This window comes from Sulfitobacter mediterraneus, assembly GCF_003054325.1.
GTDB classification, from domain to species: Bacteria; Pseudomonadota; Alphaproteobacteria; order Rhodobacterales; family Rhodobacteraceae; genus Sulfitobacter; species Sulfitobacter mediterraneus.
In genome coordinates this window covers 1-93,202 of record NZ_QBKU01000014.1, presented here as the reverse complement: position 1 = coordinate 93,202, position 93,202 = coordinate 1, and the positions used below count along the sequence as shown (strand labels likewise).

Annotated in this window: 94 protein-coding genes and 1 pseudogene; 51 read left to right on the top strand and 44 right to left on the bottom strand. The window is 57.4% G+C overall.

Annotation, left to right across the window (positions count from 1 at the left end; all coding sequences use genetic code 11):
• Positions 1-451 (bottom strand): aminotransferase class I/II-fold pyridoxal phosphate-dependent enzyme (locus tag C8N31_RS18510; protein WP_146173147.1); only part of this gene is annotated, 451 nt, incomplete at its 3' end.
• Positions 452-542: 91 nt separating this feature from the next.
• Between C8N31_RS18510 and C8N31_RS18505 the strand changes: the two genes are divergently transcribed.
• Entirely contained in the window at positions 543-1,268 is a 726-nt protein-coding gene (locus tag C8N31_RS18505; RefSeq protein ID WP_051544619.1) for an SDR family NAD(P)-dependent oxidoreductase, read from the top strand.
• Positions 1,269-1,333: 65 nt separating this feature from the next.
• Here C8N31_RS18505 and C8N31_RS18500 read toward each other — a convergent pair whose 3' ends face one another.
• Positions 1,334-2,092 (bottom strand): MBL fold metallo-hydrolase, encoded by a 759-nt coding sequence (locus tag C8N31_RS18500; RefSeq protein WP_025048583.1) that lies wholly within the window; start codon positions 2,090-2,092, stop codon positions 1,334-1,336.
• 39 nt (positions 2,093-2,131) lie between these two features.
• Between C8N31_RS18500 and C8N31_RS18495 the strand changes: the two genes are divergently transcribed.
• The 3 genes from C8N31_RS18495 to C8N31_RS18485 are packed head-to-tail and all read left to right on the top strand — an operon-like array spanning position 2,132 to position 3,980.
• Positions 2,132-3,253 carry an aminotransferase class I/II-fold pyridoxal phosphate-dependent enzyme gene (locus tag C8N31_RS18495; RefSeq protein ID WP_025048582.1) on the top strand — a complete coding sequence of 374 codons (1,122 nt, stop codon included), beginning with the start codon at positions 2,132-2,134 and terminating at the stop codon, positions 3,251-3,253.
• 53 nt (positions 3,254-3,306) lie between these two features.
• Complete coding sequence (locus tag C8N31_RS18490) at positions 3,307-3,564, top strand: FitA-like ribbon-helix-helix domain-containing protein (RefSeq protein ID WP_025048581.1); 258 nt, start codon at positions 3,307-3,309, stop codon at positions 3,562-3,564.
• Positions 3,561-3,980, top strand: a complete 420-nt coding sequence (locus C8N31_RS18485) for a type II toxin-antitoxin system VapC family toxin (RefSeq protein WP_025048580.1) — start codon at positions 3,561-3,563, stop codon at positions 3,978-3,980. Before C8N31_RS18490 ends, C8N31_RS18485 begins: the two co-directional genes overlap by 4 nt.
• On the opposite strand, the gene C8N31_RS18480 is transcribed toward C8N31_RS18485, so the two are convergent.
• Positions 3,977-4,786: a ferredoxin--NADP reductase gene (locus C8N31_RS18480; RefSeq protein ID WP_025048579.1), complete on the bottom strand. Its 810-nt coding sequence runs from the start codon at positions 4,784-4,786 to the stop codon at positions 3,977-3,979. The genes C8N31_RS18485 and C8N31_RS18480 overlap by 4 nt on opposite strands.
• A 160-nt stretch (positions 4,787-4,946) precedes the next feature.
• Between C8N31_RS18480 and C8N31_RS18475 the strand changes: the two genes are divergently transcribed.
• The gene (locus tag C8N31_RS18475; protein WP_025048578.1) at positions 4,947-6,113 is read left to right on the top strand and encodes an amidohydrolase family protein; all 1,167 of its coding nucleotides are present in this window, start codon (positions 4,947-4,949) and stop codon (positions 6,111-6,113) included.
• On the opposite strand, the gene C8N31_RS18470 is transcribed toward C8N31_RS18475, so the two are convergent.
• Positions 6,110-6,550 (bottom strand): MarR family winged helix-turn-helix transcriptional regulator, encoded by a 441-nt coding sequence (locus C8N31_RS18470; protein ID WP_025048577.1) that lies wholly within the window; start codon positions 6,548-6,550, stop codon positions 6,110-6,112. The genes C8N31_RS18475 and C8N31_RS18470 overlap by 4 nt on opposite strands.
• Before the next feature lie 174 nt (positions 6,551-6,724).
• Between C8N31_RS18470 and C8N31_RS18465 the strand changes: the two genes are divergently transcribed.
• Positions 6,725-7,252, top strand: coding sequence for a dihydrofolate reductase family protein (locus tag C8N31_RS18465; protein ID WP_025048576.1), 528 nt, complete (start codon positions 6,725-6,727; stop codon positions 7,250-7,252).
• A 35-nt stretch (positions 7,253-7,287) separates the two neighbouring features.
• Here C8N31_RS18465 and C8N31_RS18460 read toward each other — a convergent pair whose 3' ends face one another.
• The 7 genes from C8N31_RS18460 to C8N31_RS18430 form a co-directional block, all read right to left on the bottom strand.
• Complete coding sequence (locus C8N31_RS18460; RefSeq protein WP_025048575.1) at positions 7,288-7,872, bottom strand: amino acid synthesis family protein; 585 nt, start codon at positions 7,870-7,872, stop codon at positions 7,288-7,290.
• Positions 7,869-8,450 carry an amino acid synthesis family protein gene (locus tag C8N31_RS18455; RefSeq protein WP_025048574.1) on the bottom strand — a complete coding sequence of 194 codons (582 nt, stop codon included), beginning with the start codon at positions 8,448-8,450 and terminating at the stop codon, positions 7,869-7,871. The genes C8N31_RS18460 and C8N31_RS18455 overlap by 4 nt, the downstream gene beginning before the upstream one ends.
• The gene (locus C8N31_RS18450; RefSeq protein WP_025048573.1) at positions 8,443-9,303 is read right to left on the bottom strand and encodes a UPF0280 family protein; all 861 of its coding nucleotides are present in this window, start codon (positions 9,301-9,303) and stop codon (positions 8,443-8,445) included. Before C8N31_RS18450 ends, C8N31_RS18455 begins: the two co-directional genes overlap by 8 nt.
• Positions 9,303-10,790 carry a hypothetical protein gene (locus tag C8N31_RS18445; RefSeq protein WP_025048572.1) on the bottom strand — a complete coding sequence of 496 codons (1,488 nt, stop codon included), beginning with the start codon at positions 10,788-10,790 and terminating at the stop codon, positions 9,303-9,305. Before C8N31_RS18445 ends, C8N31_RS18450 begins: the two co-directional genes overlap by 1 nt.
• On the bottom strand, positions 10,783-13,524 hold the full coding sequence (locus tag C8N31_RS18440; RefSeq protein WP_025048571.1) for a molybdopterin-dependent oxidoreductase: 2,742 nt from the start codon (positions 13,522-13,524) through the stop codon (positions 10,783-10,785). Before C8N31_RS18440 ends, C8N31_RS18445 begins: the two co-directional genes overlap by 8 nt.
• On the bottom strand, positions 13,524-14,351 hold the full coding sequence (locus C8N31_RS18435; RefSeq protein WP_025048570.1) for an FAD binding domain-containing protein: 828 nt from the start codon (positions 14,349-14,351) through the stop codon (positions 13,524-13,526). Before C8N31_RS18435 ends, C8N31_RS18440 begins: the two co-directional genes overlap by 1 nt.
• Positions 14,352-14,435: 84 nt before the next feature.
• The gene (locus tag C8N31_RS18430) at positions 14,436-15,194 is read right to left on the bottom strand and encodes a copper chaperone PCu(A)C (protein WP_025048569.1); all 759 of its coding nucleotides are present in this window, start codon (positions 15,192-15,194) and stop codon (positions 14,436-14,438) included.
• Between the two features lie 41 nt (positions 15,195-15,235).
• Between C8N31_RS18430 and C8N31_RS18425 the strand changes: the two genes are divergently transcribed.
• The 6 genes from C8N31_RS18425 to C8N31_RS18400 all read left to right on the top strand — a co-directional run bounded on the left by C8N31_RS18425 (position 15,236) and on the right by C8N31_RS18400 (position 21,354).
• Complete coding sequence (locus C8N31_RS18425; RefSeq protein ID WP_025048568.1) at positions 15,236-16,645, top strand: hypothetical protein; 1,410 nt, start codon at positions 15,236-15,238, stop codon at positions 16,643-16,645.
• Between the two features lie 94 nt (positions 16,646-16,739).
• Positions 16,740-18,044 carry an ABC transporter substrate-binding protein gene (locus tag C8N31_RS18420; RefSeq protein WP_025048567.1) on the top strand — a complete coding sequence of 435 codons (1,305 nt, stop codon included), beginning with the start codon at positions 16,740-16,742 and terminating at the stop codon, positions 18,042-18,044.
• A 35-nt stretch (positions 18,045-18,079) separates the two neighbouring features.
• Entirely contained in the window at positions 18,080-19,006 is a 927-nt protein-coding gene (locus tag C8N31_RS18415; protein WP_025048566.1) for a branched-chain amino acid ABC transporter permease, read from the top strand.
• Positions 19,003-19,947 carry a branched-chain amino acid ABC transporter permease gene (locus C8N31_RS18410; protein WP_025048565.1) on the top strand — a complete coding sequence of 315 codons (945 nt, stop codon included), beginning with the start codon at positions 19,003-19,005 and terminating at the stop codon, positions 19,945-19,947. Before C8N31_RS18415 ends, C8N31_RS18410 begins: the two co-directional genes overlap by 4 nt.
• The gene (locus C8N31_RS18405) at positions 19,944-20,666 is read left to right on the top strand and encodes an ABC transporter ATP-binding protein (protein ID WP_025048564.1); all 723 of its coding nucleotides are present in this window, start codon (positions 19,944-19,946) and stop codon (positions 20,664-20,666) included. Before C8N31_RS18410 ends, C8N31_RS18405 begins: the two co-directional genes overlap by 4 nt.
• Positions 20,659-21,354: an ABC transporter ATP-binding protein gene (locus C8N31_RS18400; RefSeq protein ID WP_025048563.1), complete on the top strand. Its 696-nt coding sequence runs from the start codon at positions 20,659-20,661 to the stop codon at positions 21,352-21,354. Before C8N31_RS18405 ends, C8N31_RS18400 begins: the two co-directional genes overlap by 8 nt.
• A gap of 16 nt (positions 21,355-21,370) precedes the next feature.
• Here the strand turns inward: C8N31_RS18400 and C8N31_RS18395 are convergent, their stop codons facing one another.
• Positions 21,371-22,405 carry a GlxA family transcriptional regulator gene (locus C8N31_RS18395; RefSeq protein WP_037918572.1) on the bottom strand — a complete coding sequence of 345 codons (1,035 nt, stop codon included), beginning with the start codon at positions 22,403-22,405 and terminating at the stop codon, positions 21,371-21,373.
• 70 nt (positions 22,406-22,475) lie between these two features.
• Complete coding sequence (locus C8N31_RS18390) at positions 22,476-23,759, bottom strand: MFS transporter (RefSeq protein ID WP_025048561.1); 1,284 nt, start codon at positions 23,757-23,759, stop codon at positions 22,476-22,478.
• Positions 23,760-24,113: 354 nt separating this feature from the next.
• Here C8N31_RS18390 and C8N31_RS18380 point away from each other — a divergent pair, with 354 nt between their 5' ends.
• From C8N31_RS18380 to C8N31_RS18370, 3 genes are all read left to right on the top strand, one after another.
• Positions 24,114-25,076, top strand: coding sequence for a GlxA family transcriptional regulator (locus tag C8N31_RS18380; RefSeq protein ID WP_051544618.1), 963 nt, complete (start codon positions 24,114-24,116; stop codon positions 25,074-25,076).
• A 98-nt stretch (positions 25,077-25,174) separates the two neighbouring features.
• Positions 25,175-26,194, top strand: a complete 1,020-nt coding sequence (locus C8N31_RS18375) for a DJ-1/PfpI family protein (protein WP_025048558.1) — start codon at positions 25,175-25,177, stop codon at positions 26,192-26,194.
• Positions 26,195-26,427: 233 nt separating this feature from the next.
• On the top strand, positions 26,428-27,420 hold the full coding sequence (locus tag C8N31_RS18370; protein ID WP_025048557.1) for an IS30 family transposase: 993 nt from the start codon (positions 26,428-26,430) through the stop codon (positions 27,418-27,420).
• A gap of 104 nt (positions 27,421-27,524) precedes the next feature.
• Here C8N31_RS18370 and C8N31_RS20735 read toward each other — a convergent pair.
• Positions 27,525-27,716, bottom strand: a pseudogene (locus C8N31_RS20735) (FAD-dependent oxidoreductase); the annotation flags it as partial.
• A 349-nt stretch (positions 27,717-28,065) separates the two neighbouring features.
• On the opposite strand from C8N31_RS20735, the gene C8N31_RS18360 reads away from it, so the two are divergent.
• The 3 genes from C8N31_RS18360 to C8N31_RS18350 are packed head-to-tail and all read left to right on the top strand — an operon-like array spanning position 28,066 to position 31,703.
• Positions 28,066-28,749, top strand: a complete 684-nt coding sequence (locus C8N31_RS18360; protein ID WP_025048556.1) for a sigma-70 family RNA polymerase sigma factor — start codon at positions 28,066-28,068, stop codon at positions 28,747-28,749.
• A 1-nt stretch (position 28,750) separates the two neighbouring features.
• Entirely contained in the window at positions 28,751-31,018 is a 2,268-nt protein-coding gene (locus C8N31_RS18355; RefSeq protein ID WP_025048555.1) for a flagellar hook-length control protein FliK, read from the top strand.
• Between the two features lie 13 nt (positions 31,019-31,031).
• Complete coding sequence (locus tag C8N31_RS18350; protein WP_025048554.1) at positions 31,032-31,703, top strand: flagellar hook assembly protein FlgD; 672 nt, start codon at positions 31,032-31,034, stop codon at positions 31,701-31,703.
• A gap of 2 nt (positions 31,704-31,705) precedes the next feature.
• Here C8N31_RS18350 and C8N31_RS18345 read toward each other — a convergent pair whose 3' ends face one another.
• Genes C8N31_RS18345 through C8N31_RS18325 form a run of 5 tightly spaced genes read right to left on the bottom strand, consistent with a single transcriptional unit; the run spans position 31,706 to position 35,169 of the window.
• Entirely contained in the window at positions 31,706-32,170 is a 465-nt protein-coding gene (locus C8N31_RS18345; protein WP_025048553.1) for a hypothetical protein, read from the bottom strand.
• Between the two features lie 12 nt (positions 32,171-32,182).
• Positions 32,183-32,929, bottom strand: coding sequence for a flagellar basal body L-ring protein FlgH (locus tag C8N31_RS18340; protein ID WP_174233555.1), 747 nt, complete (start codon positions 32,927-32,929; stop codon positions 32,183-32,185).
• The gene (gene flgA, locus C8N31_RS18335; RefSeq protein WP_025048551.1) at positions 32,926-33,615 is read right to left on the bottom strand and encodes a flagellar basal body P-ring formation chaperone FlgA; all 690 of its coding nucleotides are present in this window, start codon (positions 33,613-33,615) and stop codon (positions 32,926-32,928) included. The genes C8N31_RS18340 and flgA overlap by 4 nt, the downstream gene beginning before the upstream one ends.
• Before the next feature lie 13 nt (positions 33,616-33,628).
• Complete coding sequence (flgG, locus tag C8N31_RS18330) at positions 33,629-34,414, bottom strand: flagellar basal-body rod protein FlgG (RefSeq protein ID WP_025048550.1); 786 nt, start codon at positions 34,412-34,414, stop codon at positions 33,629-33,631.
• 20 nt (positions 34,415-34,434) lie between these two features.
• Entirely contained in the window at positions 34,435-35,169 is a 735-nt protein-coding gene (locus C8N31_RS18325; RefSeq protein ID WP_025048549.1) for a flagellar hook basal-body protein, read from the bottom strand.
• Between the two features lie 127 nt (positions 35,170-35,296).
• Here C8N31_RS18325 and C8N31_RS18320 point away from each other — a divergent pair, with 127 nt between their 5' ends.
• The 4 genes from C8N31_RS18320 (at position 35,297) to C8N31_RS18305 (ending at position 41,069) form a co-directional block, all read left to right on the top strand.
• Positions 35,297-37,099, top strand: coding sequence for a hypothetical protein (locus C8N31_RS18320; protein ID WP_025048548.1), 1,803 nt, complete (start codon positions 35,297-35,299; stop codon positions 37,097-37,099).
• A gap of 131 nt (positions 37,100-37,230) precedes the next feature.
• Entirely contained in the window at positions 37,231-38,532 is a 1,302-nt protein-coding gene (locus C8N31_RS18315) for a flagellar hook protein FlgE (RefSeq protein ID WP_025048547.1), read from the top strand.
• 25 nt (positions 38,533-38,557) lie between these two features.
• On the top strand, positions 38,558-39,976 hold the full coding sequence (gene flgK / locus C8N31_RS18310; RefSeq protein ID WP_025048546.1) for a flagellar hook-associated protein FlgK: 1,419 nt from the start codon (positions 38,558-38,560) through the stop codon (positions 39,974-39,976).
• Between the two features lie 10 nt (positions 39,977-39,986).
• Positions 39,987-41,069 carry a flagellin N-terminal helical domain-containing protein gene (locus tag C8N31_RS18305; RefSeq protein WP_025048545.1) on the top strand — a complete coding sequence of 361 codons (1,083 nt, stop codon included), beginning with the start codon at positions 39,987-39,989 and terminating at the stop codon, positions 41,067-41,069.
• On the opposite strand, the gene C8N31_RS18300 is transcribed toward C8N31_RS18305, so the two are convergent.
• Positions 41,070-41,774: a response regulator transcription factor gene (locus C8N31_RS18300; RefSeq protein WP_025048544.1), complete on the bottom strand. Its 705-nt coding sequence runs from the start codon at positions 41,772-41,774 to the stop codon at positions 41,070-41,072. It abuts the gene before it with no gap.
• 182 nt (positions 41,775-41,956) lie between these two features.
• Here C8N31_RS18300 and C8N31_RS18295 point away from each other — a divergent pair, with 182 nt between their 5' ends.
• The 4 genes from C8N31_RS18295 to C8N31_RS18280 all read left to right on the top strand — a co-directional run bounded on the left by C8N31_RS18295 (position 41,957) and on the right by C8N31_RS18280 (position 44,911).
• Entirely contained in the window at positions 41,957-43,120 is a 1,164-nt protein-coding gene (locus C8N31_RS18295) for a flagellar basal body P-ring protein FlgI (RefSeq protein WP_037918595.1), read from the top strand.
• Entirely contained in the window at positions 43,120-43,440 is a 321-nt protein-coding gene (locus C8N31_RS18290; RefSeq protein WP_025048542.1) for a rod-binding protein, read from the top strand. The genes C8N31_RS18295 and C8N31_RS18290 overlap by 1 nt, the downstream gene beginning before the upstream one ends.
• Positions 43,437-43,934 carry a flagellar P-ring protein FlgI gene (locus C8N31_RS18285; RefSeq protein ID WP_025048541.1) on the top strand — a complete coding sequence of 166 codons (498 nt, stop codon included), beginning with the start codon at positions 43,437-43,439 and terminating at the stop codon, positions 43,932-43,934. Before C8N31_RS18290 ends, C8N31_RS18285 begins: the two co-directional genes overlap by 4 nt.
• A gap of 149 nt (positions 43,935-44,083) precedes the next feature.
• Positions 44,084-44,911 (top strand): flagellin N-terminal helical domain-containing protein, encoded by an 828-nt coding sequence (locus tag C8N31_RS18280; RefSeq protein ID WP_025048540.1) that lies wholly within the window; start codon positions 44,084-44,086, stop codon positions 44,909-44,911.
• 110 nt (positions 44,912-45,021) lie between these two features.
• On the opposite strand, the gene C8N31_RS18275 is transcribed toward C8N31_RS18280, so the two are convergent.
• Positions 45,022-46,431, bottom strand: a complete 1,410-nt coding sequence (locus C8N31_RS18275; RefSeq protein ID WP_025048539.1) for a FliI/YscN family ATPase — start codon at positions 46,429-46,431, stop codon at positions 45,022-45,024.
• Positions 46,432-46,494: 63 nt separating this feature from the next.
• Here C8N31_RS18275 and C8N31_RS18270 point away from each other — a divergent pair, with 63 nt between their 5' ends.
• From C8N31_RS18270 to C8N31_RS18235, 8 genes are read left to right on the top strand one after another with little or no spacing between them, the layout of a single operon-like run.
• Complete coding sequence (locus C8N31_RS18270) at positions 46,495-46,848, top strand: flagellar basal body protein (protein WP_025048538.1); 354 nt, start codon at positions 46,495-46,497, stop codon at positions 46,846-46,848.
• An 18-nt stretch (positions 46,849-46,866) separates the two neighbouring features.
• Entirely contained in the window at positions 46,867-47,277 is a 411-nt protein-coding gene (gene flgC, locus C8N31_RS18265; RefSeq protein ID WP_025048537.1) for a flagellar basal body rod protein FlgC, read from the top strand.
• Positions 47,278-47,286: 9 nt separating this feature from the next.
• The gene (fliE, locus tag C8N31_RS18260) at positions 47,287-47,616 is read left to right on the top strand and encodes a flagellar hook-basal body complex protein FliE (protein WP_025048536.1); all 330 of its coding nucleotides are present in this window, start codon (positions 47,287-47,289) and stop codon (positions 47,614-47,616) included.
• A gap of 36 nt (positions 47,617-47,652) precedes the next feature.
• Complete coding sequence (fliQ, locus tag C8N31_RS18255) at positions 47,653-47,922, top strand: flagellar biosynthesis protein FliQ (protein ID WP_025048535.1); 270 nt, start codon at positions 47,653-47,655, stop codon at positions 47,920-47,922.
• A gap of 1 nt (position 47,923) precedes the next feature.
• Complete coding sequence (locus C8N31_RS18250; RefSeq protein WP_025048534.1) at positions 47,924-48,697, top strand: lytic transglycosylase domain-containing protein; 774 nt, start codon at positions 47,924-47,926, stop codon at positions 48,695-48,697.
• Positions 48,698-48,701: 4 nt separating this feature from the next.
• Positions 48,702-50,807 (top strand): flagellar biosynthesis protein FlhA, encoded by a 2,106-nt coding sequence (flhA, locus tag C8N31_RS18245; protein ID WP_025048533.1) that lies wholly within the window; start codon positions 48,702-48,704, stop codon positions 50,805-50,807.
• A gap of 3 nt (positions 50,808-50,810) precedes the next feature.
• Positions 50,811-51,566, top strand: coding sequence for a flagellar biosynthetic protein FliR (locus tag C8N31_RS18240; RefSeq protein WP_025048532.1), 756 nt, complete (start codon positions 50,811-50,813; stop codon positions 51,564-51,566).
• Positions 51,567-51,569: 3 nt separating this feature from the next.
• The gene (locus tag C8N31_RS18235) at positions 51,570-52,697 is read left to right on the top strand and encodes an EscU/YscU/HrcU family type III secretion system export apparatus switch protein (protein WP_025048531.1); all 1,128 of its coding nucleotides are present in this window, start codon (positions 51,570-51,572) and stop codon (positions 52,695-52,697) included.
• 2 nt (positions 52,698-52,699) lie between these two features.
• Here C8N31_RS18235 and C8N31_RS18230 read toward each other — a convergent pair whose 3' ends face one another.
• The 4 genes from C8N31_RS18230 to C8N31_RS18215 are packed head-to-tail and all read right to left on the bottom strand — an operon-like array spanning position 52,700 to position 55,366.
• The gene (locus C8N31_RS18230; protein ID WP_037918565.1) at positions 52,700-53,359 is read right to left on the bottom strand and encodes a MotE family protein; all 660 of its coding nucleotides are present in this window, start codon (positions 53,357-53,359) and stop codon (positions 52,700-52,702) included.
• Between the two features lie 3 nt (positions 53,360-53,362).
• Positions 53,363-53,734 (bottom strand): flagellar motor switch protein, encoded by a 372-nt coding sequence (locus tag C8N31_RS18225; RefSeq protein WP_025048529.1) that lies wholly within the window; start codon positions 53,732-53,734, stop codon positions 53,363-53,365.
• Positions 53,715-54,668, bottom strand: a complete 954-nt coding sequence (locus C8N31_RS18220; RefSeq protein ID WP_025048528.1) for a flagellar motor switch protein FliM — start codon at positions 54,666-54,668, stop codon at positions 53,715-53,717. Before C8N31_RS18220 ends, C8N31_RS18225 begins: the two co-directional genes overlap by 20 nt.
• Positions 54,669-54,679: 11 nt before the next feature.
• The gene (locus C8N31_RS18215) at positions 54,680-55,366 is read right to left on the bottom strand and encodes a flagellar basal body-associated FliL family protein (protein WP_025048527.1); all 687 of its coding nucleotides are present in this window, start codon (positions 55,364-55,366) and stop codon (positions 54,680-54,682) included.
• 133 nt (positions 55,367-55,499) lie between these two features.
• Here C8N31_RS18215 and fliF point away from each other — a divergent pair, with 133 nt between their 5' ends.
• The 5 genes from fliF (at position 55,500) to C8N31_RS18190 (ending at position 60,216) form a co-directional block, all read left to right on the top strand.
• On the top strand, positions 55,500-57,236 hold the full coding sequence (fliF, locus tag C8N31_RS18210; protein WP_025048526.1) for a flagellar basal-body MS-ring/collar protein FliF: 1,737 nt from the start codon (positions 55,500-55,502) through the stop codon (positions 57,234-57,236).
• The gene (locus tag C8N31_RS18205; RefSeq protein ID WP_025048525.1) at positions 57,233-57,895 is read left to right on the top strand and encodes a FliH/SctL family protein; all 663 of its coding nucleotides are present in this window, start codon (positions 57,233-57,235) and stop codon (positions 57,893-57,895) included. Before fliF ends, C8N31_RS18205 begins: the two co-directional genes overlap by 4 nt.
• On the top strand, positions 57,896-58,270 hold the full coding sequence (locus tag C8N31_RS18200; RefSeq protein WP_037910288.1) for a FliM/FliN family flagellar motor switch protein: 375 nt from the start codon (positions 57,896-57,898) through the stop codon (positions 58,268-58,270). It abuts the gene before it with no gap.
• Entirely contained in the window at positions 58,270-59,091 is an 822-nt protein-coding gene (gene fliP, locus C8N31_RS18195; RefSeq protein WP_107992400.1) for a flagellar type III secretion system pore protein FliP, read from the top strand. Before C8N31_RS18200 ends, fliP begins: the two co-directional genes overlap by 1 nt.
• A 93-nt stretch (positions 59,092-59,184) precedes the next feature.
• Positions 59,185-60,216 (top strand): flagellar motor switch protein FliG, encoded by a 1,032-nt coding sequence (locus tag C8N31_RS18190; protein WP_025048522.1) that lies wholly within the window; start codon positions 59,185-59,187, stop codon positions 60,214-60,216.
• A gap of 9 nt (positions 60,217-60,225) precedes the next feature.
• Here the strand turns inward: C8N31_RS18190 and C8N31_RS18185 are convergent, their stop codons facing one another.
• The 6 genes from C8N31_RS18185 to C8N31_RS20235 all read right to left on the bottom strand — a co-directional run bounded on the left by C8N31_RS18185 (position 60,226) and on the right by C8N31_RS20235 (position 64,340).
• Positions 60,226-61,050 (bottom strand): DUF1217 domain-containing protein, encoded by an 825-nt coding sequence (locus tag C8N31_RS18185; protein ID WP_025048521.1) that lies wholly within the window; start codon positions 61,048-61,050, stop codon positions 60,226-60,228.
• Positions 61,051-61,058: 8 nt separating this feature from the next.
• Positions 61,059-61,478, bottom strand: coding sequence for a flagellar biosynthesis repressor FlbT (locus tag C8N31_RS18180; RefSeq protein WP_025048520.1), 420 nt, complete (start codon positions 61,476-61,478; stop codon positions 61,059-61,061).
• Between the two features lie 6 nt (positions 61,479-61,484).
• Positions 61,485-61,886, bottom strand: a complete 402-nt coding sequence (locus tag C8N31_RS18175) for a flagellar biosynthesis regulator FlaF (RefSeq protein ID WP_025048519.1) — start codon at positions 61,884-61,886, stop codon at positions 61,485-61,487.
• Between the two features lie 242 nt (positions 61,887-62,128).
• Complete coding sequence (locus C8N31_RS18170; RefSeq protein ID WP_146173146.1) at positions 62,129-62,593, bottom strand: hypothetical protein; 465 nt, start codon at positions 62,591-62,593, stop codon at positions 62,129-62,131.
• Positions 62,594-62,984: 391 nt separating this feature from the next.
• Positions 62,985-63,689: a winged helix-turn-helix domain-containing protein gene (locus tag C8N31_RS18165; protein WP_025048517.1), complete on the bottom strand. Its 705-nt coding sequence runs from the start codon at positions 63,687-63,689 to the stop codon at positions 62,985-62,987.
• Between the two features lie 426 nt (positions 63,690-64,115).
• Entirely contained in the window at positions 64,116-64,340 is a 225-nt protein-coding gene (locus tag C8N31_RS20235) for a hypothetical protein (protein WP_146173145.1), read from the bottom strand.
• Between the two features lie 133 nt (positions 64,341-64,473).
• Here C8N31_RS20235 and C8N31_RS18155 point away from each other — a divergent pair, with 133 nt between their 5' ends.
• Together C8N31_RS18155 and C8N31_RS18150 are read left to right on the top strand one after the other, a co-directional pair.
• Positions 64,474-64,947 carry a Ros/MucR family transcriptional regulator gene (locus C8N31_RS18155; RefSeq protein ID WP_025048516.1) on the top strand — a complete coding sequence of 158 codons (474 nt, stop codon included), beginning with the start codon at positions 64,474-64,476 and terminating at the stop codon, positions 64,945-64,947.
• A 145-nt stretch (positions 64,948-65,092) separates the two neighbouring features.
• Positions 65,093-66,283 (top strand): flagellar motor protein MotB, encoded by a 1,191-nt coding sequence (locus tag C8N31_RS18150; protein ID WP_025048515.1) that lies wholly within the window; start codon positions 65,093-65,095, stop codon positions 66,281-66,283.
• Here C8N31_RS18150 and C8N31_RS18145 read toward each other — a convergent pair.
• Positions 66,280-66,876, bottom strand: coding sequence for a hypothetical protein (locus C8N31_RS18145; RefSeq protein WP_025048514.1), 597 nt, complete (start codon positions 66,874-66,876; stop codon positions 66,280-66,282). The two genes, C8N31_RS18150 and C8N31_RS18145, sit on opposite strands and share 4 nt — an antisense overlap.
• A gap of 167 nt (positions 66,877-67,043) precedes the next feature.
• On the opposite strand from C8N31_RS18145, the gene motA reads away from it, so the two are divergent.
• Positions 67,044-67,913, top strand: coding sequence for a flagellar motor stator protein MotA (motA, locus tag C8N31_RS18140; protein WP_025048513.1), 870 nt, complete (start codon positions 67,044-67,046; stop codon positions 67,911-67,913).
• A 3-nt stretch (positions 67,914-67,916) separates the two neighbouring features.
• Positions 67,917-68,357, top strand: a complete 441-nt coding sequence (locus C8N31_RS18135) for a hypothetical protein (RefSeq protein WP_025048512.1) — start codon at positions 67,917-67,919, stop codon at positions 68,355-68,357.
• 15 nt (positions 68,358-68,372) lie between these two features.
• Here C8N31_RS18135 and C8N31_RS18130 read toward each other — a convergent pair whose 3' ends face one another.
• From C8N31_RS18130 to C8N31_RS18090, 9 genes are all read right to left on the bottom strand, one after another.
• Positions 68,373-68,768 carry a response regulator gene (locus C8N31_RS18130; protein WP_025048511.1) on the bottom strand — a complete coding sequence of 132 codons (396 nt, stop codon included), beginning with the start codon at positions 68,766-68,768 and terminating at the stop codon, positions 68,373-68,375.
• 42 nt (positions 68,769-68,810) lie between these two features.
• On the bottom strand, positions 68,811-72,095 hold the full coding sequence (locus tag C8N31_RS18125) for a PhnD/SsuA/transferrin family substrate-binding protein (RefSeq protein WP_025048510.1): 3,285 nt from the start codon (positions 72,093-72,095) through the stop codon (positions 68,811-68,813).
• Positions 72,096-72,102: 7 nt separating this feature from the next.
• Positions 72,103-72,456 carry an Hpt domain-containing protein gene (locus tag C8N31_RS18120; RefSeq protein ID WP_211313764.1) on the bottom strand — a complete coding sequence of 118 codons (354 nt, stop codon included), beginning with the start codon at positions 72,454-72,456 and terminating at the stop codon, positions 72,103-72,105.
• 202 nt (positions 72,457-72,658) lie between these two features.
• Positions 72,659-73,633, bottom strand: a complete 975-nt coding sequence (locus C8N31_RS18115; RefSeq protein ID WP_025048508.1) for a response regulator — start codon at positions 73,631-73,633, stop codon at positions 72,659-72,661.
• 229 nt (positions 73,634-73,862) lie between these two features.
• A complete protein-coding gene (locus C8N31_RS18110; RefSeq protein ID WP_025048507.1) occupies positions 73,863-75,395 on the bottom strand; it encodes an indolepyruvate oxidoreductase subunit beta family protein in 1,533 nt (510 codons plus the stop codon).
• A 2-nt stretch (positions 75,396-75,397) separates the two neighbouring features.
• Positions 75,398-77,548, bottom strand: a complete 2,151-nt coding sequence (locus tag C8N31_RS18105) for a thiamine pyrophosphate-dependent enzyme (protein WP_025048506.1) — start codon at positions 77,546-77,548, stop codon at positions 75,398-75,400.
• A 41-nt stretch (positions 77,549-77,589) separates the two neighbouring features.
• The gene (locus C8N31_RS18100; RefSeq protein WP_025048505.1) at positions 77,590-78,069 is read right to left on the bottom strand and encodes a MarR family winged helix-turn-helix transcriptional regulator; all 480 of its coding nucleotides are present in this window, start codon (positions 78,067-78,069) and stop codon (positions 77,590-77,592) included.
• The gene (locus C8N31_RS18095) at positions 78,066-79,628 is read right to left on the bottom strand and encodes a phytoene desaturase family protein (protein ID WP_025048504.1); all 1,563 of its coding nucleotides are present in this window, start codon (positions 79,626-79,628) and stop codon (positions 78,066-78,068) included. The genes C8N31_RS18100 and C8N31_RS18095 overlap by 4 nt, the downstream gene beginning before the upstream one ends.
• A gap of 3 nt (positions 79,629-79,631) precedes the next feature.
• Positions 79,632-80,423: a cyclase family protein gene (locus C8N31_RS18090; protein WP_025048503.1), complete on the bottom strand. Its 792-nt coding sequence runs from the start codon at positions 80,421-80,423 to the stop codon at positions 79,632-79,634.
• 137 nt (positions 80,424-80,560) lie between these two features.
• On the opposite strand from C8N31_RS18090, the gene C8N31_RS18085 reads away from it, so the two are divergent.
• The 6 genes from C8N31_RS18085 to C8N31_RS18060 all read left to right on the top strand — a co-directional run bounded on the left by C8N31_RS18085 (position 80,561) and on the right by C8N31_RS18060 (position 87,269).
• The gene (locus tag C8N31_RS18085) at positions 80,561-82,129 is read left to right on the top strand and encodes a phytoene desaturase family protein (protein WP_107992399.1); all 1,569 of its coding nucleotides are present in this window, start codon (positions 80,561-80,563) and stop codon (positions 82,127-82,129) included.
• A 38-nt stretch (positions 82,130-82,167) separates the two neighbouring features.
• A complete protein-coding gene (locus C8N31_RS18080) occupies positions 82,168-83,694 on the top strand; it encodes an ABC transporter substrate-binding protein (RefSeq protein ID WP_025048594.1) in 1,527 nt (508 codons plus the stop codon).
• A 63-nt stretch (positions 83,695-83,757) separates the two neighbouring features.
• Positions 83,758-84,768 (top strand): ABC transporter permease, encoded by a 1,011-nt coding sequence (locus tag C8N31_RS18075; protein ID WP_025048593.1) that lies wholly within the window; start codon positions 83,758-83,760, stop codon positions 84,766-84,768.
• Positions 84,761-85,612 carry an ABC transporter permease gene (locus C8N31_RS18070; RefSeq protein ID WP_025048592.1) on the top strand — a complete coding sequence of 284 codons (852 nt, stop codon included), beginning with the start codon at positions 84,761-84,763 and terminating at the stop codon, positions 85,610-85,612. The genes C8N31_RS18075 and C8N31_RS18070 overlap by 8 nt, the downstream gene beginning before the upstream one ends.
• Entirely contained in the window at positions 85,609-86,478 is an 870-nt protein-coding gene (locus C8N31_RS18065) for an ABC transporter ATP-binding protein (protein ID WP_025048591.1), read from the top strand. Before C8N31_RS18070 ends, C8N31_RS18065 begins: the two co-directional genes overlap by 4 nt.
• Positions 86,475-87,269 carry an ATP-binding cassette domain-containing protein gene (locus tag C8N31_RS18060; protein ID WP_231476823.1) on the top strand — a complete coding sequence of 265 codons (795 nt, stop codon included), beginning with the start codon at positions 86,475-86,477 and terminating at the stop codon, positions 87,267-87,269. The genes C8N31_RS18065 and C8N31_RS18060 overlap by 4 nt, the downstream gene beginning before the upstream one ends.
• 168 nt (positions 87,270-87,437) lie before the next feature.
• Here C8N31_RS18060 and C8N31_RS18055 read toward each other — a convergent pair whose 3' ends face one another.
• The gene (locus C8N31_RS18055) at positions 87,438-88,427 is read right to left on the bottom strand and encodes a ParB/RepB/Spo0J family partition protein (RefSeq protein WP_025048589.1); all 990 of its coding nucleotides are present in this window, start codon (positions 88,425-88,427) and stop codon (positions 87,438-87,440) included.
• A complete protein-coding gene (locus C8N31_RS18050) occupies positions 88,424-89,626 on the bottom strand; it encodes an AAA family ATPase (RefSeq protein ID WP_025048588.1) in 1,203 nt (400 codons plus the stop codon). Before C8N31_RS18050 ends, C8N31_RS18055 begins: the two co-directional genes overlap by 4 nt.
• 617 nt (positions 89,627-90,243) lie before the next feature.
• On the opposite strand from C8N31_RS18050, the gene C8N31_RS18045 reads away from it, so the two are divergent.
• Both C8N31_RS18045 and C8N31_RS18040 read left to right on the top strand, forming a co-directional pair.
• Positions 90,244-91,245: a replication initiation protein gene (locus C8N31_RS18045; protein ID WP_025048587.1), complete on the top strand. Its 1,002-nt coding sequence runs from the start codon at positions 90,244-90,246 to the stop codon at positions 91,243-91,245.
• A 9-nt stretch (positions 91,246-91,254) separates the two neighbouring features.
• Complete coding sequence (locus C8N31_RS18040) at positions 91,255-92,382, top strand: aminotransferase class V-fold PLP-dependent enzyme (protein ID WP_025048586.1); 1,128 nt, start codon at positions 91,255-91,257, stop codon at positions 92,380-92,382.
• 9 nt (positions 92,383-92,391) lie between these two features.
• Here C8N31_RS18040 and C8N31_RS18035 read toward each other — a convergent pair.
• Positions 92,392-93,202, bottom strand: an 811-nt coding sequence (locus C8N31_RS18035; protein ID WP_107992398.1) for a pyridoxal phosphate-dependent aminotransferase, incomplete at its 5' end; no start/stop codon positions are given.

The window sequence follows — 93,202 nt, the reverse complement described above, 5'->3', positions numbered from 1 at the left end:
GAATGATGGAAAACCCGTTCGCGGCATCCAAGGGAGCGATGGTGACTTTGGCACCGGCCAGCTCCGCCTTGCCGATATGCTGGGGATAATAGGGGGCGAGCAATAGCGCCTCGTCGCCCTCATCCAGAAAGGCCATGAAGGCGGCAAAGGAGGCCTGCGTCAGACCGTTGGTCACGATCACCTCATCGGCGCTAATGTCCATTGCGTTTTTCTGGCGCAATTTGTCCGCGATGGCGCTGCGCAGTTCGGGGATACCTTGCAGATCAGAGTAATGCACATGCCCGGCCTGAAGCGCGGCGATGGTGGCGTCTTTGATGTGTTGCGGCGTGTCCTCGGCAGGCATACCCAGTTCGAGATGGATCAGATCACCCGTCATTTGCACAGCTTTGGCGAACATGCCGAAGTTTTTTGGTGACGTGTCTGTGATCCGGCGGGCAGGGCGGATGGGCATGGGCGTTCCTTGCATCGAAATTTATATGCGTTTACATTTAAATCTGCCTAACCTGCTGCTGCGCAGAAGGCCACCAAAAAAGGGGATGATGATGGGTAAGATTGCGGTAGTGACTGGCGCGGCGGGCGGCATGGGCCGTGCGATTGTTACAAAACTGATCGCGGACGGCATGCATGTGGTCGGGCTGGATCTGGACGCGGATGCACTGGCCGAGATGGCGCAGGCGCCGGAGTTTCAGGGTATCGCAACGGATCTGACGGACCCAGGAGCCATCGCCGCCGCCTTTAGCCAGATCGCTGCGGATCATGGGGGTGTTGATGCGCTCGTGAACAACGCGGGCACCTGCTTTATGTCGGAGTTTCCAGACATCCCTGTGGCCGAGTTTGAAACGCAGATGGCGCTGAATTTTTCGGGCGCGTTTCATTGTTGTCAGGCGGCGATCAAGCTGATGGAAGGCCGTGACGGGGTGCGTAAGATCGTCAATATCAGCTCAAACGGGGCGTATAATTTTGATGCCTTTGACCCGGCGCATTATCGCGCGTCCAAGGCGGCGCTCGATACCTTGACCAAGGATCTGGCGCGGCGGTTTGCAACCGATAAAATTGCGGTCAATTCGATTGCGCCAGCGATGACGGAAACGCCGCTGTTCAACGTGGTGAGCGAAGAGGTATTGGCAGAGGCGATTGCCCAGATGCCGCATGGGCGGGCGATGCAACCTTCGGAAATTGCAGCTTGGGTCGGGTTTTTGATCTCTCCTGCGGGGGATGTGTCCAGCGGGAATGTGATTATCCTGAACCAAGGGCGCGATGTGCGTTGATTCCTGTCGTCCGAATTGCAGAATTTTTTCAAAATTCTGCAAGATTTTCTTAGAATAAAATCCCCTCAATCAAACCATTCCGGCGCCTTTTTGAGGGTTGGCCATTGTTCCGGGCTGTGGCCGTAGATCACCAGCGCACCGCGTTCCGACGCCAATTTCATCAGCCGGTCGCCATGGTGGATGGCCAGATCATCGTCCCATGATCCGGCAAATTTTTCGTCTATTTCAGAGGCGCGGCTGATCGCGTCGGAGGTGAGCAAGACCCAGCCCGTCTGGGGCAATTGCACCATGAACGCCAATTGTCCGGGGGCGTGGCCGGGGCAGAGCAAGACCTCAAAACCGTGGCCCAGATCCATGTCACCTTGCACCAGATGATAGTCACGGTCGGGCCAGTCCATCATCTGTTTTCCGGACCAATAAAGCGGGCGGGGCAGGGCGCGTTCTGCGGCGGAAATTAGGATCGGCGCATGGGGGTATCCGGCCATATCGCCGACGTGGTCAATATGCGTATGGCTTTGGATCATCAGGGTGATATCGGATTTGGCCAGCCCCAGTTTGGCCAGTTGCGGGCCGGGCATATTGTCGGGGGTCACGGACAGGACACGGCCAAAACTGCCCAGCTCGTCCTCGGTCGTGGCGGCCTCGGCATCGCGGGCGTATTTTTCGGGGAACCCGGTGTCGATCAACACCACTTCGTTTGCATCGGTTTCCACCACAAAACCGCAGATGCCGATGGTGCGCGGGCCGGAATGGACCTCGAACAACCCGTAATCGAGCACAGCAAGGCGTTTCGGTTTGCCCTTCAGCGTGACTTGGCTTTTCATGTGGCGATCCCCCTTGGGGCCATAAGCAAAGGCAACGCGATGAAAGTCAAGATTCACACCCTGTTTCAATATTTGTTGGAAACCACGGATGCGGAGCCGGAGGCGATTGTCGGGTTTTCTTTGGCGGAATCGCCGAAGTTGGGGGACTTCATAGCGGATCTTGATCCGGATCTGCCGCTGGATTGGAACAACCGGGAATTTCGCGGTTTGCCGGAATTGCGGGACCATGTGTTGGCGCAAGCGGGATTAACCGGCCAATGCGCGGGGCAGGACGTATTAATCACGGCAGGTGCGGCAGAGGCAAATTATCTGGCGGTGATGCAACTGGTACAGCCGGGCGATGAGATCGTGATTGAAACGCCGGGATGGCCGCAGGCGGAGGTGTTGGCCAAGGCGATCGGCGCGAAAGTGGTTAAGGTCACACGGCAGGAAAGCGATGGTTGGCGGCTGCCATTGGACCGCGTGGCGGAGGCGGTGACGGACAAGACCAAGATGATTTTCATCACCAATCCGAACAATCCCACGGGTGATCTGATGGGCGCGGATGAACTGGCGGAACTGGCGCGGATCGCGGGACGCGTTGGTGCGTGGCTGTTGGTGGATGAGGTCTATGCAGGGCTAGAATGGGAGGGCCGTCGCGCGCCGTCAATTGCGGGGATGTATGAGCGCGGGATTACCACAGGATCGGTGAGCAAGGCGCTGGGTCTTCAGGGATTGCGGACGGGTTGGTTGATCTGCCGCGATCCGGGGTTGGTGATGGATGCGGTGATTTTGCGGGAAAATTCCAGCGAGATCATGAACATCTTAGGCGAGGTGATCGCCGAGGTCGCATTGCGCCCGGATCGGTACGGCGCTGCGATGGACAAGGCACGGCGTGAGGGGGCGGAAAATCTGGCCAAGATGGACGCTTGGGTGACTGCGCAAAAGGGGCTGTCTTGGACCCGCCCGCGTGCGGGTTTGATCGGGTTGGGGCGGCTGCCCGAAGGGATCGACAGTGATGATTTTGCCAAACGGCTGTTGGCAGAGCCGTATCGCACATTTCTGCTGCCGGGCAGTGCTTATGACCAACCCAACCACATCCGGTTGGGGGTTGGCGGTGGCGGGGCCGTGAACCTTATGGAGGGGCTGGAACGGCTGGGGCGGGCTTTGGCAGAATATTGACAGCAATGCTAGCAATGACTACATAGTCAAGATACCCAGAAGGAGTATTTGCCATGCCGACCCTGACCATTCGCAATATTGCGCCAGAGGTGCATCAAGCCCTGCGAGAGCAAGCGGCGGCGCATGGTCGGTCGATGGAGGCCGAGGTGCGGGCGTTGCTCAACGATCATACGGGCGCGGCTTTGCCCAAAGAGGATGGCGCGGCGTTTTATGATCGGTTGCGCGCACGATTTTCCGGAGTAGAGAGCGATCTGGATCTGCCAGAGCGGCGTCAGCCTCGGGATGCGCCTGACTTTGGCCCTGCGGGATGATCCTGCTCGATACCAACATCATCTCGGAAATCATGCGCCCCGAACCGGCCCCGTCTGTGCGGAACTGGTTTGCGCGGCAATCGCCGGTGGATTTGTATCTGAGCACGGTCACACTGGGCGAGATCGGGTATGGTCTGCACCGCTTGCCAGAAGGGCGCAGGCGGGACGGATTGATGCGGCAGGCGGACCGGCTGTTTGCCGAAGATTTTGCCGGGAGGGTGTTCAGCTTTGATGAAAGTGCTGCCGTAATCTATGGCCCGCTCACGGCCAAAACGCGGCAGGCGGGGTGGAACATGGCGGTTGAGGATCTGATGATTGCGGCGATTGCGATGGCCCATGGCGCAGCGGTGGCCACTCGCAATCTGAGGGATTTTCAGCATACGGGCCTGACCGTTCAGAACCCCTTTGAAGGTTAGTCCACAAACGCCTTTTCGACGACAAAAGTGTCGGGGCGGTTGTTGGCGCCTTCGGCCAATCCAAACCCTTCGAGCGCCGCCTTGGTATCGCGCAGCATGTCCATGGATCCGCAGATCATGCCGCGGTCTGTGTCTGGTGAGATGGGCGGCAGGCCAAGATCGCCGAACACTTTGCCAGACGCCATCAAATCGGTGATGCGGCCCATGAACGTATAATCCTCGCGGGTGGTGGTGCAATAGTGGCGCAGCCCTTGGGCAAATTCACCAACCAGCGGGTCATCTTTCACCGCCGCGACCAGTTCTTTGCCATAGGTCAGTTCGGCCACCTCGCGGCAGGTGTGGGTGAGGATCACCTCGTCAAATTTCTCATAGGTTTCAGGATCACGGATCAGGCTGGCAAAGGGCGCGATGCCGGTGCCGGTGGCAAACATCCAAAGCCGTTTGCCCGGCAGCAGGGCATCATTGACCAAGGTGCCTGTGGGCTTGCGCCGCATCAAAACAGTATCGCCCACCTTGATCTTTTGCAGATGTTCGGTGAGCGGCCCCCCCGCCACTTTGATCGAGTAAAACTCGATCTCTTCGTCCCAACTGGGCGAGGCGATGGAATAGGCGCGAAACACCGGGCGTTCGGCGTTTGGCAGGCCGATCATCACAAATTCACCAGAGCGAAAGCGAAAGCTGTCTGGGCGGGTGATCCGGAACTTGAACAGGCGGTCGGTGTAGTGCTGGACGGATGTGACGGTCTGGGCAAAGACCCCTGCGGGGATCAGAAATGCATCTTTGGGGGCTGCTGTATCGAGGGACATATCACGCTCCGAAAATCATTTGTATACAAACGAAATAGCGGAGCGACATGCGGCTGTCAACACGGGGCTGATTTCGGCAGGGCAGGGGATAATCGCCCTTGACGGCGAACCGCGAAATATTCGTATACTAACAATAAGAACGCATGTTGGAGGACGGTTCATGGACAAGTTGGTGATCAAGAATATCGGGCAGATCCTGTCGGGAAAACTCGAAGAACCGATCTTTGACGGGGATTGTCTGATTGCGATTGATGGCAAGATTTCTGCATGGGGCAAAGAAAAGGATCTTGATTGTGAAGGGGCGACGACAACAGTGGATGCCCACGGCGTGACGCTGGCCCCTGGTTTGATCGACAGCCACATTCACCCGGTTGTTGGCGATTACACCCCGCGCCAACAGCAGCTTCATTGGATTGACAGCACGCTGCATGGCGGAGTGACCACGCTGATCTCGGCGGGCGAGGTGCATATGCCGGGGCGGCCCAAGGATGTGGTCGGCCTCAAGGCAATGGCGATTGCTTCACAGCGTTGGTACGAAAATTTTCGTCCCTCCGGGGTCAAGGTGCATGCCGGTGCGCCGGTGATCGAACATGGCATGGTCGAGGAAGATTTCAAGGATCTGGCCGATGCCGGGGTCAAGCTGCTGGGCGAGGTGGGTCTTGGCACGGTCAAGGACGGGAAGACCGCACAGCAGATGGTCTCTTGGGCGCGCAAATATGGCATTCAAAGCACGATTCACACGGGCGGTCCGTCGATCCCCGGATCAGGTTTGATCGATGCCGATATGGTGCTGGAAACCGGGACCGATGTTGTGGGCCATATCAACGGCGGGCATTCGGCCTTGCCAGATGATCAGATTATTTGCCTATGCGAAAGCTGCAAAGCGGCGCTTGAGATTGTGCACAACGGCAATGAACGCGCGGCGCTACTGACGCTGAACACTGCACGCGAGTTGGGCAAGCTGGATCAGGTGATCCTTGGCACCGACGGGCCAGCGGGATCGGGGGTGCAGCCGCTGGGCATTTTGCGGATGATTGCGATGTTGTCTTCGCTTGGGGATATGCCGGCAGAACTGGCGTTTTGCTTTGGCAATGGCAACACATCGCGCCAGCGTAAACTGGATACCGGATTGATCGAGGCCGGCATGTGCGCGGATTTTGTGCTGCTGGATCAGGCGCAACATGCGCCGGGCAAGAATATGCTGGAATCGGTGCAACTGGGCAATCTGCCGGGGGTTGGCATGACGATTATTGATGGGGTCGTGCGCAGCGAACGCAGCCGCAATACCCCGCCAGCGGATAGATTGCCCGAGGTTGTTTCGGACTAGGATATCTTGCGCAACAGGTTGGCCAGCGTGCGCCGTTCCTGTGCGGTCAGCGGCGCAAGCGTGTCTTCGGTGATGATCAGGCCGGTCTGTTTGAGATCGTCAATCAGATCCGCGCCCTTGTCCGTGAGCGAAATAATAGAGCGGCGTTTGTCGACCTGATCGGGGCGTGATTGCATCAGCCCTTTGGCCTTGAGCCGGTCCACCACCCCTTTGATCGTTGCCACATCCATCGCCGCAAGACGCCCCAGATGGTTTTGCGACACATCCCCCTGTTCGGCCACGCGCAGCAAGGTGGTGAACTGGGTCGGCGTCAGGTTTTGCACCGCATGCTTTTGAAAGATCGCCGCGTGCCGCTGGCTGGCCAGACGCAGCAGATAGCCCACCTGATCTTCGAGGATATAAGCAGTTTCGCTGGGGGCAGGGGCAGTTTGGGTCATGAGGGTTCATACCGCAGGCACGAAGTGATGCACAACGGGGAATGGGGTGGATTTGACCCTGCCTGCGTGATTTGCGATACCCAGCACAACAAAGGAGTGCCCTGCCAGTGATCAAGTAAGTACCAGTAAGAACCGGCCCTTGCGGCCAATTGGTATTTATTCACGGAGCATTCCATGCATCCTATTATTTATGACGTTGCCGTCTCTGTTGACGGCTATATTTCCGGTCCTGACGGGGACATCAGCCGCTTTGCCCATGCGGATGATGTGGTTGAAAACTACACCGCGCGGCTGAACAGCTACGGCGTGGCGATCATGGGGCGGGGCACCTATGAGTTTGGTTATCGCTTTGGTCTGGCGCCGGGGCAAAACCCTTATCCCCATATGCAAACTTATGTGTTCTCAAAGCAGATCGCTCTACCCGATCAAGGCGATGTGACCCAGATGCAAGGGGATTTGAAAGCGCAGCTTGATCATCTCAAAGCCTCTGCAAGTGGGCCGATTTACCTCTGTGGCGGCGGAGCCTTTGCCGGGGCGTTGTTGGCGCTTGGTGCGATTGATTTGTTACGGCTGAAGCGTGCACCGATCATATTGGGCGGAGGTGTGCGGCTGTTTGGGGATGACGCAGAGGCGCCAAAACTGCGGCATCGGTCCACCAAGGTTTATGAGGGCGGATACCTGTTTCAGGAGTTTGCTGTTTGAATACATGGTGGGCAGGAAAAACCTGCCCACTTCATTCAACGCAACCCGTCTTTGCCTTCGGCCTCATCATGGGTCAGCCCGCCAACGCGGGGCAGGGGGCGGCCGCTGTCGGTGACGGCCACGGCGACCATGATCTCATTGGCGCGGGGGGCGTCATTGAGGCAGACCTCGATCCCGTCAAAGTGGCTGCGCACATAGGCGGCGTCTTTATGGCCCAGCGGCACGTCCAGCACCTGACCGGGGCTGCCCATCTTCTTGGACGAAGCCACCAGAGCCGCGCCTTTTTCGACGGCATTGCGCAGCGGTGCGCCCAGTTTCGGGTGCAGGATTGCTGCGGCATGTTCCAGCTCACCGTTTTCGCCAACCATGGCGGATTTGCCGTAGCTTTGCGCCTGAGCGGGCGTGATGCCGAGGGCGGCGACACATTTTTCCCCCAAAAGTGCACCCAGTTCTGCGCCGATGTCCATCAGAGCGGCGAGGTCTTCTTGGTAAACCCCGGCAAAGGGGTTTTCGATCACTGCAACGGCGACAGCCTTGCGGGTGGGCGGCGCGATGGGGCGGCCCATCTCGCTGTGGGTTTCTTCGACGTTGACGGCTATTTTGCGGATCTTGGCGGTCATCTCAATCCGTCCTCCCCTTTGATATCTGCGGCGGCCAATCCGCCAGCGCGGTTGTGAATACGTGCGCCTGTGGTCATCACCAGAATAAGCATCATTTCATCGGCGCGGGGGGCGTCGTTGAGGCCCACTTCCATGCTGTCAAAATGGCTGCGCACGTAAGATGCGTTGATATGGGTGATCGGCACATCGAGCCGTGCGCCAACGCCGCCGACCTTCTTGGTGGAGGGGACGATCGCATTCGATCCATCCAGCAGCTCGCGCATCGCATAGCCGCCCGGTGCGTGCCAAAGTGCGCCATGCTCCAACTCTCCGTCTGCGCCGATCAGGGCCGCCTTGCCGTAACCTTCGATCTGGTCCGCACCGCCAAGCATCTCCACCAGCTTTTCTGCCATCGACAGGCCGAGCGGTTTGAGATCCTCCATAAAGGGTTGGATGTCCGGCTCGTAGCGTCCGGCAAAGGGGTTTTTGATCACCGCCATCACAGCGGCGCGTTTGAGGGGTTTGGCAGGCACAGGGCCGCCTTCGTGAAAGATCTCTTCGATCACGCGGCTGGTTTTGCGCAGGATAACGTCAGGCATGTTCAGCGGTCCTTATGCTGAGATTGGCAAGGGGGGTGCCGCAGTTGCGGTTGTCGCCTTGCAGAAACAGGGCGGCACCCAGAATGCGGCCCTTTTGGATCAGATCATCGGCGCGTTTGCGTCCCTGTTCAAGCGCCAAGCGGCGGTCTGTTGCGGGTAAGGTGCCGCAATGGGTGACCACAGGCATATCGCCAAGGTCACTGTTGTCATCAAGGGAACAAGCCGGGGTGCGGGTGATTGCGGGATGGCCGGGCAGATCCACGGCGTTGGCGATCATCGTTGCGGCCACATCGGCCTCGGCGGCGGTGCGGGCCAGCACGGTGACGCTGTCGGCGATGCCGAGGCTCAGGCTGCGGCCATGGCGGCCACTGGTGGCGATCCCCCGCACAGGGCTGTCATGGGGGATTGCGATGCGGCCCAGATCAGCGCCGTTATGGCCGGACATGGCAGAGGTGAAATGCTGCCCTGTTGTCAGGTGCAGGGCAATGTCGCCGCCGTTGTTCACATAGGCACGGGTCAGAGGCGTGGCGGCGCAAATGGCGTGCAGGACGGTATCGGCGACCGCGCCGGCCACCGCCGCCATGGGGGTGACGAAACCTTCCGCCGCATAAGGATGGGCAGCGCGCTGCATTTTGCGGGCGATGGCCCCGGCGGGCGCGCGGGTGTCCGTGGACAGCGGTTGGCGCAAAGCGGGCAGTTCTTGCACCAGTTCATCCAGCACAGTGGCAAAGCGGGCCTGCGCGGCGGCAAAGGCGGCGGGGCGATCCCCATCCGCCCCGATGATCAGGTCAATCGGCCCGTGTTGCAGGTGCAGACGGGTGCCCCCGTGCAAAAGCTGGGCTTGCGGGCCCATCAGGATTTGTCGCCCTTGGCCCAGCGGTAATTGGTATGCGCCATCGGGTCATGTCCGTGCGCCTCTGGTTTGACCTTGCGGGTGTCGCCGGTGACGGAGGACACGGGTTTGACCTCACTCATATGGCCGCCAAGGGTGGCGTAGTCGCTGACCCGCAGGGAAAATTCGATGGGCGCGACCAAGGCGGGCGTGGGCACGTAACCAAAGGATCCGGTGGGCATGTCCATCACATCCACCATCACCGTGATGCCCCCGCCGGGCCAGACATAGGCCTCCGCGCCGCCGCAGGACACATGGGTCAGCGCGTCTTTGACCGAACGGGTCAGGCGCACGGGGTTTTCTGTGACGCCCGCCCGCAGGCTGCCGCCGGCGCCGCCCATGAACAGCACTGAACAGATCGAGGGCTCGCAGTTTTCCGCAATCAGGTCGCAAGAGGCCCGCAAGGCATCCGGCATCGTGGCGGGTTGCGGGACCAGATCGGTGTCCAGTTCGTAATAGCCCGATTGTTCGCCGGTGGTGGAGACCATCAACAGGCGCTGGCCCGCCCATGCCACCTTGGGGTTGAAGGGGCCAAGGATCGCAAGCGGATCTTCGATATCGGTGCCGCCCCAGCCGGTGCCGGGCTCGGCGACCTGAAAGTAACGTCCGGGGGTGGAGCGGCGGCCAAGGATCTTGATGCCGGTGGGCGGCACATCGAGTTCCTTGCCCGCCTGATGTTCGGACAACACGCCGGTGATATGGTCATCGACCACCACCACATCGTCGGCATGTGACAGCCATTGTTTGGCAAACATCCCGATGGTCGCAGAGCCACAGCCAACCCGCATCAGCTTTTCCGGCAGGCCGTTGATCACCGGCGCTTTGCCAGCCTCGACCACAAGGGTGGTGGCGTGGTCGTCCTCACCAATGACCATTTCGACAGGTTCGCGGTTGCACAGCTTGAGCAGGGCATCGCAGGTCACGCGGCCTTCTTTCTTGGTGCCGCCGGTCAGATGTTCGACCCCGCCGAGGGACAGCATCTTGGAGCCATATTCAGAGGTCATCACATGGCCAATCGGCTCGCCATCGACCCGCACCACATCACGTTCGTGGCCGATGTGGCGGTCGGTGTCGATCTTCACCTTGACGCCGCAGTAGGAAAAGATGCCTTCGGTCACAACGGTCACCATATCGACGCCTTCAATGTCCTGACTGACAATAAAGGGCGCGGGCTTGTAATCGGGATAGGTGGTACCAGCGCCAACAGCGGTGACAAAGGGGCGGTCGCCCTTGACGATATTGCCGTCCCATTCATCGGCGGGTGTGTCCGACAGGAATGGCACCAGTTTCTGATCCGTGCCTTCGATGATGGTCAGCGCATCAAGCCGCACCAGATCACCGCCGTGGTTGGCATAGCGGTCACAGGCGCCAATTTTGCCATCAGCGATGTAGCACATCACCGGGCAGGCGTCACAGCGGATCTTTTCGGGTTTGGCGCGTTCAGTCATGGGAGTTGGCCTTGAGTGCGGCGCGGACGCGGGCCGGGGTTGCGGGAACTTGGGTGATGCGCACACCGGCTGCATTGTGGATCGCGTTCAGAATCGCGGGGGCGGTCGGGATCAGCACATGTTCGCCCAGCCCTTTGGCCCCGTATGGCCCGTGGGCGTCCGGCTCTTCGATGATCAGGGTCTCGACGGGGGGCATGTCACCGATGGTCGGGATCAGATAATCATGCAGGTTCTCGGTGCGTCCGGGCAGGTATTCTTCCATCAAGGCCATGCCGAGGCCCTGCGCAATGCCGCCCTGCACCTGTCCCTCAACCAGCATCGGATTGATCGCCTTGCCAACATCATGGGCGGCAACAAAGTGCAGTGGTTTGACGGTGCCAAAGGCAGTATCGACCTCAACCACCACCAGATGCGCGGCATATCCAAATTGGGCATAGGGTGCGCCCTGACCGTTCTCATCCAGCGGTTTGGTAGGCGGATCATAGGTTTCCTCTGAGCGCAGCACGTAGCCTTCGCCGTCGGCGGACAGGGATGACAGGGCAAAGCTGTGGCGGCCAGCGTTGTCTGTGGCGTGGATTATGCCATCTGCGATTTCAAGCTGGGCGTCTTCGGCGACATTCATCCGCTCAAGGATCTGCGCGCGCATCGCTGCGCCGGAGAGCCGCGCGGCATTGCCCGAGACATAGGTCTGCCGCGAGGCAGAGGTTTTGCCCGCATCCGGCGTCACGTCCGTGTCGGCGCCGATCAGGGTCAGGGCATGGACCGGCACGCCTAGGGCGGTGGCGAACAATTGGCTGATCACCGTGTTGGCGCCTTGACCGATGTCCATTGCGCCTTGATGCAGGACGATCGTGCCATCAGCGCGGATGCCTGCCTTGATGGTGGATGGGTTGGGCAGGGAGGTGTTGCCGCAGCCGTACCAGCCCGCCGCAATGCCAACACCGCGTTTCAGAGTGGTATTGCCCGCGTTAAACGCTGCTGCCGCGCCGCGTTCTTTGGCCCATGCGGGGCGCAAAGCCTCTAGACAGGCGCGAATGCCTACGCCTTGGGAAAACACCTGCCCGCAGACGGTGGGCGCGTTGTTTTCCAATGCGTTGAGGATGCGGAACTCCAGCGGATCGAGGCCGAGTTTGTCTGCCAGAACGTCAAACAGACTTTCCTGTGCAATCGCGGCCTGTGGCACGCCAAAGCCGCGAAAGGCACCCGACGGCGGGTTGTTGGTATGGATGCCTTTGGATTCGGCGCAAAAGTTGGGGATGCTATAGGGGCCGGATGCATGCACCGGCACCCGGTTGGCCACGGTCGGCCCCCAACTGGCATAGGCGCCGGTGTCAAATTCGCCATAGAAGTCATAGCCGGTGATCTTGCCGGAGCGGTCCGCGCCGATGCTCAGGCGGATGTCAGAAGGGTGGCGCTTGGTCGTGCTTTGCATCGATTCACTGCGCGAATAGGTCAGGCGCACGGGTTTGCCGGTTTTGATCGCGGCCATCGCCAGATAGGGCTGCACGGAGATATCCAGCTTGGACCCGAACCCGCCGCCCACGCCGGTTGGCACAACGCGGATGCGGCTGCGATCCCAGCCAAGAATAATCTCAAGCGCCTCAAGGTCCATCACGGGGGCCTGGGTGCAGGCGTAAACTTCGACACGGTCGCCATCCATGCGGGCGAAGCCGGCCTCTGGCTCAATATAGGCATGTTCGACAAAGCCGCTTTGGTAATGGCCAGTGACAGAAACGTCCGCCGAGGCCAACGCCGCCTTGGCATCACCGCAGGCGACAAAGCCGCCGCACATCACATTGTTGTCCCGGCCTTCGTGCAGCTGTGCAGCCCGGTCTGTTTGGGCATTATGGATATCGGTGCTCGCGGGGCGCTCTTGCCATGTCACAGGGAAAGACGCGGGGTCAAAGGTGCGGATCACCTCGGGCGCGGCGATCACGGCGGCGACGGCCTCCCCCCGGAACCGGGTTTCGCCCTCGGCAAAAACCGGTTGGTCCATAAATTGGGGAATGACGCCAAACACGTTGCGGCCTGTGATATCAGCAGCGGTCAGCACAGCCTCAACGCCGGTGGTGTTGGCCACAAATCCGTCCAGATCGCCAAAGGTGAAACCGGCGCGGGGGAAGGGCGAACGGATGACCAGAACCTCAAGCGTGCCGGGCGGCGCGATATCGTCGCCAAAAGCCTCGCGCCCTGCGACCTTGTCTGCGCCATCGAGGCGGCGGATCGCGTCGCCTGCATGGCCCTGCGCCGCGCGGGTGATGGCAGGGGCACCCATTACAGCGTCAATGATTTTGCGATACCCCGTGCAGCGGCATAGCACCCCGCCAAGCGCATCCTGTACCTGCGTTTCCGTCGGCTGTGGATTGGCCCGCAGCAGCGCAACGGCAGAGGCCATCATCCCCGGCGTGCAGATCCCGCATTGCGCCGCGCCATGGTTTTGAAAGCTTTCGCCAAGGGCGTGGGCGACCGGATCATTGGCATGTAGTCCGGCAGGCGTTTCCACTGCGCGTCCGGCGGCCTGTTGCGCAGGCATCAGGCAGGCACAGACGGGCGCGCCATCCACCAGCACGGTACAGGCACCACAATCGCCTGCGTTGCAGCCTATTTTCACATCCCGCGCATCAAGCTGTTCGCGCAGCATCTCTGACAGTCGTTGGCCGGGGGCGGGATGGCATTGGGCGGGTTGCCCGTTGAGGGTAAAGGTCGTGGCGGAAAGGTCGGTGGGTTTGTTCATCACGCGGCCGCCTTTTGGATCGCGCGGCAGATTTGTTCGGCCACCACATCAAGGCGGTAATCGGCGCTGCCGCGCACGTCATCAATCGGGGTAAGGGGCGCGAGGTGGTCGGCTTCGACAGCGACTTCTTGCAAGGTTTTTCCAATCAGCGCCTGTTCCAATGCGGGCAACCGCCTCGCCACGGGGGAGCAGGCCCCAACCGCGATGCGGACCTCGGTGATCCGGTTATTGGTGTCGAGGCAGATCAAACAGGCGGTCATGGTGATAGAGATCACCAGATAGCGGCGGCTGCCCAGCTTTTCAAAGGCGGAGGTTGCATTCTGCGGCGGCTCCGGCACCAGAACAGCGGTGAGCAGTTCCTCCGGTGCCAGTGCGGTTTGGCGCACGCCGGTGATGAACTGTGCCAAAGGCAAGACGCGCGTTCCATTGGCTGCGCTGGTCAACTCGACTTCTGCATCAAGGGTCAAGAGAGGCGGCACGCCATCCGCGGCGGGGGAGGCATTGCAAAGGTTTCCGGCAATGGTGCCGGCGTTCTGTATTTGAATGCTGCCGACCTCGGCTGCGGCGGATTTGAGCCCGTCAAAAGCCGGGGGCAGATCGACGTTGAGGATCTCTGTCCATGTGGTTGCCGCGCCAAACCGGTAACCCGCTTTGGTGAGGGTGATGCCCGACAGGCCCGCAATCCGGGTCACATCAAGAAAGAACGCGGGCTGCTGCCCTTGTTTGGCCGAAGGATAGACATCGGTGCCGCCCGCGACGATCTTGCCGCCCTGCAGGGTGAGGGTCTCAAGGGCTGAGGCCAGATCTGTCGGATTGTGATAGCTCACCTTGGCTCCCGCTGTATTATTGTTTGTATGCAAATGATATGAAGGCGCCCCGGTTTTTGTCAACAGGATTCGGGGCGCTTTGGCCTAGGGGATGGTAAAGGCAAACTGGGCCGCAACGGGCACCCCATCTGCCAGATAGGGGCGGTGGTCATGGCTGTTAAGCGCGACACGCAGATCGTAGCTGCCCGGGCTGAGGGCGCCAACATCAAAGCGGGTGTCGTAAAGCCGGCCCAGCTTGAGCCCGTTGAGATAGATATGGGCATGGCCCTCGCCGGGCACATGGGGTGTGCCGTCTGTCACGCGGACAAATGCAAAATTCTCGACGCTCAGGCGCATCTCGAACCCTTTTGCATCTACGCGGTTTGGTGGGATCAGGGTCAGGGTTGGGGCAGGGGTCACTGCAACCCCATCTGCGCCATGGTCCATCGTGGCGGCACCGGAATGGATCACGCGGGTTGCGATCTCTTGGCCATTTTCAAAGGTCACGGTCAGCGGAAGGAACCCACCCTCGGAAAAACCATCGCCGCCGCCGCGCAGCATCAGATGTGCCCCATCCATCGCAAGCGATCCTTTGCCGCCGCCCGGCACAACCAATGTCGCGCCATCATGGCCGGGGTTCATCACCATCACCATCTGTGCCTCAGGCGAGGACGCGCCTGCAAATGTGCTGGCCGACCCTTGGTTCACCATGTCCAAAGTGACCATGAACATGCCATCGCGCCCCTCAACCGGCACGGCCTTGGCATTTTCGATTGTGATGGCAGGTTGGGCGGTGCTCAGCCCCAAATAAAGGCCAACGGCACAGGCCCCGAGGATGACAATGGCGGCAAAACGTCTGATCAAATCACTTGCTCCTTGGCGGATAGTCGGTTGTATCTAAGCACATGATCGCCCGCTCGTTACCCCCCTTTTTTGCCCTCGCGCTGATCGCGCTTTGTCCCGCGCCGCTTTGGGCGCATGCCTCTGAGCAGGGGTTTGTGCTGTTGCTGCCGACCGGTGCCTATACCGTTGCGGGGACATTGGCATTGGTGTTTTCGCTGGTGCTGGTCACGGTTTTGTCGCCCCGTGTTCTGGCGGTTTTGTTCCGGGCGCGGCGGTTGGGCGTGTCGCTGGGTTGGCCTGCGGGGCAGATGGTGGCTTCGGCATTCTCCACTGCTTTTTTCCTGGCCCTGGTCTTTATCGGGCTGCAAGGGCCAACCGATCCGCAGAACAATTTGCTGCCGCTGACGCTTTGGACGGTGTGGTGGGTTGGCATCTTTGTGGTGCAGGGCGTGGTTGCCGATGTCTGGCGTTGGATCAATCCGTGGACGGGGGTGCATCAACTGTTGGCCGGTGGGGCAGCACCGCTGTGGCGGTTGCCGGAACGCTGGGGCGTCTGGCCTGCGGTGGTGGTGTTTTTGATCTTTCAGGGGTTTATCCTCGCCGATATTGCGCCGAATGATCCGCGGCGGTTGGCGATGTTTGCGCTGGGGTACTGGGTTTTCACTTTGGTCGGGATGATCTTTTGCGGGGGTGCGCGTTGGTTGGCGCAGGTGGAATGCTTCACCGTGTTGTTCACATTGATTGGCCGGATCAGGCCAGTGCAGGGCGGCGGGCAGGGGCGCTTTGGTTTTGCCGGATGGCGTGCGGTGGCAGAAGCGCCGCTGCACCCAAGCCATGCGGTGTTCTGTCTGGTCATCCTCGCCTCAGGCAGTTTTGACGGGCTGCATGAAACCTTCTGGTGGCTTGGCCAGATCGGGATCAACCCGTTGGCGTTTCCGGGGCGGTCTGCGGTGGTGATGCCAACGCTGGTCGGGCTTTATGCCGCCAATGCATCCTTGATTGCGGTTTTTGCGCTGGCGGTCTGGGTCGGGCTTGCGGCGGTGCGCCGGTTTGGCACCGGACCTGCGCCCGGTTTCGGTGCGGCCTTCAACAGCTTTGCCATTGCGATCCTGCCGATCGCGCTTGGCTATCATTTCGCCCATTATTTCGTGACCTTTCTGGTGCAAACCCAATATGTCGCCGCGACCCTTGCGGACCCTTTGGCGCGGGGATGGAATCTGTTTGGTCTTGGCGCGGTGCGGGTCACGACAGGGTTTCTCAACACCCAAGATACCGTGCGGGTGATCTGGGTCACGCAGGCGGCGGCGGTGGTTGCCTCGCATATCCTGTCGGTCCTGATGACCCATCATCTGGCTGCCGGATTTGTGCAGAAAAACAGGGATTTGATTGCGCTTCAGATCGGTCTGAGCCTGCTGATGATTGCCTATACGATCTTTGGTCTTTGGTTGTTGGCCAGCCCCAGAGGCGTATAGTGGTTTCAGAAAGTTCTAGACATTTCGTTTGTATACACACAAACTTCAACGATGAAGCACTGACAAAAGTGCCATCACAGCATGGGAGAATTTTATGTCGGACGGGAATTTCAAGTCTTCGAAGTTAAGCCGCAGATCCACTTTGTTGGGCCTTGGTGCCAGCGCGGGCGCATTGGCGACGGCGGGCGTTTTGCCCGGCACAGCGAGGTTTGCACAGGCGCAAAGTTCCGCACCGATCAAAATTGGTTTCCAGAAACATGCCACCGGCATCGGCGCGGCCTATGGCCGTTGGTATGGCGCAACTACGGACGCGGCGGTCAAGCGGATCAACGACAATGGCGGCATCAATGGCCGCCCGGTCGAGATCGTGGTTGAGGATGATGGCACCGACCCCAAGCGGGGCGCAGAGGTGCTTGAGAAATTTGCGACACAGCATGAATGCGACATCGCCTTTGGCACGCTGTTCAGCCATGTGGTGATCGGATCGGCCCCCCGCGCAGGCGAATTGAAGTTGCCGTATTTTGTGGTCTCCGAAGGGCATCACGTCGCCAGCGGTATGCTCAACCGTTACACCCTGCAACCGGGCATCACCGATGTGAAAAGCCAAGTGCAGTCGATGGCGCCTTTTGTTGCCGGTAATCTGGGCAAGAAGGTCACGATGATCTATCCCGACTTTGCCTTTGGCCATGATCACCGCGATTTCTTTTCTGCCGCGATTGAGGCGCAGGGAGGTGAGGTGGTCGCCAAGATCGCGATCCCGCCAACCGAGACATCCTTTACCCGCTATTTCCCGAACATCCCGCGCGAGACCGAAGTGATTTATCACGTGATGGTTGGCCCGGCGGTTCTGACCTTTGTGAAAGAGCTGGGTGAATTCTTTGGTCCAAGCCGGCCCGAGATCTTTGGCTTTATCGACAGCCTTGAGGCGGTCAACATCAACAGCCCCGGATTGGAGTTCCTTGAAGGGACATACTTCTGGGAGGGGATGCCGCGCCACGCGCAGGCGGATCAGACCTCGCATGACAAGGCGTACCGCGCTGCGGTGGGTGTTGATGATCGGGGCGCGTCGCTGTCGGATGGCAAGGACGTGTCGACCTTTGCGCATATGTTCGGCTGTTGGGAAACGCTCAACATCATCAAGGCGGGCATGGAGGCCTCCGATTATCAGGGACCGGCAGACCGGGCCAAACTGATCGAGGCGGTCGAGGCGATGACCGATCTGCCGGAATCCGATGACCATCCGCAGGGGCCGAAACAATTCAACGGCAAGACCCACCAGGTCTTTGGTCAGCAGTACATTTCCAAGGTCACCGATGGCAAACTCGTGCGCGCACATACCGCGTCGATCGAGGATGGCATGTATGAAGATGAGGTCGATTACACCGCGCAGTCCTTCTAAGCGGTTCCACCCTTTTCAAAACAGGCAAGATACCTATGGAATTTGGTCCTCACCTGATGCTCGCCTCCCTAGAGGGGGCGGTCATCGCGGCGATCCTGTCATTGACGGCGATGGGGCTGAGCATCGTGTTCGGCGTGATGCGTGTGGTCAACGTAGCGCATGGCGAGTTTTTCATGCTGGGCGCGGTCTTGGCGTGGTACGTCACATCGGCGCTTGGCGGCCATCCGGCGCTTGGGTTTGTTGCGGCGCTGCTGATTGTGCCGGTTCTGGTGGCGGCAATTGCGGCCACGGCGGACCGGCTCATCCTCAAGCGGATCAATTATGACGCAGACCGGACCATCGTTGGCACCATCGGTATCTTGTACATTATTCAACAAACCACCCTGATGACATTTGGCCCCGATGCCCGCCCGGTCGAGGCGCCGTTCAATACGCGGCTATCGCTGCCGTGGTTTGAATTTGGCGAAAACGGCTTTGCGATGTTCTGGCCATGGGGGCTGAGCACGACCAGCTACAAGCTGTTTGTGATTGCGGCTGCGGTGGTGATCCTGTTGGGCCTGTGGATGGTGATCACCCGCACCAAGATCGGTCTGGTGATGCGGGCCACCCAACAAGACAGCGAAATGGCACAGGCCTTTGGCGTTCCGGTCGGCACGGTCTATTCGCTGGTGTTTGGTCTGGGCGCGGGTCTGGCGGCGCTGGGTGCGGTTCTGGTGGTGCCGATCCAGCAGGCACATTACCTGATGGGGCATGATCCGCTGCTGCTGTCGTTTATCGTGGTGATCATTGGCGGGCTGGGCAGTCTGCCGGGAACCATCGTGGCCGCGATCCTGATCGGGATGAGCGATGGCATCATCTCGGTGTTCTTTTCCCCGACCATTGCCAAGATCATCGCAACGCTGCTGGTGGCGATGGTGCTGGTGTTCCGTCCGCAAGGCCTGCTGGGAAAGACCGCGCCATGACATCATCGCGTAAATCGACCCTGCTGCACCTTGGGGTGCTGGCCCTTTTGGTGGTGCTGTTCTTTGTCCTGCCGCCCTATCACGCGGGCAACCTTTCGCGGATCATGGTGCTGGCGATCTATGCGATGGGGTATAACCTTTTGTTTGGTTACACGGGATTGCTGAGCCTTGGGCATGCGATGTTCTTTGCGGCGGGAATGTACGGGTTTGGTCTGACGCTGAACCTTGGCGGATGGCCGGTGCCGCTGGCCTTTGTAGCTGGGGTGGTCTGCGCCGGGGCGCTGGCGCTGGTGATCGGGTTGCTGGCGCTGCGCACGGCGGGTGTGGCCTTTATGATTGTGACGCTGATGTTTGCCCAAACCGGTTATCTGGTTGTTCTCTATTTTGGCACCTATACGCGCGGTGACGAAGGGTTTGTGATCCAGCAGGCGCAGCGGATGCTTGGCGGTTTTGACCTAACCAGCGAGACCGGGCGTTATGTGACCGCGCTGATCCTGTTTGCCATCTGTTTTCTGGGGCTGGCACGGCTGGTGCAGACCCCCTTTGGCCGAACGCTGGTGGCGATCCGCGAGAATGAAGAACGCACCCGGATGCTGGGCTATGACGCGGGCAGTCACAAGTTGCGGGCGCTGATCATTTCCGGTGCTGTGTCCGGCGTGGCGGGGGCGGCCTATGCCCTGCTTTTCGGCTATGTCGGCGCGACTTTTGCGACAGTGCAATATTCGATCTTTCCGCTGCTTTGGGTGTTGCTGGGCGGGGCGGGCACCACAATCGGGCCGCTGATTGGCGTCTTTTTCATGTTCTATCTGATCGACACCTCCAGCACTTACACCAACGCCTATATGTTGATCGCGGGTGTGGTTCTGGTGCTGCTGACGGTGTTTGCGCCGCAAGGTCTGGCAGGTGAATTGCGCAAGAGGGTGTTCAAATGGCTGCCGTGAGCATTCTGGAAACCCGCGGCCTGACCAAGGCCTATGGCGGGGTGTTGGCCAATTCCGATGTGAATTTCAAGCTGGCCAAGGGCAAGGTGACCGCGTTGATCGGGCCAAATGGTGCGGGCAAATCCACCTTTGTTGGGATGGTCAGTGGCCGCACCGAGGCAACCAGCGGGCAAGTGTTTTTCGAAGGCCAAGACATCAGCCATCTGCCCGCGCATAAACGTATGCAGCTGGGGCTGGCCTATACATTCCAGATCACCTCGATCTTTCCGGGGTTGAGCGTGCATGAAAACGTGGCACTGGCCGCGCGGCGCAAGCTGGGCAAAGACTCCGAGGCGCTGGAAGCCAAGGTGCAGGCGGTGCTGACCCGCGTCGGCATTGCGGACCGCGCCGAACAGATCGCAGGTGATCTCAGCTATGGTCACCAGCGCATTCTGGAAATTGCCATGGGGCTGGCGCAAGACCCGCATGTGTTCATTCTCGATGAGCCGACACAGGGTCTGGCGGAATCCGAGGTGGATGATTTTATCAAACTGGTGCGATCCTTGGCAGGGGAAACCACAATCCTGTTGATTGAGCACAATATGAAAGTGGTCATGGAAACCGCAGATTTCATCACGGTTCTGGATCAGGGCATGGTGCTGGCCGAAGGCACCCCTGCCGAAATCCACGCCAATGCCGATGTGCAAGCCGCCTATCTGGGGAGCACGCCGCATGCTTGAGGTCAAAGACATTCATGTGGCCTACGGTCAGGTCAAAACCCTTTACGGTGTGTCCTTGTCGGCGCAACCTTCGGAAATCCTGTGCCTGCTGGGGCGTAACGGCGCGGGTAAAACCACGATCATGAAATCCATTATGGGCCTGCTGCCCGTGTCCGAGGGCAGCGTGACGCTTGAGGGTGAAGACCTGACCAATATGCCGGCGCATCTGATCCCGCGCCGGGGCATCGGGTATATCCCGCAGGGCAGGCGGCTGTTCCCTGAATTGACGGTGGCGGAGAATATCGAGATCGGATTGATGACCCGCAAACAGGGGCCAGACACCCGCGATTGGGTTTTGGATTTGTTTCCGCGTCTGCGCGAACGGCTGGGGCAGGCGGCGGGCACGCTGTCGGGCGGAGAACAGCAAATGCTGGCAACTGCACGGGCGTTGTGCTTGCGGCCCAAGGTGTTGTTGCTGGATGAGCCGACTGAGGGTTTGCAGCCCTCAATGATTGAACAAATCCGGCAGGTGATTGTGCGGATGAAGGCCGAAGGCTTTGCCATCGTTCTCGTGGAACAGAGGGTCGATGCGGTGCTGTCGATTGCCGACAAGGTCGCCTTTATCGAAAATGGCCGCGACGTGGAAACCACCAGTGCCGCCGATCTGGAGCAGAACCCGGACAAGCTGACCCGGTATCTGGGGGTCTGAGCATGGGGGTCAGCCCTTAATCAGCGCGTTTCTTGCGGCGCGTGCCATAAGGCGTTTCGCCAAACCGCAACCGGAAGTGCCGCGAGAACACCGCGTCGGAGTTGAACCCGCTGGCCATTGCCACCTGCATCACGCTGAGATCCGTTTCCATCAACAAGGCCCGCGCCCGGTCCAGCCGGATATTGCGGTAGGTTGCGGCGGGGGATTCCCCGAGCAGGGTTTTAAACTGCCGCTCGATCTGGCGGCGCGAGACATGGGCGCGTTCGGCCAGTTCCTCAAGCGACAGGGGATGTTCGATGTTTTGGTACATCGCCCGCATCACCTCCAACACCTTGGGATTGCGCGACGAGATCGCCTTGGCAATGGACGAACGTTGTTCGCGGGCAGGCGCAAGATCAGCGGTGTTCAGGCACATGTCAGAGACCGCGATGGCAAAATCTTCGCCATAGTCCTGCGCAATCAGTGAGATCATCATCTCGGTCGAGGCCGCGCCGCCGCCACAGGTCAGCACCCCGCCATCGGTCTCAAAGCGACGCAGGGTCGGGGTGAGATCGGGAAAGGCTTCGGCAAAACCGGGCTGGTTCTCCCAGTGCAGGGTGAATTGCCGATCTTTGAGCAAACCGGCCCGTGCAAGGGTTGCAGCGCCCGTGCAAATGCCGCCCACCGCACCGCCAAACCGCGCATGACGGCGCAGGGTGGATAGAACCGCATCACTGGCGACCTCTGGCCCGCGATTGCCGGAACAGACAAACAGATGCAGATCCTCATCCAGATCGGCCAGGGGCGCATGAACGCCCACATCCACGCCGGAGGAGGACACCACGGGCAGGCTATTTTCGGACATGACCACCCATCCATACAGCGGCTTTTGCGCCAGTTGATTGGCAATGCGCAGCGGATCCAGCGCGGCGCTAAAGGCCAGCAGGGTAAATTCGGGCAGCAGCAGAAAGCCGAACCAGCGGGTCGGCTGCACGTGACGGACCGGATAAGTGAACGCACCGGCGGGCACCAGATCGCGCCGATGTTGGCGCAGAGGGACAGAAGCGGCCATCACATGCTCTCCTACGTTGCTGAAAATCTGCTATCGCAGATCGCCGCAAACGCAAACAGATTTCCGCCCGCTATTCCCGATCATTATTTGCATCAATGCTTTGCTCGCGGTCCGCCTGAAGCTCTGCTGCGTCAGCCGCAAAGGCGGCGGTTTCAGGGGTGGACATCCGTGCAAGAGGCGCCGCCTGAAACGCGCTTTTGTCTTTGTTGGCAACTGCGGCACGGGTCCGCAGGCGCAGCAGTGCAAACAGGATCAGGCAGATATGCGCAGTGGCTGTCACGGCAAAGAGGCTGGATGCGCCAAAGCTGGTCATTGCGAGGCCGGCCAGCGTTGGGCCCAGGATAGAGCCGATGCCATAGACCAGCAGCAACCCGCCGCTGACCTGAATGAAGGTGCCGGGTGCCGCATGGTCATTGGCATGGGCCACGATGATCGGATACATCGCATAGACCGTGACACCAAAGAGCGCGGCCAGCACCCGCACACTGGCGGGATCCGTAAACCCACCCAGCAGAAACAGCAGATCAGCGAGCAGGGCCAGCGCGGCAATCACCACAAGGATGATGCGCCGGTCAAAGCGGTCCGAGGCGATCCCGACGGGGATCTGGGCCGCCGCGCCCGCAAGGATCGGAACCGAGGCAAAAAGCGCGACATCGCTGAGGGTCAGCCCGATCCGTGCGGCATAGACAGCGGCCAATGTGCCAAAAGAAGCGTTGGAGATGCCCACCATCAACACCGCGAAGAACGCGATGGGCGAATTGTTCCAAAGCCCGCGCAGGTTCAACGACACGCTGGTCAGGGGTTTCGGGGTCGAGGTGGCAAAGATCGCCGTGGGCAAAAGCGCCAGACAATAGACCATCGCGGCGACAACAAAGAACAGATAGCCGCGGGCATCCCCAAGGGTCAGCACCATTTGACCTGCGGTTGTCGCGGCCAGATTGACCATGGTGTAGATACCAAAGACCCGCCCGCGCGAGGCCGCATCGGCCCGCTCATTGAGCCAGCTTTCGACAATCATCGCGGCCCCGGCAAAGCAAAAACCGGAAAGCGCCCGCACTGGTATCCAGACCAATGGCGAGATCAGCACCAACGACAGCAAGACAGCAATCGCCGCCAGCGCACACATCGCGCCAAAGGCGCGGATATGGCCCACCTTTGCCACCAATGCCGGCGTGCGCAAACAGCCCGCCACATATCCGATGGCCCAGCCCGTGCCGAGCAAACCCAGCGAAACGGCGGTGAACCCTTCGGCCTCGCCGCGGATCGGAAGAATGAGACCGTTCAACCCGCCAGCAAACAGCAGAAAGGCAGATCCCAGCAAAAGCGCGGAGAGTGGCAGAAGGCTTTTTACCATTGCGGCAGTTCCGTTGGATTGGCGTAAAGGTAAAGGTCGGGCATCAGGGCAGATCCTTTTGGCGTATCGGCTGCTTGGTCCGGGTCATGCAGTGCATACTGGCAGGCTGGGGCATAGCGCCGCAATGCGCGGCTGCCCTGAGATAACAATGTGTTATCAGGCCTGATGATCGTGCCATGGGAAACCTTTGTGCGCAACTCATTACAAGACAGCGTTGGCATGCCGCCAAGGTGCAGCTGCCGCCGCAACCGGACCAGAATATGCTGCCTAGGGCCGGGCAGGATTGGTGATCATTGCAAGCCTGGCCGAAATGGGGAAAGAATGGCCATTCCGGCCAATATGGAGAGCGACTTCATGATTCAACATAGCATCGCCGTGCTGGTTTTTGACGGGGTTATTGTGCCCGACCTTTCGCCGCCCCTTGGCGTATTTGGCCGGACCAAAGGTTATGACATTCGCCTGTGCGGGCCAGAAAAGACGATCCAAACACAATATATGGGTCTGTCTGTGCCGCATGACCTGTCGGCCTTGACCGAGGCGGATACGATCTTTGTGCCGGGGATTGAGGACATTGAAAGGGTGATCCCTCTGGCGGTGTTGAACGCGCTCAAGCTTGCCCATGCGCGGGGTGCGCGGATTGCGTCCATTTGTACCGGCGCGTTTGTCTTGGCGGCGGCCGGCCTGCTGGACGGGCTGACCGCCACCACCCATTGGCGGGTGGCGGGTGCGTTGGCGCGCCGGTGTCCTGATGCGGTGGTCGAGGAAAACATGCTTTTTGTTGATAACGGTCAGGTGCTTTGCTCAGCAGGGGCGGCAGCAGGGCTTGATCTGTGTTTGCACATGCTGCGCGCGGATAAAGGCGCCGCAGTAGCCGCACAGGTGGCCCGGCTGGCAGTAGTGCAACTGGCCCGCGAGGGCGGGCAGGCGCAGTTCATCGACTACGACTTTTCCGAACCAACCGAAACATTGGATCCGCTGCTGGATTGGGTGCGCGAGAACCTTGATCAGCCTCTGACGGTTGCCGATCTGGCCCATCGCGCGGCAAAGTCTGTCAGAACGCTCAATCGTAGATTTCATCAGCAAACCGGCACGACCCCGTTGCAATGGGTGCAACGCGAACGGGTGCGGCGGGCCCAATACCTGTTGGAAGTGACACCGCTTTCGGTGGAAGAGATCACCACACGCACCGGGTTTGGTACCGCGGCCAATCTGCGCGACCGGTTCTTTCGCGTGGTTGGTGTGACGCCCTCCGCCTATCGCAAGACTTTTGCAGGCCGCCACACTGGCCTGTCTCTGGAGGTACAAGCAGAGGTTTGAGTCTGGCATTTGGCAGAAATGGAAGCAGATTAGGCATTAATGCCAATCGCGGGATTGTTCTGCTGGCTTTAGGTGTGGGAAAACAAATGGAGTGTCCCATGCTTGTACAAATTGTCCTGTTCGATGGCTTCGATCTGCTCGACGCAATTGCCCCCTACGAGGTCTTTTCGGCCGCCGATATGCTCTCGGGCGGAAAGATCAAAGTCGAACTGGTGACGCTGCAAAGCTGTGATCAGGTCATCAGCGCACCGGGTGATTTGCCAATCGCGGTCAAAGGCGCCCCTGATCTTGGCAGGGCTGATTTCCTCTTGGTTCCCGGCGCGGCAGGCAGTGTTGAACCCGAGGCCGAAGATTCCTTGCTCACCATTGTTGCCCGAGAGGCGGCGGGCGGCTTGCCGGAACTGGCCAAGCAAGCATTGAGCCGCGAAGGTTGCACCTTGGTTACGGTTTGCGGCGGGTCGTTGATTCTTGGGATGGGGGGCGCATTGGACGGGCGGCATGCGGTCACCCACCACATGGGCATGCCCGCCTTTGCCGCAACCGGGGTGATCCCGGTACAGGCGCGGGTGGTTGATGATGGCGACCTGATATCTTGCGGCGGCGTGACCTCTGGTCTGGATGTCGCGCTGCATGTTGTGGATCGCTTTGTCGGACCCAGGATTGCCCATGCTGTCGAGACGCTTTTTGAATATGAACGCCGCGGCGCTGTGTGGCGTGCCTGCGGGCCAGATCCGGTTGGATTGCCTGAGCAGCATAGCCTGCCGGAAGAGCAGGCGCCGGTTTTGGCCGGGAACGATGAGACCCCGCAGTCCGATCATCCGTTGTTTGGTACGTGGCAGATGAAAGTGCATTCACCTATCGGCGTTCAGGACGTGAAGTTTGTTTTTGCACCCGCAGGTGACGGCATTACAGGGCAAGCCCTGCGCGGTGAGGATGCCCCGATTGATCTGACGGATGTCACGATTTCCGGCAGCCGGGTGATGTGGTCCCAAAAAGTTGAAAAACCACTCAAGCTCAATCTGCGTTTTGACACCCAGTTGAACGGTGACACCCTTGTCGGCGCGGCAAAGGCGGGAATGTTGCCAAAGTCAAAAGTTGAAGGTGTCCGCATCCCTTGATGACGGGGCGTGGCACCGGGCAGGAAAGCTAGTTTTGAAATGTCTGAGCACGTGCATTGGACAGGCCGCGAAACTCACACCGGCTCATACTGCGGTGGTTTGATCTGGTTGGGGAGGTTTAGTTTAACACACAACATAATCATGATTATAAGAAGTGAAAGATGCCAAACGGCACATTCTAAACTGCGTTGCGAAATTTCCCCTATCTTGCTGGAAAGCAAGGAGAATGAAAGATGGCGCATAGAGAGCTTAACCTGCGTGAACGTCGCGCGATAGAAGATATGTTGAACGCCAAGATCGCTGTGCGAGAAATCGCAGCAGAGATCGGCAGGCATGTTTCCACGGTGTATCGCGAGATCAAACGCAATCACTATGACGACAAAGAGTTGCCAGAGCTGAACGGATACTATGGGATGGTCGCGCAGCGATCAGCGACCCAGCGACGCACGCGCCGTCGCAAACTGGTACGTCTGGATGAGTTGCGCAATGCTGTGATCAAGCAGCTCAAAGAAGGTTGGTCGCCGGAACAGATTGCAGGCCGCTTATGCTTTGAAGGCCAAACTGTGCGCGTCAGCCACGAGACGATCTACGCCTATGTTTACGGCCCAGACGGCCAATCCAGAGAACTCGCCCGCTACCTGCCCAACCGGCGTAAGAAACGGCGGCCACACCACTCACGCAGGCCCCGTGGCCTTGTGTTTCCACCGGATCGATCCATCCATGAACGACCAGACTACGTTGATACCCGCGAGACATTTGGCGAATGGGAAGGCGATCTGATGATCTTCGAGCGTGCTCAGGGTAAAATGAACGTCGCCTCGCTGGTCGAGCGTAAGACCCGCTTTGCCGTCCTTTTCCGCAACAACGACCGCAGTACCACTCATCTGATGAACCGACTGATGAGTGTGATGGAACCCCTGCCCCAACCGGCACGCAAGTCGATAACGTTTGACCGTGGCATCGAGTTTAGGAACTGGCGTAAGCTGAAGCCTGGGATTGGAACGGAGGCATGGTTCTGCGATCCGCAGGCACCGTGGCAAAAGGGTTCTGTCGAGAACCTGAACAAGCGGGCACGTCGATATCTGCCACGCGATGCGCCTGTGGCCGAGCTCTCAAATCGAGATATGAAGTCGATTTGTGACCGCTTGAACGGCACACCCAGAAAGTGCCTTGGATGGAGAACTCCAACCGAAGCATTTAGAGAAGAACTGATGAAACTGAGATAGCGGAAACCGTCGCAACGACCCTTGAGAATCCAAACCCGCAATTGCCGCTTCAGCTCCTTTGCGTTGGGACCACTTTCTTGACGGATGCGGTCCCCCCGACAAGGAAAGAACGTACAATCACCGGGAGCCCAGATATCGGGCGCCCCCATCTGACCAAACGCATCGACGGCAATCGCATTGCACAGGAGAACGCCTGCCGTTTCGGCCAACTCTGCTTTCGGCAAAACACCAATACCAAAAAGGACAGCCTCAACAGTGTCTCCGCTGCCCGGCAGGGTGTTACAGGCGCCAGACATCGAATCCCGGCATCCTGCTCGAAAACTATTCCCCCCCGGTGACACAGACGCACTTGCAAAGCCCGGCTATATTCAAACCGAGGTTTCAAAGGATACGGAAGAATAGTTTATCCTTTGGCAAGCGACCTCCGAAGCCAGTTTGCGGCGAGCCACAAGTACAAATAAGCCATTCAGACCCATTGGCCAATCATCGACAAATAATTCGCCTCCAACAAAAACTACCAAAAACTAACGTTGAACTTGCCGATCAATCCTTTTCTTTAACCAAGTGTTAATCAAAATATTCTTTGCATGATCAAGGATCTGTGGGATTGTTGGCAAAAATAAGAAAATCTTATTGGGCAGTGACATGACAATTTCTTACGCAGCGGCGCGCAATGCGCCTCTGTTGGAGTTCGAAGACGAAAGGCTGTTGATCCACGATTGGCAGCAGGCAAAGGACCGTTGCGCCCTTGAGGCGTTGATGTTGTCCCATGCCCGTATCGTGTTTTTCTGGGCTCGCAAACTAAGCCCCGACAAGACCGAGCAAGAAGAATTGGTGTCCGAAGGATTGTTGGGTTTGATCCGTGCGGCTGACATGTTCGATTTGGCGCGAGAGGTGCGCTTTTCCACCTATGCGCGGTGGTGGGTCAAGAACTCTGTTTTGACCGCCCTTGCCCGTTTGCGGTCTGTCGTCGAAACCCCCGCCAGCGCAAAGGGCGACGCCCCGCCGATCGCCAAACAATCGCTTGATGATGAAACCGTCTATAACTTTCTGGTTTCCGATGAACCGACCCCAGAAGAGATGGTGATCCGCAATTCCTCACTGGATCTGATGCGCCAGCGGATTGGCGAAGCGATGAGCGGCCTTGATGAGATTGACCGCGAGGTTGTGGTGTCACGATCGCTCAAGCAGCCGCCAGACAGCATTGGGGATCTGGCCGACCGGTTAAGCATGAGCACCAGCAAATTGCGCCAACTGGAGCGGCGGGCCATGTCGCGGTTAAAGGCTGAACTGATGTCGCGCGGCGTCCTGACAAGCAGGGCGCAATAAGATGTTGAACCTGATATTCCCCACCAATGCCCCCGCCAATGGCGCAAGCAGCACACCATCTGGTACAGCTACATCTGCGCTGCCCGCTGGCTTTGGTGTGATGGTCGAAACAGCAACTGGGTCCGCGACGGTGGATGCCGCCGCGCTGGTCACTGGCGCGATGAATACTTCGGTGAAGGCAGGCCAAACAGCTGTGCCAATGCCGTTTCTGGCGAGCGGGCTGCCAGCACCCGAAACATTGATCCCTGACGGGGCGCTTGCAACAGATGTGCAGATCCCAGTAACCGATGTTGCCCTGCTTGGCCGGGCCCCGACGGGCACGGCGGCAAAGCAACCGGTGCTTGCGGGCCAAATTGCCCCTGAGACGGGTTCAAAATCAGGAGTGACAGAACTGGCAGCCAATTCTGCGCAGAACTTGGCAGAGACCAACGCAGATCACTCCGTTGTTGCGGAAGTTGTGTCTGAACCGTTGGATGTTCAGATCTCCAAGCCTGTGTTTGTGCAAACGCAAACCTCTCTTGACGCGACTTCGCAGACCAGCCCTCAAAAGATCCAAGTCACAACGCCCACGTCCGGGCCACAACCGCATCTCGCAACCCAGCCTGCAACCGCTCAGACTGCATCTCCAGCGATAGCAGCACCGCCGACCGCGACAGCGACCCAGCCAAACGCAAATCTGATAGCCACAGCACAAACCGCATCGCAAGATGTCGCTCCAACTGTGGCGGGACAAGCCGCGCCAAACGCGCAAATGCCAAAAGCACACATTTCAGCGGCACAGCTCGCATCCACGCCGAAACAACCGACCGCAGCCGGGCCTGTTGCACAGGCCAGCGAAGGTCAAACCACAGTTATCAAGGCGAATTTGCCACCGGTAGAGAGCACAGCATCCTCGGATCTGGACCGAACTTTTGTTAAAAATCAAACCGTTGAAGCCAAATCGGAAGCCACGCTCAAGACAATACAGACGCCAGTTCCTGCGCAAGCTACTTCTACGGCGGCAGCACGTAAATCTGTAAGTTCAGCGGACACGCCGCAGCCGGTGCAAGTGGGCCCATCTGCAACGGAAACCACAACCAAAGCGCTAGCAAGTTCTGCCCCTCTTACCGTGATTGCAACATCAACCGGGCCAAATCCGCGGCAATCCGATGCCCAACCAGCCCAAGCAGCGCCAGTGGCTCAAGCCAATGCACCTGCGCACGCCACCCTGCTGCGATCTGTTGAAACCGCCGTGACACAACCCGTGCAATCGGATGAAACTCAAATCGCGGTCAAGCAACCCTTGGCGCCAGATCAGGTATCCGAGATCGTACCGAAGCTGGCGGTCACGACACCCGCCGCCAATGAGGGAACGCAGACTTCAATCGCGACAAAAGTGACAGAGCTGGTTGTCAAAAATCCGGCAACCGCGCCAGAGCCAAAGTTGGCGGCAGGAGTTGCGCCATCGCCCGCCGTTGCGCCCACCACCACTGAGGAGGTTCAAACTGGGACCGCGCCCGAAGCAGCGGACAAGGTGACCAAATCCCCGGCCACGCCCGCGCCGATCACGACGATCCAAGCCGTCACCGCACAGCGCAATTTGGTCAAACCGTTGCAAGCTGCGAATACCGGCAAACCTACAACCGTGGAAACTGAGGCGGGCCAACCCCGGGCCGACATGCAACAATCGGTGTTTGAAACACCCACTGGCCAGCAATCGGTTGTTCAGATCAAAGCAGAAACCGCCATCGCCCCAGCCCTCGGTCCATTGGGCGCGACACCAGAAGCTCTTGATCCGCTCTTGACACCTCGCGCCGATGCCGCGCCTGTGCAAGGGTTCGATCCAGCAACCGCTGCAAAAGTTGCAGCCCCGCAGGAGGCCGCCCCAAAGGCTCCGCCAAAACCCTTTGCCGAGGCGCTGATCTCGCAGGTGAAATCAGTGGAAGTCAGTGAGGGGCGCACTTCGGTGAGCCTGCATCCGCGCGGGCTTGGCAATATCGAGATCGAAGTTGTGACGGAAAAAGACACCGCCGCCAAAGTCGTGGTGCGTGTCGAGAACCCCGCAGTGTTGCAAAGCCTGCGCGACGAGCGCGATTTGCTGGCGCAGGCCATTGGGCTGTCGGACAGCAGCATTTTTGAATTTCACGACCATCAGCCCAATGACCCTTCTGGCGGGCAAGGCGGCCAATCCCAGTCTTCCGGCCAATCGGGCGAGACCAGTGTGACAGCTGAAACCGCACCTCAGCACACCGATGTGGTGGGTGACGGGCAGCTTGATATTTTGACATGAAAAGGAACGTAACATGCTGACCAGCCCGGACCTTTTGACCAGTCTAGCGAATGGCAATCAAAGCGACAGCGCCAATTCATTGTCTCAGCTTGGCGATGATTACACCCAGTTTCTTTCGCTTTTGACAGCGCAGGTTCAATTTCAGGACCCGCTTGAACCGGTAGACAGCACACAGTTTATTGCCCAGTTGGCGCAGCTCAGCCAGGTCGAACAGGCCGTGCAACAAAACTCGCAATTGGAGACGCTGACCAACCAGATTTCTGGCCTGCTCAATCTCGGCGGTACGGATCTTTTGGGCCGCTCGGTGACGGTGCAATCGAACCTTGCGATTTTGGAAAACGGTACGACGGATACTTCTTTTGAATTGGGCGCCGGGGCAACCGATATCACCGCCCGGATCATTGATCCGCAGGGGCGTTTGGTCCGCACCTTGTCCGGGTATTCCGGTCAGCCGGGCGTGGAAATTCCGCTGGGTTGGGATGGTAAAGATGATCAGGGCGATACAATGCTTGCCGGGCGCTATGTTGTTCAGGTCACGGCGAAAGACGCCAATGGTGAGGGTGTTGCAGTCGAGCTAACCCGCGATGCCGTGGTCGAAGAAGTGCGCTTTCACGAAGGCGAGATTATCTTTGGTCTGGATGGCGGCGAGGAGGCCTCATCCGTGACGGTCAAATCTGCCAGCTAGGATTATTCGCGTGCGGTGGTGTTGGCGACAAAACTGTTGATCCGCGCCGTGCGAATGATCGGGAAATCCACGTATAACTTGCGCACGATCTGGGCGGCCAAGGCGGTTCTGCCCTCTTCGTTCATCACGGTTTCGGCCAATGCCAGTTCTGTTTCTGCCAGTTCGGCAATCGCTGTCACTGTGGCATCGCGCAGGCGTGCCTGCCCCACAGCGCCATTGATCTTCTGAAACTCAGCAGACCCAAGGATAAATACGTCCACATCAAAGAGCAGATGCAAGATTTGATTGTCGCGGATGATCTGCATGGTGAACTTGCCCAAGGGCAATTCAAACAGCAGTTCCGGCTTTTTGGCGACGGCGGCGTGTTCCCCTTCTGGCGCGGCTGTGGGGCGGAAGAACTGTTCACCAAAATATCCCGCGGCCCCGGCCCCTGCGACAGCAACGCCCAAGATCAGAAATTTGATCATGAGGCCCTCCGATCAATAAGGAAGGATAACTTCGAGAACATCGTGGCCATAACGGGCGTTTTGCACCGCTGAGATCTGTCCGCGTCCGCCATATGAAATGCGGGCCTCGGCGATCTTGTCATAGTCGATTGTGTTGCTCACATTGATATCCGCCTGCCGGATGATGCCAGCGATACGCAGTTCGCGCAGTTCGGAGTTAACCTTGACCTCTTGGCGCCCGGCGATCACAAAATTGCCGTTTGGCAGGATTTGAATGATCAAGGCGGCCACCCGCAGCCGGATGTTTTCATTGCGGCGAATGGACCCCTGCCCGCTTGATTCCGAACTGCTTTCCAATTCGACAACCTTGCCGCTTTGGGTTGCTGTATCAAAATCGAGGATATCCGGATCAAGTTTTTCCTGCTTAGCCTCTCGGCTGCGGCCCGTCGCGTTTTGCAGTTGGGCGCGGTCGTTGATGTCGATCAGAACCGTGACCAGATCGCCGACTTCCTTGGCGCGGCGGTCCCGGAAAAAGCTGGTGGAATCGCTGGCCCAAAGGCTGGTTGCCTCGGCGCGTTGCGGTGCGGGCTTTGGTGTCATGGGCGGCATTGGCACGCTGATCCGGTTGACCTCGGCCATGTTATCGGGATCAAGCACTAGGTTTCCAACCGTCGGATTGCGGTTTTCAGAGATTTCCGAACAGGCCGCCAGCGCCGCAAGGGCGAGGCCAAGCACAAGAACGTTGCGCATAGAGGTCAACAGAGAGGAAGTGATATTCATTTTTCGACCTTTACGATCCCGTCGGCCGCGGCGATGGCGGAAATGGCTTTGTTACTGGAAAGATTAACAACCCGCAGTTCTTGTCCCGCATGGGCATCAGACATCGCCCGCCCACGCGCCGACAATTGCAAGCCGCCGTAGTTCAAAAGGATCTTAACCTTTTCACCGCGGGTAATGATGATTGGCGGAATGACCGAATGGCGCGGCACAGGACGCCCGGCAACCAACATCCGGCGCACTTGTTTGCCCACCAGTTCATTCGCGTCAAACAGGGCAAAGCTGCCGACCCGCTGCAACGGCAGTTCGACCAGCGTCAGGTCTTCTGGCCCGACAATTTCATCCGGCATGATCCGCCGTGACGGCACCGGCACTTCGACGGTCATGACCGCAACACCCCACACCCGTTGGGTTTCGCCATGTTCGGTAACAACATTTGCGATAAACTGGCCGGTCTGTTGATCCATCCAAAACTCTTGGATGAACTCACCTTCGTGGATCACACCCTTGGCCAGCCGCACATCAATGCGCCCATTGGCCGGAATAGCGCGGCCCATTTCGGCGGCGGCGCGTTCTTCGACCAGTTCCGTAACCGGAAGGGTCAATGCCTGTACCTGCGTCGCCCACAGCAAAACACAGGCCGCAAAGGCCTGTATCGTCAGTGTTTTCAACATGGAAAGGCGGGGCATCTAACTGGTCCTGTTATTTGATCTGGTTTGTGGTCTGCATGATCTGATCGGCGGTTTCGATGGCTTTGGAGTTCATCTCATAGGCTCGCTGGGCCGAGATCAGATCGGTGATTTGTTGCACAATATTGACGTTCGAATTTTCCAGATAACCTTGCCGGGTGATGCCGATGCCGGGCGATCCTGGGGTGGCTTCGACGGCCTCGCCAGAAGCGGTCGTCGCTTCAAGAAGGTTGTCGCCCACAGGCTTCAGACCGGCATCGTTGAGGAAGGTCGAGAATGTGATCTGGCCCAATTCTACTGGCACCGGATCATTCTCAACAAAGGCCATTACAACGCCTTCTTGGTTGATCTCCACGCTTTTGGTCAGCTCTGGCACAACGATGGCCGGCTCAACTTCGTACCCGTTCAATGTCACCAACTGGCCTTCGGCACTGAGCTGAAAATTGCCGTCCCGTGTATAGGCCAGCGATCCGTCCGGGCGGTTCACCACAAAATACCCACGCCCTTCAATCGCGATATCAAGCTGATTTTCGGTCTGGATCAAACCCCCTTGGGTGTTATGCCGGATCACACCTGCGGCCTGCACGCCAAGGCCCACATCGGTGCCGACGGGCCGGGCGGTGCCTTCTTCAGACGTCAGCGCCCCGGCGTTGTGCATAGACTGATAAATCAGATCCTGAAAGGCCGCCCGCCCGCTTTTGAAGCCGGTGGTATTGGCGTTGGCGATGTTGTTCGCGATCACGTCCACGTTGGTCTGCTGGGCCAACATGCCGGTTGCGGCGATGCCAAGTGCTTTCATGGTCTGCTCCTTTGCGCCGGTTAACCCGTGCGTCCTAGTCTCTGAATGGAAGTCTTGGTCAGGTTGTCGTCTTCGTTCATCAATTTAACCGAGTTTTCGTACGCCCGCTGAATGTCGATCAAACGGGTCATTTCCAGAACCGCCTCGACATTGCTGCCTTCGACAAATCCCTGTTTGATCTGCGCGTTTGTAGATTGTTGTGGGGCGGCGGCATCTTCAGGGAGTTGATACATGCCCCCGCCCAGAGGCAGCATGCGCGCCCCCTGCTCGATTGTGAGAACACCGATTGTGCCGAGGATCGCGCCCTCAGGATCGGTGATGGTGCCGCCATTTGTGATGCTGACGTTTTGCCCAACGTCATCGGGCAAAACCACGGGTCCGCCCCCTGCATCCAAAAGCGGCCTGCCCGCAGATGTTTTGAGTTGCCCGTCCACATCCACGACCAAACGGCCATGGCGGCTGTATCCGGTTTCGCCATTCTCCAGCTGGAACGAAAGCCAGCCTTCACCAGTCAATGCGATATCCAGAGGGTTGCCCGTTGGCACCAGGGCTCCGTCTTTCAGGTCCAGATAGGTGCCCCGGTCCAGAACAAAGCTCACCTCTTCGCCGCTGACCTCATGGCCGACGGATTCATACAGCGGCACAATGGTTTTGTAGCCAGCTGTGTTCGCGTTGGCGAGATTATGGGCGGTGACGTTCAAGCTCCGCTCTAGCGCAGTGGCCTGCGACAGCGAAACATTGCTGATGTTACTCATTTGGGCCTCCTACGGCGGAGCGAACGCCGAGGTTATCATTGGCATGGCAGTCTGTTGCAAAAACAAAATTTCACATCTACAAGAATAAGACAAGTTCTATTCTTTAACTCAAGAATAATTGCCGACAATGCCACGGATCAAGAACATCTTTGTCCTAACAGTTCTTGTCGCCTTTGGCGTACAGGGGTTTGCAGCTTCTGTGGACATGGCAGAACCAGAGCCGAAACCGCCCGCGATCCGCCATGAGGGCTGGCAGATGGAAATGGATCTGGCTTATTGGCAGACCGCAACCCTGCATGATGATCTCAAGGCAACGGTAGAGGCGCTTAGCGCGGCGCATGGCATGGAAAAGCAGGACGTCCTGCTCAATGCCGCCGAGCTATACTTGAGCCATATGTTGATCTACGAGGCCAGTTCCACATTAGAAGGGGTCACGCCGGAAACGGAACCGCAGAAAGTTCGCTACGCTGCCCTGACCCACGCGGCGCAATTGCTTGAGGGCACGCAGGTTGACGGGTTCGACGCCTCGCCGCTGATGGCAGAAGGCCGCCCCGACAGCCCGTTCTGGGCCAGCCTTCAGGCAATTGCCTCTGCCGATGTGCAAATGCTTGGCGCCAATATCAAGCCCAGCTTTTCCGGGCTGACCTACCAATCCCGCGCAGTGCTGCGTGCGATGCTGCCGGTGTTCACCGAAGCGGCGATCGAAACCCGCAACATGGATCACGCCAAGGCGGCGCTTGGATTGCTGACCGAACTGCCAGATCTGAACAACGCGCCGGTTGGGTATTTCCTGCGTGGCCGTGCGGCAGAGGTTGTCGGCGATGAACCCGGTGCGCTGGATGCCTATTTCGAAGCGGCAAAGGGTTGGGATCAATATGCCGCCCGTGCGCGGCTGGCGGTTGCGGATATGTCGTTGAAAAATGGCAGTCCCGGTGCCCTGCTCGCGGCCAAAAGTACCTTGACCGAAGGCGCGGAATCCTGGCGCGGCAACCGCTATGAGCTTGAGCTTCTCAAACGTCTGGCGCGGATTCATGATGGCCTTGGCGACGATGTGCAAGGATTGTTGGCCCGCGGCAAGTTGATCATGCGGTTTTCACATGTTCAGGAGGCCGAAACTGCAAAGCAAGAGGCCGCAGATCTGTTAGAGGCATTCTACCAAAAGGGCGCAGACGGGGCCTTGCCGCTTGGCCCATGGATCGATGTGCACCTCCAGTTCCTGCCGTTTTTCAGGACGCTCAATCAATTCCCCGGTCACACCGAAGATTTGGGGGATTTCCTGATGACCTTGGGCGCGACAGACCTTGCAGCACGAGAATACCGCCGGGCCATGGATCTGTTGAAGGATTCAAATGTGTCCCTCAGTGAGGCAAGAAAAGCGCGGGATGTGTTCCGGTTGCAGATGAAACTGGCCAAGTCGCAATTGCACGCAGGGTTAACCGCCGAGGCGCGGGTCACCCTGGATTTGATCAGCCCACCTGTTGGGACAACCGAAACTCAGGATCTGGCCAGCCTGCGGGCCAGAGTGTTGGCCGAAATGGGCGACAAACCCGCGTTTTTAGAGACGTCCATGCCGAAACCTTCTGCCGAATACTTGCGAAATCTTGGTCTGGTTCTGTCCGAAGAGGGCAAATGGGCCTCGTCCATCGATGTTTTTCAGCAACTATGGGAACGGTTTCCCAAGGAATTCTCGGTTAATGATGCCACGCATCTTTTGATTGCGGCCAATCGCACGGATCAAACAATGGCTATCGACAAGGTGCTCCGGGCTTTTCCCAGTCTGACGGAATCTAAGCCATTGATTAAGTTGGCTAAAAGCATTGATGCAGAAGCACCGCAATTGATGCCACTGCGGGCCGACACCGCGCAGCAGCGCTTGGACACCCTGAAAAATGCTTTTGAGAGCATCAAGGATTCCGGCATTTCACCTTGAAAACTGGGTCAGCTTCATGGCGCAACAAGTTTAAAAGCAAAAAGAAATTTCAATTCTTTAACTTTCCTTAAAACTTGACCGTGTAAGTCTTAACGTGAGGCAAGAACATAAAAAGATAAAAAGGTGATCCCATGAGTATTTCTAGCGCGCTCCAGACGGGCGTCAGCGGTCTGAAGGCAAACTCGACCGCCGTTGGCAGCATCTCAGAAAACATCGCGAACTCGAACACTGTCGGCTATCGCCGGGGCTTTGTTCATATGGTGACGACTACGGCATCCGGCGGCAGCGGAACCGGTGTTTTGTCGGTTGGTGCGCAGCAAGAGATTGATATTTCACGTTCGGGTGGCCTGATCTCGACCACGTCCTCTACGGATATGGCGATTGGCGGCGCGGGCTTCTTTGCGGTCTCGCAAAATCCGAACGAGACAGTTCTGACCAATTATATGCTGACCCGCGCGGGATCGTTCCTGCCGGATGAAAACGGTGATCTGAAAAACGCGGCCGGCTATTACCTTGCTGGTTTCCCCTATGATCTGGATGGCACCGTCGGCGCCGTGGACCGCAGTTCATTTGTGCAGATGGAAACCGTGAATGTTGGCAACATCAGCATCTCCGCTGGTGTGACCTCGACGATCTCTACATTTGGCAACTTGCCCTCGCAAGACACTGGTCTTGCCACACCCGGCGCGCCTTTCACCACCTCTTCCGAGCTCTTCACCAGCTTGGGCGAAAGCCAGCGGATCAGCTTCTCCTGGCAGCCAACCGCGACGTCCAACATTTGGGATCTGTCCGTCAACGACCAAAACGGTGACCCGCTTGGCACGGTGACAATCGAATTCAACGATTCCGGTCCGCAGGCCGGTGCCCCACTTAGCTATTCTGGGGTCACCTCTGCCGCTGTTGCGCCCGCTGCATTTACCTTTGATGCGGTCACTGGCACCGCAACGATCACATTGAACAATGGCACCACGCCGCAGGTAATCGAAGTGTCCTTGGGCGAGCCGGGCTCTTTTGACGGGATTACACAATTTGCCGGTGATTTCAGCCTGTCATTTGACCGCGACGGCTCAAGCGTGGGCGAATTGCTCCGCACTGAGGTCAACGACGAAGGCACATTGTTCGGCATTTTCGACAATGGTATGCGCCGCGCCCTCTATCAAATTCCGGTGGTATCCGTCGATAACCCCAACGGCCTGACCGAGGTGAAGGGCAATGCCTACAAGTTGTCTGGTGAGACCGGATCCTTCTCGGCCCTGATTGCAAACACTTCCGTTGTGGGCGGCATCAACTCCAACGCACTTGAGGCGTCCAACGTTGATATTGCTGAAGAAATGACCGACCTGATCAAAGCGCAACGGGCGTTTTCCACCAACGCCAAAGTGATCACAACCGTTGACGAACTGATGGACGAAACCACAAGGCTGAAACGATAATCCAGCCCTGATGCCGGAGTAAGATATGAGCCTGACAGGTGCGCTCAACGCAGCGACAGCCGGGTTAACCACCACCCAAACGCTGTCGCGGGTCGCGGCCGACAACGTCGCCAACGCCATGACGCCGGGATACGTCCGGCGGCAGGCGTTGCTGGTGACACCGAGCGGCGACCCCAGCGGCGTGCTTGTCGGCGAGATCCGGCGCGAAGTGGACGTGTCGTTGCAGCGAATGTCGCGCCTCGAAAGCGGCAAGATGGCACGCCATCAGGCGGTTCAGGAAGGCCTGCGCAGCTACACCGCATATCTTGGACAGCCGGGCGATGGCACGTCTCCAGCGGACAAATTTTCATCTTTTCAGAACAGCCTGACCACTCTGGTCAATATGCCCTCTTCCACCGGCGCACAAACCGGCGCGATTTTGGCAGCCGAAGATCTGGCCCTGTCCATTCGCGGCGCGGCAACAACGCTTGGCACCACAGCCAGCGAAGTGGACATGGAGATCCGCTATGAGGTCGCAGACCTCAATCAGGCGCTGTATCAATTGCGAGAGTTGAACATCCAGCGGCGAGATTTCCTGCCCGGCACGATGGAAACCGCGCAATATGATGAACAGATTGATGGCGTGCTGGACCAGATTTCCCAGATCGTGGATATCCGCTCAACCGTGTCTTCAAACGGCACAGTCAGCATCTATACCGTAAGCGGCGCCGCCTTGGTCGAGGGTGATTTTGTCCAAGACGTTACCTTTAACGCGGGCGATGGCACGTTGATGGCCGGCACGCAGGACATCACCCCGTTCAAGGACGGCGTGCGCGGCATTCAGCACGGCAGTCTGGTGGGACTTTCAGAGCTCAAGCGTGACGTGATCCCTCGTTTCAAATTGCAACTGGATGAATATGCACGCGGGTTGATGCAAACCTTCGAAAGCGCCGATGCCTCCCTTGGGCCAGGGCAGCCGGGCCTGTTTACGGACAACGGGATTGCCTTTGATGCGGTCAACCTTGATGGGTTGGCAAGCCGTATCCGCGTCAACGATTTGGTTTCTGTCGGTGGCAGCGCCGAAGTGTGGCGCATCCGTGATGGGCTGGGCGCCGCCGCACCGGGCGCAGCGGCGGATTCAACTCAGATCTCGGCTTTCATTACGTCCCTGTCGACTCCTGTCGGCGCGGATCCCGGCACGGGCATTCCAACCTTGGTCACATTGATCGACTTTGGGGCCGAAATGGTGACCATGCAGGCGTCAGAACGCGCACGGGCAGAAAACAACTACAACGCAGCCAGCTCTGCGGCCGAGGTCGTGATGTCCGCCCGCCGCAATGCAGAAGGCGTGAACATCGACGACGAGATGCAACAATTGATGCTGATCGAACAAAGTTACGCTGCCAATTCCAAGATCCTGACCACGGTGTCTGAAATGATCGACACCCTGATCGCAGCCGTGTGAGGAAAACGCGATGACATTTCGGGTCGGCAGTCTTTCGACGTTGCAGTTTAACATGTTCAACCGCCGCAATGTGCAAAACACGACGCTGGCGTTGCAACGCGCCGGTCAAGAGGTCTCGACCGGGCGCAAGGCGGATATCTACGCCGATCTTGGCCCGCGGTCCGCCTCGGTGATGAAACTGCGCGCCCGTGAGGCCGACACGCAAACCTATATGCAATCCAACGCGGTCTTGGGCAGCAAGCTCGAGGCGATGATGACCTCTGTGGATTCTGTGCGCGGGCGCATTCAATCCGTGCTGGAGGTGACCTTGTCCAACGCAACCCGGCCCCAAAACGGTGCAGAAGTGTTGCAGCGCGAGGCCCGCGCCGCACTGGAAAGCCTGGTTGCGACCATGAACACCAGCTACAACGGCGATCACCTGTTTTCGGGGCTCAATTCAGATGTCCCGCCCCTGATGCGTTGGGATCAAACCAATCCCGCCACCAGCCTTTCGCCCGAAGACGTTCTGGCCGATCTTTTCGGCGCTGGCCCGACCGATGCAGCCTCGGCGACAGCTATTGCGGATGCCATTGATGCGGCGTTTGACTCTGCCGATTTGGGCGACCCGAACCGCGATTTTGAGGCGACGTTCTACAACGGCTCGCCCGAGCTGGACGGTGGTGGCTCGCCCACCAAACAGGTAAACGCATGGGTCAATACCGGCCAGGAAATCGTCTATGGCGTGCGCGCCAATGATGAGGCGTTCCGCGAGGCATTCAAAGGGCTTGCCATGTTGGCGACCACGGATATCAGCACCATGAATGAAGCCGCCTATGGCACCTATATGAACCGGGTTGTCGAAGCTTTGACCACCGGTCAAGAAGGCATGTTGGACGCATCTGCACGGATCGGCTTTAACCAACAGATTGTCGAAACCACGCAATCCCAATTGGTGGATCTGTCGCTGGTTCAGCGCACTCAGATCTCTCAATATGAAAGTGTTGATCCCTACGAGGCGATCACGCGGATGCAGAACCTCGAAAACCAGCTTGAGGCAAGTTATCAGGTCTCCGCCCGGCTGAGCGGTCTGTCGATCCTGAATTTCCTGCGCTGATCAGATCACCTGAGACATCTGCTCGGGAGAGCTAAGCTTGTAGCCTCGCCCATGCACAGTCTCGATATATTGCCAACCGCTGTCCGCCGCCATGGCGATCTTCTTGCGTAGCTTGCAAATATAGACGTCGATAACCTTGTCGAACGGCTGATCTATGCTTGCACCATAAACAGCGTCATAGATCGCATCCTTGGAAATCACCTTGTTGGAGTTTAGCGCAAGGTGTTGAAACACCGAATGCTCGCGCTTGGACAGCTTGATCCGGCTGCCAGACACGATCGGATCGCGGCCATCAAAGAATGCGGTCAATTCACCGACCACAACACTGTCAGCGGCATGCCCGTGGAACCGGCGAATGATCGAATTGGTCCGCGACAGCACCTCAGTGCCACGGATCGGGCTGACGATCACATCGTCCGCGCCAAGATTCAAAAGCTCTGATGTGTCTTGTGCGTTGCGGAAGTCTCTGAAAACAATGATAGGATTCTCGCAACCGGCGCTGCGCAATGCGCGAATATGCTGGCGCAGGTCGTTGCATTCCCCCAGCAATACCGCGCGGGTTTCATGGCCCGGCTGCACCAAGGATGCCAACCCATTTACAAAAAATTCTTCGGTCACAAACTGCGGCTCAATGCCAACGCTGCGCAGTTCTGATGTCAGGCCGGCACATCGTTCCTGTCGCTGCTCGAATACATAGACGCGCATCTGCCTGCCACCTCACCTTATTTTTACTTATCCTTGATTGTTAGCAAGTAAAGATTTTCCATACAATGATTAAATATGGTTTTACCTTGCAATTTACCCAGCTTTAAGAAATTCTATACAAGTATAAATTACCTGTTCTTGACCCCTGGGATGTTGCCGGACACCGCAACATAGAAAGCATGATGCAAATGAGGCCTATGATCCGCCAGCTTGGCGCCGCTGTTCTGGCGGTGGCCATTGGGCTTTCGGGCGGCACCGCTCAGGCCGAAGTGCGCATAAAGGACATCGCCAATTTCGAAGGCGTCCGCGAAAACCATTTGATCGGTTATGGGCTGGTTGTGGGTCTGCTTGGCAGTGGGGACAAGCTGAACTCAAGCCCGTTCACCCGCGAATCCATTCGCGGCATGTTGGAACGGTTGGGCGTGGCCAATTTGGATGGTGCGGCGTTAAAAACCAAGAATACTGCCGCGGTTATGGTCACCTCGAAATTGCCGCCCTTTGCACGGCGCGGCTCCCCGATCGACATCACCGTTTCCTCCCTCGGTGATGCGACCAGCCTGCGCGGCGGGACGCTTTTGGTCACTCCTCTGACCGGGGCGGATGGTGCGGTTTATGCCGTCGCGCAGGGTGCGGTTGCCACGTCCGGCTACCGTGTGGACGGCAACGCCGCAAGCATCGTCGAAGGCGTGCCAACCATCGCAAAGATCGAAAATGGCGCCATCGTCGAGCGCGAGATTGATTTCAACTTGTTCCAGCTCGACAGTGTCCGCATCGCCTTGCACAACCCGGATTTCACCACCGCGGCCCGTGTTCATGACGCCATCGAAGGCCGGCTTGGCAACGGGTCGGCCGAGGTGCTCGATTCCGGCACGGTAGAAGTGTGGATCGGCGGCAAAGGCAATGTGCCCGATACGATGATGACCGTCGAAAACCTGACAGTGACCCCCGATACAATCGCCCGCGTCGTGGTGGACGAAAAGTCAGGCACGATTGTCATGGGCGCAGATGTCCGCATTGGGCAGGTCGCGATCAGCCAGGGCGGTTTGACGGTACGCATTCAGGAAAACTTTAACGTCAGCCAGCCCGGCCCGGTCAGTGTTGGTGGTGGCACGGCGGTGATCACCGGCGCCCCGATTTCCATCGGCGGATCAACAGTGGTTGTCCCTGAAACAGAAATCGACATCGCCGAAAGTGATGGCAGCTTTACCATCCTGCGCGGCGATGTGAGTTTGGAAGAGTTGGTGAACGGGTTGAACGCCATCGGCGTTGGCGCCCGCCAGACCATCGCCATTTTGCAAGCGATCAAGGCGGCCGGTGCCCTGCACGCAGACCTGGAGATCATCTGATGACCGGACCAGTTGACCTTCCAATCCCCCCGCTTTTGGCCGCAAAAGCAGCGGCGCAAACGCAAACATCAAAGACCGACCAGACCGCCAAAGACTTCGAAGCGGTGTTCTTGACGCAATTTGTAGACGAGATGATGAAAACCACCGGTGCAACGGCTTTTGGCGGTGAGAAACAGGCCGAGATGTGGCGGTCATTCATGTCCGAGGCGGTCGCAAAAGAATTGGTTGAACAAGGCGGCTTGGGCCTGTCTGCCAATGTCAGTCAGATGATCAATGCCTACACCACCGGCAGCAGCGCAGTGAAAGGGTCCAAACCATGAATGCTCCCAAAAAATTTCGCTTTGGTGAACGCATGGATGCGCCTGCACAGGGTGGCACGGCAAATCAGATGCCCTTGACCCAGCAGGACGAACAGAACCTCGATGATTATGTTGGCAAAATCAAAGAAACCGTCACGATCCTGCGCAACGAGATCACCGCAATCAAAAACGGCGAGCTGGAAGTGGTGAGCAATGTCTTTGATGAAAAGTCCAAAGTGCTCAAATGGCTCGAACTGCGCACGCCGCTGGTTGAACCCTTCCTGAACCATGAAGCGGCGAAGAAACGCAATCTCAAGGAACATTTGGCGGAACTGAAGAGATTTATTGAAGAAGATGATGCGATGTTGTCGCGCATGGCCGTAGCGGCTCGTACCATCCTGCGGGAAGTAGAAAAAATCACCAATCGCAACGGGTTAGGTGGTGTTTATGGCAAGTCGGGGCGCAAGTTATCGGATGCGCCGAAAGGCAAAATGCGGATTGATCAGGAGTTTTGATCGGTTCCATCTGCAAAAACGCGAAAATTTAACCCTTCGTTAACCCTGTTCTTTAGATACATTGTGTTGGCGCAAAAGCCAGCTGTCAGACAGAAGTCTGAACAATCGGTCAGAAGACCGATAAAATATGAGAAATGAGGAGAGCAGTCATGTCGTCCATTCTCACCAATAATTCCGCAATGGTGGCACTTGCCACGCTTAACGATGTTAACCGTGGCCTGAACGAGACCCAGTCTCGCGTGTCCACCGGTTTGCAAATTCGCTCCGGTAAAGAAAACGCCGCCTACTTCGCCATCTCGGAAACGATGAAGGGCGACAGCGGCATGTTCAAAGCCATCAACGAAGGTATGACAGCAACGAAAAACTCCGTTGCAACCGCCCGTCTTGGTGCCGAAACAGTCAAAGATCTGGCAAACCAGATGGTTGAACGTATCGCGTTCGCACAGAGCGATGGCATCAACAAAGCTGACGTTCAAACCGAACTGGACGCCTTGGCAGACAACATGCAGTCGGCAATCGACCAAGCGACATTCAACGGTGACGACCTTGTTGGCGGCGCCGCCGCTGCCGTGACGGTTGTGACCGGTGTGTCCCGTGCAAGCGGTTCCTTCGCGACCACGTCGATCACTTTCAACTCTGTTGATCTGCAGGCCATTCAAACCGCGCTTGCGGCTGTTGACGTGACCGATACGACCACCACGATGGAGGCAAAACTGGCTGTTGGCGAAGGCCAATTGGCAGCGTCGATCACAGCCGCAACATCGCTGGGCGTTACTGAAAACACCCTCGAAGGCCAGATGCAGTTCCTTGACAGCCTGACAGACACACTGGATTCCGGTGTATCCTCGATGGTTGACGCGGACATGGAAGAAGAAGCCGCACGTTTGCAGGCCTATCAGGTACAGCAACAGCTGGCCACGCAGTCCCTCTCGATTGCGAACCAGGCGCCGCAGAACATCTTGAGCTTGTTCCGTTAATCGGCATTCGCCGAAATGAATTGATGCGCCCGGCTTGATCGGGCGCATCTCACCTCCATGATCTTCCCTTGATCCTAAACCGGCCACCTGTCGCACCAGTGGCCGGTTTTTCAATGCGCCGGCTGTTGTTGTGCGATCTCTGCGGCTTGCTGACGTTCCGCCTCTTCAAAATAGGCCTTCAAAGGGTCTTCAATCCCTGCCTCAAGGATCATCCGGTACAGCTCTGCAAAGCTTTGGCTGGCGGCTGTCATCTCCCCGCGTCTTTGAGACAGAAACGGGCTGGCGGTCTGGAAAAACCGGATCGCCTCATCCGTCGAAGGGTCGGATCCCTCCTTGTAAGCGCCCAAACGGATCAGGTCTTCCATATCGGCATAGCGCCCCAATGCCTTTCGCGCGGCTTTGGTGATCTCGAACTCCTCGGGCGAATGACATCCTGGCAGCATCCGCGACAAGGATCGCTGAATATCAACCGCCGGAAACCGCCCCTGTTCTGCAATCCGCCGATCCAGAACCAGATGCCCGTCCACAATACCGCGCACCGCATCCGCGATGGGCTCATTCATATCATCACCGTCAACAAGCACCGTATAGAGGCCGGTGATGTCCCCCTCACCTGCCCTGCCCGGCCCCGCCCGCTCAAGCAGATGCGGCAATTCGGAAAACACCGATGGAGGATAGCCGCGCAGCGTTGGCGGTTCGCCCCGCGCCAGCCCGATCTCCCGCTGCGCCATCGCAAAACGGGTCACGCTGTCCAGCAGCAGTAGAACCTGCAAGCCCTTGTTTTTAAAATGCTCGGCAATCGCAGTGGTGGTCAAAGCCGCCTGCTTGCGCAGCAATGGCGCCTCATCCCCGGTGGAGACAACCACCACGGCCCGTGCCATGCCTTCCTCGCCCAGATCCTCTTGAATAAACTGCTGCACCTCGCGGCCACGTTCGCCGATCAACCCGATCACAATCACATCCGCATCGGTGTTTCGGGCCAGCATCGCCATCAAGGTCGATTTGCCCACACCGGACCCTGCAAAAACCCCCATGCGCTGGCCCTGACAAATCGGCGTAAAGACATCCACACATTTGATCCGGGTCTCTAACTTGTCGCCCACTTGCTTGCGCTCGAACGCGCCGGGGGGCTGGGCCGCGCGGGTGGATTTGCGCCGCGGTCTGGGCAGGCGCGAATAGCGCGACAAGGGCCGGCCAAGCGCATCTACCACCGAACCGATCCAGCTTTCGTCAGGGTAAATCAGATCATCGTGTTCGATCAGTTCCACTGGGTCGCCAACGGCAACACCATCCCAACTGCCAAAAGGCAGCAGGCAGAGGTCTGATCCTTGCGCGCCGACAACCTCGCCATCAATCACGCCCTTGCGGCTGCGCACCCGGCAGCGGCTGCCAATTCCGGCCACCGCTTCCAATCCGCCCACGGTCAGGGTCAAGCCAACGATGCCCTTCACGCCCCCAACCATCCGCGCAGCCGAGGATGAATAGACAGCGTCCTGTAACTTGGAAAACGTTGACATCAGGATTTAATCCTTTCTTAATCTTTCTATCCTTGGTATATCTCAAGAATAAATAATGAGTCTATGATGAATACTGAACCAACCTCACTCTTTGATCTCGCACCCAAGCGGCTTCAGTGGCTGGCGACCCGCCAGAAGGTTGTCTCGGAGAACATCGCAAACGCCGATGTCTCGGGCTACCGGGCGCAAGACACGCAAAGCTTTGCCAGTTACCTCGCGGATGCCAGCGGGCGCGGCATCCTGCCGGATGCCAAAGTCACCGAAGCGGACGTGGGCTGGGGCATGGATATGTCTGGCAACAACGTCGTGCTGGAAGAGCAGATGATGGAAGCCAACGCCAACTCAGGCCAATTCAAGATCGCGGCCAACCTCTACCGCAAAGCACATGAGATGCTCTATGCCGTGGCCGGCCGCCGCTGAACATAAGGAACGCGCGCAATGGATCCTTTAAGAAGCATTTCCGCCACCGCCGCCAGCGGCATGCGAGCCCAGTCCGAGCGGTTGCGGGTGGTGTCCGAGAACGTTGCGAACTCCACCACCACCGCGCAGGAGCCGGGCGGCGACCCGTATCAGCGCAAGACCATCAGCTTTGAATCCACAACAGATCAGCGCACTGGCGCGGCCATTGTGAACTTGTCTGACATTAGCCTTGATCAAAGCCAGTTCCGGATGCGGTTTGATCCCTCCCACCCGGCGGCGGATGAGAACGGGTATATCAAGCTACCCAATGTTAACCCGTTGATTGAAATGAATAACATGCGCGAAGCCGCCCGCAGCTATGAGGCTAACCTGTCGATGATGGAAAACGGCCGCGAGATGCGCCGCCTCTTGGTTGATCTGTTGAAGTAAGGGGGAACGATGTCAGATTTCTCATCCGTCCGCGCCGCTTACGTCCAGTCCGCCTATAGCAAGGCCGCCGAATCCAAATCCGGCCCAAAAGACGCGGCAACGATAGATCCGTCAAGCGAGGCCGGCAGCTTTTCCCAGATGGTTTCAAACGCGGCAACCCAAGCCGTTGAAACCGTGCGCACCGGTGACAGCATGGCCATCGCTGGCCTCACCGGGCAGGCCGGACTGCAACAAGTTGTCGAGGCAACGATGGCGATGGAAAGCACGGTGCAGGTTTCTGTCGCCCTGCGGGACAAGCTGGTCGAGGCCTATCAGGACATCATGCGCATGCCGATTTAACGGCAAGCAAACGCAACACAGACTTAGGGACAGGTCGTGGATTCAGTCACCACTTACGAGGTTATCCGGCAGACCATCATGACGACGCTGATCTCATCGGCGCCCGTCCTGATTGTGGCCTTGGCCGTCGGTTTGGTGATCGCGTTTTTCCAGGCTTTGACGCAGATCCAGGAGATGACGCTGACCTTTGTTCCCAAGATCGCAGCTATCTTTGTGACCTTGGCCCTATCCTTGCCGTTCATCTTTTCCACCCTCCTGCAATTGTCAGATCGCATCTTTGATCTGATCAGCAACGGAGGTGTGTGATATGCGCCGTTTGATCGCAGCTGCCTTTGGTTTGTGCCTGATCGCGCAGACATCTTTGGCAACGGAGCAAAACCCATGGGCCGGGTTTTATCGCCTGTTGTCCCCCAACGCTCAAAACACCCCGTACCCAACAACCTTTTGCCTGTCTGCCATTCTGGACGCGCAGGTGCGCTACGACATTCCGAACAACCTGCTTTTGGCCATCGGCCTGCAAGAAGCCGGGCGGCGCGTCAACGGGGAGCTGACGGTCTGGCCCTGGACCGCGAATTACGATGGCGAAGGGGTGTTTTTCGGCAGCAAACAAGCGATGGAAGCCTGGGTTCGGCAGAAACAGGCGGATGGCGCCAGTTCGATTGATGTGGGCTGTATGCAGGTCAACCAGAAATGGCACGGGCAACATTTTGCCTCTCTCGAAGACGCAGGCGATCCGGAAACCAACGTTGATTATGCCGCGCGTTTTTTGCGGGCGCTTTACGCCGAGACCAACGACTGGTGGGACGCCGCAGGCCGCTATCATTCTTCTACGGATACCTACAAAGACATCTACCTGAGAAAACTATCTCATAATCAAGAGCTTGCAGAGACGCACCTTGCTCAGTTCACGCAAGAGGTGCGCTTTGGTCAGTCACAGGCGCCTGAGGCCCGCCCCGCCCCAACCATGGGCTGGAGCGCGGACATGACCGGCACTGGCGCAACCCAAATGAACGATTCACTCTCAATCTATTCCGCCCTGCCGATCCAGCCGATCCTCCCTGCATATAGCGAGGTGAACTGAAGCCATGGCAACCCCCGACACCAACGTCACAACCGGTCGCCCGATCATCAGCTTTGCCCGCCTCGGGCACAGCAACCGCGACATCGGCTTTGCCATTGGCGTTGTTCTCATTCTCGCGATGCTCTTTGTGCCACTGCCGCCCGTCCTGCTGGATGTGGGGCTTGCGGTCTCGCTGTCGCTGGCGGTTTTGATCCTGATGGTGTCTTTGTGGATCGGTGCGCCGCTTGAGTTCAACTCTTTCCCAACCCTGCTGCTTGTGGTCACGATGCTGCGGCTGGCGCTCAATGTCTCATCGACCCGCCTGATCCTCAGCGAGGGGCATAACGGCCCCGGCGCGGCGGGCAATGTGATCGAAGGTTTTGCCAATTTCATCGTCGGCGGTGATTTTGTCATCGGGATTATTGTCTTTGCTATCCTTGTGATCATTAACTTTATCGTCATCACCAAGGGGTCCACCCGGATTGCCGAAGTGGCTGCGCGGTTCTCTCTGGATGCGATGCCGGGCAAACAGATGGCGATTGACGCCGATCTCGCCGCCGGTGTGATCAGCGATGAAGAAGCCAAAGTGCGCCGTAAAACCGTTGAAGAAGAAAGCTCGTTCTTCGGCGCCATGGACGGTGCCTCCAAATTTGTGCGCGGTGATGCGGTTGCTGGTCTGATCATCACTTTGATCAACGTCTTTGGTGGTATCCTGATTGGCATGATGACCCATGATCTGAGCATCGGTCAGGCGATGAGCAATTACACTGTGCTGACCATCGGTGACGGGTTGGTGACACAGATCCCGGCGTTGATCGTGTCCCTGGCCGCCGGTCTTTTGGTGACCAAAGGCGGCACCCATGGCGCGGCCAACGAGGCGGTTCTGGGACAGCTCAGCAATTTCCCAAAGGCGCTTTATATGGCGGCGGGGCTGACATTCTGCATCGGTTGGTTGCCCGGCTTTCCGCTGGCGGTTTTTGTGCCTCTGGCCGCAGGGATGGCCGGGTTTGGCTATATCATGCAACAACAGGCGAAAGAACACGCGGCCCGTGAGGCACTGGTCGAAGAGGACAGCAAAGCGCCCAGTGAAACCGCCGAAGATCCGCTGGCAGATATGCTGCGGGTCGATGATGTGCGGCTTGATCTGGGCACTGCGCTGGTACCGATGATCACAACCGTCAACGCCGCTCTGCCCGGCAAGGTCAAAAGCCTGCGGTCTCTGTTCATCAAGGATTTCGGTTTTGTCCTGCCGCCCGTCCGGATCAAGGATGATGCCGACTTGCCTGCGGGCACCTATTCGATTTCCTTGCAAGGGGTCGAGGCGGCCCGCGGCGAGGTTGATCCGATGATGATGATGGTCATCAACCCATCGGGTGGCGACATTGATCTGCCCGGCAAACGCACCCGCGAACCAACATTTGGCCTTGAGGCGATCTGGGTGGATGAGGCCCGCGCCTCTGAGGCAGAGCTGATGGGCATGACGGTTGTGGATCCTGAAAGCGTGATCACCACCCATCTGACCGAAGTGATCAAGGAACATATGCCCGAGATCCTGACCTATGCCGCCGTGCAGGATCTGATCGAAGGACAGGACAAGGATTACCAGAAACTACTGTCCGACAGTTCCAACAACAGCCCCGCCGTTATGCTGCAACATGTGTTGCAGGCGCTGTTGGCAGAACGTGTGTCGATCCGCAATCTGCCCAAGATCATCGAGGCCGTGGCCGAGGCCAGCGCCAATACCAAAAACATCCGCACCGTGATCGAACATGCGCGCGGCAAGCTGTCGAAACAGATCTGTCAGTCGCTGGTCGATGCGCAGGGTTACGTGCCGGTGATCAATCTTGGCGGCGAATGGGAACGCGAGCTGGTCAATTCCATCTCGACCACAAATGGCGAGGATACCTTTTTGATGTCGCCGTCACGGGTGCAGGAATTTGTGTTGGCGATGCGCAAGGAGATTCAGAAATTCTCCTCTGCCGACGAATGGCCCGCAATTCTGGTCACCCCGCAGGCGCGGCCCTATGTCCGGTCGATCCTGGAACGGGTCAGCCCGATGACACAGGTGATTTCCCACAACGAGGTCCACCGCAAAGCGTCCCTGCGCACGGTCGGCACCGTCGGGCAATGACCGATGTCGCTTGACGCCTTTGTCACCTCTCTGGTCCTGTCCTATCTGGTAGTTTTTGCACGCCTCGGCTCTGCCCTGATCTTTATGCCCGCCTTTGGCGAAGTACAGATCCCGATCAGGGCGCGTTTGTCTTTTGCGCTGGTGCTTTGCGCTGCGTTACTACCCATCACCCCGGTGCAGGCGGCCATGCCAGATGATCCGGTCGCCCTTGCCTTGATGCTGGGTGTCGAGGTGACGATTGGTCTTTGGATCGGGCTTACCGCACGGATTTTGCTGTCCGCCTTGCAGTTTGCCGGTTTTCAGGTGGGTCAGGTCTCTGGTCTGGCCAATGCCTTTGGCCCGTCCTTCGGATCATTCGAGGGGGCAACGATGGTCGCCACATTGATGCTGATCAGCGCGGTTGCCATGATCTTTATCACCGATACCCATCACATCATCCTGCGGGCCTTGCTGTCGAGCTACGAGATGTTCCCCCCCGGCCAGATCATGCTGGAAGATATGACCGATCAACTGCTGAAGGCCGCCGGCCAAAGCCTATATATCGGCACCGCCGTTGCCGCGCCGTTCTTTGTCATGGGTGTTGTGCTGAATCTTGGCATGGGTCTGGCCAACCGGATGATGCCACAATTGCCGGTCTTTTTTGTTGCCGCCTCCCTCTTAATCGGCGCTGGCCTGCTTATTCTTGCGATTTCCATGCCGGCCCTGCTCGATTTTTTCATATCGGAGTTTCAGGATTGGCTTGTTGGCTTTAAGCTCTGACACATGGCTGAGAACAACGACAGCACAGAAAAGACGTTAGAACCCACCGAAAAGCGTCTGCAAGATGCGCGGCGCAAGGGGGATGTGCCGTCTTCCAAAGAGACCGGCAATATGGTGGCGGTCATCGCGCTTTTGGGGATCACCGCACTGGTTCTGCCTTTTCAAACACCAAAAGTTGTCGGCGCCTTGACCGCGCTGATTGAACAAGCCTCCAGCCTGACAGTTGCCACCGGTGATCCGGGCCTGACCCGCCTTGGCCAGATCATGGGTGATTTCTTTCTCACGCTGGCCATTGCTGTTGCGCCACTGTTTGGCATCTTGCTGGTCGGCGGTTTGATCGGTGCGGCCATTCAGGGCGAAACCGTGATCGCTTTTGATCGCATCCAACCCAAACTGTCGAAAATCTCACCTCGCGAAGGCTTCAAAAGGTTGTTCTCCGCCAACTCCTTTGTCGAGTTTCTCAAAAGCATCATCAAGGTTTTTGCTGTTGGGGCGATGGCCATCTGGATCACCAATCAAGCAGTGCGGGCGATTTGGATGACATCCGGCTTTATCCCCGAATTTCTGCCCGGATATCTGGTGAATGCTGCTGGCAAACTGTTGTTGGCGGCTGCTATTTTTCTCGTGCCTCTGGCGATCGCCGACATCCTGTGGCGCAGGTTCGATTGGCGCCGCAAACAACGGATGAGCCAGAAAGAACTGCGCGACGAGATCAAGGAAAGCGAAGGGTCGCCCGAAATTCGCGGCAAACGCGCCCGCCGCCGCCGCGAGCTGTCGCAGCAGCGGACCATCGCCGTGGTGCCAATTGCCGATGTGATCCTCGCCAACCCGACCCATTTTGCAGTGGCGCTGAAATATGACCCGATCACGGATGTCGCCCCGATCTGTATCGCCAAAGGTGCCGATCACTTGGCCCACCGCATCCGCGAGGTGGCGTTTGAAAACGAGATTCCCGTGGTCGAGAACAAACCGCTTGCGCGTCTGCTCTATGATACGGTCGAGATTGATCAGCCGGTGCCGGTTGAACATTGGGAGATCGTCGCCGAGATCATCAGCTTTGTCTTTGATCGCAAAAACAACAAACCGCACAAGATCCCGGATGGTTCGACCCTGCAAACCAGCCTGAACTGACCTTACTTGAGCTTGATCCCGACCAGATCCTGATCGCCCGGCAATTGTGACCGTTCCAGAATGATCTTTGACACCGCCCGCGCCCGCACTGGTGAAACCTTGGCAAGGATCGGGGCCGCGGATCTTGGGTTCATCGTGCCAAGCACCATCACAGTGGTCTCAATATCCAGATCGTCCATGATCCGCGCAGCATCCGCTGGTTTCATGTTTTTGTAAAAGTCGATCAACCGGTTCAAATCATCGGTCTTGTTGGCTTCAATTCGGCCCAAAAGTGCCTCGATAGAGGCTTGCAACTCTGTCAGTGACCCCTTTTCAATTGCCAACCGTTCCCGCGCCAATGCCAATTCGGCCTGGCGGTCCAGAACTTCCTGCTTTTGCAGCTCTACCAGCTCGCGTTCGCGGGCCAGTGACCGCAACACATCTTCTGGCGCTTCGCATTCGCTGCCGCCCATCGGCAGATCGGCCACCAGCGGCGGAACGTCCTTTGCCGGCTCGGGCGCCGCGTCTTTCTTTTCTGCCGCCGCGGTCTGAACAACGGCTACATCCTGTACCGGATCAACCGTGTTGAACATCGGCAGCTCGGGAAATGACATCGCCGCCTTGGCAAACAACGTCAGCCCCAAACCACCCAAAATCACCTTACCGCTCAGCAGTCGCAGCATGGATCAGACCCTCGCCGTTGAAGAGGTTTCAAAGAACTTGCGCACCAGATCTTTCTTGTCACGCATCACCCGCAGGCCCGGCACTTCGGGCGCGTCGGATGGTGCACGGCGGCTGGAGAATGCCGCCTCAACCGGTGTGTCGGGCACCGCCTTCACTTGCGGCTCCTGAACCTGCTCTGCCACTTCGATGTTCTCGCGCATCAGATGCACGGAATGCTCGGTCTTATCCACCGCCGAGGAAAACTCATTCACCAATGGCTCCAGCTCCTTGAGCGTTGCCATCAGTTGCCGCACCTTGCGCGACACCGAATAGCCATAGGCAATGCTCCCCACCAGCAGCACAATGATCACACCATCAATTATCGTCGCCATCATTTTCGGGCACCTCCAAAGCTGAGAGTTTTTCTGTAATTTGCACGGCCACAAAGCCGTTGTTGCGTTTGCCAAGGGACACTTTGAACATCGGCGCATCGGCACAGGTCATGATCGCGTCTTGCCCCTCTTCGATCCCGAATTCCACGGTATCACCGGGCTGCCATGCCATAATTTTCTGTATCGGGATCGCCTCCTCGGCCATCACCACTTCCAATTCCATATGTGCCCGTTCAATCTGGTCGCTGATCAGATCCTGCCAGACATTCTGCGCCTGACCGCGATCACCAAAATAGATCTTTCCCAGATCCGGGCGGATCGGCTCAAGCGCGTCATAGGGGATAACAACGTCCAAAACCCCGGCATGCCCCGCCATCGCAACGGAAAGTTTCATCCGCGCACAAAGGGCCGAATGTTTGGCCACACTGGCCGCGTCCGGGTCTGTATCCACGCGATCAAGCTCAAGCGCGGCTTTGCCAACCACGGACAAAGCCCGTTGAAGTTCCGCCAGAATGGCCGCTGCCAGACGTTCGCCAAAGGCCAGCTCAATAGCGGTATATTCATCGCCGTCGTCATCGTTGATCTGCTTGGCGGTCCCGCCCAACATCAGCTCAACCGATGTCATGAACAACGTCCGGTCAATCGCCAGCATGATCTCCCCTTCAAAGGGATGGCCGGTGCCCACCGCCAACAGCGCGTTTTGCGGCAACCCTTCGATGATCTGGCCCATCGGAATATAATCCAGCTGCACCAAAGACGCCTCGCACAGTGACCGCATCAAATCAGGAAAAGCGACCGAGATATTTTCGACCAAACGTTCCCCGATGATGTCGAGCATCGGCAAACGGTCGAACGTGAAATCCGACAGGCGGATAATCTCATCAATGAGATTGTCCTCTTCGGCTTCGACCTTTTCCTCTGCCAGTGCTTGATTCACCGCTGCATTCCTTACTGAACAATCAGATCTTTGATGAGAATTTCCTGCGGCAGATCACTGCCCGCCGCCGCCCGCGCCCGTTTGAGCAATTCTGATTTTACAAACAACAGGCCCGCCATCCCGCGCACATCAGCCTCAGTCAGCCCGCGCAGGTAGGAGTTGAACAGATCCCGCATGAACGCCTGGCGTTCTTCCATAACCTCGGATGCGCCCTCTTCTGGTCTGTAGGCCACCACCAGATTAACCTTGAGAAAGGCCCGTGTCGGCGCGCCGTTGACATCATAACCTTCGATGTTGGTCAGCATCTCGCCAAAATCCAGCAAGCCGCTGTCATGGGTGGCCTCACCATGACCACCTTCATCCTTGGCCTTCAGCGCCTCGGCCTTTTCGGCCTCATGCCCGTCTTTGGCCAGTGGATCAGTGATGCCATTGCCTTTTTCGGCGTGATCATCCTTGCCCTCTTTGCCATCCTCCATGTCCTCGCCGAGCGCCTCGTCTTCATCCTTGTACTCGGGCTCATAGGCTTCGGCGTCTTGCATGTAGGCCATCCGCGCCAGGAAAAAGCCCGCGCCAAGCGACACCAGGCAAAACAACATGGCCGCCACGAGCATCTTCTTCGAACCTTTGGGCTTGGCCTCCGGGGCATCCCCCTCAGCCGCCTCCTCTGGTTTGCGCTTTTCTTTTGCCTTGCCAGCCATGGATAAAATGGGCTCCTCTACTCAAGAATAATCCGTCTTTTTCTGGTAAAACACAAGTTTAGTTTTGGTTAATTCTTGCTTTTAACCTTTTCTTAATGCTGTATAGTGACAAGAAAAATAAGCGGAGCGTTTCGTGCAGGGTTTGATCGACAATTTGATGGCGCTTGGTCGCCAACGGCTGCTTATCCTTGCAGGGACCGCCGTGGGGGTGATCCTTGCGATGTTGCTGGGCCTCAATGCCGTCGCGACCCCCGATTATGCACCTATCTACTCAAACCTCTCGGTCACCTCCGCCAATTCGATCGAGGCCACCCTCGCCAATGCCGGCTTCAAGGTATCGGTGTCCGAAGACGGGTCCAGCGTATCTGTCCCCCGCCCCGATGCCGCCCGTGCGCGGATGGTTCTGGCTGAATCCGGTGTTGCAATCGATGGCGATCCCGGTTGGGAGCTGTTTGACGAAAAAAGCGGGCTGGCGATGAACTCCTTCCTGCAAAAGATCAATCGCATGCGCGCCATGGAAGGAGAGTTGGCCAGATCCATCCAGACCATTGACGGCATTTCCACCGCGCGGGTGCATCTGGTCCTGCCAGATCGCGAACCCTTTTCCCGCGAGGCACCGGCGCCACGTGCCTCCATCATCGTGCGTCCCGAACCGGGCCGCGCCGTCACCCGTAAACAAGCAGTCGCGGTGCGCACATTGGTCGCTTCCGCTGTGGCAGAGCTTGATCTGGCGCGGGTCACTGTCCTTTCCGCCAGCGGTGAAACCATCCTCGCCGAAGGCACCGACGGCAACGGTCAGGCCACGATCCAATCTGCCAAAGCGGGTATCGAAGACCGTTTGGGTCAGGAGATCCAGAATATCCTGACAGCACGTGTGGGCGCAGGCAATGCGCGGGTTCGGGTCAATGTCGATCTCGTCACGCAACGAGAAGTCATTGTAGAACAAACCTTTGACCCTGATCAGCAGGTCGTCCGGTCCACCGAAAATAAATCCGAAAGCCAAAGCGGCTCCGAAGACGGCGGCAACGTCGGCATCGAAAACAACATCCCCGCTGCCCTTGGCGGCGAAGGCGGCGGCGCAACCTCGAACCGCTCTGAATCCGATGAATTGGTGCAATACGAAATCGGCAATACCCGCCGCGAAATCATCCGCGAGGCCGGCGACGTGCGCCGCATGACGGTCGCGGTTCTGATCAACGGGATCTACAACGTAGATGGCTCTGACGTGACCTATGCAGAGCGCAGCCCAGAAGAATTGAACCGCCTGACCGAGCTGGTGAAATCCGCCGTGGGTTTCCAGGAAAACCGCGGCGATAGCGTCTCGGTCGATAGTATGCGGTTCATGGATTACTCTATGGATTTGGGCGACCCGGTTGAAATGTCCTTGATGGATAACCTTTCGGAAAACATCGTCACCATCATCCGGAGCGTTATGGCCCTGCTGATCGTCGGGTTGATCATGGTGATGGGCGTGCGCCCCATCCTGCGCCGTCTCAACCCGCCAGAACAGCTCGAAGCCGATCCAGAAACCACCGGCGGCGCCCCTGCCCTTGCTGCAGGCGAGACAGCCGATGTTGATGCCTTGCCAGCCGGATCTGCGGGCATGCAGGCCCTGCCCAACGGCGAAAACCAGACAGCGGCGGCGGCTCTTCCGGGTACGGCTCGCACTGCGGCTAACGGCGTGGATGCCCGGGATTTACTCACCGATGATTACGGCGATGAGGAAGATCAGGAATATGTCGAGAAACAAGGCATTCGCGGCAATTTGCGCAAAAAGAAAATTGATAATATTCAACGCCTTGCTGATGAAAAACCGGAGGAAGTGCTTCGTGTGTTGCGCTCATGGTTGATGACTGAGGCCGAAGCATGATCGATCTGTTTCATCGCAACTTTGACAGCGAACCGTCAACGGGCAACAAGGCCTCGCCCCAAGACAAGATGAGCGACCTCGCAGCCTTTGCGGAGCAGGAATTGCGCATCAAGGAAGCCCGCCAAGAGGGCTTTGACGCAGGGCGCTCTGTGGGCCGTCAAGACGCCCAAGGCGAATACGACACCGCGCGGGAAAATCGGCTGACACAAGAACGCACCGCCATCCGCGATCAGCTAAACGCCGTGCTGGAACAAGATGCTGAACTGCGCCGCACATCAGAGCGGGACATCGTTGAACTGTTCTTGGGAATTGCCGAACGCTTGGTGCCGGAACTCCTTGAAAACTACGGCACGGACCTTGCGATCGAACGCATACGGCAAAGTGTGGCCCTTGCACGAACCGATCCGGTTCTGACCATTCGCGCCTGCCCGGATGTCACCGAAACCTTGCAAACCGAAGCGCCCGAATGGCTCGCCTCGGCCTCCCGCTCTGCGCAGATTGACGTGGTTGCCGACCCCGAACTGACAGGCAGCGCTGCACAGGTCAGATGGAAGGGCGGGCGTCTGGATTATGACATCGAACAAGCCAGTATCGCGGTGCTGGCCTCCCTTGCCACCGCGGCAAAAGAATTCAACGAAGCCACTGGGAAAGCTGGATAAATGGTAGACGAAAAACAGGAAGCTGCCGAAATGGAGACCCCACAATCGGCGCAAATCAACCCCGATGAATTGGCCCCCGAAGCCACGACCGACAAGCCCAAAGCGGGCAAATCTGGCGAAGGCAAAAGCCTCGATGCAATCTTTGGCGTCAAATTGGATGTCCGTGTCGTTCTGGGCCGCAGCCGCATGCCGATCTCGGAACTGCTTGATCTGACCAAGGGGTCAGTGATCGAATTGGATCGCCGCATCGGTGAACCCGTTGATATCATGATCAACGACCGCATGGTGGCCCGTGGTGATCTGGTTCGAGTGCAGGGCGATATGCTTGGCGTTGCGCTGCGGGAAATTGTCAAAGATTTCATCACAGACGTCTGATCTTGTCCTGTTTCGCCTCCTCTTTGCGCAGGGCCTTTGCCCCGCTGGCCGCCGCCGCGCTGTTTGTCCTTTTGGGGGCGCAATGGGCCAGCGCACAGGACAGCGAAATTGGTGGCCTGATCCGCGATCTATCCACCACTCTGGGCAATACCGAGCCCGGAAGTGATGCCGGTGCAAGCCTTTCTGGCCGATTGATCCAGCTTTTCGCGGTTGTCACATTCCTGAGTGTTGCACCCGGTTTGTTGGTCGTGATGACCAGCTTTACCCGCTTTGTGATCGTCTTTGCGATGCTGCGTCTCGCCTTGGGTCTGAACCAGACACCGCCCAATATCGTGCTCAACGCCATGGCCCTTTTCATGACGTTTTTCGTGATGCAACCGGTGTTCGATGACGCATGGCAAGGCGGCGTGCAGCCCTTGATCCGCAACGCCATCACCGAAGAGCAGGCCATGCAGAACATCGCAGAGCCGTTCCGCGAATTCATGTTGGTCAACACCCGCGACAAGGATCTGCAACTGTTTCAAGACATCGCCGGCGAAACCCCGGATCCGACAGACGGCCCCGACGCTGTGCCCAGCTGGCGCGTGCTGGTCCCGGGCTTCATGATCTCGGAACTGCGCCGCGCTTTTACGATCGGGTTCCTGATTTACCTGCCTTTCGTAGCCATCGATTTGATCGTTGCTTCGGTGTTGATGAGTGCCGGTATGATGATGCTGCCGCCAGTTTTGGTTTCACTGCCCTTCAAAGTGATTTTCTTTGTTTTGATTGACGGTTGGTACATGCTCGCAGGCTCGCTTATTCAATCATATTTATCTGGCTAAACGTCCATTCTCCAAAGAAAGAGATGTTCAACAAGGATAGCTTGGTTTATCCTTGGTTAAACCTTTCGCTCGTGATCAGGACATTTGACACCAATGAATCAATTCGTCCCCTTCCGCAAACACCGCCGCATGTCCGGCGCGCAAAAATCAGCGATTCTATTCCTGTGTCTGGGCGAAGAACGCGGCGGTGCATTGATGCAAAAACTGGACGTGCCGGAGATCCGCCAAATCACCACAGCCATCTCAACCATGGGCGAAGTGGATGCCAGCGTGGTCGAGGAAATCATGGTCGAATTTGGCCAAAAGGTCAGCCAGATCGGAGGGGTCGTCGGCTCCATCGAAGCGGCGCGGGGCTTGCTCAAAGAGTTTCTACCAGAAGAGCGGGTGGCAGAAATTCTTCAGGAGATTGACGGCAATACCACCGACAATGTTTGGCGCGACCTTTCAGATCTAGACGAGAAACAACTGGTTGAGTTCCTGCGCAAAGAACACAATCAAACTGTTGCTGTGATCCTCTCCCGCATTCGCCCGGATGCTGCGGCCAAAGTGTTGCCCTTGCTGGGCGCCGACCGCGCAACCGATCTGATTGAGCGGGTGATGGAGATGGACAACCTGCCAAACGACACGATCATGAATATCGAAAACACGCTGCGTGACGATGTTTTGGCCAAGGCCGGGCGCAGCGCAGAGGCCCGTGTCGAAGGGCAGCTTGTCTCGATATTTAACAAGCTCGACGAAGATTTATTTGGCAATCTCTCCCGCGAATTGGAGGAACGCCAGCCTGATCAGTTCCGCGCGATCAAACAAAAAATGTTTGTATTTGATGATCTTATGAAGTTCGAACCCGTCACACTTGGCAAGATCATGCGCGAGGTTTCCGGCAACACCCTGCCTCTTGCCCTGCGCGGCGCCAAAAAAGAAGTACGCGAACATTTCCTTGAATCCCTGCCCTCTCGGTCACGCGGAATGCTGCAAGAAGAGATGGAATCAATGGGCCCCGTCAAATCCAAAGACGTCAAGCAAGCGCAATCGGAATTGGTCGAAGGGGCGCTGCGTTTGGTGTCTGAAGGGGTGGTCGAAATGCCCGACGAGGGCGAGGATATGATGGATGAGGCAGCCGAATAACCGCCCGAATCAACGGTAAAGCTGTGATGCTGAGAACGTGACGGTCGCAACATCCAACGTGATCGGTACAAATTGCGCCCCGAAACTTGCAGATTGCAAAATGCTCACCGCTGGGCTGCCCGCGGAAAACTGCGGCGGGTTCAACACGTCAGAAATCGCCATATAGCGGGTGATCATCCGCTCTTGCTCTGCTGGGTCAGCAAGGTCCGCCAGATCATATTTATCTTCGAACAGTTTCTTTTGCACTTCCAGATCAAGACCGGAAATTTGCTCTGGTAAATTCAGGGTGATTTGGAAAAATTTGGTGAGCTTCTCATCGGCCAGAACCTCAAACCAACTGTTGAGCCCTGCAACCTCTTCGCGAAACTCAAGCACCGTACCCACGGTACCGTTTTGATTGTCATTCTCGTTGATGAATTGCCGGTTATAGAACCGGTCAACAATTTCATTCACCCAGGTTTCATTCGAGAAATCAGGGTCTTGCGGCCCATCCTCGGTGGTAAACTCAAGCGAAAGATGCATCTCCCGAAACCGCGAATCCGTCAATCGGTTCAACAGCGATGCTTCATCTACCGGATCACTTTCGAGGATCTTGCGCACCATGCCTTTGCCAAAAATCTGATCCTCAAGATCAAAGGCTTTCATCACAAAGCTATAGACCTCAAAGTCCGCAACCAGCTCTTCTGGGGTGCTGATGCTCGCAATTCGTTCCCGAAATGCTTCTTCTCCGCGCTTGTTTGCGGGATCGTCGCGCATCACTTCGATCTGGCGATCTCGCGTGACGTCAATCAACCGCAGCGCGGTCTGGCTGGTCAATCCCGAGATGCTGATCATAGCGTATCCTATTCTGCGGCAGTGGCCGCATTTTTCGCCTGAAGGACATCAAACAGCTGCGTTTCATAGTCCATCACCGGACGCAGCGCACGCATCGCTTTGTAAAAGTCGGTCTGAGACACCTGGCTCGCCGCTTCAAAGATATGCTGGCTCATGTCGTCATGAAAAACAGGGACAAGTTTACCCAGTTTCTTTTGAATGATCGGCACCAACTTGCCGCGCACATTCGGATCAAGCAAAGCCGCCTGAATGAAGTAATAGACCTCTTTCACGGGGGATCGCGCTTCGGATTCGTCCAGAAGATCGGCCTCACGGACGATATCGGCGTGGTTTTCGATGATCAGCATTTGCCGCCGGTCCGCATTGCGCACAACACAGCCGTTGATCAAAATCCGCTCGTTTGGTTTTAGGGTCAGTCGCAACGCCATATCAAATCACTCCGCTGCTGTATCAAACGCCCGGCCGCCAAGACCGTCGATGATGCTACGGTTAATATCGATCAGGGGCTTAACGTTTTTGCCACCCGATAAAACGCTCTGCGTATGGCCTTCTACCCAGATCGCCAAAGACACCAATGAGGCCCGCAATTCAGGGCTCAAATTGTTCTCTTTTTCCATGAGATCCATTTTGAACGTCGCCCAAACCTGCTGATTTCTCCACAGTGAATGGCGAAGACCATCTGCAAGCACTTGCAAACGATCAATTTTTCGTTCGGCGTTATCGAAAGCGTCGAACTGTTGTTCCAGTTCTGAAGTCACCTGCGCAAGGATGCGGCGCTCAATTTGACGCGGCGCTTCCGTGTGCGAGATGGTCCGCTTATATGCGGCTACACTCATTCTCGTCACCTGTTTGTTTTTTCTGCCTCAGCTTAACTTTAGCCAGACGCGGTTAAGAGAAATTTAAGATTCCGGCAATTCGATGACAAAGTCCGCTTTTGAGCGGCCTTAAACGACAATCATGGCACATCTGCCACAGATCATGGCTGATTTCCTTGGGAAACCAAGGTTTTGCGAGTTGTTGTTCATAGAAATAGAGTTTGAACAGCGGCGCGGCATCAAGGCACGCGCCGCTGACGAGGTTAGTTTACGTGGCTTTCCGCCATCTGTTCTGCCTGCAGGCGCCCTTTTGCCATTTCCTGGCCCGCCGGTGCCGCTTGCGCAGTGGTGCGATCTGCAAAAGCGGCCAATTGACCTTGCTCCAGCCCTGAAAGATCCACCAAGAGGGAGCCCAAAACCTGGCCCAACTCTTTGCCCGAATAATAATCCGCTTCGCTCATCGCGCGGGGCTCGACCAAAACGATCGTCTCATCGCTGATTTCGATCCCCAATTCTTCGTCCAATACATCAGCAAGGCTCGCCCCCGGCATGACTTCGCAACCACCGTAGCTTGCAAACGGTTTCAAGCCGTCAGCGCCTGCCTGTGTAATCAGGCAAAGTGTGGGTGCCGCCAAGAGGGAGGACAGAATCTGCGCAAGTGGGGATAATTCAGCCATATCGCGGCGTTCAATCGTTCCGCTCCACACGTGCTCAAGAATATCAACCACTACCAAGATCCCCCGATCAAAAACCAATGCAACTCCAGATTACCTCGCAAAGTTTTCATTTTGAACGAAAGATTTGTTAACCTTTTTGAAACTTCGAGGGCACGGCTTCGCCCGAAAATAGGCAACTTAACGCCGGCCTGACGGCACGAGTGGTTGTCAAAATCTACAAATTTCCCTTGGTTTATGGGCTCCTACATCTAGTGGCACGAATTTCTATCAATCCTAGAGCTTGTGCTTGGGGCAAAATATAGCAGATGTTCAGCGAGGGTAGCGAATTTACATTTCCCCTCTTGTAAAAAGAGAAATCTACTAAAACCTTAATTCGCTATTTCTGGGGAGGGCGAAGCCAAAGTTTGCAACCGGATGCAAAGACGCAGAACTGCCTAATTTCTCAGCTTTCGCTAAAAAGATCGGCACCATTCGTGGACAGGCAATACCCCGACGACCGTACGGTTGAGACCGACATTTGCGATCCAAATGAATCAAGCAGCTTTTTGCGGATCTTTGCCACGTGGACATCAAACTTGCGATCACCATAACGCCAGGGGCGCGCATCAACTGCATAACTTAGATCGTCGCGGGTCACGATCTGCCCATCGTGGCTGAACAAGACGCGCATCACCTGCGCCTCAGCGGTTGTCAGGCCGGCCCGCGCCGCGATGTAAGCTTCGGTTTCCCAATTTGCATCCTGAACCGATGCGGAGCTGGTGTTTGGTGATTGCCCCAAACGCACAAAAAGCCGCAGCGCCAATTCATGCAGGGAACAGGGCCAGTCAACCACATCGTCAGCTCCGGCAAGAAAGGCCTGCGCCCCAAATTCCGACACTCCGTTTTGCAGCACAATCACCACCGGCGGGTTGGCCTTTTGCTTGACCCGCTCAATCAGCGCGACCGCCTCTTCCTTCACCTTGGGCGGGAACACAAAAAGCGCCTGCGGGTTCAGGGCAAGCGCAGCATCCTGTCCGTCTTTTGTGAACTCTTCGATAACTTCAAAATCGTACTTCAAGATAACTGAAAACAGGTAGCTCAGCGCAGTCTTCAGCGCCGGGTCTGTGGTGACCAGCACTGAAGAAAAACGATTTTGATCCTGGTTCATGATCGGAAAAACGACTCTTTTGAAACAATGGCTTGAGACTCACCCTGTCTCAAGTTTGTAACTTTAAGTGGAATTTTTCAACAATATCTTATCAGAATTTTAACTATTCTTTCCTGTCACCCGGCGCGCATTGCAGGTCGCAAGAACAACAAAAGAACAAATTGCATTTCTTCTGCCTTTCCCGGATTTGTTCACTCTCTGTTAACTTTGAGTTCTACATAGTACTTGTAACGGTCGCAGAAAGCGCCGGCATAAACCTGGAAACTGGGTAACAAAATGACAGGCACAAACGGCGCTTACGCAACTCGCTCTCTCGCTCTCGCAGCGGCTCAGCGGTTGGAAAAACTGATCAAATTGACAGAGCACGACGATTTTCTTCATGACACATTGCAAGCGGCGGGGCATGTCATCACGCAGGCAGGGCTTTTATCCAACAGCAGTGGCGCAACTGACCTTGGTCCCGTTAGGCAAAACGGCGGTTCCTCTGCTTCGCTCTGCCACTAATACACGCAAAACTAGAGAAATTTGCACAATTGGCGGCTCAAACCGGCGAATTTGTGCAAAAGTGAGCCAATTTGCACATTTTTCTTGTAAAGCAAGGAGAATTGACCGCTTATCTTGACCAAAGTTTTGATCATAAGCCCAAAGCATGGATACTCGCCTTTACACTGCGGGCATCTTTGCCGTGGGATGAATGGCGGACTGCAAGAATTAGGAACCAGGCAGGTCGGCTTGCGCATTGGTATGTGTGACCCGATCACGGCCGACTGGAATAAAGAGCGAGATGATTGTGGAAAACAAAAACACAGTTGATCCATCCGATGCCGCGTTAAAGGTTCTCAGCGCCTTTGCATCCCGCGAAAACGCAACAGTCGAAGACGTGATTGCACTGGCCCGCCAATTGCCAAATGCCCTGAGCGGCATAACCGGCGCCATCGCCAACCTGACCGAAGCGCCCACGCCGTCCCTTCCAACCGCCGTGATGGCGCATCCTGCGGTTCCGGTTTCCAAATCCGTGACCAATGACACCGTCACCTGCCTGTGTTGTGGTCGATCCTTTACGATGCTCAAACGCCACCTCAAGGCAGAGCATGGGTTGACCGAAGATCAATACCGCCTGCAATTTGATCTGCCCGAAGATCACCCGCTGGTCGCGCCAAACTATTCCATCCGCAAGGCTGAATATGCCAAACGCATCGGTCTTGGAAAATACGCCCGCGATGACACAAACCAACAAAGCGGCAGACCCACGGTCTGACACTTTCGGACCGGGCCACACTATTGCCCCAATTTGGTCCTGCTTAACTCACACTTAACATTGATAACTGCCTTAACCGCGGACTAGCAGAAGCACGCCCGCCGAAAACGATCGAACCTAATCGACGTGGACGAGGCAGAGCATCATGGCAGCAGCAGCGCAGCCCAAAATCTTTAAGAAGATCGAAGTCATCGAAGGTGGCGGCCATCACGGCGGCGGCTGGAAAGTGGCTTATGCGGACTTCATGACAGCGATGATGGCGTTTTTCCTACTTATGTGGATCCTCGCCAGCTCTGACGAAGCCAAATTGCGCGGCATCGCGGAATACTTCACCAATGCGACCATGCCCGGCGGCAGCGGCATTTTGGATGGCGCAACCCTTGGACCACCCGGCACATTGACCGCCTCAAACGGCAGCGTCGTGGCACGCGGTTCCGAACTTGGCAAAATCGATGATCCCTCCCCCGCCAAGTGGGAAATCCGCGACGTCACCCCCACATCCGATCCCAAGGAAAAAGTGCTCGGTTCCAAAGAGGGTGATCACGAACACCCAGCGGCTGCAGATGCGGCTGTTGAGTTCAGCGAATCCGGCAAAGAAGGCACTTCTGACGGCACCGGCGGCCAAGACGCCGCGATGGCCGAGGTGCGCAAGCAAGACGATAGCCAGTTCGAAGAGCTCCGCATGGAAATTCAAAGTGCCATGCAGGCAAACCCGGACCTCAAAGATTTGCAAGCCAATGTTATTTTTGAAAAAACCCCGGACGGCCTGCAAATTCTGATTGTCGATCAGGATGGCAAACCGATGTTCCACAGTGGCCGCGCCGAAATGGCGGGCGCCACCAAAACACTGATGAACAAACTTGGACAATCGCTTGCGAACATCCCAAATCGCATGGTTCTGTCTGGTCACACCGATGCCGTGCGCTTTGCCGACAGCACCAAATACGACAACTGGGATCTATCCTCGGATCGCGCCAATGCCACCCGCCGGGTGTTTGAAGGGTCCGGTGTAAATCGTGCTCGCATCATCCGGGTTTCAGGTCTGGCCGATACACAGCTGTTGGTTCCGGCAAACCCGAAAGATCCGACCAACCGGCGCATCTCCATTCTGGTGCAATACCGTCAAAAAGCTGACATGGCCCCTGCCCCGATGGTGAAAGAAGCCAAAGCGGATATGCCTGCGCCCAAGATGGACAACCCTGCACCGGTCAAAGATCACGCGGAAACCAAATCACACTCCGCTCAAGAAACCAAACATGCGGCCGATCACACCGCGCCAGAACCAAGCCCTCTTGGCGATCAGGTTTTCCAACATCTGCGCAGCGCGCTGCGTTAAACCTGAGGCACCAATGCCGCTGGCCTCGATTTGCGCACCGTTGCAAATCGGGGCCGCCGCGCGTTTTCCGCCGACTTTCTCAGAAAATCTGGCAACAGCGGGTTCAATTCAGGTGCCCGCTTAGGCTTATCCTGAAACGGATGCCGGCGGAATGACGCAGCCGGAACGACGGTCGGTGCCTGGATCGGACTTGCGCGATAATCCTTCTGCTTGAGACCCAGCAGAACTTCGGGATCAAGCCCCTCTTCCAGCGCATAGGTATAGTTAACAGCGTAGTCGATCGCCTCTTCCAAAATCGCGGGATAGGACGCAACCAGCTCCATCAAACGGCGCTCATCAGAATACAAAAACTGCTTGGTTTCATACCCGACCACTTTCGGCACAAAACAAACCGCCTCGGCTGCAACGCCCAAGGTCTGCACCAATCTCGCCGGAACGCGCGGGCGTTCATCGCGGCGGAATACGATCATGCTGCAATCGCCATCCCGCATCAAACAAGCGGCAAGGCAGATGTCACTCGGCCAGGCAGAAAACACATGTTTCACGTCTTCACCGTCAATCAGCACCACCAAAACGCTTTCGGTACTGTTCATGCGCCTGAACTCCAAACCTTGTTATACATATCTAAACTTGTATTCTTCCTTTAAGCGGTGTCAACTGTTATTGATATTTCAACTTTATACTTAACAGTGGCCAACTATCCTTGAGTTTTCTCGAGAATAGAGGTTAAAGTTCGACTGAGTGACGCAGAGGGCGGAAAATGACAGTTATCCTTGGTTTCGTTGTTGTCATGGGCATGGTCTTTGGCGGCTATATCCTGTCCGGCGGCGAGATGGACATCATCACATACGCCCTGCCCTTTGAGGGCATGATGATCGGTGGGGCCGCTATCGGCTCTTTCATCGCAGCCAACTCTCTCGGCAACATCAAGGGCGCGGCCAAAGGGCTTGCAAAGACCTTCAAAGGGCCGAAATGGAAGAACAAAGATTACATTGATCTGCTGAACCTGATGTTCACCCTGACCAAGATGTATCAGCAGAACGGCATGCTGTCCCTTGACGAACATATTGAGAATCCGAAGGAAAGCACGATCTTCTCCCAGTATCCCAAACTGCAAAAAGATCACTTTGCCATTGACCTGATCACCGACAGTTTCCGTATGCTCGCCCTTCAGTTTGATGATCCGTATCAGGCCGAAGACGTGATCAACCGCAAGCTCAAGAAACATCACCACGAGGCGCTTGTAGCGCCGCACGGGTTGACCGTTGTCGGCGATGCCCTGCCCGCGATCGGGATTGTTGCGGCGGTTCTGGGCGTTATCAAAACCATGGCCTCCATCGACAAACCCCCTGCCATTCTGGGCGGCATGATCGGTGGCGCGCTTGTGGGTACTTTCCTTGGGGTTTTCCTTGCTTATCTTTTTGTTGCCCCGCTGGCCAACCGGCTTGAGGCCATCGAAGAGCAAGACGGGATCTACTACGCCGTGATCCGCGACATCTTTATCGCAATGCTGCACAACCACTCGCCCGCGATCTGCACCGAAATCGGCCGCGGCAATATTCCAAGCGACCTGCAGCCAACGTTCTATGAGATGGAAGAGGCACGCCAGTCTGCGCCAGAGGCCGCTTAATCCATGCCCCCGCGCAACCGCTTGGCCGCGCTCAAGCTGATCGGCCGCATCAAACAGCACGAATTGGAAAGCATCGGCGCCGAGCTCTCTGCCTTGCGTGCCGCCCAATCGGATCTGGACCGGCAAAGCGCAGATCTATCCCAGCACGCCGCAACCGAAGCCAGCCAAAGCAATGCAGACACCCGCCCCTATCTACCCGGATACCTCAAATCGGTGGATATCAAGCAGCGCGGGCTGGAAGAAGAGCGCGAAAAACTCGAAGAACAGGCCGCATTGGCCGAGGCCCGCCTCTTCACAGCCTTTCGCGAAACCAAGACCAACGAAACGGTGCTGGACCGGGCGGTCAAAGAACAATCACTGGAAGAAGCCCGTGCAGAAATTGCCGCGCTTGATGATGCGGGTCGCAATCTGTTTTTGCTCAAACGGGCTGAGGGCCAGACTTAACCCGCGCCGCGACGCTCAGGCCGCCGCTTCGTATTTTGTCGCCCAGATCTCATTGATCTGATCGGCCAAGGTCATCGGGTCAAAAGGTTTGCCAATCACGTCCAGATCGGCCGGATGCACGATCAATCCCTCGCCGCCATCCATCAATCGCGCCGTCAAATAGATGCAGGGTACATTTTCAAACCCGGCCATCTTGCGAATTTCCACCAGCGTCTCTGGCCCGGTCAGCCCCGGCATCTGCACATCGCTCAAGATCAGCTGTGGTTGAAATTCCTCAATCACCGCCAGCGCCTTATCGCCGCGGTCCACCTGCATGATGTCAAAATCACCCACCAGGCTCAGCGCCATTCCAGTGATCTGCAAAATCTCGGCATCATCCTCGACGTGCAGAATTTTCTTTAGCTCAGCCATTCTGTTATCCCCGCCTTCCTCGTCATCGTTCCATATTTCAATTTATGCACGCCGCCGGCCGCGCCCGCCTCCGCTAGAGAATTTTGAGACCACGCCGCGGCTCGCTTGTTTTGCCTTGGTCTTGGAGACAATCAATGTCACCGGCCAACCGGAGGGCAACCGCCCGCCCTGCATCGGCATCAATGCCAGTGTTGCGGCATCATTGCCCTCACCGAATTGCGCAATCACATCGTATTGGGTGCTGCGGGATTTGCTCACCGCCTCGCCTTTGGATTTGACCGCCTCGATCTCCTGCTCTTTCAACCATTGCATGACCTCGTCATCACTGCTGATCGCGAGTACCTTGGCAGTGTCTCCGCCTTCGCCAACAAGCAGATCACCACAGTCGCGCAACCAGTCCTGAACCATCATACCAGATGTGATGTTACGGGCGGCAATATCCTGCCGTGCATTTGCTGCTTGGGTGAGTTCAATGACCGAAACGTCACAGTTTTCCATTTCCTCGCGCTGCAACAGCTCCACCATCAAGGCCTGTTCATGGCTCGACATCCAGTTCAGCACCGTGGATTGCCCCACAACACCGCGCCCTTTTGCCACCTGCAAGGCATTCACCCGGCCCAGTTCGAATTTCACATCCGTGCCAGTCTCGCGGCTCTTTGTTACCAAACGGTCAATGGCGGTTTCGCCCACCTTGGGCGTCGCAATCGCAACTGTTTCTGGCAGTGTGTCGGTAAATGTCAGCGCCGCGCTGTCGTCAGATCCCTTGCGCGAGATTGGCACAACCGTGTCACCATCCAGCATCGGCAGATCGACAAAAAACTCTGTGCCGATGCCTTCTTTGCTGACAAATGCAATCCGGCCTTTGTGATGTTCAACGATCAGCTTCACAATCGACAGGCCAAGACCGGTGCCGCCTTTGGAGCGTGTGTCAGAACTGTCCGCTTGGGTGAATTTGTCAAAGATTGTGGCCTGCGCCTTTTCCGGAATGCCATCTCCAAAATCCCGGATCGAGATCCGCAACCTGCCTTCAAACTCGCTCAAGGACACCAATATCTCGGACCCCTTATGCGAAAACTTGGCCGCGTTCGACATCAGATTATCCATCACCTGTGTCAGGCGTGTCGCATCACCGTAGGTACGGAACTCATTCTCTTTGGCGTCGCCAATCCGCCGTAGGGTCACGTCAAATTTCTCGGCGTAAAACTTGTTCGCCTCAAGCGCGTCAGACACAACCGTGTTCAGATCAAACGCTTGCATCTTATAATCCATCTTGCCCGAGCTGATTTTCTCAAGGTCAAGAATGTCATTGATCAAGGTCACCAAACGGTCGCAGTTTGACGCGGCCATATTGATCACGCCGGTCATTTTTTCCGGCACTTCGCCCACGGCACCAGACACCGCAAGACCAAGCGCCCCTTTCATCGAGGTCAGCGGCGTGCGCAGCTCATGGCTAACCGTCGCGATAAATTCGTTCTTGGCTTTTTCCACCGCTTTGCGCTCGGAAATATCGCGGTAAATCACGATCAAGCGCGGTTCGTCCTGTTCGGGCTGGGCGTATTCAAGGCTGATCTCATAAGTGACATCAAACTTGCCTTCGACCTCCCATGTGACCCGCCGCTGGGGTCCGGCGATGGTCGCCTCCGCCCGCATCTTGAGCGCGTCAAAATCGTCCTTGGTGATAAAGTCGGAGGCTTTCTTGCCTTTCCAGCTGCCGCCCATCCGTTCGCCGATCAACAGCTGGTATGCAGAAGAATTCACGTACATCAGTTCAAACGTACCGGGCCGCATCACGATGACCTGATCCTGGATCAGTTCCAGCGTGTTGTTGAACCGGCTCTCGGATACGCCCGTCCGGGTCTCTGTCACATCAGAGGCAACAATCGCGATCTCGCTCAATGTGTTCGATGCACTGGTCACCGGAATAAATGTGCATTGCACCCAAGCGGCCTTGTCATCGCGCCGCGTCAGTTGCAACGCGCCCTGCCAAGGGGCGCCCGATTGCATGGAGGCCATAATCTCGGTTTCCAGCAAGCTTTGATTGGTCTCGTTCAACAGCTCCGCCAAATGGTTCTGAAGCAAGCTGCCCCGTGGCCGGTCAAGCGCATTCAGGAACCGTTCATTCACATGCGAAATCACGCCATCTTTGGTCAGCATACAAAAGACCGTGTGGTCCTCGATCGCATTGCGATAAAACTGCTTGGACCGCACTTCGGATTGCAGAACATTCTTGCGGGCCTCGGCCAGCTGCGCATTGCGCCGCACCTGAAATGCCAAAAACGCCAGTGACAAAACTATCAACGTGCCAAGCCCGATCACCGGCCATTGATAGGCCGAATAAATCCGCGTTGCGGCACGGCGCAGATAGTTCTCATATGGCCGCGCCCGGAGCGAGATCAAAAGCTCATGCACCGTTTGATAGTTTTGCGGCGCTTGCCAGACCACACCGCCCGCCGATTGCGACACATCGCTGTCTTCGGTCACCGACAACAGGCTGTTGATCACCAACGCCAAAACCTCTTCGGGAACATCCGGCACCGCCGAAATGACCCAATCGGGATAAAGCGGTGTGCTGACCCAAAACGGATAGCCGTCATGATCCATCGCGCCCAAAGGCCGGAAATCATCCAGCGACAGCGCCCCTTGCTTGGCAAGGTTTTCCAAAACCCCCGCACGGATCACACCGACATCAACAAGACCGGTCTGCACGGCATAAACAACTTCGCGCTGGTTCCCCCCCGAAAACATCAGGTCGGACCCAAAGTCGTCCGGCTCCAGCCGGCTTTTGCGAAACTCCTGCTGCGCCAGTTGCCAGCCGGTCATCTCTTGCGCGGCAACACCCATGATCGGGCGGCCGGATACATCTTCGAAACTGCGGATGTCACTGTCAGCGCGAACAAACACCACCGCGCCGGTTTCATCGTAGGTGACCCCGTTCCACATATGCGCCACTGACAGCAGCGCCCGCGCCCCGCTTTCGACTTCGCCCACCACAAAGGTTGCAGGATCTCCGAGGAACAGATCAATCTGATCATCCGCAATCCCGTCAAGCAACGTCAGATCCGTATGCGGCTCGATCTTGAAACGGTAGGGCAAGCTCTGGTTTCTGGCAGCGTTGTTCAACAGATCGATTGTTGGCGTCCAGGCCTCCAGCGCACGGGTTGCCCCTTCGGTCGCCAGAATGCCAACCCGGATTTCAGTGTCAGAGGTGCCCTGCGCCATCGCGGCGCGGCCCGCCATTATTCCCATCGCGCAGACAATGACCAACCCAAGACGCAAAAGCGCCCCGATGGTCGGCCCTGTCGGCATGATGTGAAAAAGGCGATGCATAATGCGTTCAGGTCGCGTTCAAACTAACGTCGATCTGGTCGAGCATCGCAACCAAATCCACCTCGATCCCCTCGGTGTTCAGCGGTCGCGGACCGTCCAGAACATCGCGGATGTTCTGTTCCAGCTTTGCGGCCATAGCGCCAATTTCTGCAAATCCAAATGATCCTGCCTGCCCGTGCAACTTGTGCGCACGTTGGCAAATTTCATCGACCACCTTTTCGGTGTCTTCATCTTCGTAAAGCTGATCCATCAATGCGTCGAACTCTGCGACGCGCTCTGGCATGGATTGCACAAACCGTTCTTTGATCTTGGCCAGACCGGCCTGCAACTTTTCGAGATTCGAGTCTTGGGGTGCCTGCATCATGGTTTCAAACTGCCTCGGGTCTTTTTTGTATTTTCGGTATTTTTCCTACCGTTAACGAGAAGCTTAACATAAAGCGGAAAACTGGTCTTCGAAAATTCCCGCATAAGTTAATTCGTGGTTAAAGAATTGAATCCAATTCTCACGTTCTCCAGTCTCTGCTGCCTTTTTGCCACGGCCAACTAAACCAGAGGTGGTTCGCCTAGTGAAAGCTAAACCGCTGAAACAACCGTGCCGCGATGGACCGTGCCGGGCGGTTCACATGGCTGGCTTCACGGCTTTCCAAACCATCAAGTGCGCGTTCGATAAACTTCAGATCCTTGGGCCGGTCAAAGGCCTTGGGCACACAAGCCGGGCCAACGATGACACTCAACCCGCCTTCCGCCACGCCCGATGGCACGTATTCATCTTCGCTCAGAACCATCGCCAATTCACTTTGCAGCGCGGTGATTTCCATCAATCGGGTGTGATCGCAAATACACAGGAATTTGCCCTCACCGATATAGGACATGAATGCCTGCGTGCCCAGCAAGGTCTCGGAGATCGCCCGCGCAATCCCGGTCAGTACCTTGGCAAACCGTGCGCTGGTGGTGGATTCATGCACCTCTTTCAGTTCCGGAATGTGAATGGCAAAGGCGACCATCGCAAAAATGCGCTGCTTCTGGATGGACCGGGCATAGTTTTCCAGCACCGTCATGCGGATGAACCCGTTTACCGATCCAGTGACCGGCACAGGATAATCATAGCCGGTTTTCGGCGTCGCGCCGCGCCCGGTCGGGTCAAACATGCCCATGCGCCCGTGGGGATTGTTCCGCTCCACGTTCCGCACCCGCGACATCAATTCAACCACGTCAAACGGTTTGACGGTGTAATCGGTCGCGCCCGCTGCAAAGGCATAATCAATATAGGGTTTGTCGCTCATCGCCGTGATCATCAGGATCGGCGTTTCCGCATAATCGGGCATCTGCCGCACAGTGCGGCACAGTTCGATCCCGTCCATGCCCGGCATCTGGATATCCAGCATCAGACAATCAAAGGGCGCGTCCTGCTTGTGCAAGATGTTCAGCGCATCTTCTGCACCTGTGGCCGTGACCAGATCTTCGTATCCATAGCCGGACAGAATTTCGGTCAACAGGTCAAGAATGACCGGGTCATCATCAACGATCAGAAATTTCATGTTGTGCTTCAACACCCTTACGAGCGTTCCATTCAATGTCCGCCCCTGACGCGCAACCGCAGAGATGGAAAGCCTCTTTTGCCTTCTGGCAGAGAGCGGCGAACAGGATAAGCCCCACCCAATTCAACCGATGCTAGAGTGGTGGCACGAGAATGTGGCGCAATTTAGACAGCCTGCCTCAAATCCTAACAAAGTCCGCGATATTTGGGTTTAATTGGTTAACGCTCTGTTAAATAAAGCTTCTGATCGTCTGCACAGCCCCATCCAGCGCCTTGCCGTCCGGGTCTTGCAAGGCTGCTTCGCGCAGACGCGCGACCCAATCAGCCGCATCCTCGCGTCCGTCCAACAGTTTGGCGGCTTCCATCACCGTGGCGAATTTAGACAAACCCCGCACATGGGTGTCCGAATACCCTTTGATCAGCCGTCTGCATTTTAACAATTCGACAGACAGCGCATAGTCCCGCTCCAGCGGCGCAAGGCTTTGCCGCAACCACTCCGTCAGATGCGCCTGCTCTACCTCGTGCCGCCGCGTGCGCCGCCGGTATCCCTTCAGCCCGCCCAGCAGATGCAACATCACAAAGGACCGCAACCGATGCGTCCGCAACCGCCGCCCCTTGTTGAACCACCGGTCCAGCATCGCCATGCGGCGCGGGTCGGCTTCCCATTTCGCGCCCATCTTGGCGGGCATCAGGCTCGCGATCTCTTCGGCGCGGGGATGGAAAAATTCGGTCAGCTCAACCAGCTGCCCTTCCTCCACGTTCATCTCGCCGGTGATCCGGTCAAACCGCGTGCTGCGTGTCTTGAGATCGGCCACCCGAATGATGTCATCATAGGCCATCGCATTGGCGATATATTTTGCCGCCGCAGCGCTCAGCGCCCAATCCCGCGCCGCGCTGTCACGGGCCAAAACACCATCCAGATGATCCAGATATTCACCGCCATAAGCGCAATCTTGAAAATCCACGACCTTGGCCAAACCGGCCTTTGCCATGTCTTGCACCGGCCCTGGCATCGCGGCAATCCGCGCCATCAAGGTCTGCCACTCTTTCATCAGTGCGGCCGGACCATTCACTTTACCCCCAGCCGCTTCAACCGGCGCGGACACAGCGGCGACCTCATCGCCCTGCGCTGCATCATACCCTGCCGCAAATCCGCGCAAGGACGCTTCAACCCCTTTGCCGCCCGCACAGATCGCCTCTTCGAACGCGGCGCGGGGAAACGGCAATGCGCCTGATCCTGCCAATGCGCCAAACAGGCTAGAGGAAATCACCGACCCCTGTTCAATTGCCAATCGGTCCATATCCGCAAGGATCAATCGCTGCGCTGCAATCTCTGCCGCAGCGCGCACCTCATCGGCATCGGCAATCCCGTCACCGGGTGCCATTTTCTCTGACACGGCCAATGCCCGATGGGTCGATCCGATCAGCGTGGTGCGATCCGGCGTCACAAATCCGCGCATGATCGACCGGCCGACTTCCATCATCTCAGCGGCGATCATCACATCCACGTCACCCCCCGAAGGGGCAAGCGCAAAAACCGGTGCCTGATCACTTTGCGGTGTCATCTCAACATAGTAGATCGTCGCGCCCGTCCGCTGTGCCACGCCCGCCACCGATGTCGCTTGGCACGCATAGCCCTGCGCCCGTGCCAGCGCCTCGATCCAGCCGGTCAAGACGCCGCCGCCCTGCCCGCCCACGGCCAAAACCGCCAGCTTGATGATCTCGCCAACACGGGCATCCGGCGTCTGTTGTTGCAACGGCATGTTCACGGGGCTGTCTCCAGCACCGACAGACGTTTGCCCGCCCGCCGCTCTTGCAGCCAGCCAATCACCCGCCCCCGCAAACCTGCCCGCCAACGTTCAAAGCCACCGGGGTTATGCACCACATCCGCGCGGTAGAACGACGGGCAAAGCACAGCGGCATCTGCCACTTCGCCGCAATTGCCACAGCCCACGCAGGTCTGATCAATATGCGCCACCGGATCATCGCGCAGCGGATCATCCAGCCGTTTGAGCGACAATGACGGACAGCCCGACAGCCGGATACAAGCGTGATCGCCCGTACAGACATCCGCATCCACACCAAAGCGCGGCACATCCACCCGCCGCCCTTCCTTGATCGCGGCAGTGCGCAGGGGTTTTTCCCGCCGCTGTTTGTTCAACATACATTCGGAAGAAGCCACGATCACCTTGGGCCCTTTGAAATCCGTCAACAGCGCCTCGCGCACCGTGTCGCGCACCTTGGCCACGTCATAGGTGTGATCTATCTGGCGAATCCACTCCACCCCCACACCCTTGAGCGCGGCAGAGATCGGATTGCCCGTTGATTTGGTGTCATTATGCGCCCGCGAAGACAGCACATCCTGCCCCCCCGTCGCGGCGGAATAGTAATTATCGACGATCACCACCACGTTGTCCGACTTGTTGAACACCATATTGCCAATCGAACTGGACAACCCGTTGTGCCAGAACCCGCCATCGCCCAGCATCGAGATCGCCCGCCGGTCCCCGCCACCATCAAAGGCGGCATTGGCGGCGGGTCCAAGGCCATAACCCATGGTCGCCCCGCCAATCTCGAAAGGTGGCAACGAGCCAAACAAATGGCATCCGATATCGCCGGTGATCTGGTGCTTGCCCAGCTCTTGTTCAACCAGTTTCATGCCTGCAAAAATTGGCCGTTCAGGGCAGCCGGTACAAAACCCGGGCGGACGAATGGGCACCGTCTTGCTCAAGTCCGGGATCTGCGGCGCTTCGGCATTGGGCGCGCGCACCTTGCCCGGCAACATCTCCGGCGCGGCAGCTTTCAAAAATGCCGTGACCCCGTCCAGCATCACCTGCCCGGTGTATTCCCCCGCCATCGGCAACACGTCTTTGCCATAGAGCTTGAGCTTGGCACCCGCTTTGTAAAGGAACGCGCCCAGCTGCTGTTCGATATGCTCCGGCTGGCCTTCCTCGACCACCAGAATATGATCCTTGCCCGCGCAGAAGGCGTCAAACTCGTCTCTGACAATCGGGTAAGTGACGTTCAGACAGTAAATCGGCACCTCAGTGTTGCCAAAAACATCCGCCAACCCCAGCCGCTGCAAGGCGCGGATCAACCCGTTGTACATCCCGCCCTGCACCACAATTCCCAGCGGCGCTTTTTCGGGGCCAAACACCTCGTTCAGCTTGTTCTCGGTGATAAACTTTTCCGCCGCCGGCCAACGGTTCTTGATCTTGTCCTGCTCATGCACATAGCTCATCGGCGGCAATACAACGCGGTTGAAATCCGACTGCGGATTGGCAATCGCCTGTTTCACCGTCAGCGGCGGCGCAACGTTGTCGCGGGTCTCAAAACTGCCGGTCACATGACACGACCGGATGCGTACCATCAACATCACCGGCGTATTGCTGGCCTCAGACAGCTCAAAACCGTCTTTCACCGCCTTGGTGATCGACGGCAGGTTCGGGCGCGGGTCGAGCAGCCAAAACTGCGATTTCATCGCAAAGCCGTGGGACCGTTCCTGCATGATCGACGATCCCTCGCCGTAATCCTCGCCCACGATGATCAACGCCCCGCCATTGACCCCGCTAGAACACAGGTTCGCCAAGGCGTCAGAGGCCACATTGACCCCGACCGGCCCCTTGAACGTGACCGCGCCGCGGATGGGGTAATGCACCGACGCGGCCAACATTGCCGCCGCCGCCGCCTCGCTTGCGTTGGCCTCAAACCGCACGCCCAGTTCCGCCATCAACTCCTCGGCGTCCGCCAGAACATCCATCAAATGCGAGATCGGCGCGCCCTGATAGCCGCCCACATAGCCCACACCATTCTCCAAAAGCGCCTTGGTGATCGCCAGAATCCCTTCACCGGTGAATGTGTCACCTGCGCCTTTGCGCAGATGCTCCACCTCCGCTTTGAATGACCGTTCAGCCATGGTTGAAACTCCGGTTCTTGTCTCTGGGCGCGGCTTTGCGCTTAGAAATCGTGCTTGCGAATGTTGCGCAGCATCTTTTGCAACGTGCCGACAAAGGCCCGTTTTTCATCTTCTTCGATGCCAACAAACATCGCCTCATAAGCGGCCGCCATATGCGGCCAAAGCCGCTCATAGGCCTCGCGCCCCGTGTTGGTCAGAAACACCCGCGTGGCACGGCTGTCGTTCTCGTCTGTTTCCCGGCGGATCAACCCGTTTTGCGCCAATTGATCCAGCGCCCGGCTAAGCGTTGACTGTTGCACAACCGCATAGACGGCCAGTTCGCGGATCAACACACCATCGACCACCGACAAAACCGCCAGCGACCGCATCTGCGGTGTGGTCAGACCAAGCGCCGCCATCTCCGAATTGATCGCCGCGTTATAACGCCCGATAATCCGGTTCATCAGGTAGGGTGCAAAATTCTCCAGCCCCATTTCCCCAAGCCGGGGGGATGCAACATCAGCGTCTTTCATATCGGTCATGCACCAAGCCTTTTTGCCACGTTAAAACCTGAGCCTCCGCCTAGCCCCGGACCGGGATGGGTGGAAGCACCAATATGAAAAAGCCCGGCAACTTGGGTGTTATTGTTCACCTGCCCGCCATGGGGCCGCCAGACAAAGAACTGATCCATCGCGCAGGCCCCGCCATAAGGATCGCCGCCCACCAGATTGACATTCATCTGTTCCAGATCGGCAGGAGAATAGGCCCGCCGCTTCAGCTTGATCTTGTCCCAATTGCGGATATGCCCCGCCAGGATTTTTTCAATCCGGTCGGCATAGGCCTCGCGCATCGCCTCCGTCCATTCTGCCACGGTTTCGATCTCGCCCGCCGCATCACCCTTGATCACGCTTGGCGCATCCGGGATCTGGAGCCACAGCAACGCCTTGCCCTCCGGACAGCGGCTGGTGTCCATCCGATGTGGTTGCCCAACACAGATCGTCGGGCGCTCCGGCAGCATCCCGCGTTCGGCTTCATTACTTGATTTAGAGACTGAATCGATCCCATCTGCCAAATGGATCAGTGCCACATCATCCAACCCTTCGGCGGCCCAATCCACCGGGCCGTCCAGCGCAAAATGCAGCTGGAAATTGCCCCGCCCATGGCGGTATTTTTTCGCCTCGACCGGGCGCGGCTGTTCGCCCAGCAACCCGTCATAGAGTTGCCCCGGCGCGGTGCTGGCAATCACATTGCCCGCCTCGATCCGTTCGCCCGTCGCGGTCTGCACGCCCACGGCTTTGCCGCCCTCAATCAAGATCCTCGCGGCCTCCACCCCAGTGCGGATTTCCCCGCCATTCGCCTTTATCAGAGACGCAAATGCCGTTGCCGCCTGCCCTGCTCCGCCTTTGACAACGGGCGCGCCTGCCGCCTCTAGGGCAAAGGCAATGACCCGCGCCATCTGGCCGCCATAGCTAGCTTCCGGCGTCAATCCCACATGCAAAACCCATGGCGCCCAAAGCGCCTGAATATCCTCGCCTTGGTATCGCGTTTCCAACCATCCGCGTGCCGGTTCCAACGCTGCCCCGAACCAGGCCTTGAGCGGGGTCAAACCCCGCTTCCATGCCTGTTTCGCCAACAACCACGCCGTCTGCCGCGACCACAACGGTTGTCCCAGCAGCGCAAACAGAAATTCCGCATCTTGCTCAATCGCGCCCACATCGGCGCGGTGCTGATCCCCATCCCCTGCGGCACGGGCATTGAACGCCGCCACATTGGCATCGCGGTCCATGCTAAGGGTCAGTGCTGATCCATCCGGGCGCAGCACTGCCGTGGGGTGCTGTGAATGACAGAAATCCAATCCGTATTTCGCCAAATCCTCGCCCAAGGCCCCATGCGCCGGACCCGTCAGAAACAGAACAAAGGTCGCCGCCATCACATCGTGATGATACCCCGGCAAAGTCACATCGTCCGAGGTGTACATACACCCGCCAATGCGGTGTTCGCGTTCGATCAAAAGCACGCTGTCACCTTTGCGCGCCAGCATCGCGGCGGCCACCAACCCATTGATGCCCGACCCGATGATCAGATGGTCAACCTTTGACACCCGTCAGCCCTTGGGAACCAAAGCCAATGCGCGGATCGGGCTGCCTGTGCCGTTCTTGATCTTGAGCGGCGCGGCAATCAGGATCGCGCCCTTGGCGGGCAGTTTGTCCAGATTGGCCAGCGACGCGAGGCCAAAGCAATTGTCGCGGTGCAGCAGGTTATGCGCCGGATACGGCGGTTCCATTCCACCCGCTTGGCCCGCGTCCGTGCCAATGCACTGCGTGCCCCAGCCAACGATCTTTTTGCTCAGCAGATATTCAATGCAATCGGGTGTCGGTCCGGGGCTGTGCGGGCCGGTTTCATCGGCATTCAGGAACTTGTCCTCATCATCAACGCGGCTGTCCCAATCGGTGCGCATCACAACCCACTCGCCCGCGCCAATCTCGCCATGTTCCTTTTCCCATGCCTTCACCCCATCGGCGGTCAGCAGGAAATCCTCGTTCTCGGTGCTCTGGGCCGAACAATCAATCACATTGACCGGCGCAACCAGCCGCTGCACGTCCAGCTTGTCAGTATAGCCGTCGGGATAATCCTTGCCTGTGATCCAGTGATGCGGCGCGTCAAAATGGGTGCCGGAATGTTCGCCCAGCACCATCCAGTTCCACGCGAAAAACGGTCCGTCATTGTCATATTCGCTGATCTTGTGAATTTCGACCTTGGGCGTGTTCTTGGCAAAATCCGGCGGCAACTGAAGGATCGGCGTGTCCGGGCCAAGCACCCCGGAACAATCCACAACTTCCACTCCACCAGAGGCCAGCATCGCCCCCAAATTGCTTACGACATCCGCAGCGCTCATGTTTCTCACTCCCTGAAGGTTGCGCGATTTTGCTCCGCGCAATGTTTGTCGCGTGTTGGCCACGCAGGTTTGGATGAATCAATGCTAGACAAGTTTACATGCATTTGCAATTATCTTGTTTGGGAGGATCGTCAGAAATGACCACGGAACCGGACGCGATATTCATCGGCGCAGGGCACAACAGCCTTGCCTGTGCATGCCATTTGGCGGCACGCGGATGGTCCGTCGAGATCTTTGAACAAGCGCCCGAACCGGGCGGCGCGGTCAAAACCGGCGCTTATACTCAGCCGGGGTTCCGGCATGATTGGGCGGCGATGAACCTGTCGCTTTTTGCCGGATCGGCTTTCCATAGAGAGCATGCAGAGGAACTGGCCAAACATGGGCTGGCCTTTGCACCCACGGGCAATCCCTTCGCAAGTGTGTTCCCCGATGGGCGCTGGCTGGGCATCTCCAATGATCCCGCAATCACCAAGGCCCGCGTGCGCGGTTTTTCGGACGCTGACGCGCAAGCTTGGCAAGATCTGACAGACGGTTTTCCGGACATGGCGGATTCGATTTTTGCCGTGTTAGGCAGCCCGATGAATTTACGTGCATTTTCATCCTTAGGGTGGAAGACATGGCGCAAACGGGGTGGCGGCGGCACGCTTGATCTGGCCCGTTTCATGATGATGTCGCCCCGCGCATGGCTCGACCAAACGTTCCAAAGTGACCACGTCAAAGCGACGCTGGCCGCCTGGGGCATGCACCTTGATTTCGCACCCGACATCGCGGGCGGCGCGGTCTTCCCCTATCTCGAAAGCATGGCCGGCCAAGCCTTTGGCATGGTTCTGGGCCAAGGCGGCGCGGATACGATGACCAAGGCCATGATCAAGATGATCGAGGTTCGCGGCGGCAAGGTACATTGCAACGCCGAGGTGACGGCGATCGAACAGGCTGGCGGTCGCGCCACGGGTATCTCGCTGGCCGATGGACGTTTCATTGGCGCCGCCAAGGCGGTGATTGCCAATGTCGCGCCTTCCGCCTTGATGAAACTGACCGGCGGCACTGGTGACGCGCGTCACGAGACCGCGATGACCGGATTTCAACATGCCCCAGGTACAATGATGATCCATCTGGCGATGGACGCCCTGCCCGATTGGTCAGCGCCAGAACTCAAACGTTTTGCCTATGTGCATCTCGCCCCGTCGATGGATCAGATGGCCCGAACCTATGCGCAGGCCAAGGCCGGATTGCTGCCCGATGAGCCCGTTATCGTCTGCGGACAACCCACCGTGGTTGACCCTTCTCGCGCCCCTGCGGGCAAGCATGTGTTGTGGTTGCAAGTGCGCATGGCGCCGGGCGAAATCAAAGGCGATGCCGCAGGCACCATTCCTGACAGGAATTGGCAGGATGCCGCGACCCCCTTTGCCAATCGTGCGCTCGACATCCTCGAACGTTATGCGCCCGGCACGCGTGCCAAGATTCTAGGCCAGCATATCGTAACGCCGGACATGTTGCAGGCCGACAATCCCAATCTGATCGGCGGTGATCAAGTCTGTGGCAGCCACCATTTGCACCAACATTTCATGAACCGGCCCGCCCGCGGCTATGCCGATGGCAGCACGCCGATCAAACATCTTTATCACACCGGTGCCGCCATCTGGCCCGGTGGCGGAACAGGCGCGGGGCCCGGCACCCTGTTGGCCAAAAAACTTGTCGGAAAATAGCAAAGAACCAACAAAATCAACGATCAGGGAGATCCAGAATGACACTTTCAAGAAGAAGCCTGCTCAAGTCCTCAGCCGCAGCTGCGACATTTGCAGTTGTTGGCCTGCCCAGTTTTGCCCAAGCGATTGACGAATTGGTCATCGCCTACAACGTCAACCTTCCCAGCTGGGATCCGACCGTTGGCCTATCTGCGGTAAACCCAACCATTCAAGGGTTCTACCAATCGGTTTTTGACCTTTTCATCCCACAAAACACCGACCTCAGCTTTGGCTCCGGCATCATCACGGATTATGGATGGAACGACGACCGCAGCGCGATCTGGATGGATGTGCGCGAAGGCGTCAGCTGGCACAATGGCGATCCACTGACCGCCGAGGATGTGGCATGGTCCCTGACCCGCGCCGGCAACCCCGACAGCGGCAACCCGATCCAGTTCATCTGGGGCAAGGTCAACAACATCCAGACAGACGGCAATCGCGTGACCGCAGATATGCCCGAATACGAGCCGACATTCTTTAAATGGATGTCCTTCCTCACCGGTTATGTCATGCCAAAGAAATACTACGAAGAGGTGGGCGCGGAAGGCTTCGAAGCGGCCCCCGTCGGCACCGGCCCCTACATGGTCGAAAAATTCGAGCGCAACGCCTTTGTTCGGCTGAAAGCCAACGAAAACTACTGGGGTGGCGCGCCGGAGTTCAAGACCGTGACCATCAAATTTGTAACCGACGCCGCCAGCCGTGTGGCAGAGGTGGAATCGGGCAACAGCCATGTCACGCTCGAAGTGCCTTATGAAGAATTCGACCGCCTCAAAGCCAAAGACGGCATCGATGGGGTGGCCGCGCCCATTTCCGATATCGGCATGATTTTCCTCAATGATATCGAGGTGATGACAGACCCCAACGTCCGGATGGCTGCCGCCCATGCGATTGATAAATCGCTGATCATCGAACGGCTGCTGTCGGGGTATGGCGTGCCAATCGACACGTTGCAGACACCTGATTACGTTGCCTATGACGACAGCATCAAAGTGCCCTATGACCCGGAGAAATCCAAAGAGCTGTTGGCCGCTTCCGGCTATGGCCCGGACAACCCGGTCAAATTCAAAATCCAGACCACCAAAGGATTTAAGCCCAAGGATTACGAGATGGTACAAGCCATCGTTGGCCTCTGGCGCCGCGTCGGAATCGAGGCCGAGATTGAGGTCTACGAGATCGCCAAACACTTTGAGCTGCGCGCCGCCGATCAATTGGCGCCCGCCGCCTTCTACAACTGGGGCAACTCCGTTGGTGATCCGACCACATCCACCGGTTTTGCGATGTTCGGCCCCTCGCCGCATTCGGTCTGGGACGGTGAAGACACATTCAACGCGATCCTCCCGCTTTGGGGTGAGGCCGATGAGGCCAAGCGGATCGAAGGTTGGAAGGCTGTTGACAAACGCATCGCCGAAAACGCCGAAGTCATCCCGCTACTGCAATATGTGCAACCGATCCTGCACACTGATGCGGTCAAGGTCACGCCGCATCGCTCCGGCGCGTTGCTGCCGCACCTGATGACCCGCGCATAACAACCACCCTGGAACTGGCGGGGCTGGTGCAAACTGGCCCCGTCCTTTTTCGAACGGACGTCCATGACACTCCTGCGCCTCATCCTTTTGCGGATATTGACCACCGCAATCACGCTGTTTGGTGTGGCGGTGATCGTTTTTGTTGTCATCCGCGTGGTGCCCGGCAACCCCATTGCGATGATGCTGCCGCCCGGTGCAACGGACGCCGATATAGCAAGGCTGCAAGCACAATACGGGTTCGACAAATCCATTTTTGAACAATTCATCATCTGGCTCGGCGGCGTGATGCAGGGCGATTTCGGCACCTCGATCTCTCTGCGCCAGCCGGTTTCAATGCTGGTTCTGGGCCGCCTGCCCGCAACGCTGGAACTGTCGATCTTTGCCTTGGTGATTGCAGTGATAATCGGCGGCATGATGGCCCTCACCGGCACCCGTTATCGTGATACCAAAACCGAAGGCGCCATTGACGTGACTGCCGGTATGGCCCTTTCGGTGCCGGATTTCCTGTGGGGCTTGGTGTTAATCTTACTTTTTGGGGTGCTTTGGCCAGTGTTTCACATCTCTGGACGGATCTCCCCTTCGCTAAATATTGATTTCACAACCAATTTTTACGTTTTTGAATCCCTGCTGAGGCTGCGATTTGACGTATGGCTCGACCTGCTCAGCCATATGTTCATGCCTGCTCTCGCACTCGCCATCCCATTGGCTGCGATCATCGCTCAGCTTTTAAAACAGTCTCTAAAAGAAACAATGCACCTTGATTACGTGACCCTCGCCCGGACCAAAGGCTATGGCGAACATCACGTCATAACGCGTGAGGCGCTGCCCAATGCGATCTTGCCCACGTTAACCCTTGTCGGGGTTCAGTTTACCTTTCTGATCGGCGGTACAGTGATCATCGAACGGCTGTTTTCCTACGAAGGATTGGGAAATATGGCCATCGATGCGGTGATAAACCGCGATCTGCCGCTCATTCAGGGGATCGTGATCCTGTTTGCCCTGCTATTCACCCTCGTAAATCTGGCCGTTGATATGCTCTACGTTGTCCTAAACCCCCGTCTGCGCCATGCGTGACGCGCGAGGGGACATTAAACGGCCCATAGGGCTGCGGCTGTGGCTATCAGGGGGTTGGTTAACGCTTTTGGCATTGGCCGCGATCTTTGCGCCGCTTATCGCCCCGCAGGATCCGCTTGCGCAGGATCTCTTCACCTCCCGCCTGCCGCCGTTCTGGGACGCCAAAGCAGAAGCGGGATATTTGTTGGGCTCGGATTCCCTGGGCCGCGATGTGCTGTCGCGCATAGTCTACGGGGCACGTTTGGCTCTGATCGTGGCGCTGGTGGCCGGCACCTTAACCTGCCTTGTTGGTGGCACGCTCGGCCTCATTGCGGGTTATTATCGCGGCTGGCCGGACCGGATCATCAGTCGCTTTGTCGATATCTGGATGGCCTTCCCACCCGTGCTTTTTGCCATTTTGCTGATCGCAGTATTGGGGCCGGGGCTGATATCAATCATCATCGCGATTGTTGTCATCGATTGGACCCGCTTTGCCCGTGTTATCCGCGCCGAAGCCATGAGCCAGGGTGTGATGGATTATGTCGCATCCGCACAGGTCGCTGGCCGCGGCAGATTTGGCACAATGATCACCGAAATATTGCCCAACGTCCTGCCAACGATGGTGGCATTGCTCACCTTGGAAATGGGAATTGCGGTCATTGTCGAGGCGATCCTCAGCTTTGTGAACCTCTCCATCTCAACCGACAGCCCGACATGGGGCGGCATGATCTCCGAGGGACGCACATCGGTCCATCAGGCTTGGTGGGTGCTGGTTTTCCCGCTCATCACACTTTTCCTGACGGTCCTCAGCTTCAGCCAACTGGGCGAAGGGCTCAAAGATCGCTTTGATCCGGTGCTGCGATGAAACCGTATCTCTCTATCCGCAATCTCTGTGTCACACTCAAACATGGCGCGCCGATCCTGCGATCGGTGTCTTTGGATGTCTCCGCCGGGCAGGTGCATGGCTTGGTCGGAGAATCCGGCGCCGGAAAGTCGATGATAGGCAAAGCCGTTCTGGGCACCCTGCCCCGCGCCCTGCACATCCGGTCCGGCGAGATTTGGCTGGATGGTGTGGATCTTTTGACCCTACCCCTGCAGGAACGGCGCAAACGGATCGGCGCCACCGCTGCGTTGATCCCGCAAGACCCGCTGACCGCACTCAATCCATCGCGGCGCATTGGGCCTCAGATCACCAAACGACTGGTGGATATTTTGGGTTGGCACAAAAACGCGGCAGAGGACCGGGCGCTGGACCTTCTGGCAGAGGTCCACATCCCCGATCCTGCCCGCGTTATGCGCAGCTATCCACACGAGCTTTCGGGCGGCATGCGGCAACGTATCCTGATTGCCTCCGCCTTCGCCGCCGAACCGAAGCTGATCATCGCAGACGAGCCGACAACGGCCCTCGACGTGACGGTTCAGAAACAAATTTTGCGCCTGATCGCCGATATGCAGGCCCGTCACGGCACCGCGCTTTTGTTTGTCACCCATGACTTGGGTGTCGTGTCCAAAGTCTGTGATACGCTGTCAGTGCTCTATGCTGGCAAGGTTGTGGAAGACGCTCGGATGCAGCGGTTTTTTATGCGGCCCGTTCACCCCTATTCCGCCGCACTCCTTGCCGCAACACCGACCTATACCAATCCGACAGGAAGCCTAAAGCCGGTGCCCGCAACCGTGATTGAAGATGTCGAAACCGAAGTGCAGCAACATGACATGAGGGCAGGTCTATGATGTATCAGGTCAAGGATCTGCGTCTGTCCTTTCCCGATATGGTGCACAAACGGCTTTTTGGCGCCGCCCCACGTATCGAAGTTCTTAAGGGGATTGGTTTTGATCTGCCCAAAGGCGCGGTACTGGGCATCGTTGGCGGATCTGGGTCCGGAAAATCGACACTGGGTCGTGCGATGCTGCGCCTGCTGGAACCCGATTCAGGGCAAATCCTGTTTGATGGCCATGATATCACGCATAGGTCTGAAGACGACCTAAGAGGCATGCGAAGACGGTTTCAGATGATCTTCCAAGACCCTATGTCATCACTAAATCCCCGTAGGCGTGTGGGCGGGATCATCGCGGGGCCGCTGCGGCTGCACGGGTTCGACGACACTGCCGCAAAGGCGGCGGAGGCGTTGGATATGGTTGGTTTGCCACGGAGGTTTGCGGAACGGTTTCCGCATGAATTGTCAGGTGGCCAACGGCAGAGAGTAGGTATTGCCCGCGCCATTGCATTGCGACCAGACTTCATCCTTGCCGATGAGATCGTTTCGGGGCTGGATGTCTCGTCACAGGCTCAGGTTTTGAACCTGCTTGAAGACCTGGTGAAAGAGCTGGGGCTGACACTTGGGTTCATCAGTCATGATCTATCTGTCATCCGGAGGCTGTGTGACCGCATCCTGGTTTTGCACCACGGAGAAATCGTCGAGGATTCTCAGACCGCAGCGCTATTTGACGCTCCTAAGGCTGATTATACCCGTGAATTGCTGGATGCGATCCCCCTGCCCGACCCGCATCAACCTTGGTTCTAATTGCCCATGGGCAATTCTATCTTTTGTAAGCTTTTTCAGATGGTTATGCAGATTGCGCTTGTTGTCACTCAGGCCAAGCCACAAAAAAGGGGAAAGGTTTCAACCCTCCCCCCTAAACGCCTAACTCACTGATAGAAAACTATTTTCTATGAATTGCCCTTGGGCAACTCAGCCCTTTCGGGATTTCAGAAAATTCTCAAACGCACCCCGCAACGAGGCATCCGACAGCGTCGCGTCAAACTCCATCTGGAATTGCTTGCCGCGCTTTTTGACCATGATCCCCCGCTCCCCGGCTGAGCGGCGATATAACGTCCCGGTCTTTGCTTTGGGTGTTTTTGGCCTGGGGTTTCCCGCCGCGACCAGACGTTTGAAAACATCCGCCGCTTCAACATAACCGCCCTGCCCTTTAGCCGCACGTTTCTGCACTCCAGCGATGTGAATAGCCTCGTCCATGACGCCCGCGGCCTGATCCGGCGCGCTCAACAGTGGTTTCAGCGCACGCGCATGGCGCTCTTTGATGTCGCGTTTGCTTGCGAAAGCATCAAGGATCTCTTCGGGCATCTTGGCCAACACCAAGTAGCGGGAAAGCCATGGCGGGCTGACCTCCAGCCGTTCGGCCATCGCCTTTTGTGAACCGTCATAATAGAGGCGGATCGCCTCGGCATAATCGACGGCGCGTTCATAATCAGAGATGTCTTCGCGGTCTCTGTTCTCGATATCGGCAAGACGGAATGCCTCTTCATCCGTGAGGTCGCGCACTTCAACCAGATAGCGGAACTGCGGATAATTATGCGCCCGCAACCAGCTGACGGCAAAGTGCCGCCGCGCACCGCAGATCACTTCAAATTCGTGCTCCTCACCTGACAGGCGGCGCACGATGGCGGGGAATTCCTGCTGGCCCTGCGCCTTGATCCCGTCAATCAGATCGCGGCAATTGTCCTCGGTCAGAAGGGCATAGTCACGGTTGTGACGTTCCCACATACGGCAACGGGCAGGATCGACCTGATACAGGGTCTTTTCCTGCATCTCGCCCGACATCCGCTCACCAATGGACGTGGAGCGTTTGAGGAACCGCGCACCACCACGATCGGAGGAGGGGGCAGGGCTATCAAGCCCGCTTAGGACATCATCAAAAATTGCATCATGTTTCTTACTCATAGCAAACCTTCCTTGCGCAGGGCGCTGTGGTGGCTGGGCCAGGTTTTGCGGATCAACAGCTCAATCTCGGCGTTGACCGCGTCCAGATAAGCCCGGCAGCGTTTATGCGTTTCGGTCCGCACGCCCGGACCGGTTAGCTCATACACCGTTGAAAGATTGGCCGCCGCATTGTCGATCTCGGCGGAATCTTTTAGAACGGCGCTCATCATATCCATGGGAAATACAGCTTCCATCATGCGTTTGATGGCTTGATGCGCCGATTTCCCATCGTTCATCTTTGTCGCTAGAATTTTAACAAAAGAATAATCCCGCGCACCGCCGGCACGGGCCAGCTCTTCCAAGGTGGCGCCCATCATTTTGAGGAAATGCGCAGTTGAGCCAAAATCAATGTTGTTAGGCGGGGCAGGGATCACCAGCGCATTGGCGGCCCGCAACACGGAAAGTGACAACATGCCGAGAGCAGGGGGCGGATCGAGCAGGATCACATCAAAACTGTCTTTGATGCTTTCGATTCCGTTGCGCAACCGGTCGAGCACAAATGTACTGTCCCGCGCCATCCGGGCCGCAAATTCATATTCCGCATCATAAAGTCCAAGGTTCGCAGGAATCAGCGCAATACCCGGCCAATAGGTGGCACGCAGCGCATAATGCAGGCTGGAGGGGCCACCATGGCGGAAAAACGGATAGAGGGTATCGTCGTCCTCATCCACATCAACGTCGGGGTTCAAACCGAACATTGAGGTTGTACTGGCCTGGCTGTCACAATCAATCACGCAGACACGATAACCTTTGAGTGCAAGATATTGCGCCAGATGGCAGACCATCGTTGATTTGCCGACGCCACCTTTGAAGTTCTGGATCGCCAGAACCATCGCAGGATCGTCAGGTTGTCGATGGGGCAGGGTGCCGAACACATCCCGCATGGTATTGACCTGCGCCAGACTGTAACCGCTGCGCCGCCCGTTGGCTGGATCTTTGTCGGGCGGCGGCAACCGGCCATCGGCCTCGGCGTCGCGGATCAACTTGTCGCTACGACCCACCATTTCGGCGGCGCGGCGGACGTTAAACCGCAGATCTAGCGATTTCGAAGCGCCCGGCGCAAACACACGTTCGCGCAGACGTTCTATAACAGTGCTCGCGCGATCACTGAGATGCGCCAATTCGGTGAGAGTTACGGGGGGAAGGACGGGCTGCTGCATCGGGGCCTCATTTTTTGCTCAAAGAATCATGGACTGTTGTTCGGGGCCGCTCAAGTACGAATATTCGTGAAAAACAGGCAAAAAGTCGGAAATCCGGGATGGGGGCCGTTTTCATTGAATATTTTGAAAAATGTCAGCGCTGTATGGGTCCATCAGGGCTGTAACACCCGAAAAGTAAGACAAGCGTGCTAAGGGAACGCCTGGGACCAATCTGATGCTGATCTTACCCTTCTAAACAAAATTTGAAAAACCCTTTTGGTTCAGGATTCTTAGTGTTCTGTGTTCGGGGGATCGAAAGGCCTTAGTTTTATGACGTATCAGTGTCTAACGCTTACCTTTCGGGGCGGTTTGACCAACCTTTGGGGAGGGTTAACCTTACCTATCGGGGCGATTCCCCTTACGGATGGGTTGGAGGCTAAACCTTACGTTTTGGGTGGCTGATCTGAGAGCCGGGGAACATGCTAGGATAACCCTATAGAACAGGGGTTTGCGAATCATTGGCTGCGAACCGGCGCCGGTTAGAGCTTACAAATTGGGTGATAGACCGCTCCGAGCCGCTATGATAGCTTACGCGAAACGAGCAACAAAAGTAAGAATACTGGGTAAGACAATAAAGCATGAGCAAAGCTTACCGAACCGTTGATGCGCGGCCAAATGCGCAAACGCTGGTCAAACCTGGCGAGCTGGTGGACCTTGTCGAGGTCACGCCGCTGACACTGGCCGACCGCCGGATTTACAACCAATTGCTTGAGAATGCCTGGGACGCAATTGAAAAACCGGTGACCCATGTGATCTCCAAATCTGACCTGCGCGGGTCGCATAATTCGAATGATCGGGTTGGTGGGTCGATTGAGCGGTTGATGGCTTCGATTGTCAAAGTGCAGGTGATGCGGGACGGCGAACCGGCGATTGAACGGGTGCAGCTTTTGGGCGGGAACGTTGAGACGACCCGCCGGGACGGATTGCTGGAATACGAAATTCCGCAGCGGCTGCGCCGGATTATCAAGGACAGCACGGTGTTTGCGCGGCTGCAACGCGAGGTGATGTTTGCGCTGTCGTCGAAATATGCGCTGACGCTTTATGAGATGGTGCAGAAACGCGGCAATCTGCGCTGGCGGTCCTCGGAAAAATTCAGCCTCGAAGATATGCGCGGTGTTCTAGGCGTGCCCAAGGGCAAGTTGACGTCTTGGTCAAACCTGAAACTGCGGGCCATTGATCCCGCGGTCGAGGAGGTTTCGGCGCTGAGTGACTATATCGTTGAGGTGGATCCGATCAAAACCGGGCGGCGGGTCACGCATATTGAATTGCGTTGGTGGCGCAAGGATGCGGGCGGCGAGGCCGAGGTGGAGCGCGAATTGCAGTTTTCCTCGGTGGGTCGCAAGGAACGTGCAACAGCCAAGGCCGAAGCCATGCGCCCGCGACCCGACTGGTTGGATGCGAAGGGCGCGGCCTTGCGGACAGAGACCTATGAAACGGCCAAGTTGCGGTTTCCCGGATATGACATCTACTTTGTTGAGGGTGAATGGCGGGCTTGGGCGGCGGGCAAACCGCCGGCACGGGATCCTGACAAGGCCTATCTGGCATTTTTCAAGACGTTTGCCGAAAATAACCCTATTTAGAGACTGATCATGACAGACACATCGGGCGATCCGGCCTATTTCCTTTACCATTCGATTGGCCAGTATCCGGGCAAAGCCGCCGAGATGGCCGAAGCGTTGAGCACGTTTTCAAATACCTGGGGTGCGTTGGATGATGGGCAATGGCCAAATGTCCTGTCGGCGCGGGCTGAGTTTATTAACCTGTGGCGCGATCTGATTGATGCGCCGGAGGGCACATTAACCAGCGCGGAGAATGTGACGACAGGTCTGTTTTCGGTGTTGGGCGGGCTGCCGACAGAGCATTTGCGGGGCAAGCGTGTTTTGGTCGCGGCCGATTGTTTTCCGTCGCTGCACTTTCTGTTGAACGGGATGCAAGCCCGATTGGGATTTACGTTGGAGACAGTCCCTGTGCGGCAGGGAGATTTTTGGGTCCGTGATGAAGATATGATTGCGGCCTGGGGGCCTGATGTTGGGCTCGCGCTTTTGACCTTTGTGACCTCGACCTCGTCGCACCGCTGTGATCTGGACGCGCTTTTGGCGCATGGGCGGCAGATGGGTTCCTTGGTGGGCGTGGATCTGACTCAGGGGATCGGAATTATCCCGTTTTCGCTGAATGATCATCCGGTTGATATTTTGTTGTCCACCACCCTGAAATGGCTGTGCGGCACGCCCGGCGCGGGGATCATCCAGATGCGGGAGGATCTGCTGAAATCGGTCAAGCCGGAGCTGCGCGGATGGTTTTCGCAGGACAATCCGTTTTCATGGGATCTGGATGCTTTTGACTATGCACCCGATGCGCGGCGGTTTGAACATGGAACGCCCTCGGTTTTGGCCTGTGTGGGATCGGTGCCCGCGTTGAAATGGCACGCGGGGCAGGGGGGTCTTTTGGCGCACAATCGCGGTTTGACCAAGGCCATTATGGAAAACGCTGAGGAAATGGGGCTGCCGCTTGCGACGCCCAAAGACGAAGCGGCAAAGGGCGGGTCGGTGATGTTGCAACTGCCAGAAACCACTGATCCTGTTGCATTGGTGGACGGCTTGCGGGGCGAGGATGTGCATGTCGATTGCCGAGGCCGGATTTTGCGCATATCACCCGGCGCGGTGACCCGGGGCCAGCACGTGGATCGTCTGTTTGATAGTCTCAAAGCATATGTTTAGAGACTGAACTTACTGCAAATCGTTGAAGAACCTTTGCATCCGGTCCATTGCGTCGCGCAGCACATCCATGTCCGCGCAGCCGAAACAAACCCGCAGATGCCCTTCGCCAGCATCACCGTAAAAGCTGCCCGCCTCGACCACGACACCGGTCGCCGCCAAGAGCATATCGGCGCAGTCTTGCGCGGTCAGGCCTGTCGCGGATATGTCAGGAAAAGCATAGATCGTTCCCTCGACCGGCGCACAGGTCACGCCGGGCATCTGGTTCAGCCGCGAGACAACCAAATCGCGGCGTTCCCGATCGCGATCGACCATGCCTTGCAAGACTGCGGGATCACCGGTCAGGGCCGCCAAGGCGCCGTGTTGTACAAAGGTATTCACATGGGTCACTTCGTTGGTCGTGATTTTCATCATCGGCCCAATTAGAGACTGATCTGCGGCGATATATCCCAAACGCCAACCATCCATGGCATAGGCTTTGGTGAAGGCGAACATGGAGATCGTGCGTTCCTTCATGCCGGGCAGGGAAGCGATAGAAATATGCGCGGCGTTGTCATAGGTGATCTCTTCGTAGACTTCATCGGAGAGAACCAGCAGGTCGTGTTCCTGCGCGAGATCAGCGATGATTTGCAATTCATCGCGGGTATAGACCCGGCCCGTCGGATTGCAGGGGTTGATCAGGGCAATCACCTTGGTCGCGGCGTTGATATGTGGCTCTAACAAGGCGCGAATGATGGAAAACCCGTTCGCGGCATCCAAGGGAGCGATGGTGACTTTGGCACCGGCCAGCTCCGCCTTGCCGATATGCTGGGGATAATAGGGG

Bases quoted from the DNA above. Each gene is read 5' to 3' on its own strand.
- C8N31_RS18505 (WP_051544619.1), top strand. From the start codon at position 543: ATGGGTAAGATTGCGGTAGTGACTGGCGCGGCGGGCGGCATGGGCCGT.
- C8N31_RS18500 (WP_025048583.1), bottom strand. From the start codon at position 2,092: ATGAAAAGCCAAGTCACGCTGAAGGGCAAACCGAAACGCCTTGCTGTG.
- C8N31_RS18495 (WP_025048582.1), top strand. From the start codon at position 2,132: ATGAAAGTCAAGATTCACACCCTGTTTCAATATTTGTTGGAAACCACG.
- C8N31_RS18490 (WP_025048581.1), top strand. From the start codon at position 3,307: ATGCCGACCCTGACCATTCGCAATATTGCGCCAGAGGTGCATCAAGCC.
- C8N31_RS18485 (WP_025048580.1), top strand. From the start codon at position 3,561: ATGATCCTGCTCGATACCAACATCATCTCGGAAATCATGCGCCCCGAA.
- C8N31_RS18480 (WP_025048579.1), bottom strand. From the start codon at position 4,786: ATGTCCCTCGATACAGCAGCCCCCAAAGATGCATTTCTGATCCCCGCA.
- C8N31_RS18475 (WP_025048578.1), top strand. From the start codon at position 4,947: ATGGACAAGTTGGTGATCAAGAATATCGGGCAGATCCTGTCGGGAAAA.
- C8N31_RS18470 (WP_025048577.1), bottom strand. From the start codon at position 6,550: ATGACCCAAACTGCCCCTGCCCCCAGCGAAACTGCTTATATCCTCGAA.
- C8N31_RS18465 (WP_025048576.1), top strand. From the start codon at position 6,725: ATGCATCCTATTATTTATGACGTTGCCGTCTCTGTTGACGGCTATATT.
- C8N31_RS18460 (WP_025048575.1), bottom strand. From the start codon at position 7,872: ATGACCGCCAAGATCCGCAAAATAGCCGTCAACGTCGAAGAAACCCAC.
- C8N31_RS18455 (WP_025048574.1), bottom strand. From the start codon at position 8,450: ATGCCTGACGTTATCCTGCGCAAAACCAGCCGCGTGATCGAAGAGATC.
- C8N31_RS18450 (WP_025048573.1), bottom strand. From the start codon at position 9,303: ATGGGCCCGCAAGCCCAGCTTTTGCACGGGGGCACCCGTCTGCACCTG.
- C8N31_RS18445 (WP_025048572.1), bottom strand. From the start codon at position 10,790: ATGACTGAACGCGCCAAACCCGAAAAGATCCGCTGTGACGCCTGCCCG.
- C8N31_RS18440 (WP_025048571.1), bottom strand. From the start codon at position 13,524: ATGAACAAACCCACCGACCTTTCCGCCACGACCTTTACCCTCAACGGG.
- C8N31_RS18425 (WP_025048568.1), top strand. From the start codon at position 15,236: ATGATCGCCCGCTCGTTACCCCCCTTTTTTGCCCTCGCGCTGATCGCG.
- C8N31_RS18420 (WP_025048567.1), top strand. From the start codon at position 16,740: ATGTCGGACGGGAATTTCAAGTCTTCGAAGTTAAGCCGCAGATCCACT.
- C8N31_RS18415 (WP_025048566.1), top strand. From the start codon at position 18,080: ATGGAATTTGGTCCTCACCTGATGCTCGCCTCCCTAGAGGGGGCGGTC.
- C8N31_RS18410 (WP_025048565.1), top strand. From the start codon at position 19,003: ATGACATCATCGCGTAAATCGACCCTGCTGCACCTTGGGGTGCTGGCC.
- C8N31_RS18400 (WP_025048563.1), top strand. From the start codon at position 20,659: ATGCTTGAGGTCAAAGACATTCATGTGGCCTACGGTCAGGTCAAAACC.
- C8N31_RS18395 (WP_037918572.1), bottom strand. From the start codon at position 22,405: ATGGCCGCTTCTGTCCCTCTGCGCCAACATCGGCGCGATCTGGTGCCC.
- C8N31_RS18390 (WP_025048561.1), bottom strand. From the start codon at position 23,759: ATGGTAAAAAGCCTTCTGCCACTCTCCGCGCTTTTGCTGGGATCTGCC.
- C8N31_RS18380 (WP_051544618.1), top strand. From the start codon at position 24,114: ATGATTCAACATAGCATCGCCGTGCTGGTTTTTGACGGGGTTATTGTG.
- C8N31_RS18375 (WP_025048558.1), top strand. From the start codon at position 25,175: ATGCTTGTACAAATTGTCCTGTTCGATGGCTTCGATCTGCTCGACGCA.
- C8N31_RS18370 (WP_025048557.1), top strand. From the start codon at position 26,428: ATGGCGCATAGAGAGCTTAACCTGCGTGAACGTCGCGCGATAGAAGAT.
- C8N31_RS18360 (WP_025048556.1), top strand. From the start codon at position 28,066: ATGACAATTTCTTACGCAGCGGCGCGCAATGCGCCTCTGTTGGAGTTC.
- C8N31_RS18355 (WP_025048555.1), top strand. From the start codon at position 28,751: ATGTTGAACCTGATATTCCCCACCAATGCCCCCGCCAATGGCGCAAGC.
- C8N31_RS18350 (WP_025048554.1), top strand. From the start codon at position 31,032: ATGCTGACCAGCCCGGACCTTTTGACCAGTCTAGCGAATGGCAATCAA.
- C8N31_RS18345 (WP_025048553.1), bottom strand. From the start codon at position 32,170: ATGATCAAATTTCTGATCTTGGGCGTTGCTGTCGCAGGGGCCGGGGCC.
- C8N31_RS18340 (WP_174233555.1), bottom strand. From the start codon at position 32,929: ATGAATATCACTTCCTCTCTGTTGACCTCTATGCGCAACGTTCTTGTG.
- flgA (WP_025048551.1), bottom strand. From the start codon at position 33,615: ATGCCCCGCCTTTCCATGTTGAAAACACTGACGATACAGGCCTTTGCG.
- flgG (WP_025048550.1), bottom strand. From the start codon at position 34,414: ATGAAAGCACTTGGCATCGCCGCAACCGGCATGTTGGCCCAGCAGACC.
- C8N31_RS18325 (WP_025048549.1), bottom strand. From the start codon at position 35,169: ATGAGTAACATCAGCAATGTTTCGCTGTCGCAGGCCACTGCGCTAGAG.
- C8N31_RS18320 (WP_025048548.1), top strand. From the start codon at position 35,297: ATGCCACGGATCAAGAACATCTTTGTCCTAACAGTTCTTGTCGCCTTT.
- C8N31_RS18315 (WP_025048547.1), top strand. From the start codon at position 37,231: ATGAGTATTTCTAGCGCGCTCCAGACGGGCGTCAGCGGTCTGAAGGCA.
- flgK (WP_025048546.1), top strand. From the start codon at position 38,558: ATGAGCCTGACAGGTGCGCTCAACGCAGCGACAGCCGGGTTAACCACC.
- C8N31_RS18305 (WP_025048545.1), top strand. From the start codon at position 39,987: ATGACATTTCGGGTCGGCAGTCTTTCGACGTTGCAGTTTAACATGTTC.
- C8N31_RS18300 (WP_025048544.1), bottom strand. From the start codon at position 41,774: ATGCGCGTCTATGTATTCGAGCAGCGACAGGAACGATGTGCCGGCCTG.
- C8N31_RS18295 (WP_037918595.1), top strand. From the start codon at position 41,957: ATGCAAATGAGGCCTATGATCCGCCAGCTTGGCGCCGCTGTTCTGGCG.
- C8N31_RS18290 (WP_025048542.1), top strand. From the start codon at position 43,120: ATGACCGGACCAGTTGACCTTCCAATCCCCCCGCTTTTGGCCGCAAAA.
- C8N31_RS18285 (WP_025048541.1), top strand. From the start codon at position 43,437: ATGAATGCTCCCAAAAAATTTCGCTTTGGTGAACGCATGGATGCGCCT.
- C8N31_RS18280 (WP_025048540.1), top strand. From the start codon at position 44,084: ATGTCGTCCATTCTCACCAATAATTCCGCAATGGTGGCACTTGCCACG.
- C8N31_RS18270 (WP_025048538.1), top strand. From the start codon at position 46,495: ATGAATACTGAACCAACCTCACTCTTTGATCTCGCACCCAAGCGGCTT.
- flgC (WP_025048537.1), top strand. From the start codon at position 46,867: ATGGATCCTTTAAGAAGCATTTCCGCCACCGCCGCCAGCGGCATGCGA.
- fliE (WP_025048536.1), top strand. From the start codon at position 47,287: ATGTCAGATTTCTCATCCGTCCGCGCCGCTTACGTCCAGTCCGCCTAT.
- C8N31_RS18250 (WP_025048534.1), top strand. From the start codon at position 47,924: ATGCGCCGTTTGATCGCAGCTGCCTTTGGTTTGTGCCTGATCGCGCAG.
- flhA (WP_025048533.1), top strand. From the start codon at position 48,702: ATGGCAACCCCCGACACCAACGTCACAACCGGTCGCCCGATCATCAGC.
- C8N31_RS18240 (WP_025048532.1), top strand. From the start codon at position 50,811: ATGTCGCTTGACGCCTTTGTCACCTCTCTGGTCCTGTCCTATCTGGTA.
- C8N31_RS18235 (WP_025048531.1), top strand. From the start codon at position 51,570: ATGGCTGAGAACAACGACAGCACAGAAAAGACGTTAGAACCCACCGAA.
- C8N31_RS18230 (WP_037918565.1), bottom strand. From the start codon at position 53,359: ATGCTGCGACTGCTGAGCGGTAAGGTGATTTTGGGTGGTTTGGGGCTG.
- C8N31_RS18225 (WP_025048529.1), bottom strand. From the start codon at position 53,734: ATGATGGCGACGATAATTGATGGTGTGATCATTGTGCTGCTGGTGGGG.
- C8N31_RS18215 (WP_025048527.1), bottom strand. From the start codon at position 55,366: ATGGCTGGCAAGGCAAAAGAAAAGCGCAAACCAGAGGAGGCGGCTGAG.
- C8N31_RS18205 (WP_025048525.1), top strand. From the start codon at position 57,233: ATGATCGATCTGTTTCATCGCAACTTTGACAGCGAACCGTCAACGGGC.
- C8N31_RS18200 (WP_037910288.1), top strand. From the start codon at position 57,896: ATGGTAGACGAAAAACAGGAAGCTGCCGAAATGGAGACCCCACAATCG.
- C8N31_RS18190 (WP_025048522.1), top strand. From the start codon at position 59,185: ATGAATCAATTCGTCCCCTTCCGCAAACACCGCCGCATGTCCGGCGCG.
- C8N31_RS18185 (WP_025048521.1), bottom strand. From the start codon at position 61,050: ATGATCAGCATCTCGGGATTGACCAGCCAGACCGCGCTGCGGTTGATT.
- C8N31_RS18180 (WP_025048520.1), bottom strand. From the start codon at position 61,478: ATGGCGTTGCGACTGACCCTAAAACCAAACGAGCGGATTTTGATCAAC.
- C8N31_RS18175 (WP_025048519.1), bottom strand. From the start codon at position 61,886: ATGAGTGTAGCCGCATATAAGCGGACCATCTCGCACACGGAAGCGCCG.
- C8N31_RS18165 (WP_025048517.1), bottom strand. From the start codon at position 63,689: ATGAACCAGGATCAAAATCGTTTTTCTTCAGTGCTGGTCACCACAGAC.
- C8N31_RS20235 (WP_146173145.1), bottom strand. From the start codon at position 64,340: ATGCTTTGGGCTTATGATCAAAACTTTGGTCAAGATAAGCGGTCAATT.
- C8N31_RS18155 (WP_025048516.1), top strand. From the start codon at position 64,474: ATGATTGTGGAAAACAAAAACACAGTTGATCCATCCGATGCCGCGTTA.
- C8N31_RS18150 (WP_025048515.1), top strand. From the start codon at position 65,093: ATGGCAGCAGCAGCGCAGCCCAAAATCTTTAAGAAGATCGAAGTCATC.
- C8N31_RS18145 (WP_025048514.1), bottom strand. From the start codon at position 66,876: ATGAACAGTACCGAAAGCGTTTTGGTGGTGCTGATTGACGGTGAAGAC.
- motA (WP_025048513.1), top strand. From the start codon at position 67,044: ATGACAGTTATCCTTGGTTTCGTTGTTGTCATGGGCATGGTCTTTGGC.
- C8N31_RS18135 (WP_025048512.1), top strand. From the start codon at position 67,917: ATGCCCCCGCGCAACCGCTTGGCCGCGCTCAAGCTGATCGGCCGCATC.
- C8N31_RS18130 (WP_025048511.1), bottom strand. From the start codon at position 68,768: ATGGCTGAGCTAAAGAAAATTCTGCACGTCGAGGATGATGCCGAGATT.
- C8N31_RS18125 (WP_025048510.1), bottom strand. From the start codon at position 72,095: ATGCATCGCCTTTTTCACATCATGCCGACAGGGCCGACCATCGGGGCG.
- C8N31_RS18120 (WP_211313764.1), bottom strand. From the start codon at position 72,456: ATGCAGGCACCCCAAGACTCGAATCTCGAAAAGTTGCAGGCCGGTCTG.
- C8N31_RS18115 (WP_025048508.1), bottom strand. From the start codon at position 73,633: ATGAAATTTCTGATCGTTGATGATGACCCGGTCATTCTTGACCTGTTG.
- C8N31_RS18110 (WP_025048507.1), bottom strand. From the start codon at position 75,395: ATGCCGTTGCAACAACAGACGCCGGATGCCCGTGTTGGCGAGATCATC.
- C8N31_RS18105 (WP_025048506.1), bottom strand. From the start codon at position 77,548: ATGGCTGAACGGTCATTCAAAGCGGAGGTGGAGCATCTGCGCAAAGGC.
- C8N31_RS18100 (WP_025048505.1), bottom strand. From the start codon at position 78,069: ATGACCGATATGAAAGACGCTGATGTTGCATCCCCCCGGCTTGGGGAA.
- C8N31_RS18090 (WP_025048503.1), bottom strand. From the start codon at position 80,423: ATGAGCGCTGCGGATGTCGTAAGCAATTTGGGGGCGATGCTGGCCTCT.
- C8N31_RS18085 (WP_107992399.1), top strand. From the start codon at position 80,561: ATGACCACGGAACCGGACGCGATATTCATCGGCGCAGGGCACAACAGC.
- C8N31_RS18080 (WP_025048594.1), top strand. From the start codon at position 82,168: ATGACACTTTCAAGAAGAAGCCTGCTCAAGTCCTCAGCCGCAGCTGCG.
- C8N31_RS18075 (WP_025048593.1), top strand. From the start codon at position 83,758: ATGACACTCCTGCGCCTCATCCTTTTGCGGATATTGACCACCGCAATC.
- C8N31_RS18070 (WP_025048592.1), top strand. From the start codon at position 84,761: ATGCGTGACGCGCGAGGGGACATTAAACGGCCCATAGGGCTGCGGCTG.
- C8N31_RS18065 (WP_025048591.1), top strand. From the start codon at position 85,609: ATGAAACCGTATCTCTCTATCCGCAATCTCTGTGTCACACTCAAACAT.
- C8N31_RS18060 (WP_231476823.1), top strand. From the start codon at position 86,475: ATGATGTATCAGGTCAAGGATCTGCGTCTGTCCTTTCCCGATATGGTG.
- C8N31_RS18055 (WP_025048589.1), bottom strand. From the start codon at position 88,427: ATGAGTAAGAAACATGATGCAATTTTTGATGATGTCCTAAGCGGGCTT.
- C8N31_RS18050 (WP_025048588.1), bottom strand. From the start codon at position 89,626: ATGCAGCAGCCCGTCCTTCCCCCCGTAACTCTCACCGAATTGGCGCAT.
- C8N31_RS18045 (WP_025048587.1), top strand. From the start codon at position 90,244: ATGAGCAAAGCTTACCGAACCGTTGATGCGCGGCCAAATGCGCAAACG.
- C8N31_RS18040 (WP_025048586.1), top strand. From the start codon at position 91,255: ATGACAGACACATCGGGCGATCCGGCCTATTTCCTTTACCATTCGATT.